The 111270-nt window shown below is 42.5% G+C and carries 144 protein-coding genes, 1 other RNA gene and 2 pseudogenes (2 of these 147 cut by a window edge); 55 read left to right on the top strand and 92 right to left on the bottom strand.

Annotated elements, in window-relative coordinates; translation table 11 throughout:
- The 5 genes in view from yhdP to B0X70_RS20460 are tightly spaced (at most 41 nt apart) and all read left to right on the top strand, a layout consistent with a single transcriptional unit that may run on beyond the window.
- A protein-coding gene (gene yhdP / locus B0X70_RS20480; RefSeq protein ID WP_217470254.1) for an AsmA2 domain-containing protein YhdP crosses the window boundary here: on the top strand, window positions 1–1259 show its 3' end. It extends 2539 nt beyond the left edge of the window; only the last 1259 of its 3798 coding nucleotides appear in the window; the start codon falls outside the window, past its left edge; the stop codon is at window positions 1257–1259.
- Complete coding sequence (gene nit1 / locus B0X70_RS20475; RefSeq protein WP_036809284.1) at window positions 1256–2113, top strand: deaminated glutathione amidase; 858 nt, start codon at window positions 1256–1258, stop codon at window positions 2111–2113. The genes yhdP and nit1 overlap by 4 nt, the downstream gene beginning before the upstream one ends.
- Window positions 2114–2118: 5 nt before the next feature.
- Window positions 2119–3564 carry a metalloprotease TldD gene (gene tldD, locus B0X70_RS20470; protein WP_110086376.1) on the top strand — a complete coding sequence of 482 codons (1446 nt, stop codon included), beginning with the start codon at window positions 2119–2121 and terminating at the stop codon, window positions 3562–3564.
- A gap of 41 nt (window positions 3565–3605) precedes the next feature.
- Window positions 3606–4070, top strand: a complete 465-nt coding sequence (locus B0X70_RS20465) for a ribonuclease domain-containing protein (RefSeq protein ID WP_217470253.1) — start codon at window positions 3606–3608, stop codon at window positions 4068–4070.
- Window positions 4071–4074: 4 nt separating this feature from the next.
- The gene (locus B0X70_RS20460) at window positions 4075–4344 is read left to right on the top strand and encodes a barstar family protein (RefSeq protein ID WP_011148185.1); all 270 of its coding nucleotides are present in this window, start codon (window positions 4075–4077) and stop codon (window positions 4342–4344) included.
- Between the two features lie 30 nt (window positions 4345–4374).
- Here the strand turns inward: B0X70_RS20460 and yjgA are convergent.
- Window positions 4375–4913, bottom strand: a pseudogene (yjgA, locus tag B0X70_RS20455) (ribosome biogenesis factor YjgA).
- A 201-nt stretch (window positions 4914–5114) separates the two neighbouring features.
- Here yjgA and pmbA point away from each other — a divergent pair.
- The gene (pmbA, locus tag B0X70_RS20450; RefSeq protein WP_217470252.1) at window positions 5115–6455 is read left to right on the top strand and encodes a metalloprotease PmbA; all 1341 of its coding nucleotides are present in this window, start codon (window positions 5115–5117) and stop codon (window positions 6453–6455) included.
- Window positions 6456–6508: 53 nt separating this feature from the next.
- Here the strand turns inward: pmbA and rnk are convergent, their stop codons facing one another.
- From rnk to B0X70_RS20390, 12 genes are all read right to left on the bottom strand, one after another.
- Window positions 6509–6919 carry a nucleoside diphosphate kinase regulator gene (gene rnk / locus B0X70_RS20445; RefSeq protein WP_036775993.1) on the bottom strand — a complete coding sequence of 137 codons (411 nt, stop codon included), beginning with the start codon at window positions 6917–6919 and terminating at the stop codon, window positions 6509–6511.
- Window positions 6920–7107: 188 nt separating this feature from the next.
- Entirely contained in the window at window positions 7108–7380 is a 273-nt protein-coding gene (gene npr, locus B0X70_RS20440; protein WP_036809268.1) for a PTS phosphocarrier protein NPr, read from the bottom strand.
- A 3-nt stretch (window positions 7381–7383) separates the two neighbouring features.
- Complete coding sequence (gene rapZ, locus B0X70_RS20435) at window positions 7384–8235, bottom strand: RNase adapter RapZ (protein WP_036809265.1); 852 nt, start codon at window positions 8233–8235, stop codon at window positions 7384–7386.
- 74 nt (window positions 8236–8309) lie between these two features.
- Window positions 8310–8777 (bottom strand): PTS IIA-like nitrogen regulatory protein PtsN, encoded by a 468-nt coding sequence (gene ptsN, locus B0X70_RS20430; protein WP_036775990.1) that lies wholly within the window; start codon window positions 8775–8777, stop codon window positions 8310–8312.
- Window positions 8778–8902: 125 nt separating this feature from the next.
- A complete protein-coding gene (gene hpf / locus B0X70_RS20425; RefSeq protein WP_036775988.1) occupies window positions 8903–9190 on the bottom strand; it encodes a ribosome hibernation promoting factor in 288 nt (95 codons plus the stop codon).
- Window positions 9191–9213: 23 nt separating this feature from the next.
- Window positions 9214–10653 (bottom strand): RNA polymerase factor sigma-54, encoded by a 1440-nt coding sequence (gene rpoN, locus B0X70_RS20420; RefSeq protein ID WP_217470251.1) that lies wholly within the window; start codon window positions 10651–10653, stop codon window positions 9214–9216.
- Between the two features lie 26 nt (window positions 10654–10679).
- On the bottom strand, window positions 10680–11405 hold the full coding sequence (gene lptB, locus B0X70_RS20415) for an LPS export ABC transporter ATP-binding protein (protein ID WP_036775985.1): 726 nt from the start codon (window positions 11403–11405) through the stop codon (window positions 10680–10682).
- Between the two features lie 6 nt (window positions 11406–11411).
- Complete coding sequence (lptA, locus tag B0X70_RS20410) at window positions 11412–11945, bottom strand: lipopolysaccharide ABC transporter substrate-binding protein LptA (RefSeq protein WP_036775984.1); 534 nt, start codon at window positions 11943–11945, stop codon at window positions 11412–11414.
- Window positions 11926–12504 (bottom strand): LPS export ABC transporter periplasmic protein LptC, encoded by a 579-nt coding sequence (gene lptC / locus B0X70_RS20405; RefSeq protein ID WP_036809257.1) that lies wholly within the window; start codon window positions 12502–12504, stop codon window positions 11926–11928. The genes lptA and lptC overlap by 20 nt, the downstream gene beginning before the upstream one ends.
- A gap of 20 nt (window positions 12505–12524) precedes the next feature.
- Window positions 12525–13088 carry a 3-deoxy-manno-octulosonate-8-phosphatase KdsC gene (kdsC, locus tag B0X70_RS20400; protein ID WP_036809254.1) on the bottom strand — a complete coding sequence of 188 codons (564 nt, stop codon included), beginning with the start codon at window positions 13086–13088 and terminating at the stop codon, window positions 12525–12527.
- 17 nt (window positions 13089–13105) lie between these two features.
- Window positions 13106–14074: an arabinose-5-phosphate isomerase KdsD gene (gene kdsD, locus B0X70_RS20395; RefSeq protein ID WP_036775979.1), complete on the bottom strand. Its 969-nt coding sequence runs from the start codon at window positions 14072–14074 to the stop codon at window positions 13106–13108.
- Between the two features lie 23 nt (window positions 14075–14097).
- Window positions 14098–15072: a calcium/sodium antiporter gene (locus B0X70_RS20390; protein WP_217470250.1), complete on the bottom strand. Its 975-nt coding sequence runs from the start codon at window positions 15070–15072 to the stop codon at window positions 14098–14100.
- Window positions 15073–15300: 228 nt separating this feature from the next.
- Here B0X70_RS20390 and mlaF point away from each other — a divergent pair, with 228 nt between their 5' ends.
- From mlaF to murA, 7 genes are all read left to right on the top strand, one after another.
- On the top strand, window positions 15301–16104 hold the full coding sequence (gene mlaF / locus B0X70_RS20385; RefSeq protein WP_217470249.1) for a phospholipid ABC transporter ATP-binding protein MlaF: 804 nt from the start codon (window positions 15301–15303) through the stop codon (window positions 16102–16104).
- Between the two features lie 10 nt (window positions 16105–16114).
- Window positions 16115–16897, top strand: coding sequence for a lipid asymmetry maintenance ABC transporter permease subunit MlaE (gene mlaE, locus B0X70_RS20380; protein WP_036776080.1), 783 nt, complete (start codon window positions 16115–16117; stop codon window positions 16895–16897).
- A gap of 4 nt (window positions 16898–16901) precedes the next feature.
- Window positions 16902–17408, top strand: coding sequence for an outer membrane lipid asymmetry maintenance protein MlaD (gene mlaD, locus B0X70_RS20375; RefSeq protein WP_217470248.1), 507 nt, complete (start codon window positions 16902–16904; stop codon window positions 17406–17408).
- Between the two features lie 33 nt (window positions 17409–17441).
- Window positions 17442–18071, top strand: a complete 630-nt coding sequence (gene mlaC, locus B0X70_RS20370; protein ID WP_036809242.1) for a phospholipid-binding protein MlaC — start codon at window positions 17442–17444, stop codon at window positions 18069–18071.
- Window position 18072: 1 nt separating this feature from the next.
- Window positions 18073–18366 carry a lipid asymmetry maintenance protein MlaB gene (gene mlaB / locus B0X70_RS20365; RefSeq protein WP_046395091.1) on the top strand — a complete coding sequence of 98 codons (294 nt, stop codon included), beginning with the start codon at window positions 18073–18075 and terminating at the stop codon, window positions 18364–18366.
- A gap of 144 nt (window positions 18367–18510) precedes the next feature.
- Entirely contained in the window at window positions 18511–18765 is a 255-nt protein-coding gene (gene ibaG / locus B0X70_RS20360; protein WP_011148158.1) for a BolA family iron metabolism protein IbaG, read from the top strand.
- Window positions 18766–18816: 51 nt separating this feature from the next.
- Window positions 18817–20076, top strand: coding sequence for a UDP-N-acetylglucosamine 1-carboxyvinyltransferase (murA, locus tag B0X70_RS20355; protein WP_036809238.1), 1260 nt, complete (start codon window positions 18817–18819; stop codon window positions 20074–20076).
- Window positions 20077–20148: 72 nt separating this feature from the next.
- On the opposite strand, the gene B0X70_RS20350 is transcribed toward murA, so the two are convergent.
- Window positions 20149–20424: a hypothetical protein gene (locus B0X70_RS20350; protein ID WP_217470247.1), complete on the bottom strand. Its 276-nt coding sequence runs from the start codon at window positions 20422–20424 to the stop codon at window positions 20149–20151.
- 50 nt (window positions 20425–20474) lie between these two features.
- On the bottom strand, window positions 20475–20696 hold the full coding sequence (locus B0X70_RS20345; protein ID WP_217470246.1) for a hypothetical protein: 222 nt from the start codon (window positions 20694–20696) through the stop codon (window positions 20475–20477).
- Window positions 20697–20824: 128 nt separating this feature from the next.
- On the opposite strand from B0X70_RS20345, the gene B0X70_RS20340 reads away from it, so the two are divergent.
- Window positions 20825–21031, top strand: a complete 207-nt coding sequence (locus B0X70_RS20340; protein WP_217470245.1) for a hypothetical protein — start codon at window positions 20825–20827, stop codon at window positions 21029–21031.
- A 491-nt stretch (window positions 21032–21522) separates the two neighbouring features.
- On the opposite strand, the gene degS is transcribed toward B0X70_RS20340, so the two are convergent.
- Window positions 21523–22584 carry an outer membrane-stress sensor serine endopeptidase DegS gene (degS, locus tag B0X70_RS20335; RefSeq protein WP_046396971.1) on the bottom strand — a complete coding sequence of 354 codons (1062 nt, stop codon included), beginning with the start codon at window positions 22582–22584 and terminating at the stop codon, window positions 21523–21525.
- A 1289-nt stretch (window positions 22585–23873) separates the two neighbouring features.
- Between degS and B0X70_RS20330 the strand changes: the two genes are divergently transcribed.
- The gene (locus B0X70_RS20330; protein WP_217469783.1) at window positions 23874–24905 is read left to right on the top strand and encodes an IS630 family transposase; all 1032 of its coding nucleotides are present in this window, start codon (window positions 23874–23876) and stop codon (window positions 24903–24905) included.
- A gap of 533 nt (window positions 24906–25438) precedes the next feature.
- Here B0X70_RS20330 and vapB read toward each other — a convergent pair.
- From vapB to zapG, 3 genes are all read right to left on the bottom strand, one after another.
- The gene (vapB, locus tag B0X70_RS20325) at window positions 25439–25666 is read right to left on the bottom strand and encodes a type II toxin-antitoxin system VapB family antitoxin (RefSeq protein ID WP_217470244.1); all 228 of its coding nucleotides are present in this window, start codon (window positions 25664–25666) and stop codon (window positions 25439–25441) included.
- A gap of 118 nt (window positions 25667–25784) precedes the next feature.
- Window positions 25785–27161: a serine endoprotease DegQ gene (gene degQ / locus B0X70_RS20320; protein WP_036780300.1), complete on the bottom strand. Its 1377-nt coding sequence runs from the start codon at window positions 27159–27161 to the stop codon at window positions 25785–25787.
- Between the two features lie 237 nt (window positions 27162–27398).
- Window positions 27399–27803, bottom strand: coding sequence for a Z-ring associated protein ZapG (gene zapG / locus B0X70_RS20315; RefSeq protein ID WP_036780302.1), 405 nt, complete (start codon window positions 27801–27803; stop codon window positions 27399–27401).
- 218 nt (window positions 27804–28021) lie between these two features.
- Between zapG and zapE the strand changes: the two genes are divergently transcribed.
- The 5 genes from zapE (at window position 28022) to sspB (ending at window position 31742) form a co-directional block, all read left to right on the top strand.
- Window positions 28022–29152: a cell division protein ZapE gene (zapE, locus tag B0X70_RS20310; protein ID WP_040148834.1), complete on the top strand. Its 1131-nt coding sequence runs from the start codon at window positions 28022–28024 to the stop codon at window positions 29150–29152.
- Between the two features lie 254 nt (window positions 29153–29406).
- Entirely contained in the window at window positions 29407–29835 is a 429-nt protein-coding gene (gene rplM, locus B0X70_RS20305) for a 50S ribosomal protein L13 (protein WP_011148147.1), read from the top strand.
- 15 nt (window positions 29836–29850) lie between these two features.
- On the top strand, window positions 29851–30243 hold the full coding sequence (gene rpsI / locus B0X70_RS20300) for a 30S ribosomal protein S9 (protein ID WP_011148146.1): 393 nt from the start codon (window positions 29851–29853) through the stop codon (window positions 30241–30243).
- A gap of 338 nt (window positions 30244–30581) precedes the next feature.
- The gene (gene sspA, locus B0X70_RS20295; RefSeq protein ID WP_036780307.1) at window positions 30582–31223 is read left to right on the top strand and encodes a stringent starvation protein SspA; all 642 of its coding nucleotides are present in this window, start codon (window positions 30582–30584) and stop codon (window positions 31221–31223) included.
- A gap of 3 nt (window positions 31224–31226) precedes the next feature.
- Entirely contained in the window at window positions 31227–31742 is a 516-nt protein-coding gene (sspB, locus tag B0X70_RS20290; protein WP_036808601.1) for a ClpXP protease specificity-enhancing factor, read from the top strand.
- 48 nt (window positions 31743–31790) lie between these two features.
- Here the strand turns inward: sspB and B0X70_RS20285 are convergent, their stop codons facing one another.
- The 3 genes from B0X70_RS20285 to gltB form a co-directional block, all read right to left on the bottom strand.
- Window positions 31791–32297 (bottom strand): hypothetical protein, encoded by a 507-nt coding sequence (locus tag B0X70_RS20285; protein WP_036780312.1) that lies wholly within the window; start codon window positions 32295–32297, stop codon window positions 31791–31793.
- A 238-nt stretch (window positions 32298–32535) separates the two neighbouring features.
- Window positions 32536–33954 carry a glutamate synthase small subunit gene (locus B0X70_RS20280; RefSeq protein ID WP_040148836.1) on the bottom strand — a complete coding sequence of 473 codons (1419 nt, stop codon included), beginning with the start codon at window positions 33952–33954 and terminating at the stop codon, window positions 32536–32538.
- Between the two features lie 9 nt (window positions 33955–33963).
- Entirely contained in the window at window positions 33964–38421 is a 4458-nt protein-coding gene (gene gltB, locus B0X70_RS20275) for a glutamate synthase large subunit (RefSeq protein ID WP_217470243.1), read from the bottom strand.
- Window positions 38422–39167: 746 nt separating this feature from the next.
- On the opposite strand from gltB, the gene arcB reads away from it, so the two are divergent.
- The 3 genes from arcB to mtgA all read left to right on the top strand — a co-directional run bounded on the left by arcB (window position 39168) and on the right by mtgA (window position 43134).
- Window positions 39168–41513 carry an aerobic respiration two-component sensor histidine kinase ArcB gene (gene arcB / locus B0X70_RS20270; protein WP_036780364.1) on the top strand — a complete coding sequence of 782 codons (2346 nt, stop codon included), beginning with the start codon at window positions 39168–39170 and terminating at the stop codon, window positions 41511–41513.
- 237 nt (window positions 41514–41750) lie between these two features.
- Window positions 41751–42404, top strand: coding sequence for an isoprenoid biosynthesis glyoxalase ElbB (gene elbB, locus B0X70_RS20265; RefSeq protein ID WP_036808607.1), 654 nt, complete (start codon window positions 41751–41753; stop codon window positions 42402–42404).
- Window positions 42405–42408: 4 nt separating this feature from the next.
- A complete protein-coding gene (gene mtgA / locus B0X70_RS20260) occupies window positions 42409–43134 on the top strand; it encodes a monofunctional biosynthetic peptidoglycan transglycosylase (RefSeq protein WP_036808608.1) in 726 nt (241 codons plus the stop codon).
- Window positions 43135–43267: 133 nt separating this feature from the next.
- Here mtgA and dolP read toward each other — a convergent pair whose 3' ends face one another.
- From dolP to B0X70_RS20240, 4 genes are all read right to left on the bottom strand, one after another.
- A complete protein-coding gene (gene dolP, locus B0X70_RS20255; protein ID WP_036808610.1) occupies window positions 43268–43843 on the bottom strand; it encodes a division/outer membrane stress-associated lipid-binding lipoprotein in 576 nt (191 codons plus the stop codon).
- Window positions 43844–43853: 10 nt separating this feature from the next.
- Window positions 43854–44444 carry a DnaA initiator-associating protein DiaA gene (gene diaA, locus B0X70_RS20250; protein WP_036780324.1) on the bottom strand — a complete coding sequence of 197 codons (591 nt, stop codon included), beginning with the start codon at window positions 44442–44444 and terminating at the stop codon, window positions 43854–43856.
- A gap of 24 nt (window positions 44445–44468) precedes the next feature.
- Window positions 44469–44849, bottom strand: coding sequence for a YraN family protein (locus B0X70_RS20245; protein ID WP_036808613.1), 381 nt, complete (start codon window positions 44847–44849; stop codon window positions 44469–44471).
- 78 nt (window positions 44850–44927) lie between these two features.
- On the bottom strand, window positions 44928–46670 hold the full coding sequence (locus tag B0X70_RS20240; RefSeq protein WP_217470242.1) for a penicillin-binding protein activator: 1743 nt from the start codon (window positions 46668–46670) through the stop codon (window positions 44928–44930).
- Window positions 46671–46733: 63 nt separating this feature from the next.
- Between B0X70_RS20240 and rsmI the strand changes: the two genes are divergently transcribed.
- The gene (rsmI, locus tag B0X70_RS20235) at window positions 46734–47600 is read left to right on the top strand and encodes a 16S rRNA (cytidine(1402)-2'-O)-methyltransferase (RefSeq protein ID WP_036808616.1); all 867 of its coding nucleotides are present in this window, start codon (window positions 46734–46736) and stop codon (window positions 47598–47600) included.
- Between the two features lie 77 nt (window positions 47601–47677).
- Window positions 47678–48054: RNase P RNA component class A (rnpB, locus tag B0X70_RS20230), an RNA gene on the top strand.
- Window positions 48055–48095: 41 nt separating this feature from the next.
- On the opposite strand, the gene B0X70_RS20225 is transcribed toward rnpB, so the two are convergent.
- On the bottom strand, window positions 48096–48797 hold the full coding sequence (locus B0X70_RS20225; protein ID WP_036780329.1) for a pirin family protein: 702 nt from the start codon (window positions 48795–48797) through the stop codon (window positions 48096–48098).
- A 111-nt stretch (window positions 48798–48908) separates the two neighbouring features.
- On the opposite strand from B0X70_RS20225, the gene B0X70_RS20220 reads away from it, so the two are divergent.
- Window positions 48909–49805 (top strand): LysR family transcriptional regulator, encoded by an 897-nt coding sequence (locus B0X70_RS20220; protein WP_036808619.1) that lies wholly within the window; start codon window positions 48909–48911, stop codon window positions 49803–49805.
- Between the two features lie 572 nt (window positions 49806–50377).
- Here B0X70_RS20220 and B0X70_RS20215 read toward each other — a convergent pair.
- From B0X70_RS20215 to B0X70_RS20180, 8 genes are all read right to left on the bottom strand, one after another.
- Window positions 50378–51148: a hypothetical protein gene (locus B0X70_RS20215; protein WP_036780334.1), complete on the bottom strand. Its 771-nt coding sequence runs from the start codon at window positions 51146–51148 to the stop codon at window positions 50378–50380.
- A 98-nt stretch (window positions 51149–51246) separates the two neighbouring features.
- Complete coding sequence (locus B0X70_RS20210) at window positions 51247–51585, bottom strand: hypothetical protein (RefSeq protein ID WP_051560799.1); 339 nt, start codon at window positions 51583–51585, stop codon at window positions 51247–51249.
- Window positions 51586–52712: 1127 nt separating this feature from the next.
- Window positions 52713–53108, bottom strand: a complete 396-nt coding sequence (locus tag B0X70_RS20205) for a DoxX family protein (RefSeq protein WP_036780336.1) — start codon at window positions 53106–53108, stop codon at window positions 52713–52715.
- 224 nt (window positions 53109–53332) lie between these two features.
- Entirely contained in the window at window positions 53333–53587 is a 255-nt protein-coding gene (locus tag B0X70_RS20200; RefSeq protein WP_036780338.1) for a YqjK-like family protein, read from the bottom strand.
- Window positions 53580–53981: a phage holin family protein gene (locus tag B0X70_RS20195; protein WP_036808622.1), complete on the bottom strand. Its 402-nt coding sequence runs from the start codon at window positions 53979–53981 to the stop codon at window positions 53580–53582. The genes B0X70_RS20200 and B0X70_RS20195 overlap by 8 nt, the downstream gene beginning before the upstream one ends.
- A gap of 1 nt (window position 53982) precedes the next feature.
- Entirely contained in the window at window positions 53983–54288 is a 306-nt protein-coding gene (locus B0X70_RS20190) for an ElaB/YgaM/YqjD family protein (protein ID WP_036780342.1), read from the bottom strand.
- A gap of 193 nt (window positions 54289–54481) precedes the next feature.
- Window positions 54482–55153, bottom strand: a complete 672-nt coding sequence (locus tag B0X70_RS20185) for a DedA family protein (protein WP_036780344.1) — start codon at window positions 55151–55153, stop codon at window positions 54482–54484.
- Window positions 55154–55418: 265 nt separating this feature from the next.
- Window positions 55419–55625 (bottom strand): hypothetical protein, encoded by a 207-nt coding sequence (locus B0X70_RS20180; RefSeq protein ID WP_046393870.1) that lies wholly within the window; start codon window positions 55623–55625, stop codon window positions 55419–55421.
- 89 nt (window positions 55626–55714) lie between these two features.
- On the opposite strand from B0X70_RS20180, the gene B0X70_RS20175 reads away from it, so the two are divergent.
- Both B0X70_RS20175 and sstT read left to right on the top strand, forming a co-directional pair.
- The gene (locus B0X70_RS20175; RefSeq protein WP_105399312.1) at window positions 55715–56677 is read left to right on the top strand and encodes a TerC family protein; all 963 of its coding nucleotides are present in this window, start codon (window positions 55715–55717) and stop codon (window positions 56675–56677) included.
- Window positions 56678–56966: 289 nt separating this feature from the next.
- Entirely contained in the window at window positions 56967–58214 is a 1248-nt protein-coding gene (gene sstT / locus B0X70_RS20170) for a serine/threonine transporter SstT (protein ID WP_036808629.1), read from the top strand.
- Between the two features lie 124 nt (window positions 58215–58338).
- Here the strand turns inward: sstT and B0X70_RS20165 are convergent, their stop codons facing one another.
- Window positions 58339–60360: an oxidoreductase gene (locus B0X70_RS20165; protein ID WP_217470241.1), complete on the bottom strand. Its 2022-nt coding sequence runs from the start codon at window positions 60358–60360 to the stop codon at window positions 58339–58341.
- Between the two features lie 82 nt (window positions 60361–60442).
- Between B0X70_RS20165 and B0X70_RS20160 the strand changes: the two genes are divergently transcribed.
- On the top strand, window positions 60443–60592 hold the full coding sequence (locus tag B0X70_RS20160) for a hypothetical protein (RefSeq protein ID WP_157297560.1): 150 nt from the start codon (window positions 60443–60445) through the stop codon (window positions 60590–60592).
- A gap of 309 nt (window positions 60593–60901) precedes the next feature.
- Complete coding sequence (locus tag B0X70_RS20155) at window positions 60902–61501, top strand: GNAT family N-acetyltransferase (protein WP_036808631.1); 600 nt, start codon at window positions 60902–60904, stop codon at window positions 61499–61501.
- 53 nt (window positions 61502–61554) lie between these two features.
- Here B0X70_RS20155 and B0X70_RS20150 read toward each other — a convergent pair whose 3' ends face one another.
- Complete coding sequence (locus B0X70_RS20150; RefSeq protein WP_036808636.1) at window positions 61555–62490, bottom strand: VirK/YbjX family protein; 936 nt, start codon at window positions 62488–62490, stop codon at window positions 61555–61557.
- A 563-nt stretch (window positions 62491–63053) separates the two neighbouring features.
- Here B0X70_RS20150 and idi point away from each other — a divergent pair.
- The 7 genes and pseudogenes from idi to B0X70_RS20120 all read left to right on the top strand — a co-directional run bounded on the left by idi (window position 63054) and on the right by B0X70_RS20120 (window position 67103).
- Window positions 63054–63587, top strand: coding sequence for an isopentenyl-diphosphate Delta-isomerase (gene idi, locus B0X70_RS20145; RefSeq protein ID WP_217470240.1), 534 nt, complete (start codon window positions 63054–63056; stop codon window positions 63585–63587).
- A gap of 137 nt (window positions 63588–63724) precedes the next feature.
- Window positions 63725–64669, top strand: a complete 945-nt coding sequence (locus tag B0X70_RS20140) for an SAM-dependent methyltransferase (protein ID WP_036808642.1) — start codon at window positions 63725–63727, stop codon at window positions 64667–64669.
- 235 nt (window positions 64670–64904) lie between these two features.
- Window positions 64905–65069: a hypothetical protein gene (locus B0X70_RS20135; RefSeq protein WP_162473447.1), complete on the top strand. Its 165-nt coding sequence runs from the start codon at window positions 64905–64907 to the stop codon at window positions 65067–65069.
- A gap of 466 nt (window positions 65070–65535) precedes the next feature.
- Window positions 65536–65607: a damage-inducible type I toxin DinQ gene (gene dinQ / locus B0X70_RS26015; RefSeq protein WP_369293964.1), complete on the top strand. Its 72-nt coding sequence runs from the start codon at window positions 65536–65538 to the stop codon at window positions 65605–65607.
- Window positions 65608–65753: 146 nt separating this feature from the next.
- Window positions 65754–66346 (top strand): annotated as a pseudogene (locus tag B0X70_RS20130) (hypothetical protein); the annotation flags it as partial.
- Window positions 66347–66465: 119 nt separating this feature from the next.
- Window positions 66466–66588, top strand: a complete 123-nt coding sequence (locus B0X70_RS20125) for an mRNA interferase (RefSeq protein ID WP_071647067.1) — start codon at window positions 66466–66468, stop codon at window positions 66586–66588.
- 104 nt (window positions 66589–66692) lie between these two features.
- Window positions 66693–67103 (top strand): type II toxin-antitoxin system HicB family antitoxin, encoded by a 411-nt coding sequence (locus tag B0X70_RS20120; RefSeq protein ID WP_036808644.1) that lies wholly within the window; start codon window positions 66693–66695, stop codon window positions 67101–67103.
- Window positions 67104–67471: 368 nt separating this feature from the next.
- Here B0X70_RS20120 and B0X70_RS20115 read toward each other — a convergent pair whose 3' ends face one another.
- The 4 genes from B0X70_RS20115 to B0X70_RS20100 form a co-directional block, all read right to left on the bottom strand.
- On the bottom strand, window positions 67472–67741 hold the full coding sequence (locus B0X70_RS20115) for a helix-turn-helix domain-containing protein (protein ID WP_065390442.1): 270 nt from the start codon (window positions 67739–67741) through the stop codon (window positions 67472–67474).
- A gap of 9 nt (window positions 67742–67750) precedes the next feature.
- Window positions 67751–67972, bottom strand: coding sequence for a hypothetical protein (locus B0X70_RS20110; RefSeq protein WP_217470239.1), 222 nt, complete (start codon window positions 67970–67972; stop codon window positions 67751–67753).
- A gap of 423 nt (window positions 67973–68395) precedes the next feature.
- Window positions 68396–68692 carry a NadS family protein gene (gene nadS, locus B0X70_RS20105; RefSeq protein WP_113044380.1) on the bottom strand — a complete coding sequence of 99 codons (297 nt, stop codon included), beginning with the start codon at window positions 68690–68692 and terminating at the stop codon, window positions 68396–68398.
- Window positions 68693–68738: 46 nt separating this feature from the next.
- Entirely contained in the window at window positions 68739–69062 is a 324-nt protein-coding gene (locus tag B0X70_RS20100) for a type II toxin-antitoxin system RelE/ParE family toxin (RefSeq protein ID WP_217470238.1), read from the bottom strand.
- A gap of 381 nt (window positions 69063–69443) precedes the next feature.
- Between B0X70_RS20100 and B0X70_RS26010 the strand changes: the two genes are divergently transcribed.
- Window positions 69444–70016: a BRO-N domain-containing protein gene (locus B0X70_RS26010; protein WP_217470237.1), complete on the top strand. Its 573-nt coding sequence runs from the start codon at window positions 69444–69446 to the stop codon at window positions 70014–70016.
- Between the two features lie 392 nt (window positions 70017–70408).
- Here B0X70_RS26010 and B0X70_RS20090 read toward each other — a convergent pair whose 3' ends face one another.
- From B0X70_RS20090 to B0X70_RS20025, 14 genes are all read right to left on the bottom strand, one after another.
- Window positions 70409–71035 carry a tail fiber assembly protein gene (locus tag B0X70_RS20090; RefSeq protein WP_217470236.1) on the bottom strand — a complete coding sequence of 209 codons (627 nt, stop codon included), beginning with the start codon at window positions 71033–71035 and terminating at the stop codon, window positions 70409–70411.
- Window positions 71035–72405 (bottom strand): phage tail protein, encoded by a 1371-nt coding sequence (locus B0X70_RS20085; RefSeq protein WP_217470235.1) that lies wholly within the window; start codon window positions 72403–72405, stop codon window positions 71035–71037. The genes B0X70_RS20090 and B0X70_RS20085 overlap by 1 nt, the downstream gene beginning before the upstream one ends.
- Window positions 72392–73048: a DUF2612 domain-containing protein gene (locus B0X70_RS20080; RefSeq protein ID WP_217470234.1), complete on the bottom strand. Its 657-nt coding sequence runs from the start codon at window positions 73046–73048 to the stop codon at window positions 72392–72394. Before B0X70_RS20080 ends, B0X70_RS20085 begins: the two co-directional genes overlap by 14 nt.
- Entirely contained in the window at window positions 73041–74165 is a 1125-nt protein-coding gene (locus B0X70_RS20075; RefSeq protein ID WP_217470233.1) for a baseplate J/gp47 family protein, read from the bottom strand. The genes B0X70_RS20080 and B0X70_RS20075 overlap by 8 nt, the downstream gene beginning before the upstream one ends.
- Window positions 74149–74511, bottom strand: a complete 363-nt coding sequence (locus B0X70_RS20070; RefSeq protein WP_046394940.1) for a contractile injection system sheath initiator — start codon at window positions 74509–74511, stop codon at window positions 74149–74151. The genes B0X70_RS20075 and B0X70_RS20070 overlap by 17 nt, the downstream gene beginning before the upstream one ends.
- Window positions 74508–75179 (bottom strand): Gp138 family membrane-puncturing spike protein, encoded by a 672-nt coding sequence (locus tag B0X70_RS20065; RefSeq protein WP_217470232.1) that lies wholly within the window; start codon window positions 75177–75179, stop codon window positions 74508–74510. Before B0X70_RS20065 ends, B0X70_RS20070 begins: the two co-directional genes overlap by 4 nt.
- A complete protein-coding gene (locus tag B0X70_RS20060; protein WP_217470231.1) occupies window positions 75154–75999 on the bottom strand; it encodes a phage protein in 846 nt (281 codons plus the stop codon). The genes B0X70_RS20065 and B0X70_RS20060 overlap by 26 nt, the downstream gene beginning before the upstream one ends.
- Window positions 75974–76312, bottom strand: a complete 339-nt coding sequence (locus B0X70_RS20055) for a phage baseplate plug family protein (RefSeq protein ID WP_217470230.1) — start codon at window positions 76310–76312, stop codon at window positions 75974–75976. The genes B0X70_RS20060 and B0X70_RS20055 overlap by 26 nt, the downstream gene beginning before the upstream one ends.
- Window positions 76309–77028: a phage baseplate protein gene (locus B0X70_RS20050; RefSeq protein WP_217470229.1), complete on the bottom strand. Its 720-nt coding sequence runs from the start codon at window positions 77026–77028 to the stop codon at window positions 76309–76311. The genes B0X70_RS20055 and B0X70_RS20050 overlap by 4 nt, the downstream gene beginning before the upstream one ends.
- Window positions 77029–77095: 67 nt before the next feature.
- On the bottom strand, window positions 77096–77287 hold the full coding sequence (locus tag B0X70_RS20045) for a hypothetical protein (protein WP_105395965.1): 192 nt from the start codon (window positions 77285–77287) through the stop codon (window positions 77096–77098).
- 104 nt (window positions 77288–77391) lie between these two features.
- On the bottom strand, window positions 77392–77754 hold the full coding sequence (locus B0X70_RS20040) for a hypothetical protein (protein WP_217470228.1): 363 nt from the start codon (window positions 77752–77754) through the stop codon (window positions 77392–77394).
- A 173-nt stretch (window positions 77755–77927) separates the two neighbouring features.
- On the bottom strand, window positions 77928–78791 hold the full coding sequence (locus tag B0X70_RS20035; protein WP_217470227.1) for a P22AR C-terminal domain-containing protein: 864 nt from the start codon (window positions 78789–78791) through the stop codon (window positions 77928–77930).
- Window positions 78792–79149: 358 nt separating this feature from the next.
- The gene (locus tag B0X70_RS20030) at window positions 79150–79908 is read right to left on the bottom strand and encodes a BRO-N domain-containing protein (RefSeq protein ID WP_217471778.1); all 759 of its coding nucleotides are present in this window, start codon (window positions 79906–79908) and stop codon (window positions 79150–79152) included.
- Window positions 79909–80080: 172 nt separating this feature from the next.
- On the bottom strand, window positions 80081–80254 hold the full coding sequence (locus B0X70_RS20025; protein ID WP_217470226.1) for a hypothetical protein: 174 nt from the start codon (window positions 80252–80254) through the stop codon (window positions 80081–80083).
- Between the two features lie 116 nt (window positions 80255–80370).
- On the opposite strand from B0X70_RS20025, the gene B0X70_RS20020 reads away from it, so the two are divergent.
- Both B0X70_RS20020 and B0X70_RS20015 read left to right on the top strand, forming a co-directional pair.
- Window positions 80371–80646 (top strand): Arc family DNA-binding protein, encoded by a 276-nt coding sequence (locus B0X70_RS20020; RefSeq protein WP_217470225.1) that lies wholly within the window; start codon window positions 80371–80373, stop codon window positions 80644–80646.
- Between the two features lie 74 nt (window positions 80647–80720).
- A complete protein-coding gene (locus B0X70_RS20015; protein WP_217470224.1) occupies window positions 80721–81056 on the top strand; it encodes an SHOCT domain-containing protein in 336 nt (111 codons plus the stop codon).
- A 25-nt stretch (window positions 81057–81081) separates the two neighbouring features.
- On the opposite strand, the gene B0X70_RS20010 is transcribed toward B0X70_RS20015, so the two are convergent.
- From B0X70_RS20010 to B0X70_RS19905, 22 genes are all read right to left on the bottom strand, one after another.
- Entirely contained in the window at window positions 81082–81369 is a 288-nt protein-coding gene (locus tag B0X70_RS20010; protein ID WP_217470223.1) for a DUF6694 family lipoprotein, read from the bottom strand.
- 68 nt (window positions 81370–81437) lie between these two features.
- Window positions 81438–83393, bottom strand: a complete 1956-nt coding sequence (locus B0X70_RS20005) for a phage tail protein (RefSeq protein WP_246593346.1) — start codon at window positions 83391–83393, stop codon at window positions 81438–81440.
- Entirely contained in the window at window positions 83353–83502 is a 150-nt protein-coding gene (locus B0X70_RS20000; RefSeq protein ID WP_217471809.1) for a hypothetical protein, read from the bottom strand. Before B0X70_RS20000 ends, B0X70_RS20005 begins: the two co-directional genes overlap by 41 nt.
- Before the next feature lie 32 nt (window positions 83503–83534).
- A complete protein-coding gene (locus B0X70_RS19995; RefSeq protein ID WP_217470222.1) occupies window positions 83535–83930 on the bottom strand; it encodes a phage tail assembly chaperone in 396 nt (131 codons plus the stop codon).
- Complete coding sequence (locus B0X70_RS19990; protein WP_217470221.1) at window positions 83927–84364, bottom strand: tail tube family protein; 438 nt, start codon at window positions 84362–84364, stop codon at window positions 83927–83929. The genes B0X70_RS19995 and B0X70_RS19990 overlap by 4 nt, the downstream gene beginning before the upstream one ends.
- Window positions 84365–84372: 8 nt before the next feature.
- Window positions 84373–85890, bottom strand: coding sequence for a DUF3383 domain-containing protein (locus tag B0X70_RS19985; protein WP_217470220.1), 1518 nt, complete (start codon window positions 85888–85890; stop codon window positions 84373–84375).
- Between the two features lie 2 nt (window positions 85891–85892).
- Window positions 85893–86324, bottom strand: a complete 432-nt coding sequence (locus B0X70_RS19980) for a phage neck terminator protein (RefSeq protein WP_246593345.1) — start codon at window positions 86322–86324, stop codon at window positions 85893–85895.
- On the bottom strand, window positions 86311–86661 hold the full coding sequence (locus B0X70_RS19975) for a hypothetical protein (RefSeq protein WP_217470219.1): 351 nt from the start codon (window positions 86659–86661) through the stop codon (window positions 86311–86313). The genes B0X70_RS19980 and B0X70_RS19975 overlap by 14 nt, the downstream gene beginning before the upstream one ends.
- Window positions 86639–87235, bottom strand: a complete 597-nt coding sequence (locus tag B0X70_RS19970; protein WP_217470218.1) for a phage virion morphogenesis protein — start codon at window positions 87233–87235, stop codon at window positions 86639–86641. The genes B0X70_RS19975 and B0X70_RS19970 overlap by 23 nt, the downstream gene beginning before the upstream one ends.
- The gene (locus B0X70_RS19965; protein WP_217470217.1) at window positions 87232–87594 is read right to left on the bottom strand and encodes a DUF4054 domain-containing protein; all 363 of its coding nucleotides are present in this window, start codon (window positions 87592–87594) and stop codon (window positions 87232–87234) included. Before B0X70_RS19965 ends, B0X70_RS19970 begins: the two co-directional genes overlap by 4 nt.
- A 14-nt stretch (window positions 87595–87608) precedes the next feature.
- Window positions 87609–88580, bottom strand: coding sequence for a major capsid family protein (locus B0X70_RS19960; protein ID WP_217470216.1), 972 nt, complete (start codon window positions 88578–88580; stop codon window positions 87609–87611).
- A 3-nt stretch (window positions 88581–88583) separates the two neighbouring features.
- Window positions 88584–89072, bottom strand: coding sequence for a structural cement protein Gp24 (locus B0X70_RS19955; protein WP_217470215.1), 489 nt, complete (start codon window positions 89070–89072; stop codon window positions 88584–88586).
- Between the two features lie 2 nt (window positions 89073–89074).
- Window positions 89075–90226, bottom strand: a complete 1152-nt coding sequence (locus B0X70_RS19950; protein ID WP_217470214.1) for a DUF2213 domain-containing protein — start codon at window positions 90224–90226, stop codon at window positions 89075–89077.
- A gap of 2 nt (window positions 90227–90228) precedes the next feature.
- Window positions 90229–91092, bottom strand: a complete 864-nt coding sequence (locus B0X70_RS19945) for a phage head morphogenesis protein (protein WP_217470213.1) — start codon at window positions 91090–91092, stop codon at window positions 90229–90231.
- A complete protein-coding gene (locus tag B0X70_RS19940) occupies window positions 90998–92374 on the bottom strand; it encodes a phage portal protein (protein WP_217470212.1) in 1377 nt (458 codons plus the stop codon). The genes B0X70_RS19945 and B0X70_RS19940 overlap by 95 nt, the downstream gene beginning before the upstream one ends.
- Entirely contained in the window at window positions 92374–93603 is a 1230-nt protein-coding gene (locus B0X70_RS19935) for a PBSX family phage terminase large subunit (RefSeq protein ID WP_217470211.1), read from the bottom strand. Before B0X70_RS19935 ends, B0X70_RS19940 begins: the two co-directional genes overlap by 1 nt.
- Window positions 93600–94001, bottom strand: a complete 402-nt coding sequence (locus B0X70_RS19930) for a DNA-packaging protein (RefSeq protein ID WP_217470210.1) — start codon at window positions 93999–94001, stop codon at window positions 93600–93602. Before B0X70_RS19930 ends, B0X70_RS19935 begins: the two co-directional genes overlap by 4 nt.
- A 233-nt stretch (window positions 94002–94234) precedes the next feature.
- Window positions 94235–94507, bottom strand: coding sequence for a hypothetical protein (locus B0X70_RS19925; RefSeq protein ID WP_217469671.1), 273 nt, complete (start codon window positions 94505–94507; stop codon window positions 94235–94237).
- Window positions 94504–94965 carry a lysis protein gene (locus tag B0X70_RS19920; RefSeq protein ID WP_217469672.1) on the bottom strand — a complete coding sequence of 154 codons (462 nt, stop codon included), beginning with the start codon at window positions 94963–94965 and terminating at the stop codon, window positions 94504–94506. Before B0X70_RS19920 ends, B0X70_RS19925 begins: the two co-directional genes overlap by 4 nt.
- Window positions 94966–95064: 99 nt before the next feature.
- A complete protein-coding gene (locus tag B0X70_RS19915; RefSeq protein WP_217470209.1) occupies window positions 95065–95601 on the bottom strand; it encodes a lysozyme in 537 nt (178 codons plus the stop codon).
- Window positions 95585–95776 (bottom strand): phage holin family protein, encoded by a 192-nt coding sequence (locus B0X70_RS19910; RefSeq protein WP_105396925.1) that lies wholly within the window; start codon window positions 95774–95776, stop codon window positions 95585–95587. The genes B0X70_RS19915 and B0X70_RS19910 overlap by 17 nt, the downstream gene beginning before the upstream one ends.
- 99 nt (window positions 95777–95875) lie before the next feature.
- Window positions 95876–96394, bottom strand: coding sequence for a hypothetical protein (locus B0X70_RS19905; RefSeq protein WP_217469675.1), 519 nt, complete (start codon window positions 96392–96394; stop codon window positions 95876–95878).
- 160 nt (window positions 96395–96554) lie between these two features.
- Between B0X70_RS19905 and B0X70_RS19900 the strand changes: the two genes are divergently transcribed.
- On the top strand, window positions 96555–96788 hold the full coding sequence (locus tag B0X70_RS19900; protein WP_040153682.1) for a hypothetical protein: 234 nt from the start codon (window positions 96555–96557) through the stop codon (window positions 96786–96788).
- Here the strand turns inward: B0X70_RS19900 and B0X70_RS19895 are convergent.
- From B0X70_RS19895 to B0X70_RS19825, 15 genes are all read right to left on the bottom strand, one after another.
- Entirely contained in the window at window positions 96754–97089 is a 336-nt protein-coding gene (locus B0X70_RS19895; RefSeq protein ID WP_217469676.1) for a hypothetical protein, read from the bottom strand. The genes B0X70_RS19900 and B0X70_RS19895 overlap by 35 nt on opposite strands.
- Window positions 97090–97255: 166 nt before the next feature.
- Complete coding sequence (locus B0X70_RS19890) at window positions 97256–97642, bottom strand: antiterminator Q family protein (RefSeq protein WP_217470208.1); 387 nt, start codon at window positions 97640–97642, stop codon at window positions 97256–97258.
- A 205-nt stretch (window positions 97643–97847) separates the two neighbouring features.
- Complete coding sequence (locus B0X70_RS19885) at window positions 97848–98447, bottom strand: recombination protein NinG (protein WP_217470207.1); 600 nt, start codon at window positions 98445–98447, stop codon at window positions 97848–97850.
- Complete coding sequence (locus B0X70_RS19880) at window positions 98416–98610, bottom strand: NinE family protein (RefSeq protein ID WP_217470206.1); 195 nt, start codon at window positions 98608–98610, stop codon at window positions 98416–98418. The genes B0X70_RS19885 and B0X70_RS19880 overlap by 32 nt, the downstream gene beginning before the upstream one ends.
- Window positions 98570–98764 (bottom strand): ClpX C4-type zinc finger protein, encoded by a 195-nt coding sequence (locus B0X70_RS19875; RefSeq protein WP_217469679.1) that lies wholly within the window; start codon window positions 98762–98764, stop codon window positions 98570–98572. The genes B0X70_RS19880 and B0X70_RS19875 overlap by 41 nt, the downstream gene beginning before the upstream one ends.
- Window positions 98761–99204: a YbcN family protein gene (locus B0X70_RS19870; RefSeq protein ID WP_217469680.1), complete on the bottom strand. Its 444-nt coding sequence runs from the start codon at window positions 99202–99204 to the stop codon at window positions 98761–98763. Before B0X70_RS19870 ends, B0X70_RS19875 begins: the two co-directional genes overlap by 4 nt.
- A 10-nt stretch (window positions 99205–99214) precedes the next feature.
- Window positions 99215–99529, bottom strand: coding sequence for a phage protein NinX family protein (locus tag B0X70_RS19865; protein ID WP_217470205.1), 315 nt, complete (start codon window positions 99527–99529; stop codon window positions 99215–99217).
- Between the two features lies 1 nt (window position 99530).
- Window positions 99531–99788 (bottom strand): hypothetical protein, encoded by a 258-nt coding sequence (locus B0X70_RS19860; RefSeq protein WP_217470204.1) that lies wholly within the window; start codon window positions 99786–99788, stop codon window positions 99531–99533.
- Window positions 99789–100031 carry a DUF551 domain-containing protein gene (locus B0X70_RS19855; protein WP_217470203.1) on the bottom strand — a complete coding sequence of 81 codons (243 nt, stop codon included), beginning with the start codon at window positions 100029–100031 and terminating at the stop codon, window positions 99789–99791.
- 1 nt (window position 100032) lies between these two features.
- The gene (locus tag B0X70_RS19850; protein WP_217470202.1) at window positions 100033–100251 is read right to left on the bottom strand and encodes a hypothetical protein; all 219 of its coding nucleotides are present in this window, start codon (window positions 100249–100251) and stop codon (window positions 100033–100035) included.
- Between the two features lie 19 nt (window positions 100252–100270).
- Complete coding sequence (locus B0X70_RS19845; protein WP_217470201.1) at window positions 100271–100996, bottom strand: ATP-binding protein; 726 nt, start codon at window positions 100994–100996, stop codon at window positions 100271–100273.
- Window positions 100996–101787, bottom strand: a complete 792-nt coding sequence (locus B0X70_RS19840) for a hypothetical protein (RefSeq protein WP_217470200.1) — start codon at window positions 101785–101787, stop codon at window positions 100996–100998. The genes B0X70_RS19845 and B0X70_RS19840 overlap by 1 nt, the downstream gene beginning before the upstream one ends.
- 9 nt (window positions 101788–101796) lie before the next feature.
- Window positions 101797–102468 carry a GIY-YIG nuclease family protein gene (locus B0X70_RS19835; RefSeq protein WP_217470199.1) on the bottom strand — a complete coding sequence of 224 codons (672 nt, stop codon included), beginning with the start codon at window positions 102466–102468 and terminating at the stop codon, window positions 101797–101799.
- 67 nt (window positions 102469–102535) lie between these two features.
- On the bottom strand, window positions 102536–102883 hold the full coding sequence (locus tag B0X70_RS19830; protein ID WP_217470198.1) for a hypothetical protein: 348 nt from the start codon (window positions 102881–102883) through the stop codon (window positions 102536–102538).
- Window positions 102884–103060: 177 nt separating this feature from the next.
- Window positions 103061–103267, bottom strand: coding sequence for a helix-turn-helix domain-containing protein (locus tag B0X70_RS19825; protein WP_162107594.1), 207 nt, complete (start codon window positions 103265–103267; stop codon window positions 103061–103063).
- A gap of 99 nt (window positions 103268–103366) precedes the next feature.
- On the opposite strand from B0X70_RS19825, the gene B0X70_RS19820 reads away from it, so the two are divergent.
- The 14 genes from B0X70_RS19820 to B0X70_RS19760 all read left to right on the top strand — a co-directional run.
- Entirely contained in the window at window positions 103367–104056 is a 690-nt protein-coding gene (locus B0X70_RS19820) for an XRE family transcriptional regulator (protein ID WP_217470197.1), read from the top strand.
- Between the two features lie 88 nt (window positions 104057–104144).
- Window positions 104145–104357, top strand: a complete 213-nt coding sequence (locus B0X70_RS19815; protein ID WP_162107592.1) for a hypothetical protein — start codon at window positions 104145–104147, stop codon at window positions 104355–104357.
- The gene (locus B0X70_RS19810) at window positions 104308–104856 is read left to right on the top strand and encodes a DUF2335 domain-containing protein (RefSeq protein WP_217470196.1); all 549 of its coding nucleotides are present in this window, start codon (window positions 104308–104310) and stop codon (window positions 104854–104856) included. The genes B0X70_RS19815 and B0X70_RS19810 overlap by 50 nt, the downstream gene beginning before the upstream one ends.
- Window positions 104857–105381: 525 nt before the next feature.
- Window positions 105382–105639 carry a transcriptional regulator gene (locus B0X70_RS19805; protein WP_217470195.1) on the top strand — a complete coding sequence of 86 codons (258 nt, stop codon included), beginning with the start codon at window positions 105382–105384 and terminating at the stop codon, window positions 105637–105639.
- Window positions 105640–105732: 93 nt separating this feature from the next.
- A complete protein-coding gene (locus B0X70_RS19800) occupies window positions 105733–106224 on the top strand; it encodes a hypothetical protein (protein ID WP_217470194.1) in 492 nt (163 codons plus the stop codon).
- 62 nt (window positions 106225–106286) lie between these two features.
- The gene (locus B0X70_RS19795) at window positions 106287–106715 is read left to right on the top strand and encodes a hypothetical protein (protein ID WP_217470193.1); all 429 of its coding nucleotides are present in this window, start codon (window positions 106287–106289) and stop codon (window positions 106713–106715) included.
- Between the two features lie 46 nt (window positions 106716–106761).
- Entirely contained in the window at window positions 106762–106887 is a 126-nt protein-coding gene (locus tag B0X70_RS25630; RefSeq protein WP_256448152.1) for a hypothetical protein, read from the top strand.
- Between the two features lie 262 nt (window positions 106888–107149).
- A complete protein-coding gene (locus B0X70_RS19790; RefSeq protein WP_217470192.1) occupies window positions 107150–107407 on the top strand; it encodes a hypothetical protein in 258 nt (85 codons plus the stop codon).
- Between the two features lie 3 nt (window positions 107408–107410).
- The gene (locus tag B0X70_RS19785) at window positions 107411–108223 is read left to right on the top strand and encodes a PD-(D/E)XK nuclease-like domain-containing protein (RefSeq protein WP_217470191.1); all 813 of its coding nucleotides are present in this window, start codon (window positions 107411–107413) and stop codon (window positions 108221–108223) included.
- Between the two features lies 1 nt (window position 108224).
- Window positions 108225–109091 carry a RecT family recombinase gene (locus B0X70_RS19780; RefSeq protein ID WP_269468750.1) on the top strand — a complete coding sequence of 289 codons (867 nt, stop codon included), beginning with the start codon at window positions 108225–108227 and terminating at the stop codon, window positions 109089–109091.
- A 38-nt stretch (window positions 109092–109129) separates the two neighbouring features.
- A complete protein-coding gene (locus B0X70_RS19775) occupies window positions 109130–109354 on the top strand; it encodes a hypothetical protein (RefSeq protein WP_217470190.1) in 225 nt (74 codons plus the stop codon).
- 205 nt (window positions 109355–109559) lie between these two features.
- Entirely contained in the window at window positions 109560–110402 is an 843-nt protein-coding gene (locus tag B0X70_RS19770; RefSeq protein ID WP_217470189.1) for a phosphoadenosine phosphosulfate reductase domain-containing protein, read from the top strand.
- A gap of 45 nt (window positions 110403–110447) precedes the next feature.
- On the top strand, window positions 110448–110921 hold the full coding sequence (locus B0X70_RS19765; protein ID WP_217470188.1) for a hypothetical protein: 474 nt from the start codon (window positions 110448–110450) through the stop codon (window positions 110919–110921).
- 25 nt (window positions 110922–110946) lie between these two features.
- A protein-coding gene (locus B0X70_RS19760) for a zinc-finger-containing protein (protein ID WP_217470187.1) crosses the window boundary here: on the top strand, window positions 110947–111270 show its 5' portion. Its footprint extends 126 nt past the window's final position; 324 of the gene's 450 nt are visible here — the first part of the coding sequence; it begins with the start codon at window positions 110947–110949; the stop codon falls past the right edge of the window.

Genomic DNA, 111270 nt, shown 5'->3' with positions numbered 1-111270 from the left:
CACGGGGAATTTTACAAAGTAACAGTAACAATATTCCTGATTTACCTGAAAAATCCCTATTGGAATTGAATCTTCCGGCAATTGAGGGTGAAGAATGGCTAGGGCTGATTGCGCCTCTGACTTCTGGCTCTTCATTGGCAGGTATGTCAATGTTGCCACAGCATCTTTATATATCACTTCCATCACTGGATGCGGGGGGGCAGCGTTGGAATCAGTTATCGTTGGATGTGGAAAAACAGTTTTGGGGAACGCAGATCACTGCTAATAGCCGGGAAATCAACGGTAAACTTAATATCCGTAATAGTGGCCCTTGGCAAATGAATTTGAGCTATCTTTACTATAATCCTTTGCAATATAGCGCCCAGCAAGCTGAATCCGATTTACCTAAACAATCTCAGACAGGTACAACTCTGCGTTATTCGCTGAACCAATGGCCTTCATTAGATATCATCTGTTCTGAATGTTGGATTATGGGATTGAAGCTTGGGAAGGTGTCTGGTTCCCTGATTCCAGAAGGTAATTCACTGGTCTTAAGAGATGGAATAGTAGAAAACAGTGTCAGTAAACTGAATTTGGCAGGTCGTTGGCAAGAAGGTGCGGTAGGGAATAATACGCGTATTATGGGGCAATTTTCTGGTGAAAAGTTTGATGAGATGGCATCTTACCTTGGTATAGTCGTACCGATTGTAAATTCACCGTTTACCTTCCGTTTTGATTTTAATTGGTGGGATACACCGTGGAAACCCAATTTCCAAACGTTGAATGGCAATCTTAAAAGCAACTTAGGCAAAGGCGCTATTGAAAAATTGGGCGGGGGAGGTGCTGGTCAATTACTAAAATTAGTCAGTTTTGATGCTCTGTTACGTAAATTACAGCTCGATTTCAGCGATACCTTTAGCCAGGATTTTGAATTTGATTCAATTCGTGGTGATGTTTCAGTAAAAAATGGGATACTCAAGGCTGAAAACTTACGGGTCGATGGGTTGATTGCTGATGTGATAACGAAAGGTGAGATCGATCTTGTTCGCCAACAGATCAATATCGAGGCCATCGTCACGCCAGAGATTTCTGCTACTGTAGGGGTAGCGACGGCTTTTGTCATCAATCCGATGGCTGGCGCTGCATTATTCGCAGCGACCAAGGTCTTGGGGCCGTTATGGAATAAGATATCGGTTATTCGTTACCGGATTACTGGTAATCTTGAACAACCGAAAATTGATGAAGTTCTGCGTCAGCTTAAGGAGAATAGAGGAACATGAGAAACGTCAATGTTGCACTCTTGCAGTTATGTAGCGGTGAGAATATCAAACATAATTTGGCGCAAATTGAACAACAAATTAAACAGTTGCCAGATACTATCAAGTTTGTCATGACCCCGGAAAATGCATTGTTGTTTGCTAATGCTGATAGCTATCGCAAGCATGCGGAACAACAGGGGCATGGGCCTTTGCAGCAAGCTGTCAGTGAGATTGCACGCCGTTATGGTGTCTGGTTATTAATCGGTTCTATGCCGCTTATCAGTCGTGAAAATTCTGAACGGCTCACCAGTAGTAGCCTGTTGTTTGATGATCAGGGTAAGATTTGCGCCCGTTACGACAAAATCCATATGTTTGATGTCAATATTAATGATGAACATGGATCATATAACGAATCGTCTGTTTTCCAACGTGGGGAACATATTACTGTTGTAGATACCCCTGTTGGTCGTCTCGGGATGACCATATGTTATGATCTGCGCTTCCCCGGGTTGTTTCAGGCGCTACGCGAGCAAGGCGCTGAGTTGATATCTGTTCCTGCGGCGTTTACTCGTTTAACAGGAAAAGCGCATTGGGAACCACTGTTACGGGCCCGCGCTATTGAAAACCAATGTATTCTGTTAGCCCCGGCTCAGGTTGGTGTACATGGAACCCGTCAGACGTGGGGTCACTCAATGGCCGTGGATGGTTGGGGGAAAGTGATAAAGAAAAACCCCGATGCAGTCAGTGCATTGCAATTGAATGTCAGGGCAGATAGCTTGAAGATTATGCGTGAGCAAATGAAAGTGGTGAAACATAACCGCTTCCGGCCGCAGTTGACTTCCTTGATTGAAAAAATACCGCAAATTAAAGAGTAGCAATTATGAGTTTAACTACTGTCAGTGAACACTTACTGGCTGCAAATAAATTAAGCCATCAAGATCTGTTTTCAGTACTCGGTCAAATGACTGAACGTCGGCTGGATTATGCCGATCTCTATTTTCAGTCCAGTTACCATGAATCTTGGGTGTTGGAAGATCGGATTATTAAGGATGGCTCCTATAATATTGATCAGGGGGTTGGCGTTAGGGCAATCAGTGGTGAAAAAACCGGTTTTGCTTATGCAGACCAGATCACGTTGAATGCGCTGCAACAAAGTGCACAGGCTGCCCGTAGCATCGTCCATGAAAACGGGAATGGTAAAGTCCATACCTTTGGCGAAGTGGCCTATTCTCCGCTTTATGCGGCAATTGATCCGCTGCAAAGCTTTTCCCGTGAAGAAAAGATTGCATTATTGCAGCGTGTGGATCAGGTGGCTCGAGCGGAAGATCCAAGAGTACAGGAGGTCAATGCCAGTCTGACAGGGATCTATGAACGCGTGTTGGTCGCGGCGACCGATGGGACTTTGGCGGCTGATATTCGTCCTCTCATTCGCTTATCTGTCACGGTGCTGGTGGAAGATAACGGTAAACGTGAACACGGCAGCAGTGGTGGCGGCGGCCGTTACGGTTATGAATATTTTCTGGAAGTGGTTAGTGGTCAGATCCGAGCAGAACAATTTGCCCGTGAAGCTGTTCGTATGGCACTGGTGAACCTTTCCGCTGTTGCTGCCCCCGCTGGTACTATGCCGGTTGTTCTGGGGGCGGGTTGGCCGGGCGTGTTGCTGCATGAGGCTGTTGGTCATGGGCTGGAAGGTGATTTTAACCGCCGTGGTACTTCGGTGTTTTCTGGTCAGATTGGTGAGAAGGTCGCGTCAGAACTTTGTACTGTGGTTGATGATGGCACGATAAAAGGTCGTCGTGGGTCATTGGCAATTGATGATGAAGGCGTCCCTGGACAATACAATGTATTAATTGAAAATGGCATTCTGAAAGGTTACATGCAGGACAAAATGAATGCACGTCTGATGGGTGTCGCGCCGACTGGCAATGGTCGCCGTGAATCTTATGCTCATCTACCAATGCCTCGTATGACTAATACCTATTTGCTGGCGGGTCATTCCACACCGGAAGAGATCATCGGTAGTGTGCAAAATGGTTTATATGCGCCAAATTTTGGTGGTGGTCAAGTGGATATCACTTCCGGTAAATTCGTGTTCTCGACATCTGAGGCTTATCTGATTGAGAACGGTAAAATTACCAAACCAGTGAAAGGTGCAACGCTTATCGGTTCCGGTATTGAGGCGATGCAGCAGATCTCTATGGTAGGAAACGATCTTGATCTAGATAAAGGTGTCGGGGTTTGTGGCAAAGAGGGCCAGAGCGTACCTGTTGGTGTTGGTCAGCCTACTTTGAAACTGGACAACTTGACCGTTGGAGGAACAGCCTGATTTTTGGCTGTTTATCCGAGATAGATCATATAAGGATAGTCATGAAGAAGACTTGGCTAGCAGGTGTGTTACTGACTGTTTTGGTTGTGACTTGTAGTACTTTTGCTAAAGGTGTTGATAAGACGCTGTTGCAGGCTCCAGAAACAGATGGGGGTACCTCAGCAATACAACGGATTGAAGGGCTAACTGAACAGAATAACGTAGTGGCTTACTTACGACAGAATAATAAATTACCCGATATTTACATTACTAAAAAGCAGGCCCGCGACCTTGGCTGGAATGCAAAACAGGGAAATTTATGTCAGGTTCTGCCGGGTAGAGCAATTGGTGGCGACAAATTTACTAACCGTGAAAAGAGACTACCAATGAAACCGAAACGTCAGTGGTTTGAAGCAGATGTTAACTACCGTTGTGGGCACAGAGGGAGTGACAGATTGCTTTATTCATCTGATGGTCTGATTTATCTGACGTTGGATCATTACAAAAGTTTTACCTTAATGGAGTAATTCTATGCATAAAGTGGAGTTTGATTTTGACCGTATCCCTGATCTGAAAATGTTCTATCAGCAGTTTTCTGAACAATTTGAGTTAGGAGACGAGTTTGGTAGTAATTTGGATGCTTTGTGGGATGTTGTGACAGGAGGAATTGAGTTACCTGTAGAGGTCAATTTCATCCATTTTACGCAGCAGAAAGAACGTGATTTCTCCTCGTTAGTGCTTTTGTTTGAAGAAGCAGAAGAAGAACTGGAAGGGGAATTGAGTTTTAATATTTTCCCCTAACAGAAATTAGAACCTTACGGGTTTTAGTAGTTAAGCGGATTCAGCCATATCTTTAAGATATTGGAAAATCTGACGATAAGATTTAGGTGGCTTATTTGCCGCCTTTTCTTTTTGGCGTTGCGGATCAAAGTACGCAATTGCTGGCGATCGGTTTGTGGGAATAACGCCACCACTTCATCAATAACATCGTCATTGCCATCAATCAATTTATCGCGTAATTCTTCCAGTTTATGGAACAGAGTGATTTGCTGATTATGACGATTTTTCAGTTTATCAAGCGCGGTGGTAATTGGCTCGACATCCCGGGTACGCAGCAGTTTGCCAATAAATTGTAATTGGCGACGGCGCCCCTCTCTTTTTATCTTCTGTGCAAGTTCAATGGCGGCCAGCAGATCCTCATCTAACGGAACGCGTTCAAGCGCACTTTTGCTGAGCTCAACCAATTCTGTACCCAGCTTTTTCAATGCTTCGGCATCACGTTTAATTTCGCTTTTACTGACCCAAATTATCTCTTCTTCTTCCTCTTCAGCAGGATAATCATTGAGCCAATCTTCAGGCTGCTTTGCCATAGTGGTTTTCCTTTTAAAAAGGCCGGAGCTGGCAGGTTGATTTTTGGTGCATGACCTGTAGCCCGGTGGGTGTTAACATCCTAATATTGTGTATTGTAACTGGGAAAAACGTCTGATTACCACTCGGCATTGACTGTGTGGATAAAACGGCCCTGTTTTCCCGACAGATTTTCCCTTTATTCATCAAATTACGGGTAATTAATGAAAATCACGGATCAAATTGCGGAACAACGCAAACAACTGGAAAATGCAGTTTCACAGGCACTAGAGCTGGCAAAAGCGGGTTGTGATGCTGCGGAGGTCGCGGTTAATAAAACAACGGGTATTAGTGTCAGCACCCGCTTTGGTGAAATAGAAAATGTAGAATTCAATAGTGATGGCGCATTGGGGATTACCGTCTACCATCAGCAACGTAAAGGTAGCGCATCATCAACAGATTTAAGCCCGGATGCTATTGCTCGTACTGTTCAGGCTGCGATTGATATCGCTCGTTATACCTCTCAGGACCCCTGTGCTGGCCCGGCAGATAAAACGCTATTGGCGTTTGAAGCGCCAGATCTTGAGCTGTTCCATCCAACAGAATTGGATGCTGATAACGCGATTGAACTAGCCGCTCGTGCAGAACAAGCTGCATTACAGGCGGATAAGCGTATTACCAACACCGAAGGCGGAAGTTTTAATAGTCATTATGGCATCAGAGTGTTTGGTAACAGCCACGGTATGTTGCAAAGCTATTGTTCCAGTCGTCATTCTATGTCGAGTTGTGTGATTGCTGAACTTGATGGCGATATGGAACGGGACTATGCGTATACCATTAGTCGCCGTTTTGAAGATTTAAAATCGCCAGAATGGGTTGGGCAGGAGTGTGCTCGCCGTGCGTTATCTCGTTTGTCGCCACGTAAATTGCCGACCATGAAAGCGCCGGTGTTGTTTGCCGCGGAGGTTGCAACGGGCCTTTTCGGTCATCTGGTTGGCGCTATCAGTGGTAGCAGTATTTACCGGAAATCCTCTTTCTTGCTTGATCATCTAGGCAAACAAATTCTGCCATCATGGTTGACAATTGAAGAGCGGCCACATTTACTGGCAGGTTTAGCATCTTCTCCATTTGATAGCGAAGGTGTTTCCACCAGTAATCGGGACATCATTAAGGATGGGGTATTACAGACTTGGCTTCTGACAAGTTATTCTGCCCGTAAGCTAGGCATGGCAAGTACCGGCCATGCAGGTGGAATTCATAACTGGTGCATTGCAGGGCAAGGTCAGGATTTTGCCGGTTTGCTGCGTCAGATGGGAACAGGGTTAGTCGTCACTGAACTGATGGGGCAGGGCGTCAGTGCGGTAACCGGCGATTATTCCCGTGGCGCCGCTGGTTTTTGGGTAGAAAATGGCGAGATTCAGTATCCTGTCAGTGAGATTACTATTGCGGGCAATCTAAAGGATATGTGGGCCAATATGGTTACTATCGGGAATGATATTGAAACTCGCAGTAATATCCAGTGCGGTTCAATCTTACTACCGGAAATGAGTATCGCTGGTCAATAAGAGATACTCGTTTCCGATTATTTTAGTCAGCCCGGACAAATGGGCTGGCTGAATTAACGGTGTAGCTCACCGGCAGCTTCTGGTTGGTAAAGCAATTCTAATACTTTGACTCGGGTTTCTTCGCCGTTTGGCAATGCCCAACTGATTTCGTCGCCGATACGAAGGCCCAATAATGCAGCCCCTAAAGGAGCCATAACAGAAAGCTGATCTGAACTGTCTTGCAGTGACGCTGGATAAACTAAAGTACGTACCCGCTCTTCATTGCTTGTCAGGTCAAGAAAACGAACCCGGCTGTTCATTGTTACAACATCTGATGGAATTTCTGCTGGGGGTACAATCTCTGCACGATCCAGCTCCTCATTCAAAGCGTCAGCGATACTAGTATCTGCAAACGCTGGCTGTTCCAACAGGGAATCTAAACGTTCTGCGTCTAATTCGTTGATGATAATTGCTGGTTTAGTCATACCACACTCCAAATGGACTCCAACACAAAATAACACCCCGCACCATGAGGAGGGGGGTGTTATTTAAAATGATTAACCTGATAGTAGGCTGTTCTTACTGGAAAAGAAAGAGATCATGATCACGAACTGTTTTGTGTTGCTAATGAAAACAGTAAAGGACATGATAATCCACAGGTGAGTGAGCAACGTTATTCTTCGTCAAATCCCGAATTAAATAGATTAATAATGGCTGCAAGAGCCTGTTCTTCATCTGGGCCGCTGGCTTCAACTTCAATATAGCTGCCTTTTTCTGAATCCAGCATCAGCATAGCAATTACACTGCTAGCTTCGGCTTCAACATGGCTATCATTGCGTAAAACAACATGAGACTCAAAGAGCTGTACTAAATCATACAGCTTCATTGCTGGCCGGGCGTGCATTCCCAGCCGATTTTTGATTTCAAGCCTCTGCTTGACTGTCATTATTTATTTTCGCTTTTCGAGAGTACGGTGGCGCGACTGTACGTTTTTGCCTCGGGAGCGAAAATAATCGGCCAACTGTTCTGCCACGTAAACGGAACGATGTTTACCGCCGGTACAGCCAATAGCCACGGTCAGATAGCTGCGGTTATTGGTTTCAAGCATAGGCAGCCAGAGTTCAAGATAACTGCGGGTTTGATAGATAAAGTTATGAACTTCCGTATGACGGTCGAGGAAAGCGGCTACGGGACGATCAAGGCCGGTCATTGGCCGTAATTTAGGGTCCCAGTGTGGGTTTGGTAAGAAACGTACGTCAAAAACATAGTCGGCATCAATTGGAATGCCATGCTTGAAGCCGAAAGACTCAAACACCATTGTCAACTCACGTTCCCGTTTGCCTAGCAGACGCGTTCTTAGCATCTCAGCCAATTCATGAACTGACATTTCGGAAGTGTCGATAATCAGATCTGCTCTTGAACGAAGGGGTTCCAGCAGATCACTTTCTTGATCAATCGCGCTTTCCAGAGAAAGATTTTTGCTTGATAGCGGATGCAGACGGCGGGTGTCGCTATAACGGCGGATCAATGTGTTACGGTCAGCGTCAAGAAACAGTAATTGCGGTGAGAAACTCTCTGGTAGTTTAGTCAAGGCTTCTTCGAAAACCTCAGGGGATTCCGGCATGTTTCTTACATCAATACTCACCGCGGCGGAAATATCGCGGTCAGACAACGTATTTGCTAATTCCGGTAGTAATACTACCGGCAAGTTGTCTACACAATAAAAACCCATGTCTTCCAGTGCGCGCAAGGCAACGGATTTACCTGAACCGGAACGGCCACTGACTATCATCAGCACCATGAGGCGACTCCCCTTAATTTCTCAGTGGTTATTATGAGCCACTCTTATCTGTTGCTCTCCATGCACTGCAACAGTTATTCAGTGATAATTGAGTATAATTCTTCATCACTTTGTGCCGATCTTAAACGGCGGCAGAGGTTTTTATCTGCAAGACGTTTGGCGATCAATGACAATGTGTGTAAGTGCGTCTGGCATTGATCATTTGGAACCAGTAAAGCAAACAGCAAATCAACTGGTTGATTATCAATCGCATCAAAAGCAATGGGTTGTTCCAGATTTAGGAAAACGCCGACTGCTTGATCTGAGCTTTCTGCATCTAATTTACCGTGAGGGATAGCAATACCACTGCCAATTCCAGTAGTACCTACTTTTTCTCTGGTTAATATTGCTTCGAATACGACATTTTCTGGTAACTTAAGCTGCTGAGATGCTAGCTCACTGATAATCTCTAAAGCCCTTTTTTTACTCGAACAATGTACATTATTGCGCGTACATGCGAGAGAAAGCACAGAACTTAGTAGTAAATCTGCTTGATTATTCATTTTTTCTATTCACTTAGGTGCCTCATTGATACCGGATGCCATAGAATATCTGTGACATCCGGTATTTGCGCACTGTTTTACAGCAATATTCTGCTGTTGTTACTACATTCTTTGTTAAATAACTGTTAATGATGTCTCAGTTTGTCTTTATGTTTGGTTAATTGACGCGCTAGTTTATCGACCAGTCCATCAATTGCTGCATACATATCTTCATGTTCTGATGATGCGTGCAACTCACCTCCGTTAATGTGTACAGTAGCTTCGGCGATTTGTTGTACCTTTTCCACTCGGAGGATTACCTGAGTCAGGTTGATCCTGTCGAAATATTGATCCAGCTTGCTGCATTTTGCAGTGATAATGTCGCGTAATGCATCAGTAATTTCAATATTGTGGCCGGTTATTTTGAGTTGCATATTGTCTTCCTTCTCTGTTCATTTCAAACCAGACGTTTACGTTGGTTTGATGGCGGAATGGATAACGACTCTCGATATTTTGTGACAGTCCGTCGGGCAACCATGATGCCTTGATCGGCTAGCATGCTCGTCAGTTTGCTGTCACTTAATGGTTTGGCGGGGTTTTCCGCTGCTACCAGTTTTTTCACCAAAGCCCGTATTGCAGTTGAAGAGGCTTCGCCTCCACTTTCTGTATTGACATGGCTGGAGAAAAAATACTTCAATTCAAAAATACCACGTGAGCTGTGCAGGAATTTTTGGGTAGTCACCCTGGAAATGGTGGATTCATGCATATCAACCTGGAAAGCAATGTCAGCTAAAACCATAGGTTTCATATGTTCTTCACCATGCTCAAAAAATTCCTGTTGCTGTTCTACAATGCAACGCGCAACTTTCAGCAAAGTATCATTCCGGCTTTCCAGGCTTTTGATAAGCCATCTAGCCTCTTGTAGGTTATTACGGATAAACTGACTGTCACTTTCATTGCGTGTATGTTGCCCAAGCTCTGCATAATGCTGATTAATGTGTAAACGGGGGATACTATCTGTATTTAATTCTACTTGCCAGTGTTCGCTCTCTTTTCGAACTAGTACATCGGGGATGACGTATTCAGATTCGCCGGTGTTTATTGCCAGACCGGGCTTTGGTTCAAGTGACTGGATTAAACTGATGACCTCTTTCAGAGTATCTTCTTTCAAATGACTCAGACGGATTAAATTGCGGAAATCCCGATGACCTAATAGCTCCAGATGTTCGCAAACGATCAGTTGCGCCTCTTTCAGATAAGGTGTTTCTGGCGGAAGCATTGATAGCTGGACCAGTAGACAATCTTTTAAATCACGAGCGGCGACACCGATAGGATCGAAATGTTGTATCTGTTTTAGCACCGCTTCTACTTCTGCCAGGGTGAGTTGATCGTCGCCAATGCTGGCAAGGATATCTTCTAATGGCACAGTGAGATAGCCAGTGTCATCTACGGCATCAATGATTGATGTCGCAATGGCCGCCTCGGTTTCCGTGAAGGAGGTTAGCTCTGCCTGCCACATCAAGTAGTCTTGCAAGGTTTGAACGGTTTCACCTTGATAAAGCGGCAGTTCATCGTCGTTATAGTCGTTACGTGTCCCGGAAGGTGTGCCAGCGGTGTAAATTTCATCCCAACTGGCATCCAGGGGTAACTCGTCTGGCATATCCTTTTGTTGCAAGGCATCAAGCGTATCCATCGCTTCCGTTTCGTTATCGGGAAGTTCCTGATTGCCGATTTCCTGATGATCTTCATCCTGTTCAAGCAAAGGGTTCATTTCTAGCGCTTGTTGTATTTCCTGCTGGAGTTCAAGCGTAGAAAGTTGCAACAAACGAATAGCTTGTTGGAGCTGTGGTGTCATAGCCAGTTGCTGACTAAGCCTGAGTTGCAAACTTTGCTTCATAGCGTTAAATCAATTCTCCTGGCTAATTAGAGCCGGAAACCTTCGCCTAAATAAACGCGCTTCACCTGTTCATTATTAAGAATATCATTAGGTGTGCCGTGAGCAATCAGATGCCCTTGGCTGACAATATAAGCACGTTCGCATACATCCAATGTTTCACGGACATTGTGGTCTGTGATAAGGACCCCTAGCCCATAATCTCTTAAATGCTGAATGATCTTCTTGATATCGATGACCGAGATAGGATCTACGCCGGCAAAAGGCTCATCCAGCAAAATAAATTTAGGATTGGCTGCGAGCGCTCTGGCAATCTCTACGCGGCGGCGTTCACCTCCAGAAAGCGATTGACCAAGACTGTCACGTAGATGGCTGATATGGAACTCTTCCATCAGCTCTTCGGCACGTTCTTTTCGTTGCTCTTGAGTCAGATCCTGGCGTATTTCCAATACAGCCATCAGGTTGTCGAATACGCTTAGGCGACGGAAAATAGAAGCTTCCTGAGGCAAATAACCAATACCACGGCGTGCCCGTTCATGAAGCGGCAATAGGCTGATATCTTCATTATCAATGGTGATTGTCCCGGCATCCCGTGAAACGATACCGACGACCATATAGAAAGTCGTCGTTTTCCCGGCGCCGTTCGGACCAAGCAGGCCAACAATTTCGCCGGAATTTACATTTAGGCTGACATTTTCAACGACCTTACGGCCTTTGTAAGCTTTTGCCAGGTTTTCTGCGTTTAGTATTGCCATATATCGTTATTTACTCTTGTTGTTAGCCCCAGGGCCTTCTTCTTGTAACTGAGAAGGGAGTAGGACGGTGGTCACTCGTTTACCTTTATCACTAAACGCTTCCATCTGCTGAGTTGGGACTAGATAGGTGATACGATCGCCTTTTATATTGCTGTCTAGCTGTTCCAAATAGGCATTGCCAGTCAGTGTAACCAGCTCTTTATCCATTTCGTAACGCATTTTGGAACCGCGGCCCTTGATTGGTTTGCCATTGTCCTGTAGCTGATAGAAAGTGACTGGATTACCAAATGCCTCAATAATCATTTTTTTAGAGTCGCCATCTGGACGAGTTACAACAACTTTGTCAGCGCGGATATCGATAGAACCTTGTTTAACGATCACATCTTCTGTAAATGTGGCAGTGTTCCCTGTCATGTCAAGGGCTTGTTTAACAGAATCGATAGAAATAGGTTTCTGGGTGTCATCTTTCAGTGCCAGAGCAGGAAGGCTGACTGCAAAGATGGCGCTGGCAATAAAAGCATTACGGATTCTGTTTTTCATGTTGGATTTCATAGTAGGTGTTAACCTTTTCAATCAGTTCAGCGGTTTTATTCCGCAGATTGCCACGCATTTTCATACCGACGGATTTTAGCCCGACACCAATCAGTGTGACCTGATCGTCAGATGAAACATCCTGAGTTACCAGGTTGATAATAGCGTTATCTGTGGTAATACGTTGTAATTGTGACGTATTAGTCAGACTGTCAACCTGTACGTCGCCGTAAAGATAGAGCATTCTGTCATTAGTCAGTTTGGCTTTGTTAGCACGAACTGTCCATGTAGCAATGGCGTTTGAGTCATAAGTAATTAACACTGGTTTGGTAAACCAGGTAAGTTTTGACTCTGCATAATTTTGGACGTCATCAGCGACCAGTTTATACGTCAGTTTCCCCGTAGGGTCATAAACAAAAGTTATGGCATCCTGACTTTGATAGGTTGGCTGACTGTTATCTGTAGCAGAAGATGATTTAGTCTCATCTGAATCAGACAAGTTCCAGCCAATTAACGCCAGGATGATTAATACCAGAGTTATCACCAACCAGGATTTGATTCTATCCATTCTCGTTTCACTTCAACCTACTATATTGATAATCCTTTGGCCTCTTCCAGCTTATTCTGAGCAAAAAGCACCAAATCACAAAGTTCCCTTACCGCACCGCGTCCCCCGGCAATTTGGGTGACATAATGCGCTTTTGGTAAGAGTAATGGATGTGCATCTGCCACAGCGACAGATAACCCCACTTGTTCCATGACCGGCCAATCAATCAGATCATCACCGATGTAAGCAACCTGTTCTGGTTTTAATCCCAGTTTATCTAACAATTCTTTGTACGCCAAAACCTTATCACTCTGTCCTTGGTAAAGATGTGTAATCCCTAGTGTGTTTGCTCGATCTTCCAGCAATTTCGCTGTACGGCCGGTAATAATAGCGACTTCGATACCTGAAGTAATTAAGCAGCGAATTCCGTAACCATCTCGAACATTAAATGTTTTTAACTCTTCACCGTTATTGCCCATATATATCAGTCCATCGGACAGAACACCGTCGACATCGCAAATCAACAAGCGGATTTTACGGGCTTTTTCAATAACATCTTTACTAACTGGACCATAACAGGTGTCCAAATAAACTAATTGGCTCATTAAGGCGTTTTCTCCGGTTAAACCACACCAGCTTGTAGCAGGTCATGCATATGTAATACCCCAAGCAATTTATTTTCCTCTGCGACCAGTAAGGAGGTGATATGGTGTGACTGCATTAGATTCAATGCATCAACTGCAAGGGCATGCGGTTTGATACGGATACCACCTGTTGTCATAACATCTGAAATTTTGACAGTGTACAAATCGACTCCCATATCAAACACTCGCCGCAAGTCACCATCAGTAAAAATACCATCAATATACATATTTTCATCGCAAATGACGGTCATACCCAATTTTTGCCGGGTGATTTCGAGTAATGCTTCGCGTAAGGATGCATCACGATGAACCTTTGGAATATTATCGCCTGTATTCATCAAATCACTCACCAGTAGCAAAAGTTTGCGTCCAAGAGTGCCGCCTGGATGTGATAGGGCGAAATCTTCAGCGGTAAAGCCGCGTGCCTGGAGCAATGCGACCGCTAAAGCATCGCCCATAACCAAGGTTGCGGTAGTACTGGTTGTAGGAGCTAAACCTAGCGGACAGGCTTCCTGTGGAACTTTGATACACAGGTGGATATCCGCGGCTTTCCCCATACTACTGTGGTAATTATTAGTCATGCAGATAAGCGGAATTTTTTGGCGTTTTAATGCCGGGATCAGTGACAAAATTTCACTGGACTCACCAGAATTTGAGATAGCTAAAACAATATCTTTAGGTGTAATCATGCCGAGGTCGCCGTGGCTGGCTTCTCCCGGATGAACGAAAAAGGATGGAGTACCGGTGCTGGCGAAAGTTGCAGCAATTTTACACCCAATGTGGCCGGATTTGCCCATCCCCATGACAATCACTTTACCTTCGCAGTTGAACATCAGTTCACAGGTACGGGCAAAATCTTCATTAATATATTGTTCAAGTTCTGCCAATCCATCACGTTCTATATCTAATACTTTTTTACCCGCTTGCTGAAAATCAATCTTAGGCATTTCTTTTTCCTACTTATTCGTGTTTATTCAATGTTGTAATCGGAAATAAACAGTACGATAAAATAAGCGATAAAGCAGCTCAATAACAAGACACCTTTAAATCGGTTTAATCGATGTTTACGACCCAAACAAAATGCAGTAAATATTGTGCTGGCTACCATCATTACCCAAAAGTCACGATGGAAAGATTCAGGCGAAATAGCTGCTGGTGAGAGTAATGCGGGAAGGCCCAAAACAATTGATATATTGAATATATTCGAACCTATAATATTCCCGAATGCAATGTCATCTTCGCCTTTGAATGCGGCGGCGATCGAGGTTGCTAATTCTGGCAGGCTGGTACCGACCGCAAGTACAGTAAGCCCGATAACTAATTCACTAATACCATAAATGCGGGCAATAACAGTTGCATTATCAATGACCATGCGAGTTGCCATAGGTAAAATAAGTAACCCTAATAGAATCCAAAGTAGGGCAATGTGTTTATTGCCTTCTACCGGTAATTCGGCGGCCTGTTCCTGCGTGTAAATATCCGTTTCGGCACGGCGTGGTAGAGCAACCATTTTGATCATCAGTAAAATATACACTATGGCGGAAGTGAGTAATACCAATCCATCCATCCGGCTGAGATAGTTATCACTCATCAAATAACCACAGAAGGCGGTGAGCAGCAGCATCAACAACAGCTCCTGCCGCAAAATATCTGATTTAACTACCATTGGGCGAATAAATGCGGCAGCACCGGTTATCAGCAGCAGATTAGTAATGTTGGAACCAATAACATTACCCACCGCCATATCAGGTTGACTATCCAGCATTGTAGTAACTGAAACCATTAATTCGGGCAGGGAAGTTCCAATGCCAACAATGGTAATACCAATAATAAATGGAGGCAGCCCCAGAGTACGGGCAAAAATTGCAGCACCATATACTAATCTATCGGAACCATATACCAGTAAAATCAATCCGGTAATTAAAAGTAAAAAGGTCAGAAGCATGAAGCGTCCCTTGTAAGGTATATTCCGAATTAATGTTAACGCTGGTTGATTTTCTAAACAAAAATTGCCTGCCCAGTTAGATGGGGTATATTCTGACGGCGGCGGATAGAAAAGTAAAATTTGTCATCACATTAATGGCGAAAATTCTCCAGTTTTTTTGTAGTATATGTGATTAATATGTGAACCAAATATTAAAGCCAATTTATTAACCGTTAAGGGCTATCAATAATGAACCAACAGACAGCAAATCTCATCGAGATCCGTGGTATGTATTTTACCCGTGGTAACCGTTCGATTTTTGCTGATATTAATCTAGTTGTGCCTAGAGGGAAAGTCACTGCAATTATGGGGCCTTCTGGGATAGGGAAAACGACACTATTACGATTGATTGGCGGTCAGTTACGTCCTGAACGCGGAGAAATCTGGTTTGATGGCGACAATATTCCTGCTTTATCCCGTTCGCGCTTGTATGCTGCTCGCAAGAAGATGAGTATGCTGTTTCAATCTGGGGCATTATTCACTGATCTCAGTGTCTTTGAGAATGTCGCTTTTCCGCTGCGTGAACATACGAATCTGCCTGAGGAAATTATACAGACTACTGTAATGATGAAATTAGAGGCTGTAGGGTTACGTGGCGCCGCCAATTTGATGCCTTCCGAACTTTCCGGTGGTATGGCAAGGCGAGCGGCTCTGGCTCGTGCGATTGCACTTGATCCTGATCTGATTATGTTTGATGAGCCTTTTGTTGGCCAGGACCCGATTACGATGGGGGTTTTGGTGAAGTTGATTGATGAACTGAATAAGGCGCTTGGTGTGACTTGTGTAGTGGTTTCCCACGATGTACCGGAAGTTCTGAGCATTGCAGATTACGCTTATATTATCGCTGAACAACAGGTTATTGCTGAGGGTACTGCGCAGCAGTTGCGGTCTAATTCTGATAGACGAGTACGGCAATTTCTTGATGGTATTGCTGACGGGCCGGTACCTTTCCGTTTCCCGGCCGGGGATTATAAAACTGAGTTATTAGGATAATGGGATGTTAATGTTAACACAGGCGCTGGCGGCACTTGGCCGACGGGCTATTGAGGTATTCGCCTCTTTTGGCCGTGCTGGTTTTATGCTTTTCCGCGCGATAATTGGCAGGCCGGAACCCGCCAAACAATGGCCGTTACTCCGACAGCAACTTTACAGCGTGGGTGTTCGGTCATTGTTGATTATTATCGTTTCGGGTCTGTTTATTGGCATGGTGCTTGGCCTACAGGGGTATCTGGTACTGACGACATACAGCGCAGAAGCCAGTCTTGGTATGATGGTGGCGATATCTCTGTTGCGTGAATTGGGGCCGGTGGTCACGGCACTGTTGTTTGCTGGCCGTGCCGGATCAGCCTTGACCGCAGAAATCGGTTTGATGAAAGCCACGGAACAAATTTCCAGCCTGGAGATGATGGCGGTAGATCCATTACGGCGAGTGATAGCTCCCCGTTTCTGGGCAGGGTTTATCAGTATGCCGCTATTATCCTTGATTTTTGTGGCGGTAGGCATTTGGGGAGGAGCGATAGTTGGTGTTGATTGGAAGGGGATTGACAGTGGCTTCTTCTGGTCTTCAATGCAGTCTGCTATCGAGTGGCAGAAAGATTTGCTGAATTGTTTTATTAAAAGTGTCGTTTTCGCCATTACTGTGACCTGGATCGCTCTATTCAATGGTTATGATGCGATCCCTACTTCGGAAGGGATCAGCCGAGCAACGACCAGAACGGTGGTTCATGCGTCGTTAGCAGTTTTAGGTTTGGATTTTGTGCTGACAGCACTCATGTTCGGGAACTAAGTCAATGCAAAGCAAGAAAAGTGAAATTTGGGTTGGATTTTTTGTCTTGATTGCACTGGCTGCAATCATCTTTTTATGCCTAAAAGTGGCAGACATTAAATCGGTAGGCAACCAGCCAACTTACCGTTTGTACGCAACTTTTGACAATATCGGTGGTCTGAAAATGCGCTCCCCGGTAAAAATTGGGGGGGTGGTGATTGGTCGAGTTGCAAATATCTCTCTTGATGAAAAAACTTATACGCCGCAAGTGGCACTGGATATTATGAAGCAGTATGACCGTATCCCTGATACCAGTTCTCTTTCCATCCGTACCTCTGGCCTGTTAGGTGAACAATATATTGCCCTGAATATAGGGTTTGAAGATCCCGATATGGACACCCGTATTCTGAAAGAGGGTGATCGCGTACAGGATACCAAATCAGCAATGGTACTTGAGGATCTTATCGGCCAGTTCTTGTATAAGAGTGGCGATAATGCCCAAAGTGGGGCAGAGCACACGCCGACACCCTAGCCAGCAACTGAATATCATTAAGAGGAACCAATTATGTTGAAGAGATTATTAATGGTGGCGCTATTGGTTATTGCGCCATTAGCGAGCGCGGTTGATCAGACGAATCCTTATAAGCTGATGCAGGATGCGGCGGAAAAGACTTTCACTCGTTTGAAAAATAGCCAATCACAAATTCGTCAAAATCCAGATTATCTGCGTCAAGTAGTGAAAGAAGAACTACTGCCCTATGTCCACATCAAATATGCCGGCGCGTTAGTTCTGGGAAAATACTATAAAGATACGACTCCAGAGCAGCGCAAGGCTTATTTTGCTGCATTTGAATCTTATCTGGAACAGGCTTATGGGCAGGCTCTGGCAATGTATCACAATCAAACTTACCAGATTGACACTGAAAAGCCGTTGGGGGACAGCAATGTTGTTGCTATTCGTGTCAATATTATCGATCCGAATGGCCGTCCTCCTGTCCGTCTTGATTTCCAGTGGCGCAAAAACAGCAAAACTGGCGACTGGCAGGCATTCGATATGATTGCTGAGGGCGTCAGTATGATCACGACTAAACAGGGTGAATGGGCTTCTATCTTGCGTCAGCAAGGTGTTGAGGGCCTGACTAAGCAGCTTAAAATCAGCGCCCGTCAGCCAATCACACTGGAAGAGAAAAAATAAGATGGGTGAGAGTCTGATCTGGGAAAAAACAGGGCAAACACTGATTCTCAAGGGCACTTTGGATCGTGATAGTTTGCTTCCTCTCTGGCAGCAAAAAGAGAAATTATTGGCTGATATTGACAGCATCAATGTGTCACAACTTGAATATGTGGATTCTACCGGGTTAGCTCTTTTAGTTCGTTTCAAACATCATATGCAAAAGAGAGGGGATAAATTGCGCTTTTCTGGCATTGATGAACGGCTTAACACCCTGATTACGCTCTATGATCTGCAAGAAATGATTATTGATAGCTAACCGATAATCTCATTAATTATCTGTATAATCAGCGCCCTTGTAAGCAGAAATGCGACAAGGGCGTTTTCATAGTTTAAGAATAAACAGGATTCTATTAGGATAGACGGCTGACTATCATTTCTAACTACAGAACATTGAGCAATTATGGATACTAATGAGATTAAGCAAGTGCTGATGGATAAATTAGCATTGGATGAAGTCATCGTTAACGGAGATGGCAGCCATTTCCAAGTTATTGTGGTTGGTGAAATGTTTGCCGGTATGAGTCGGGTAAAACAGCAGCAAGCCGTTTATGCGCCTTTAATGGAATACATTGCTGATAATCGTATTCATGCCTTGTCAATTAAAGCCTACACACCGGATGATTGGAAACGGGATCGCAAGCTCAACGGTTTTTAATATTGTTTGCCTCGCCGCGAACAGCAAATCATATAAAGAGAGTAGTCACAGATGGATAAATTTCGTGTGAAAGGGCCCACTCGTCTGTCGGGTGAGGTTACTATTTCCGGGGCAAAAAACGCTGCATTGCCAATCCTGTTCGCCGCGTTGTTGGCTGAAGAGCCTGTTGAGTTGCAAAATGTTCCAGAATTGAAAGATATTGATACCACTATCAAATTATTGAATCGCCTTGGGACCAAAGTTGAACGTAATGGTTCTGTATTTGTGGATGCTCGCAGTGTGAATCAATATTGTGCGCCTTACGAGCTAGTGAAAACCATGCGTGCATCTATTTGGGCGTTAGGTCCTTTGGTGGCGCGTTTTGGTCAGGGACAAGTTTCTTTGCCGGGTGGTTGTGCTATTGGCGCCCGCCCGGTTGATCTGCATATCAGTGGCTTGGAACAGTTAGGTGCTGAAATTGTTCTGGAAGAGGGCTACGTCAAGGCTTCCGTTAATGGACGTCTGAAAGGGGCTTGCATTGTGATGGATAAAGTCAGCGTTGGAGCGACAGTCACGATTATGACCGCGGCAACGTTGGCTGAAGGGACAACAGTTATTGAGAATGCAGCACGTGAACCTGAAATCGAAGATACGGCTAATTTCCTCAATACCTTGGGTGCAAAAATTACAGGGGCGGGCACAGACCATATCACCATTGAAGGCGTAGAACGTCTAGGTGGTGGTGTATATCGTGTACTACCTGATCGGATTGAAACGGGGACATTTCTTGTTGCGGCGGCGATATCCGGTGGCAAGGTAGTTTGCCGTCATGCTCAGCCTAATACGCTGGATGCGGTATTGGCTAAATTACGTGAGGCGGGGGCGGATATTGCAATTGGTAAAGATTGGATAAGCCTTGATATGCACGGTAAGCGCCCTAAAGCGGTGACATTACGTACTGCTCCGCACCCTGGTTTCCCGACCGACATGCAGGCACAGTTCAGCTTGCTGAATTTGGTTGCGGAAGGTGCTGGTATGATCACCGAAACTATTTTCGAAAACCGTTTCATGCATATCCCTGAATTAATTCGGATGGGTGCGCATGCGGAAATTGAAAGTAACACCGTGCTTTGTCATGGCGTTAAAAAATTATCTGGTGCTCAGGTCATGGCGACGGATTTACGCGCATCGGCAAGTTTAGTTCTGGCGGGTTGTATTGCGGAAGGCGTGACGGTTGTTGACCGTATTTATCATATTGACCGGGGTTATGAACATATCGAAGATAAGTTGCGCGGACTTGGTGCAAACATTGAACGAGTGAAATCAACGTAGGCTTACTGTGGTATGCACCACGGTAGATCATGAATAAGGCCGGAAGATCGTTAGAAGCTTCCGGTTTGTTCATTAATACGATTGAATTAATTCTCCCAGAGAGCCTGATTCAATATCGAATGAAAATCTGAAATCTATCCCATTAATATGGATAAAAAAATACAATTCATTGTTTATATAATAAACGTCTGAAAAAATCACATCTCTAGTATTTAAAATTTCCTTAATATCCCATTTAAGTGAGTTATCTGGATTTAGAATATATGCTTGATTCTTAGATTTATTAAAAGGAGCTACAATTAAAGCTATTCCAATGGAATCTTTCAAAATAAGAGGTATACCCGTCATCTTTCAAGTTGCCTCTTTGTTGGCTGCACTCACTCACCCCGGTCACATAGTTATCTATGCTCCCGGGGATTCGCTCCCTTGCCGTCGCGATGCATCTTGAAATCTATAAGGTATATAAGCTTATTGTCATCGTATATTTCTTGTCTTTTTCCTGCATATACCCATGTAATGCCAGTAGGAAGTAATTCGAAAACACTTAATCCTTGAGGATTCCGTTTCTTATCATAGTCATCCAGAGTATCTATGACCTTAAAATCACTAATGATATTCATTTAGCCTCCACATTTTTTAGAATAAATTCTTCTTGGCTCACCAATGGGTTTTAATTTTGCTCTATCTTCATAATTTAGGATTTGTATCTGGGTACCTCCACCTGAATAAATTTTCCCTCCAGAAGTCTGTGGACCAACCGGCCCTGCCAGTATCCCTGTGGGGTGGTGGTGGCCGTTACCCGGCTTGCGTTGTCATAGTGAATCGTGACATCGGTTTTATCGGTGTCATGCTAGTGGGTCAGGTTCCCCTGCGGACTGTATTCGTGCCACAGGTGGTGAAACTGAAAGGCGTCACATTCCGCCAGATACCCCGGGTTATCCCTCCCGGACATTAGGGTGCATGACTCAGGCGAAGCTGAAACCCAGTCATGATGGTGAGCGGCGGCTTTAGCTGGGTTGGGGGTATGTGGCAGGTTAGACCGTCGGCACTTTGCGCACTCAGGCGGTCAGCAATTTGTCCGGCGTTAAATCGCCGACATTGGTTTTTTTAGAATGGCATCACGCTCTCTTATCATTGGCAAGTCACGTCAGAACTATCGATAAAGCGATAACGGCACCGGCAGTTTATCGCTGATAGTCTTACTGATAACCTGTATGAACAGGCAACATCGGGGATATGCTATTGCTGTTTAAGCGTCTGGTTAAGATAACTCATCAGTCGTTTTATGTGTTTAATATCCAGTCAAAAACATATAACAAAAAACTTATGTTGTCCCGTCTGTTTGGGGGATGAACATTTGATTAACTGAATAAATGTGGCATAAGTCGCAAATCCTTTAACCCACTGCGTTCACTAAAAATCTGATTTAAGTGAAGCTCGGGTTAATTAATATTCATCATATTCTTCAATGGTCACTTGCAGCGATAATATTTTCCCGTTGCGCAGTAAAGTGACAGGAACCACGCTGCCGGGGCGTATTTCAGCCACTTGATCCATTGTTTCAACCGCAGAAATAGCGGGTTTATTATTGACGCTGGTAACGATATCGCCCACTTTAATACCGGCTTTTTGCGCTGGTCCGTTTGCAGTCACCTGAAATACTCGTAACCCTTGAATCTGGTTAATATTGCCGTTAGAAGAACGAATATGTGGCAGTTCCTGGGATGTTATGCCGATAAAACCCCGGATAACCCGTCCGTCATGGATAAGTTTCTGCATAATCTTGGTGGCGAGCTCAGTCGGAATAGCAAACCCCAACCCTTCTGGCGTTTCACCATTTTCACTTTTATCGAATGATAATGTATTGATACCCACTAGTTCGCCAAGGGTGTTAATCAGTGCGCCGCCGGAGTTGCCTTGATTAATGGAAGCATCGGTCTGGAGAAAGTTTTGACGGCGGGTAGGGCTTAATCCAACGCGACCGGTAGCGCTAATAATCCCTTGGGTAATGGTTTGCCCTAGATTGTAAGGATTACCAATGGCGAGAACGACATCTCCCACATGGGCTACTCTATTTGGATTAATCGTTATGACAGGCAGGTTTTCGGCATCAATTTTCAGGACGGCAAGATCTGTTAAGCTGTCAGAGCCTATGACCAGGGCTTCATAAAAATGGCCGTCTTGCAGTGCGACAATAATTTGTCCTGCGTTATTAATGACGTGTTTATTGGTAAGGATATAGCCCTTATCACTCATGATGACGCCGGAACCAAGGGTATGGTTTTCCCGGCCTTGATGAGAAAAACTCCCCATGTTGCTGCTGTAGACGTTGACTACGGCGGGCGCAGCCCTGCGGACACCTTTATTAAAGCTGAATGGAGCTTCGTCATTACTGTTGCTGGTAATTGCAGATATCAACCCGTTAGGGCGCAGTGATGGAATGGTAATCAGTAAAATTACAGCTACAAGTAATCCTAAAAAAGCAGAGCGCAGCAACTTGACAATCATGAGTATTATTCAGTGTGAGTTAATGAGTCATGGCAGGATAACATAGAAATTAACAGACACCGCATTATGCTGGATCTACTTTTAGCGCTTCGATTATCACTGTTGAGTTTTTATTAATAATAAAACGAAAAAATCTGTACTGACAGTTATCATGGGCATTAAACTCTTTTTTATCGTATTTTGCTACAATCGGCGGGGTTTTAACGCTGTTTTCACTGTCTTTAATTTTTCGTTTTAGCGTTTTTTATTGACTTCGTAACGTTGAGATTTATCCAGATTAAATAATGTGGGGTGCCGTTTTTCATATCGTTTGAATGCAAGGCGTGACAGAAATTTTCACTCATTCAGGTAAGATGAGGTACGCTTTATCTGCATATGATAAAACAGTCGTTAAAAAGCCGTTTATGGTCTGCCAGTGTCGTTTTAAAATCTGGAAAAAATAGTCAGTGTGTTATGAAAAAACAGGTAAAAATTTTAATCATTAACGGTGAAAATAAGTGATTAAGGTTTTTTTTAAACGGGTAAAAAATTCACTGCTATATTAACATTGGAAGAGAAAACATCAGGAAAAATCGGTCTTGAATTGATTAACAAAGTGATAGCGTTAATCCAATGATAAGAATGAAAATATTTAACAGGATTTACGAGTTAAGCTAATGTGCTTAAATAAGCGGTTTTATATGGGCTGTAAGGAGTTTACGAAAAATCAGAGACAATCATTAAAGGAAATCGATAAGTTTTCAGATTGATTAGATTAGCAGTATTAAAAATGATTAAACAATCAGGCATTGAGCTTAAATATTATTAGTATATCTGTTATCTGCTCTGGTTTTAAAGTTAAAAAATTAAATACAGGAAAAAGAGAAAACTTAAACATCAGTTTAATTAAAATGGGGAAGTTAAATGCGTATCAGGAAACGAAAAAATATTAGGTTGATAAAAACTGCTCAATGAACCCCCTCTTTTGCTTTAAAAAATAGGAAAGCCCCGGGAATGAGAGTTGTTTTAACGACTCCATCTCTTTTAACGTGGTTAACTTTCTCTTTTTACGTGTATTTCCCGCTTTTAGCGATCATAAGCGCTTTTTTATCGGTAATTAATTCATCTGAGGATTAAAAAAGCAGGTATCCCATTAATGCCAGATTTTTAAAAGGGACGGCATAAATAAAAAAGGTTTATTCCTTGCTATGATGATTTAAAAGTGAGTATACAGAGAGATTAAAGATTTATATACCCGTAATTATTGAAACTGCTTGATTTTCGCCCAAATGAAGCTCATGGTATCAGTCATGAAAATATTCATTACCGATGAACAAAAGGCCGAACTTGAACACCTCCATCACACCTGCCGTGATAAGAGAGAGTGTGATCGCATCAAAGCGGTCCTGCTGGCCTCTGAGGGCTGGAGTTCAGTCATGATCGCTCAGGCCCTGCGTCTTCATGAAACGACCGTTAATCGTCATATCAGCGATTACCTTAATCACCGCAAAATCAAGCCTGAAAATGGCGGCTCTCAGAGCTATCTCAGCGAAACACAGACTCAGGAACTTATCGCTTATCTGACCGCCAATCTTCTGCCCACCACACAGGCGGTTACCCGTCTTGTCGAAGAGAGGTGGGATATCAGTTACACCGTTCCCGGCATGAATAAATGGCTGCACCACAATGGCTTCAGCTATAAAAAACCGACCGGCGTACCACACAAATTCAATGCGGAACAGCAACGGGCCTTTATGGAAGCCTACGGGAAACTGAAGCAGGAAGCCGGAGACCATGAGCCTATCCTGTTCATTGATGGCGTCCATCCCACACAGGGGACAAAACTCGCTTATGGTTGGATGCGCAAAGGCCAGAAAACTACGGTGAAAACAACGGGCAGCCATACCCGTCTGAACCTGATGGGGGCCCTGAATCTGGCCGATATCAGTCAAACGGTGGTGCGCGAATATGACCGTATCGACAGTTATCACATCGCCGAGTTTTTCATTGCCCTGCGTGAAACCTATCCGGTCAGTCAGAAGATTCATATTATCCTTGACGGAGCCGGTTACCACCGGAGTAGGCTGGTAAAAGACTGGGCTTATGTAATGAATATCGACCTTCATTATTTACCGCCATACAGCCCGAATCTGAACCCGATAGAAAGGCTGTGGAAGGTGATGAATGAACAGGTCAGAAATAACCATTATTTCGCCTCGACGGCCTTGTTCAGGCAGGCAATACATCGCTTTTTTACGGAAATATTACCGGAACTTGCCGGGAACCTGTCGTGCCGTATTAATGACAACTTCCAAGTTTTGAATCCTGCATCTTCAAGTTAAGCGGGTATATAAGGATTTAACCCAATAGATACCTTCTTTATAAGGACAGTTAATTGCTTTTAATAAAAATCCATTAATCATTAACAGAGAGTTGAAAAGAAATCAGCAGGTAAAATAATGTTATTCGGCATGTTGATATTAAAATATTTTCTCACCGTTATTTTACTGAGCAAGTTATAAACATAACGCAATAAAAAGAAGTATAAAACGGTTAATGTGGTAGGATTTAACTTCTAAAAAGAGAGTTGATTATCAGAGAAAATATAAAGGGGTGTCTTTAATATTATCAGGCTGTTTACTGGCCTAATTTATGTGAAAAATAAAGGGTGATAGTCTATATAAACATCTCTGGATTGAGAGTAAACAGCCTCAGCAAAGATAAAAAGCGGGTATAATTAACGTTGGTTAAATGTAAAATACAATATGCCATGATGATTAAACTTAATAAAAATCAGGTATTAAAAGTGGTAAAAACAACGGTTAAAACCTGATGCCAATTAAAATCAGAGGTTAAAACAATGGTTTATATTTTTTCATAACTTAACGCGTCCTTTTTCCACAATATCCAGCCGTTCGGTTAAAAAGTCAGAGTTAGCTTTTTCTTGTGGTAAAAAGGAATTCCAACTGGGTTTAACTGGCCGCAGAATAATGATATCGCCTTCACGAATAATCTCCAATTCGTTCACTCCCTCGAAATCGAGGTCGTGAGGTAAACATACAGCTCGGTTATTGCCGTTTTTAAATACGACTACGGTTCTCATATTGAGTCCTCCAGAAAAACTATTTACAAACTCACCCGTCGCGAGGGATATCAACGACTTTAAGACACAGCGTTACGCTGTGTCTTAAATGGAATTAGATCGATTTTTACTAAAAGTATTAATTTCTCAGTAACAAATAGATACTCTCTTCGCCGCGAAGAATGTTCAGCGCTATAACTGGCGGTTTAGAATCAATGACTTTGCGCAGTTCGTTAATATTCTGTATCCGTTCATTATTGATCCCAACAATCAGGTCATTTTTCTGTAAGCCAGATAACGCCGCCGGTGAGTTTTGAGCGACACTATCGATTTTCACACCGTAAGTCCCTTTCACTTCGCCATTACTCAGAGTCGCACCTTGCAGGGCAAGGGTCAGATTTCCGGCTTTGGTTGTTTGACCTTCACTGTTTTCCAGCGTAACAGAAACCTCCATTGGTTTACCTTTACGCAATAAGCCAATTTTAATTTCTTTACCTGGTATCGTTGTGCCGATTTTGGCTTTCAGCTCAGCAAAGCTACTAATCTTCTTACCATCAACGGAAACAAGAATGTCGCCGGATTTAATACCTGCTTTCGCGGCTGCGGATTTTGGTAATACTTCACTGACAAATGCCCCGCGCTGGGCATCGATATTGAATGCCTTGGCGATATCGGAATTCATTTCCATGCCTTTAATACCAAGAATACCGCGTTTGACTTCGCCATGAGCGATAAGCTGCTCGCTCAAGGTTTTTGCCATATTACTTGGGATTGCAAAGCCGATACCGATGTTACCGCCACCTGGGGCCAGAATAGCGGTATTGATACCGATTAATTCACCATTCAAATTAACCAGTGCGCCACCGGAGTTGCCACGGTTAATAGATGCATCTGTTTGGATGAAGTTTTCTAACCCTTCAAGGTTCAGACCACTACGCCCTAACGCAGAGATAATGCCGGAAGTTGCAGTTTGACCAAGGCCGAATGGATTACCAACCGCAACAGCAAAATCACCAACTCGGAGCTTATCGGAATCGGCCATAGTAATGGCAGTTAAATTCTTAGCATCTTTCAGTTGCAGCAGGGCGATATCCGTCTGAGGATCGCGACCTAACAATCTGGCTTCATATTCACGTCCATCATTTAGTTGGACACGGATTTTATCTGCATTCTCGATAACGTGATTGTTGGTTAATATATAACCTTTGGCGGCATCAATAATGACGCCTGAGCCAAGCCCTTGGAATGGGCGGGTACTTTCACGGCCCATTGGTAGATTTGGGCCAAAGAAGAATCTGAATTCTTCGGGTATACTCTGTTCCTGTTGTACCTGCGTACCAGAAACATGCACGCTGACAACGGCTGGCAGGACTTTTTCAAGCATCGGTGCAAGGCTTGGTAACGTCTGACCGGCAATAGCAGCAGGTAAAGCAGCGCTACTGATAGTCGGGATCGAAATTGTAGACAGTCCGATACTGATTGCTAACGCACTAAGGAGTAAGTGTTTTCTTTTCATCTAATTTTGTTCTCTTGTATACCTAAGCCAGAAGGCCAATGAAGTTAATTCCGGCAAGCAGCCATGATTATTCTATGACTGTTAATTATTAAATAAAGTTCATCGGGCAAACAGATTTAGCATGATTCTTTACAGGTATTTACATGATTGAGAAACAAAAAGACAAAACTTGCAGCTAGATAATAGATTTTACATTTGAATTAATGCTGTGGCACGAACATGCCACAGCAAAAATTTTTACTGGTTTTTTTCGTTCATCGGACGAAACAGGCCGGAAGCGCCGTCGGAATAATCCTTTGGTGGCATCTTAACCGGAGCTTGATCATTATCCGCTTCTGATTCAGTCAATCGATAATTAAATGGATTGTCTTGTACTGGCATATTCGGCATCAGTTCATGAGAGCTTTTCGCCATATGCTGATATAACTGACGATAATCGCGAGCCATATTGTCGAGTAATTCTGCACTGCGGGCAAAATGACCAACTAATTCTTTACGGTACTCTTCCAGTTCTGATTTATTATTCTCCAGTTCGGTTTGTAAGGCTTTCTGCTGGCGCAGCTTAGCGTTACCAAAACGCATAACTAGCGCTCCGATAACAAAACCAACTACCAATCCAATCAGTGCATACTCCCAAGTCATAGCTACTCCTTCATCAACATCGTTGTTCCGCAGAATGTTTCACTTAATTATCGTCACTATAACCGTTAATCTAGTTAGAGTGGAATATTGATCATGATTTACATTTGTTTGTAGACCTTATTCTGAACCTTATTGTAGACAATTGATCCGGTAATAAGGTCAATCTGAATCATAAAAACGATAAAAAATGGGCGATTATTTTAAGGATTGTTATTGTCATGCCATCATTGATTACCCCTTCATCATACTATCAAAAAGCCCTTTCCGAGGGTAAATACCAACCAGATGAGGTTCAGCGTCAAGTCGTTGCTCAATTGGATACCATTCATCATGCTCTGATTAATGCTTCTCCCGGCCGTCCCGTGAAACGCCAAAGCTTGAAAGGTCGTCTGAGTAAACTGTTAGGCAAGCCGACTTCAATGATCTGTAGACCTGTTCAAGGGCTTTATATGTGGGGAGGCGTTGGTAGAGGGAAAACTTGGTTAATGGATATGTTTTACCAAAGTTTACCCAGTGAAAGAAGATTACGTTTGCATTTCCATCGTTTTATGCTGCGAGTGCATGAAGAGTTAAAGGCATTGCAAGGGCATGAAAATCCGCTGGATATTGTGGCGGATGGTTTTAAAGCGGAAACCGATGTGCTTTGCTTTGATGAGTTTTTCGTTTCCGATATTACCGATGCCATGATTCTCGGTACATTGTTGGAGGCGCTGTTTGTCAGGGGAATTACCTTGATTGCAACGTCCAATATTCCTCCAGATGAACTCTATCGCAATGGCTTACAGCGAACTCGTTTTTTGCCTGCTATTGAGCAGATCAAAAAATATTGTGACGTTATGAATGTGGATTCGGGTATTGACTATCGGTTGCGCACATTGACGCAAGCTCATCTCTATTTCGCACCGCTGAATGAAGATAATGAACGAGCGATGGATCGAATGTTTATTCTTTTGGCCGGTAACAGCAGTGAACAAGCTTCGGTGTTGGAAATTAACCATCGGCAGATGCCCGCGATTCGTAACGCTGATGGTGTATTGGCAATTGGATTTAAAGTTTTGTGTGAAGATGCGCGTAGTCAGATGGATTATATTGTTTTAGCAAAACTTTATCACACTGTTTTGTTATATCAGGTTCCAGCGATAATGCCGGGTAATGAAAATGCCGCTCGCCGTTTTCTGGCGCTGGTTGATGAATTTTACGAACGCCGGGTAAAACTTATCATTAATGCGGCGGTGCCGATGGAGCAAATTTACCAAGGGGTGTTGTTGACTTTCGAATACCAGCGTTGCTTATCTCGTTTGCAAGAGATGCAAAGCGAAGAGTATCTGAAATTACCTCATTTACCTTAATTTTATGTTTACCCGTATATTTCAGATTCAAAACTGATTTTAAATATTCAAATTGGGGTCGATTTTTATTTTTGACTTCTCTATAATCTTGCGACCCCACGTTACAGCAATGTTTTTTTTCCCAAAAACTTGCAATAGTGCCGGCATAGGCTATTCGAAGGGGTAGGTTTGCTGGACAAGAGTCGTGTGAACCTCAGCAAGTTTCTGAACCTTGAGTGTTCACCAACGTGTAACTTATTATTGGGTAAGCTTTAATGAAAACTTTTACAGCTAAACCAGAAACCGTAAAACGCGACTGGTATGTTGTTGACGCAGATGGCAAAACTTTGGGCCGTCTTGCAACTGAAGTGGCTCGTCGCCTGCGCGGCAAGCATAAAGCGGAATACACTCCGCATGTTGATACCGGTGATTACATCATCATCGTTAATGCAGAAAAAGTTGCAGTCACCGGCAACAAGCGTTCTGATAAAATCTACTATCACCACACCGGTCATATCGGTGGTATCAAGCAAGCGACCTTTGAAGAGATGATTGCTCGCCGTCCTGAGCGTGTAATTGAAATCGCGGTTAAAGGCATGCTGCCAAAAGGGCCACTGGGCCGTGCAATGTACCGTAAACTGAAAGTTTACGCCGGTAGCGAGCACAACCATGCGGCACAGCAACCGCAAGTTCTGGACATTTAATCGGGATTATAGGCAATGGCTGAAAATCAATACTACGGCACTGGTCGCCGCAAAAGCTCTTCCGCACGTGTCTTTATTAAGCCAGGTAGCGGTAACATCGTTATCAACAAACGCAGCCTTGAAGTTTACTTCGGCCGTGAAACAGCGCGCATGGTTGTTCGTCAGCCGCTGGAGTTGGTTGATATGTTGGGTAAACTGGATCTGTACATCACCGTTAAAGGTGGTGGTATTTCTGGTCAAGCAGGTGCAATCCGTCACGGTATCACCCGCGCACTGATGGCGTATGACGAAACTCTGCGTTCTGATCTTCGTAAAGCTGGCTTCGTTACCCGCGACGCTCGTGAAGTTGAACGTAAGAAAGTTGGTCTGCGTAAAGCACGTCGTCGTCCACAGTTCTCCAAGCGTTAATTTTTTGTCTTTATGGCAATTATTTAATGTGCAAACCCGTCTTTGTGGCGGGTTTTTTACTTAATTATCCATACACTTCCCCCAAAATGTACAAAATCTGGTAAACTAGTGCCAATTTTTGCCTCATCCATTTGTCTGCCTATTATCTGAACGATGGTAATTGTGTTGGATAGTAATTGTGTTGGATAGTAATTGCGCTGGATAATAATTGTGTTGAGTAGCGCATTCCGTATTCACCGTTGCGGCGCAGAAACATAAAGGGTGAGAATGAATGAGTAAGAATAGTCGTGGTCGTGTGGGGCTATTCATTCCTTTTTTAGATAAACTTGGAGGTTTTCATGGCTGTCGCTGCCAACAAACGTTCGGTAATGACTCTGTTTTCAGGCCCGGCCGACATTTTTAGCCATCAAGTGCGAATTGTATTGGCGGAAAAAGGTGTCAGCGTTGAAGTTGAACAGGTTGAGGCAGGTAACCTGCCACAGGACCTCATCGATCTGAACCCTTATCAGACAGTTCCGACTTTGGTTGATCGTGAGCTGGCGCTATATGATTCCCGCATCATTATGGAATATCTGGATGAACGTTTTCCTCATCCGCCATTAATGCCAGTGTATCCAGTTGCCCGTGGTTCCAGCCGTTTGATGATGCACCGCATCGAAAAAGACTGGTACTCCCTGATGCATACGATTGAAGAAGGCAATTCTCAAGAAGCCAATACTGCCCGTAAAAGATTAGCAGAAGAGTTGCTAGCAGTGGCGCCAATATTTAAAGAGATGCCATTCTTTATGAGCGAAGAATTCAGTTTGGTTGATTGTTATCTTGCTCCTTTACTATGGCGTTTACCGGTATTGGGTATAGAGTTACCGAGTTCTGGCACTAAAGATTTACAAATTTACATGCAGCGTGTCTTTGAGCGTGATGCATTCTTGGCTTCGTTAACCGAAGCTGAACGTGAAATGCGCTTGCAATCCAGGAGCTGATTTATGGAGCTGTCTCAAATGTCTCCCCGTCGTCCTTATTTGTTGCGTGCTCACTACGAGTGGTTGCTCGATAATAATATGACTCCGCATCTGGTTATAGACGTGACTTTACGTGGAGTTAATGTACCAATGGAATATGCCCGCGATGGGCAAATTGTGTTGAATATAGCGCCGAGAGCTGTTGGTAATCTTGAGTTAACCAATGATGAAGTACGTTTCAATGCCCGTTTTGGTGGTGTTCCCCGTCGGGTTAATGTACCGATGGCGGCAGTTATAGCGATTTATGGCCGTGAAAATGGGGCGGGAATGATGTTTGAGCCTGAAGCAGCTTATAAAGATGAATATCTTTTTAAATCTGCTTCAGATCAGGATAAAGCGGGTACCTCTGCATCTGCGACAGATAATCTGGTATTAGTTACGGATACACTGAGTGATGCCGAAGATAATAGTGGAACTTCACCTGATGATGAGCCACCAAAGCCAACGAGAGGGCGCCCTGCTTTACGGGTAGTTAAATAAGCTTAGAAGAGGGGGCGATTCGCCTCCTTATTTTTTTAAATTTATTAATTAGAATTCTGTATTGTAGGCTTTTTCTAACTCCCAGAAACAATCATTAGCTCTATCTTTAGCTTTGCTATCAGTGATGGCACCTAAACTCTTTTTGACCTTATCTATAAACTCTATTTTATTCTCTCTGGTTCCCAGTTCTGGTGGGATTGTGCAGATATCAGCCAGTGATAGATTGTTTTCTTTATCTGCGTTAGCAAGGACCTCAACAGGATTATTAATTAATGCCAGGGATAATGCGTAGCGTATCTCTTTGGCAAAATCCTGGTGCATGCTTTGCGTTAATTTGAAAGCCAGTTTTATCCATTTACGGTCACCAGTCGTAATTTTGTGAGTGATTTCTTGCCTGGCTCCCATTTCTCCTAATTCTGCCACTACAGAGTTGGTACCTCTGTTTATGATTTCTTTAGTAATATTTTCAGGTGTTAAGGGATGTGATAAAGCAAGAGCCGTTTGACTGATAAACAGAGTTGGAGACAACAAAATCAGGATTTTTATTAGCTTCATTAATGTTTCCAGTGTTTGTAGTTAAGTAAATATCGTAGAGTTTAGCCCTATTGGTTAGAATATTTTATTTAAATTCCACATTGATAAGAAATAATATTCTAAAATATTATCTATGACAGTAATAAGTTTGAAATGTTCATTAAATCTACTTACTTTTTTGTGTAAGGGTAATTCAATTAATATAATTTATTGAATTGGTAATAGAAAGAGACGGGAGCTGAAAAGCTCCCTTGGTTGATTAAATGTTTAGATAATCAAGAATGCCTTGCGCGGCTTTACGCCCCTCGGCAATTGCGGTTACAACGAGATCAGAGCCACGGACAGCATCTCCACCAGCAAATATCTGCGGATTGCTGGTTTGAAAGGGAATGTCTGAACTCTCTGGTGCGACAATGCGTCCCTGTTTATCCAAGGTTACTTGATGATCATTTAGCCAGTTCATGGTATGTGGTTTAAAGCCGAATGCCATGATCACTGCATCGGCCTTAAGCAGGTGTTCTGAACCTGCGATAATTTCAGCTTGGCGGCGTCCATTCTCATCAGGTTGACCTAATTGAGTCCGTACCATTTTTATGCCACAAACTTGACCTGAATGGTTGATTTCAATACTGACGGGTTGCAGATTAAACAGAAACTCTACGCCTTCTTCCTTGGCATTTTTGACTTCACGCTGGGAGCCTGGCATGTTGATTTCGTCACGACGATAAGCACAAGTAACTGAAGCCGCTTTTTGGCGAATCGAGGTTCTGACACAATCCATTGCAGTATCACCGCCGCCAAGCACCACGACTCGCTTACCTTGCATATTAATAAAAGGTTGCGATTGCAGGGCGGGATAACCCATCAAATGCCGGGTATTGGCAGTCAGAAATGGCAGAGCCTCATAAACACCATCAGCATCTTCATTTGCCAGCCCTCCACGCATTGACTGATAGGTTCCTACACCAAGGAATACTGCATCAAACTGCTCAGTCAGTTCAGATAAGGCGATGTCTTTGCCTATTTCAGTATTGAGCCGGAATTTAATTCCCATCTCAGAGAAAATTTCACGGCGGCGTATCATGACCTCTTTTTCCAGTTTAAACGCCGGTATGCCAAAGGTGAGTAATCCACCGATTTCCGGGTGACGATCAAAAACAACGGCTTGCACGCCATTACGGGTTAATACATCAGCACAAGCTAGCCCCGCAGGGCCTGCGCCAATAATCGCAACCTGTTTGCCCGTTGGCTGAACTTGTGACATATCGGGCTTCCAGCCCATAGCAATCGCTTTGTCATTGATGTAGCGTTCAATATTACCAATCGTCACGGCGCCGAACTCATCATTCAGAGTACAAGCGCCTTCACAAAGGCGATCTTGTGGGCAAACACGACCACAAACTTCCGGCAGGCTGTTTGTTTGGTGGGATAGATCAGCCGCTTCCATAATACGTCCTTCATTGGCAAGTTTAAGCCAATTGGGAATGTAGTTATGAACGGGGCATTTCCATTCGCAATAAGGGTTACCGCAAGAAAGGCAGCGATCGGCCTGTGTCTGTGCCTGAATTGCTGAAAATGGCTCGTAGATCTCCACAAATTCTATTTTGCGGATTTTCAGCGGCTTTTTAGGCGGATCGACGCGTTGTAAGTCGATAAACTGATATACATTCTGGCTCATCTTGGCTCCTTATTGCGCTTGAATTCGCAATTCTGCGGAAGAACGACTGCGATGTCCCAGTAGGGCTTTCACATCACTGGATTTGGGTTTCACAAGCGCGAATTTACTCAGCCACTGTTGCCAGTTAGCAAGAATATCTTCACCGCGCTGAGAGCCGGTCAGGAGGACGTGCTCAGTGATAAGTCCTCTCAAGTGTTCTTCGTGGATAGCTAAGGTAGCTACTGCCAGTACTTCGACTAACTCTGGGTTAACCCGTTTGCGGAAATCATCATTTTCATCCAAGACATAAGCAAAGCCGCCAGTCATTCCGGCACCAAAATTTATTCCAGTGCGTCCGAGAATACAGACGATACCTCCTGTCATATATTCACAGCCATTATCTCCTATACCTTCTACAACCGTAATCGCTCCTGAATTACGAACAGCGAAGCGTTCTCCTGCCCGCCCGGCAGCAAACAGTTTGCCTCCGGTTGCTCCGTAGAGACATGTGTTGCCAATGATGGTTGCCTGATGGCTTTTGAAGGCAGAACCCACCGGCGGGTGTATGACAATGCGGCCGCCAGCCATACCTTTACCGACATAATCGTTGGCATCACCGATAAGTGTTAGCTCCAGACCGCCGGCGTTCCAGACACCAAAACTTTGACCGGCAGTACCGTTGAAATGAATTTTTATTGGCGCCGCGGCGATCCCCTGATTACCATGTCGAGCAGCGATAAAACCGGAAAGGGAAGCGCCCACTGAACGATCAGTATTACGGATATCGAAATAGAAAGTTTTACTTTGCTGGTTCTCAATATAGCTGGAAGCTTGAGCCAGTAAATTTTTATTCAGAGTCCCATTATCGAATGGTGGATTGTTTTCGGTGCAATATAATGTTTTGCCTTGATGGGGTTCTGCGGTTGCCAGGAGCGGATCAAGATTGAGTTTGCTCTGTTTTGCTGAAATACCTTCTAATACTTCAAGCAGGTCAGTTCGGCCGATTAAATCAGTTAGCTTTTTGACACCCAATGCAGCCATAATCTCTCTGGTTTCACGGGCGATAAAGCGGAAATAATTCATTACCCGCTCAGGCAATCCGTGGTAGTGGTCGCGACGTAATTTCTCATCCTGAGTGGCAACCCCGGTTGCACAGTTATTGAGATGGCAAATACGCAGATATTTGCACCCAAGGGCAACCATCGGTCCGGTGCCGAAACCGAAACTTTCAGCGCCAAGAATGGCCGCTTTGATAATATCTACGCCGGTTTTCAACCCGCCGTCAACTTGTAAGCGGATCTTATGGCGTAACCCGTTAGCAACTAGCGCTTGTTGGGTTTCCACCAGCCCCAATTCCCAAGGGCATCCGGCATACTTCACCGATGACAATGGACTGGCGCCGGTACCGCCGTCATAACCTGCAATAGTAATTAAATCGGCATAAGCTTTGGCAACGCCAGTGGCAACAGTACCAACGCCGGGTTCTGAAACCAGTTTTACTGAGATCAGCGCATTGGGGTTGATCTGTTTTAGATCGAAAATCAACTGAGCTAAATCTTCAATAGAGTAAATATCGTGATGTGGTGGTGGAGAAATAAGTGTTACGCCGGGCACGGAATAACGCAGTTTTGCAATATACGGTGTTACCTTATCACCTGGTAATTGCCCACCTTCTCCGGGCTTAGCGCCTTGCGCGACTTTAATCTGAATCACATCGGCGTTGACCAGATAAGCTGGTGTTACACCGAATCGACCGGAAGCAACTTGTTTGATACGGGAAACCTTTTTTGTTCCATAACGTGCGGGGTCTTCTCCACCTTCGCCGGAGTTGGAAAAACCGCCTAGCGTATTCATGGCTTCGGCCAGAGCTTCGTGTGCTTCGGGGCTTAATGCTCCAATCGACATCGCTGCGGTATCAAAGCGTTTAAACAGCTCTTCGGCAGGTTCTACTTCTTCAATAGGTAGAGGTTCAGCTTTTGTTTTTATCGCCAGTAAATCACGGATGGTGGTAATTGGGCGTTGATTAACCAGACGGGAATATTTTAGGTAATCGTGATATTCGCCACTATGAACCGCAGCCTGTAAAGTGCTTACAACATCCGGGTTATAAGCGTGGTATTCGCCGTTATGAACATATTTCAGCAATCCCCCCTGATCGAGTGGTTGACGGGCAAGCCATGCGCGTTTGGATAAGTTTCTCAGATCCTGCTCGAAATCGCTGAAATTAGCACCGCCAATTCGGCTGACGACGCCGTTGAAGCAAAATTCAGTTAATTCGGAATGTAAGCCGACAGCTTCAAATAGTTTAGAACAGCGATAGGAGGCGATAGTCGAGATGCCCATTTTCGACATGATTTTATATAACCCTTTATTGATACCATTGCGGTAGTTAAGCATGACATCAGCATAGGGTTTATTAATTGTGCCATTATCGACCATTTTGGCCAGTGATTCATAAGCCAGATAGGGATAAATCGCTGTGGCGCCAAATCCCAGTAGTACAGTGAAATGGTGTGGATCACGGGCACTCGCTGTTTCTACTATCAGGTTGGTATCACAGCGCAGGTTTTTTTCTACCAAGCGGTGTTGAATCGCGCCAACAGCCATAGGCGTTGGTATGGGTAACTTCTCCGGCGTAATGTTGCGGTCAGATAATACCAACAATACGGCGCCATCTCTGGCGAGTTGTTCTGCCTGGTCACACAATGCGAACAGGGCATTTTGCAGATTGGTTTCTTGTGGATTGAAAGTTAAGTCTAATCGTTCTGCGCGATAGTGTGGACTTTGCTGCGTGATTAATTGATGAAAATCAGAGTAGAGCAGAATAGGGGATTTAAAGCTTAATCGGTGTGCCTGTCCCTCTGCTTCGCAAAATACGTTCATCTCCCGCCCAATGCAGGTGGTGAGAGACATAACATGTGCTTCCCGTAGTGGGTCGATTGGCGGATTAGTGACTTGAGCGAATTGCTGGCGGAAATAGTCATAAATAATCCGTGGACGGCTGGAAAGGACGGCAAACGGTGTATCATCCCCCATTGAGCCGGTTGCTTCCTGACCATTCTCTCCCAGGACACGGATGATTTGATCTAGCTCTTCGTTGCTGTAGGCAAATTGTTTGTGATAGACCGCTAAGGATTGATCGTTCAGATCCCGGTGACCAGCTTGATCTTCCAGTAATTCTTCAAATGGGGTCAGGCGTTTGACGTTTTTATCCATCCATTCTTTATAGGGATGGCGGCTTTTTAAGTCATTGTCTGTTTCTTCTGCATGAAGGATGCGGCCTTGGCGGGTATCAATCACGATAAGTTCACCGGGACCAACGCGTCCTTTTTCCACCACTTCGTCCGGTTGATAATCCCAGATGCCGATTTCGGAAGCACAGGTGATTAGCTTATCTTTGGTGATAACATAGCGGGCCGGGCGCAAGCCATTGCGATCCAGATTACAGGCAGCATAGCGCCCATCTGACATAACGATACCCGCCGGGCCATCCCACGGCTCCATGTGCATGGAGTTGAAATCAAAAAAAGCTCGCAGATCTTCATCCATATCAGGATTGTTTTGCCATGCGGGAGGAACCAGCAATCGCATAGCACGGATTAAATCCATTCCGCCGTTGAGAAACAGTTCCAGCATGTTATCTAGCGAGCTGGAATCTGACCCTGTTTCGTTGACAAAAGGGGCAGCCGTTTGCAGATCGGGAATCAGCGGCGTCTTGAATTTATAGGCCCTTGCTCGTGCCCACTGGCGATTACCGGTGATGGTGTTTATTTCACCGTTATGGGCAAGGTAGCGAAAAGGTTGTGCTAATGGCCAGCGGGGGACGGTATTGGTTGAGAAGCGCTGGTGGAATAGGCAAATTGCCGATTCCAAACGTAAATCAGCCAGATCGGGATAGAAGCGGGGTAAATCTGCCGCCATGCACAGCCCTTTATAGATAGTCACCAGATTAGACAAACTGCAAATATAAAAATCGTTGTCGTTAATGCGTTTTTCTATTCGGCGGCGAGCAACGAACAAACGGCGTTCTAAATCACGTGCACGCCAGCCTGCTGGAGCATTAACAAAAATCTGTTCGATACGGGGGAGGCTTGAGAGGGCTATTTCGCCCAGAATATCACTGTTGATGGGGACTTCACGCCAGCCAACGACTGACAGAGTTTCATTTTGTAGCTCCTGTTCGACGATTTCCCGGCAGTTTTGTGCAATCTGAGGATTTTGGCTGAGAAATAGCATTCCGACGGCGTAATTGCGGGCTAAATGCCACTCTTGCTCCTGTGCGACCATCCGAAAAAAACGGTCAGGTTTTTGCAGTAATAAACCACAACCATCACCGGTTTTGCCGTCTGCCAGGATTGCCCCACGATGTTGCATTCTTGCCAAGGCATGGATAGCGGTACGTACTACTTTGTGGCTTGGCTCCCCTTCAATATGGGCTATCAATCCAAAGCCACAGTTATCCTTTTCTTGAGATTTGTTATACAGCATATATGAACCTCCCGAGGTTCTGTCCGACTCTCACAGAAACTCACAGACATTTGTGAGATTAATATTTTTACTGGCGTCTGAATTGCGCCCTCAATCAACCACCACTTGTTTATTTGTGATAAACAGGTGGTGACTTAAATGATATTGTTTCACTGCATAATTATGGTTCAGATGAGAATCTGACAGATGATTTCCAGTGACTTTCCAAGTTAACTAGAAATATAAATCAGGTCAAATATAGCCGGGATAAGATAAGGATAGGTGATGATTAAAGCTAACGTTATAATTTTTAAGTAAAAAATTTAATATTGGAGTTATGTGATATAGATCATGTTAGGATTTTAATGTGATTTATATCACTAATATTAGTGTAATATCTGTTTTATATATGCTGTTAAACTTTTATTTATTAGGTTTAAAATCTAAACAATGTGAACTTTAAAGAATTAATATGTATTTTTGTTTCTTTATAAGAATAAAGTTTTATCTTTTTGGGGGTGTTAAAGGAGTAAAAAAGAATTTTATGCTTATTTTATCAATGTATTTGATTATTTATTCATATTTGGATTGTGCGAAAAGACCGGCAGGAGTAAAACGCCAGAATAATATTTGGTGAGTCATAACTAAAACTATTAAATAATACTATTGTTTTACCAGGTCAACAATTTCTGTTATTCCTTCAACGAAGTGGCCGGTCTTTTACGGTATGATCTGGAATGGTCATATTTAACGGGAGTTTTTATGAAATGAAGCTGCTCAGGGGCCTGGCCCAATATTATGTTGATTTAATGATGAAATTGGGGTTAGTGCGCTTTTCATTACTGCTTGCATCCGCATTGGTTGTTCTTGCAATGGGTGTACAGATGGTAGTCACTTTTTTGCTTCAAGGAGGAGTGCAAAGTATTGATTTAGTTCGCTCAATTTTTTTTGGTTTGTTGATTACGCCTTGGGCTGTCTATTTTCTTTCGGTTGTTGTTGAACAGCTTGAAGAGTCGCGCCAACGATTATCCAAATTAGTTGAAAAGTTGGAAGTGATGCGCCAGCGTGATCGGGAACTTAATCAGCAATTAAAAGACAACATTATTAAGCTTAATCAGGAGATCTCTGTAAGGGAAAAAGCTGAACAGGCGCATCTGATACTGTTGGATAAACTCAAGGAAGAGATGAAACACCGTGAGCAGACGCAGATTGAATTGGAACAGCAATCGGTATTGTTGAAATCTTTTCTCGATGCCTCTCCTGATTTGGTTTATTACCGTAATGAAAATAATGAGTTTTCTGGTTGTAATCGGGCGATGGAGCTGCTGACGGGGAAAAGCCAGAAACAACTTGTCGGGCTGACGCCAAACGATGTTTATGACAAAGAAGTTGCTCGCAAGGTGATGAAAACCGATGAAAAAGTGTTCCGTCATAATGTTGCGCTCACTTATGAACAGTGGCTGGTTTATCCCGATGGCCGGAAAGCCTGTTTTGAGCTTCGGAAAGTCCCTTTTTATGATCGGGTGGGAAAAAGACACGGGCTTATGGGATTTGGGCGCGATATAACGGAACGTAAGCGCTATCAGGACGCTTTGGAGAATGCAAGTAGGGATAAGACTACTTTTATCTCAACGATTAGCCATGAGCTTCGTACTCCTTTAAATGGCATTGTTGGTTTGAGCCGTATTCTGCTGGATACTGAGTTGACGTCTGAACAAAATAACTATCTGAAAACGATTCATGTCAGCGCGATCACGCTTGGTAATATTTTCAATGACATTATTGAAATGGATAAAATTGAACGGCGTAAAGTACAGATTGATAATCAGCCAATTGATTTTACCGGTTTTATATCCGATCTAGAAAACCTCTCTGGGCTGCTGGTACAGCCGAAAGATATTAAATTTGTAATGAGTCCAGAACTGCCATTGCCTGCCAGAATCATGACGGATGGTACTCGCTTGCGCCAAATTCTGTGGAATTTGATTGGCAATGCGGTGAAATTTACGCAAAAAGGGGAGATTAATGTTCGGATTTGGTACGAAGAAGGGGAACGCCTGCTGTTTGAAGTCACAGATACGGGGATTGGTATCCCATATGATGAGCAAGAGAAGATTTTTGCGATGTATTATCAAGTGAAAGGCAGTCATGGTGGTTGTCCTGCAACGGGAACGGGTATTGGATTGGCGGTATCCAAGCGTTTAGCTCAAAGTATGGGAGGGGATATTGTGGTGGAAAGTGAGCCGGGACAGGGTTCTCGATTTACACTATCTATCATTGCGCCAGCTATGGAGGAGTGTCTTCTATCCAAAGAAGATACAGAAGATTGCCCACTTCCGGCTTTGCATATCTTATTGGTAGAAGATATTGAGCTGAATGTGATTGTTGCTCGCTCTGTACTGGAGAAATTGGGTAACAGCGTAGAAGTCGCTATGAATGGTAAAGACGCGCTAGAAATGTTTGAGCCAGAAGAGTTCGATCTGGTATTGCTGGATATTCAGTTACCCGATATGACTGGATTAGATATTGCCCGCGAATTACGTCGGCGATATGCCAAAAAAGATCTACCCCCACTGATTGCACTGACGGCAAATGTCTTAAAAGACAAAAAAGAGTATCTGGATGCGGGTATGAATGGTGTGTTGAGTAAGCCTCTCTCTGTGAATGCGTTAACCGCCATTATTGAACAATATTGGGGGGAACAGTCTGTGCATCATATGCAGCCGGAAGAAGAGGAGTCAGGATTGGTGAAAAAAAATGAAGATTTGCTTGATACAGAAATGCTTAACCAATACATCGAACTCGTTGGACCTCAGTTGATTAGCGATAGTCTGAGTGTGTTTGAAAAGATGATGCCGGGTTACTTGTCTGTTCTTGACTCGAACATGACAGCTAAAGACCAGAAAGGCATTACGGAGGAAGCGCATAAGATAAAAGGTGCCGCGGGATCGGTTGGATTACGTCATTTACAGCAACTGGCTCAGCAGATTCAATCACCTGATTTACCAGCATGGTGGGATAATGTTCAGGAATGGGTTGATGAGTTAAAGCAAGAATGGAGAAACGATACGGAAATTTTAAGAGAATGGTTGGCGGAAGCTGAAAAAAAATAACCCCAACCGAGGTTGGGATGCGCGAATACTGCGCCAACACCAGGGAAAACTTTTTACACGCCTATTTAATAGATCTTTGGTTGCGGCGAGTAAATGGGGAATTCTCCGTACATCATACAAGTACCAACATAGCAAAGATAAGATTTTTTGTTACAAGATTCATTAAAATCTGTGATGAAGATTGGTGTTTAACCCCCTAAAGGGTTAAGCAATAATCTACTACAAATGGAGTGAGGTATGAAATCAGTTGCGGTTGTCTTAAGTGGATGTGGTGTCTTCGATGGTAGCGAAATTCATGAGTCAGTATTAACTATGCTTTCTTTAGACCGTTTAGGTGTTAAAACGAGCTTTTTTGCACCTGATGCACCACAACTTCATGTTATTAATCATATTAACGGCGAAGAAATAGGGGAAGAACGTAACATTCTACAGGAGTCTGCCCGTATTTCGAGGGGAAAAATTAAGCCTTTATCACAAGCAAATGCAGATGAATTTGATGCCCTGATAATTCCTGGGGGATTTGGTGTTGCGAAGAATTTATGTGACTTTGCTGTTAAGACAGTTGATTGCGAAATAAATAAAGATTTATTAAGTTTTGTAAGGGCTATGCATAAGCAACATAAACCAATGGGATTTATGTGCATTGCGCCTGTTATGTTGCCAAAATTACTTAATAAACCGGTGAAACTAACGGTCGGCAATGATCCTGAAACGGTTGCTCAAGTAGAGGCTATGGGAGGTGTCCATATAGTTTGTGAGGTAAATGATGTTGTTGTTGATTTAGAAAATAAAATTGTGACAACACCAGCCTACATGCTTGCTGAATCTATTTCTCAGGCAGAAGTGGGAATTGATAAACTTGTCAGAAAAGTATTGGAAATGACTGAGTAACTGGATGCGAAATCCTTTTCAATTTTTATGGTACTGGCTTAAAAAAATCGTAATCTCAGTTACTATCTTATGGATAGTTTCTGTTGTTGCATTTTCATTTTTGCCAGTGCCGTTTTCTATGGTTATGGTTGAGCGCCAGATTAGCGCTTGGTTATCAGTTAATTTTTCTTATGTATCTCATTCTGACTGGGTAGGGCAAGGACAAATATCGCCAAATATCGCATTGGCTGTTATTGCTGCGGAAGATCAAAAATTCCCACAGCATTGGGGATTTGACTTTGATGCTATCGAAAGTGTACTTGCGCGTAACCAAAATAATTCTGGAAGACTCAGAGGGGCTTCAACGATTTCTCAGCAAACGGTCAAAAATTTATTTTTGTGGGATGGGCGTAGCTGGTTAAGAAAAGGGGTGGAAGCCGGGATGACTTTTGTCATTGAACTAGGATGGTCAAAAAGTAGAATTCTGACTGTTTACCTTAACATAGCAGAATTTGGTGATGGAATTTTTGGTGTTGAAGAGGCATCCAGACACTATTTTCATAAATCGGCCAGTAAATTGACGGCATCAGAAGCGGCTTTACTGGCGGCTGTATTGCCTAATCCACACCGCTATAAAGTTAACGCACCTTCGGCTTATGTTTTACAGCGTCAACAATGGATTTTGCGGCAAATGCGGTTGTTGGGCGGGGTGAGTTACCTTGAGAAAAATGGGTTAATGCAGAATGATTGAGGGAAGAATAGAGAAGTTATTCGGTTTGACGTTGGATGATAAAAAGAGGTAAAACGCCGGCGCCAAAAAATGACGCGGCCTAATACCTAGATGTTTGACCGATTTATCGTGTCATCATCTTCAATCAATATGGTTAATTCAGATAAGTGAATGCAGTTGTTACCCGCTTAACACCGTTAGTTTCGCTGGCAATTTTTGCTGCGGCGTTACCTTCTTGTTTGGTCAGAATGCCTAATAAAAAGACTTCGCCGTTTTCCGTAACGACTTTTATGTTAGAAGACTTAACTGAGTCACTAGCCAAGATTTTTGAGCGTACTTTAGTTGTAATCCAGGTATCTTTGGAGGCTGTACTTAATGCAACGGGTTTCCCCTGACGAATTTCATTGTAAACAGTATGTGCCCCATCAACCCGCGATGCTATCTGTTTAGCTCGGTCTGAAAGGTTTGAATCTGGGCTTTGACCTGTCAGTAAAACTTTTCCTTGATAGGCGGTGGTAATAATACGGGTTTGCTCTTTGAGCTGCTTATCTTTGTTAAGCGCATTACTGACACGGGCTTCGAGGGTACTATCATCAACCTGTTGACCAACTGTTCGGGGATCGGTTGCTGTTTTAGTCGCTACGGCGGCAGAGCCTACCACGACTGCACCAATACACCCCTGTAACATCACAGCAGTGCAAATCGTAGCTAATAGGGAGAAAAATCGCATTATTGGCTCCTTAGTCATCCTGATGGGGAAAGAGTGTATTATCGATTAAGTCACATAAGCAGTTAACTGTTAGCATATGAACTTCTTGAATTCTGGCACTGCGATGAGATGGAATACGAATCTCTACATCTTGTGGCCCGAGTAAGCCGGCAAGCTCGCCGCCATCGTAGCCTGTAAGGGCGACAATCGTCATATCGCGGGTTACCGCGGCTTCAACGGCTTTAACAATATCACGGCTATTACCATGCGTGGAAATCGCCAATAACACATCGCCTGGCTGACCTAATGCCCGTACTTGTTTAGCATAAATTTCATCATGCTGTTTATTGCTTGAAATTGCGGTGATGACCACATTGTCTGCGTTAAGCGACAATGCAGGCAGGCTTGGACGTTCAGTCTCAAACCGGTTGATCATATTGGCAGCAAATCGTTGGGCGGTCGCGGCTGAGCCGCCATTGCCACAGCAAAGAATTTTGTTACCATTCAGTAATGACTGAACCATCATCATTGCCGCTCGCGAAATAGCATCAGGTAATGCTTCTGCGGCTGCAATCTGAGTTTGAATACTTTCTGTAAAACAGACTTTAATTCTATCCAGCACCTTTATAACCTACTCAGTATCATTTTAACGAGAGAACTCATTTTGATTGAAGGCATTTTGCAACCATTCAAATTGTTGACCAGTAATAGCACAAATATCAAAGCGACAAGAAGAGGTTTCAAAACATTCACCCCGTTGCAACAGCCATATTGCGGCTGAGTGTAATAATTTTTTACGCTTGCTATGGGTGACGGTCGCCAGTGCATCTCCATGTTGCCCTGATTTGCGGAAACGGACCTCAATAAAAACCCAAGTTTGCTTGTCTTTCATAATCAGGTCAATTTCACCACCACGAACTTTCACATTTGCGGCGATAAAAGATAGCCCTTGTTTTTGTAAAAACAACTTTGCTTGCGCTTCATAGTTGCGTCCTAGCAAATAACTTGTCGGCTTTTTTATTTTCATCCAGCTTTTTTATTTTCATTCTGACAATGAGTCATTTGAATTGAAAGGCCGCTTGGTAACAAGCGGCAAATTACTTAATTAAATAGCCGTGATTTGGCCTTGATGATATTTCATCCATGAGAGCTGTCGGAAAATGGTACAGTTTTCCTGAACGGACAGCATCCCGGAAGCGCCATTGAGATGGAAATCGCTTTGAAGTTGAACCTGGCTGAATTGATTTGCTAATGACCAGGCATCAATGCCCATAGCGTAAAGGCGCATCAAAGAGTAATCATTTGCAAATTTACTTGCTGCTTGCTGCATCAGCGGCAGGTTAGTTCCGGCGATTAAGGGAATGTCGCTGAATTGCATTCCTTCCATCTCCAGACGGAAATCGGGACCGACGCCAGCCTGATTACTACGGGAACTTGCGTAAAGAGCAGGCTTATCGCGGGAACTGATCGCCATATCGATCATTGTCTTAATCAGCGTCAGTTCATCCAGAGTAGAAACAATATAAACTGCATCCACTGATCCACCGGTAGAGGCAGGAACAACATCGGTGTTTATCTGAGGGATTTCCAGATCACCAATGGCGATAGATGCAGGTTGATTGCTTGTGACATTGACGGCTGTTCCGGTTAGACGGATACCCGTACCTCTATTAATTAATTGTTTCAGTTCGGCGGAAGAGCCAAAGGTTTGTTGCAGAACAGTATGCCCCCCTTGTTTTTGCCATTCCTGTGCAAAGGCGTTGGCAATACGGTCGCCAAAAGTCCCTCTGGGGACTAAAATCAGAGGATTATGTTTCTGCTGTTGCCAAATGTGTTCCGCGGCATTTTTCGCTTCATCTTCTGGCGATAAAGAAAAATAGCAGATATTGGGCTGTGGTTGAGCATTATCTAACTCGTTGAGTACTAGCATATTTAATGAAGTATTTATCTGAACGAGTTTAACCACATCGGGTTTGAGTAACGGTCCGACAACTAAATTCACGCCGTCCTGCTTAGCCTGAATTAATAAATTTTCCAATGGCTGGCTGGCGGTGTCATAGATTTTGACCTGTTGTGTATTAATCGGCGCATTGGCTATGACAGGGGTTGTCTGAATAGTTGGTGTTGCTGATTCCACGGGCGCCGCTTCACTGGGGGAGATATCGGCAGAAACCACGTCATTTGACGCACTATCGCTGTCTGCTATAGATAAATTTTCCGGGTTTTCTGTTGGCAGTGATGGACTTGGTAAACCAGCCTGAGCATCAAGAAAACCTTGGCGAATGGCTTCACCGAATACTTTTGCTTGACCACTTAACGGCAGGAACAGAGCAAGATGGATATTTGTATCTTGCTGTTGGATAGCTGCCGGTTGTAACTGAGTTGGGAGTGACAGTGCGGCAGGGTTTTGTGGATAACGAATTTTCCAGTCATGGATAGCCGCCTGTAGTTTGTCAGAGTCCTGTTTGTTATCCTGATAGGCACTGAGTAAGTCCAGCCAGCCTTGCAGAACATTTTCATCAGCGTTGATGACTAACCCACGGCGCTCTTGTGGTGAAAGACGGGTCAGCATTTGCCAGGTATCATCAATATTTTTTTGATGAGCCGCACTCTCTTTCAGAAGTGGTTCCTGAGCAATATAAGCACGGATAACATCAAGAGAAGGTTCGCCATGAGCGGCATCAATGATGGATTGATAACGGGCGATTTCTGTACTGATTTTGTCCTGAATTTGCAAAGGTTGTTGTACCTGTTGGTCAGGCGCGGTACATCCTGCGATGATCATAACTGCCAGCATAGCTGAACAGACTAAACCAGTTTTGATACGCACAAAAATTGAGGAAAGCATACTGTATCCAGCGATGTTTTTTTCAAAGATGCTCAATTTTAAATCGGCCATTCGGATGAAACAATGAATCAACCTAATCGAGCAGTGGTTACGACATCCACGCTATATGTTGTGCCAACCCCCATTGGAAACCTAGGTGATATCACTCAGCGTGCGCTTGAAGTTCTTGAGCATGTCGATCTGATTGCTGCCGAAGATACGCGACATACTGGCTTGTTGCTTCAACATTTTGCCATTAATGCGCGCATGTTCGCACTTCATGATCATAATGAACAGCAGAAAGCAGATCAATTAATTACAAAGCTCGAACAAGGGCAAAGTATTGCATTAGTCTCTGATGCAGGAACGCCTCTGATTAATGATCCTGGTTATCATGTGGTTCGCCGTTGTCGTGAAGCCGGTATTCATGTTGTCCCACTTCCGGGGCCTTGTGCGGCGATAACCGCCTTGTCTGCTGCGGGTCTGCCATCAGATCGTTTCTGTTACGAAGGGTTTCTGCCCGCAAAACGCAAAAGTCGGAGTGATACGTTGCGGGCTTTGGAAAAGGAGTCGCGCACATTAATTTTTTATGAATCTACTCATCGTCTGATCGATAGTTTGGAAGATATGGTTGAAGTGTGGGGAGCTGAACGTTACGTCGTTCTGGCGCGAGAATTGACAAAAACTTGGGAATCTATTCAGGGGATGCCAGTAGGTGAACTTTTGGCGTGGGTTAAGGAAGATGAAACCCGTCGCCGTGGTGAAATGGTATTGATCGTTGAAGGCTATAAAAAACCGGATGACGATGTTTTGCCTTCAGAGGCATTAAGAACACTGGCGCTTCTTCAACAAGAATTGCCGTTGAAAAAAGCGGCTGCATTGGCGGCAGAGATTCATGGCGTGAAGAAAAATGCGCTTTATCGTCATGGGTTGGGACAGAGTGAAGAATAATGGTAATTGCTGATAAACAGGGCAGATAATCAGTAAACGCCTATACATCGTCAGGCAAACCCCTTATAATCCGGCGCGGAGTTGACTAGACAGTCGCTGCTTTACCATTAATCCTTTGGACGATGGGTAGAGGAGAGGAAAGTCCGGGCTCCACAGGGCAGGGTGCCAGATAACGTCTGGGGGGTGAAAGCCCACGACCAGTGCAACAGAGAGCAAACCGCCGATGGCCTGCTTAATGTAGGATCAGGTAAGGGTGAAAGGGTGCGGTAAGAGCGCACCGCACGGTTGGTAACAGTCCGTGGCACGGTAAACTCCACCCGGAGCAAGGCCAAATAGGGGTTCATTAGGTACGGCCCGTATCGAACCCGGGTAGGCTGCTTGAGCCAGTGCGTAAGTGCTGGCCTAGATGAATGGCTGTCCACGACAGAACCCGGCTTATCGGTCAACTTCAAAAATTTAGCCCCATTAGATTAATCTGATGGGGCTTTCACTTTTCTAAGCAGCCAGATCAATTAACAGCCCCTGAAATTCAGTATCTGCTTTTAAAACCAGACGATTTTCTTCATGAATAAAAGCGCCATCTCCGCATTTAATCAAAATATTGTCCTTGGAATTGCCTCTTATTTTTATATTTCCGTTTAAGGATTGCAGATAGGCATTTTTTCCCTTCAATTGCAGATGATGAGATTGATTTTTAGTCAGGGAAATATGATTTACCCACACTTGCTGACGTAATTGCATACTGCCATCTTCTGCGGTTGGAGAAGCTAGCATAGCCAATGGTTGTTCTGGTAGCTCCATTCGTTGCAATGGTAAGCTTTCCTGCTGAGGAAAGGCATTCAGCCAAAGCTGTAAGCGCGTCAGTGGTTTGTTAGTACTGGCATTATGTTCACTGTAGCTGATGCCTTGACGGGTAGAAAATAGTAAACATTCTCCCTTACGCGCTCTGATGTAGTTGCCTTCGCTGTCACGGTATTCTGCTTCACCTTGTAGAATAATATTCAATATATCCACATGTGGATAGGATTTAGGTTGGAAAGCGGCTTTGGGGGCGATGACTTCTTGATTGAGTACACGTAGTGCGCCATAACCTAAAAACTTTGGGTCAAAATAGTGACCAAATGAAAATGTATAACGAGCCTGTAGCCAACCATAGTCAGCTTTCCCACACTGTTTTGCTGTTCTATTTATAATCATGATGGCGGTTACCTTGAAAAAAACACACACTAAGAATAGTAATTATCTGGACGGCGAAATGTTAGCCAGTTAATCTGGTCACCATATTCAAATTTCCTGATTGAGAAAAATATGAGCAAAGAACGAGCGCTTACACTGGAATCTCTCCGGGTCATGGATGCGATTGACCGGCGGGGAAGTTTTGCTGCGGCTGCTGATGAGCTTGGCCGTGTTCCTTCTGCACTTAGCTATACGATGCAAAAATTAGAAGAAGAACTGGATGTAGTACTGTTTGATCGTTCAGGTCACAGAACTAAATTCACCAATGTTGGTCGTATGTTGCTTGAGCGTGGACGCCAATTGCTTGAAGCGGCGGATAAATTAACCGCTGATGCAGAAGCATTAGCGAGAGGTTGGGAAACTCACCTGATAATTGTTTGTGAAGCGTTGGTTCCGGCTTCTTCATTATTCCCATTAGTGGGCAAGCTTGCTCAAAAATCGAATACTCAGCTCTCTTTATTGACTGAAGTTTTGGCCGGTGCATGGGAGAGGCTGGAAACGGGTCGGGCGGACATTGTTATTGCTCCAGATATGCATTTCCGCGCGTCGGCAGAAATTAATTCACGTCAGCTTTATAGCGTTACCAATGTTTATGTCGCTAGCCCTGATCATCCTATACATCAAGAGCCGGAACCTTTGTCCGATGTCACGAGGGTGAAGTATCGGGGTATTGCTGTGGCGGATACAGCTAGGGAGCGCCCGGTATTGACGGTTCAATTGTTAGATAAGCAACAGCGTTTGACAGTAAGTTCTTTGGAAGATAAACGCCGTGCTCTCTTAGCTGGGCTGGGCGTTGCTACCATGCCTTATCCTATGGTGGAACAAGATATTGCAGAGGGTCGTTTGCGGGTGATTAGCTCCGAATACAGCCATGACACAAATGTCATTATGGCATGGCGACGAGACAGTATGGGGGAAGCTAAATCTTGGTGTTTGCGGGAAATCCCTAAATTGTTTGTTAGTCGGTAAGTGGAAGCGATGTGAGCAATCAAGATTAGAAGGTAGGCTGAAAAAACATGATTTGATGATTGCTCAACCTGTGTCTTCCTGCGCCCTTAATCTGATTGCCGAAAGAGCTTGGGGGCTTTGCTACCAAGCTCTTTTTGAGCAGAGTTACCATCACTGGTAGGTGTAAATTTTGTGATCTCTATTCGCTGAGTATTGATGGTTCTATTCTTTGGGTACCAGACAGTGATAAAAACAGGGGGACTTTCGGATTTATTAATAACACCAGAACGGTTTTTCCCTAGGTCAGAATGGTTGCCCTGATGTTAATATATTCTTATAGGGTTGTTGGCTGTATCTCGTGACACTGGTAAGAAAAGTGAGTTTATCTTGCTCGGGATTTAATTTCTTTTGTCCCGGAGCATTCGTTAACTTTTCTTGATGGGGCTATTATAGTGCATCTTTTGTTTATCAATGGCAACAAATAGGCTAGGCCATAGTGCATTTTTCTTTGGCAAGAAAGATGCTACTATAGCAACCGCCTGACTTTTTGAAAAATTGTACTTATTAGCTTAATTCGTCTCCATCTATTATTTTTAGCCAAAATTATCTTTTACCATATGATATTGCTTGAGAAGATCATCGGTATTGTCATATATGACAGACCAGCTACTTAGGCTAATTGTTGTGTTATGTTTAGCGTTGTCTTTGCTCTTTTTTCTATAATCTTTTATTTGTAGTCTCCAACGTATTCCTAATACCCCAATTCCATTGCCTGTATCTTTTTCTTTATCGAAATTATCTATTAGTAAGAGGAGTTTTATTCTCCAGCCGGAATCATAATTTTGGATATTGTCATCATTAATTGAGCTTAGGAGATTTGTTAGCGCAGATTCCATATCTGTTTTGTCCAGAGGTTGTACTAGAGTCTCAGAAGATCCCTTGGCAATTTGGATAAAGGCACTTTTCACTGCATCTACGTTATCATATTTATCTGTTGATGCTGGTGGATCATCCTCATTTCCCGCAAATGTACTACAATTTTTCCCTAGCCATTTAAAATGTTCAGGTACACCAATATAAATTAGTTGCGTTTTGTATCCAAGGGCCTGGTCCTCTGGTGACCAGTTAGCTCTGGATGTATGTACGAATTTGTCAGCAATATATTCCCCAATTGCAAATGACTGTGTACTTCCTGTAATTAGTTGTCTTCTTACGTCCTCAATATATTCTGTGAGTAAACTTTCATCCGTAAGGTCACATGTTAATCCAATAGCAGTCAATTGTGCCTTTAAGTCATTTGCGGATAGTTGGTCTGGTGTGTCTTTTCTTAATTTCACATTTATTTTTTTACCATGAATAGTCATAAATTCTCCGTTATTATTTTATGTGAATTAAATGTTGATTTAACAATGCATTATAAGTACATTGATTAATGTTAGCTCTATTTTTCTGGCTTGGAATTTTATGGTCTATAAATTAATTCAATGCCTCTTAAATTACCAAGTCTTACGCAAACGTTAACTTCTAATGCATTGAGATAAGCATTATGACTCATATCATAGAGTCCATAAACACCGTTACCCTCTGTAATACCAGGGGTTAGATATGTATCATACCATTGCCCTTCTACTAATACATTCATGGCAGGTCCATTTCCATTTTGGTTGCTAGTAATATTTATACTGCTTATAGATGTATTAGTAATTAATTTACCGTCGCAAACATCCTTTAATTTTCCTGCTCCGGTAGCATAAAATGGCATTAAACAAATAATGGTATAAGCAATTGAGCTATATTTCATTTGTCTTCCCTATTCGTTTATTTTATGAAGAATTCTGTGAATTATCTGGCACAGGTATTTTGGTGAAATTAAAACACAATTATTTAAATTTAAATACTAACTATTAGCCTGCGTTACTATCAATATTTTTAATGTCAATGTTTTTAATGGCTTTCCTGTTGATTAAATGATTTTCTAATGTATATAGTTATGTGTCAAGTTGTTTTGTTCAAGATTTATAGGCGTTTTTAGTTTTATGCCGTAATTTAAAAAACAACTGATTGTTTTTTTAAAACCGGTTGTCTTAATATTATTTTTAGGGAAAAGTGGTTGTAATATAATAAGTGTAGCTATTGTTGAAATGGTTTTTAATTTAATGTGATAATGTTAAATTTTTATTATTTTATTGCCTGGAATATAATGAGCGATAATTATGTAAAGGAAATATATTAATCGTAAAATTAAATAATAAAAATGTGTGAATTTTAATTTAAATCGCTATATAAATAATCATTCGATGTTGTAATAGCAATAATTTATTATGAAATAATAAAGTAATTTAATTATAATAGGAGTGCAAAAATTATTTTTTAAATTTGATAATGTCTGATTTATGCTGAAATATATTATGACCTATTTGTGAATGTAATATTATTGATATGTGGTAATTTATTTCATTTTACGGGAGCAAGTTAAATAAATTTAAAGTAATTATATTGTGATTAAAAAGTTGAATTTGATTAAATAATCTTTAAATATATTTAAGTTAATTGTTGTTTATTTAAATTAGTATGGTGGGTGTTAATAGGATTTACACTGCAAATTCTATACTCTTTATGTTAAATTCTTAAGGGTGCTTTTAATATGTTGTCGAAAATAGAGTTAATTATTTCCTGCCGAGAAATGAGGTGGTTATTTATTTTGATAAAATAATTATTTTACCAGAATCACTATAATTCAATAAAAGTTTGGTCTATTGATTAAAGTAATCCGAAAGATCTTCCAGATCTCTCGAATTACTATTTATCTTTAGGCTCAATATTGGGTGATTGGCTGATAAAATCCTTGAGCAAGAGAGGGATTTTAATCGTTTCACTTTTTACCTGAGAATGGTTATCTCTCAGATTCAGAACAGCCACAGCAAGATATTACCAGTTTCTCTTTATCAAGTGGTCGATACTGAATTTACCTGGACCTGTGATAGCCAGTAACAGGTAACCTCCACCGATGGTCAGGTTCTTGAGAAACATAGTCTGGTTCATGCCTTCAGCGAAATTGCTGTGGAAGAGTATGGCAGTCAAGATACAGAAACCAAAGGTAAATAACGCAGTGGTACGAGTTAAGAAACCAAATAGAACGGCCAGACCACCACCCAATTCAAGTAAAATCGTCAGTGGTAATAGAAAACCAGGGACGCCCATAGCATGCATATATTGCTGAGTATCCGCGTAGGAATCACCTAATTTTCCATAACCTGCAACGATAAATAGGATTGGCATTAAAATACGGGCCAGTAGCAGGGCATTGTCTTCAAATTTTTTCATTAACAACTCCAGATATACAGGTAAATCACGATGGTTTGTTTGATGATTAACTTGTACCAACCCGAAATAGCACAATTTGTTAATCATTAACGGATGGAATGTATACTAAAGAGAGATGAGCTTAGTTGTAAGCAAGGATTATTAACAATTTTATACAAAGTTTTTGAATATAAGCAACCAGAGTGATCATCAACCAAAGATATTATGAAGAATTATTACCATTTTCATTTCAATAGTCGAATGATATAGCGCGACAAATGATAGAACTTCACAGGGTGACGGAGGCTATATAAAGAGATAGCGTGGATTGCGGGTCGCAGATAGGGTTTTAATGACAAAAGCTTCTGCCAGCTTTTGTCATAAGGTTCAGTGAGGTTCTTCCAGAGCTGTGTATTGTTGGAAAGTTCAAGTCGTTGTAGCTGGATATTTCTGAGTAACTGCTGTTTTCTCAGCTTTTTTTCCTGACGTTGTTTACTCATTACTGTAATCTTCCAGCATTTCTCGGTCGATCTTGAGTTGCTCGCGAGTAGCGCTAAGTAATGTTGAACTTTTCGCTTTCCTAATGGTCCATATAAGGCCAATAAGCGCCAGAACGAGTAGTGTGCCAGTGGTACTTGCTAATACGGTAAAACGCCAGTTGGGATCGATAGCCCAAAAAATCATAACAAGTAGACACATGAGGCCGAAAGCGGTGAGTAGTAATGTCAGGCTGGCTATGACTATCAGCTGTATCAAAGTGGCTTTTTCTTTTTCCAACTCTACAACGATGAGTTGTAAACGAGTTTCTACTATCTCGACAACAACAGTGGCAATACGTTGGAGAATATCAAGGACCCCTTTACCGGGGCCTTGAGATTTGGATGAGTTACTCATATTAGCGTTTAGCTAATAATACACCTAATATGGCACCAACCGCAGTACCTATACCGATGCTTGTCCACGGTTTATCATGAACGTAGAGATCGGCACGGCCCGCCATATCTTTTGTTTTCTTAACAACCATATCGCTGGCATTACCGAGTTTAAAACGAGTATCTTTGATGACTTCCTCTACTTTGTTGCGAAGTTCTTCTAACTCAACTTTGGATTTATCACCAGAGCTTTTGATCACTTCTTCCAGTGTTTCTGCAAGTGATTTTAGTTCAATGCGTAGATCTTCAGTATTTTTCATCTGTGACATGTAGATTACTCCTCATTTAAGGTATGTATATTTGACTTAGTTAGTCGCTTTTCCTGATGCCGGAAAAGACTATCCTTAAATATAGCTTATATTTGGAAAGGTGAATAAAAAACATTAGAGTTATTTCACTATTCTGCTGCAAACAATACTTCTATCTACAGCAGGGAGGGATATTAGGTTTTATTAGAATTAATTACTTTTTTTGAGGGGATTGGCAGGTTTTTTTACGCCACACAACTAACAAACTGCCGCTAAAACCAATAATGAGTAAAGCAAGTGGCAGTAATATCAGGAAATTCATTACCAAGTCTTCATACTGACGGAAAATGGGGGTCTTACCAAGTGCATAACCCAAAGAGGTGAGGATAATGACCCACAGGAAGCCACTGAGCCAGTTAAAAAACTGGAAACGGCTGTTTTGTAGACCTGTTAGTCCTGCAAGTGTTGGTAGCAGGGTTCTGACAAATGCGAGGAAACGGCCGAGAAGTAAAGCTGACAGGCCGTGGCGGTGAAAAAGACTGTAAGCTCTTTGGTGGTAATAGGCGGGAAGGTGAGAGAGCCAGCCTTGTACTATTTTGGTATTTCCTAGCCATTTCCCTTGGAGATAACCGACCCAACAACCTAAGCTTGCTCCGGCGGTTAATATTACAATCGTCAGAGGGAAACTCATTGCACCTTTGGCAATTAATACGCCAACCAGTATAAGCAGGCTGTCTCCTGGCAAGAATGCAGCGGGAAGGAGGCCATTTTCAAGGAAGAGGATCAAGAATAGCATGATATAAATGGCCCATAATAGGGATGGATTGGCCAGAGTTTCATAATCCTGGTGCCAAAGTGCATATATAAGTTCTTTTACTATTTCCATCAGGTGTTCCTAAAATGCCTTTGTTCGTTCATCCTGAAAGCATGAGGCTAAACTGATTAAATTACGTCCTGTTTTACGTTATTTGGCTGGTTTTAATGCCTTTTTACTCCGTTGAAAAAGGCAAATGACGCAGCCTGTGCCACTGTAACAAAATCAGGGGTGACTAAACAGAAAATTTTGGTGATCAATTGAACGTTCATTAAAATGGGATAGGAAATGGTTTATGAGGTTGGATGAATTGCGTTTGTTCCTACTGTTTTTGCTGTTATTTTTTTATTTTTTCAGTGGTAGATTGATTCTTGTATCGATTTGATTTATTTTTCACCACAGCAAAGGGGAGTAACTTCCTTGCCGGTTTATCGTCATTACGATGCAACAGCATCCGGTAGCCGGGCAACCCTGAACTTATACCTGATGGTGCATTTTCTGTGTTGTAAGTGAGACCTTGCCAGAAGGCGAGGGTTGCTTGCAATACATCCATCTCCACGATGTGGGGAAGAAATATAGCAGCGGCTGGCGTCTTCTGAGACTTCAGCCGTTTTTGTTTGTGAGAGAAAGAAAATGAACTCTGTGGGTAGCCCTCTTTTATGGGGAAGTTTTGCTGTCTTAATTACGATTATGTTACTGCTGGATCTATCCTTACAGGGGCGTAAGAAAGAGCAGGCAATGTCATTTCGTCAAGCTGCTGTCTGGAGTGTGATCTGGATAAGTTTATCGCTCTTATTTGCATTAGGATTATGGTGGTATTGCAAAGAAACCGCAGGGGAAGCTGTTGCCAACAGTCAGACGATGGCTTTCCTGACAGGGTATTTACTTGAGAAAGCACTTGCTGTTGATAATGTGTTTGTTTGGCTGATGTTATTTAGTTATTTTGCTATTCCGGCAAATTTGCAACGTCGGGTACTCATTTACGGTGTCTTAGGCGCAATTGTGCTGCGTACCGTGATGATCTTTGCAGGGAGCTGGCTGGTTTCTCAGTTCAGCTGGATACTCTATCTGTTCGGCATCTTTCTGCTGGTTACCGGCGTTAAGATGGCGTTGGCGAAAGAGGATGACTCCCCGATAGGCGATAAACCCTTTGTCCGTTGGTTAAAAGCGCATATTCGCATCACTGATAATCTTCACGGAGAACGTTTCTTTGTGGAAGAAAAAGGTTTGTTATATGCGACTCCACTAATCCTGGTTCTGATTTTGGTTGAAATTAGTGACGTTATTTTTGCTGTAGACAGTATTCCTGCTATTTTTGCTGTGACGACAGATCCTTTTATTGTTTTAACCTCTAATCTTTTCGCTATTTTAGGATTACGTGCAATGTATTTTTTACTGGCGGGTGTGGCAGAGAAATTTACAATGCTGAAATATGGTTTATCAGTCATTCTGGTATTTATCGGTATTAAGATGCTAATAATGGATTTTTATCATATTCCTATGGGGGTTTCCTTGGGAACTGTAGCGAGTATTTTGATAATAACAATGATTATTAATGTTTGGGTAAATAAGTATAAAACTAAAGAGATCCAGTAATTAGATAACTATTTTTTAACAGATAACCATATCTTTCTTGAATGGGAAGATATGGTTTCTTTTTGTCTTAAATTGCTGCGAAATGATTAAACATAAAAATAAATAATTGTGTTTTGTAAATGTGTAAATTGCCGTTTTGATCACACAAATGTGAATGTATTGTTAATAAGTGCTGGCGAGGTTGTATATTTTAACTATCGCAGCTTTTCACTACTCTTGGTTTCCCTATACTGAGGAAACAAACACAAAAATATAGGCTTAACAGAACTGTTAATAAAATGGATTAGCTATGGAAAAACAAAAACGTGGCTTCGTGTATTACCTTGTACAAGGGAGCCTGGTTAAACAAATTTTGGTAGGTTTAATTGCAGGGATACTGTTAGCGTGGTTGACGCCTTCGGTTGCCAAATCAGTCAGTTTGCTTGGGACGTTGTTTGTTGGCGCCTTGAAAGCGGTAGCCCCTGTATTGGTATGGATTCTGGTTATGTCTTCTATTGCTAACCATAAAGAAGGCCAGAAAACCAATATTCGTCCGATCCTTATCCTCTATGTCTTGGGTACTTTTTTTGCTGCTTTGGTTGCTGTGGCCGGTAGCTTTATGTTCCCGTTACAGCTGGTGCTAGCTGTCAATGATGCTCAGATGTCTCCGCCTGAAAACATTATGGAGGTGATTAAAGGGTTACTGGTTAATATTGTCGCTAATCCAGTAAACGCGTTACTGAACGGTAATTATATCGGTATTCTTGCTTGGGCTATTGGTCTTGGGATCGCACTGCGCCATGCAACGGATTCAACTAAATCTCTAATTCATGATATGTCTGAGGCGGTTACTCAGATTGTTCGGGTGGTCATTCGTCTTGCACCGATTGGTATTTTTGGTCTGGTGTCTTCAACCATTGCAGAAACGGGATTTGGTGCCTTACTGGGATATGTTCAATTGCTGGTTGTATTACTGGGTTGTATGTTGGTTATGGCGCTCATTGTAAATCCATTGATTGTTTACTGGAAAATTCGTCGTAATCCTTATCCGCTGGTATTTGCTTGCCTGCGTGAAAGCGGCGTAACTGCATTTTTTACTCGCAGTTCGGCTGCAAATATTCCGGTGAATATGGCGATGTGCCGCCGTATGAATCTGCATGAAGATACTTATTCAGTTTCTATCCCGTTGGGAGCTACCATCAATATGGAGGGCGCTGCGGTGACTATTACGGTATTGACTTTAGCCGCGGTCAATACGCTAGGTATATCGGTTGATTTGCCTACAGCATTTCTACTGAGTGTGGTTGCTGCAATTTGTGCCTGTGGTGCTTCTGGTGTGGCAGGAGGATCATTATTGTTGATCCCTTTAGCGTGTAGCATGTTTGGGATTTCCAATGAGATGGCTATGCAGGTTGTCGCAGTCGGTTTGATCATTGGTGTATTACAAGATTCCGCGGAAACGAGTCTGAACTCTTCTACCGATGTATTGTTCACTGCCGCTGTTTGTCAGGCTGAGGATGACCGTCTGTCATCGGATCAGCTAACTCAACGTAATTAATTGATTAAAGTATTTAGGTTTTGAAAAATTAGGTAAGAGCGAGTAAAATGTCCGCGCCAGGAATGGCGCGGCTTGAGGATTTACTTTGTTTTTACGACTTGTCTGTGACCGCTATTATTTATCATCAAATTTTAAGACCCAACCGAGTACCTTGATCGATAGCCCGTCGAGCATCCAATTCGGCAGCAACATCTGCCCCACCAATAAGATGCACAGTTTTTCCTGCTTGCTGTAACGGTTGATACAATTCTCTCAGTGGCTCTTGCCCTGCACAAATGATGATGTTATCTACGGCAAGACAGCTCTGTTCCCCATTGCAACTAATATGTAGCCCTTGATCATCTATTTTTAAATATTGCATGTTGTTTAGCATTTTTACGCCGCGCAGGTGTAGATTGGTTCTGTGTATCCAACCTGTTGTTTTACCTAGTCCTTCACCAACCTTTGTCGGCTTACGTTGCAATAAATAAATTTTCCGGGGAGAAGCTTCTGGTTTGGGGCCTTGAGGGGATAAGCCACCACGGTGAGTCAAATTATGGTCAATACCCCACTCTTCACTGAAAGCGGTACTATCAAGGCTAGAACTTTTTCCTGGTTGACTCAGATATTCTGCGGTATCAAAGCCGATGCCGCCTGCGCCAATGATAGCTACACGTTGACCGACATTTTTCTTATCCCTTAATACATCTAGGTAGCTCAGTACCTTTTCGTGATGGATACCCTCGATAGTGAGTTGGCGAGGCGCAATGCCGCTGGCGATAATCACCTCATCAAAATCGGAAAGCGCTTCTGTTGTTGCGGTCTGGTTCAACCGTACATCAACATGATGGATTGCTAACTGACGTTGAAAATAACGCAGTGTTTCATGAAATTCTTCTTTACCAGGGATCTGTTTGGCAATATTAAATTGTCCGCCAACCTGTCCGTCACGTTCAAACAGAGTGACATGATGGCCACGACTGGCAGCGGTCACGGCGAATGACAATCCGGCAGGTCCGGCGCCGACAACCGCCAATTTTTTAGGCATAGTAACAGGTTCGGCGGCCATTTCTGTTTCGTGGCAGGCGCGGGGATTAACTAAACAAGAGGCTATTTCACCGACAAAAATCTGATCCAGACAGGCCTGATTACAACCAATACAAGTGTTAATCTCATCGGCTCGTCCTTGCTGGGCTTTCATAACAAATTCAGCATCGGCCAGAAAAGGTCGCGCCATAGAAACCATATCGGCACAACCTTGTGCTAGCACTTGCTCTGCAATGTTGGGATCATTAATTCTGTTTGTTGTGATCAGCGGGATAGAAACTTTTCCCATTAGTTTTTGCGTTACCCAACTGAATCCAGCACGAGGAACCATAGTGGCAATTGTTGGAATCCGAGCCTCATGCCAGCCGATACCGGTATTGATAATAGATGCTCCCGCTTGCTCAATGGCAACAGCGAGTTGCTCGATTTCCTGCCAATTAGATCCCTCTTCTACTAAATCCAGCATTGAAAGCCGGTAGATTAGAATAAATTCTCGTCCAGTTGCTTGGCGGACAGCTTTAACAACCTCCACGGCAAAGCGCATTCGATTTTCAAAACTTCCGCCCCATTTATCTTTGCGGTGGTTGGTACGGGTAGTCAGGAACTGGTTAATCAGATAACCTTCAGAACCCATGATTTCTACGCCATCATAACCTGCTTGTTGTGCCAGTTGTGCGCAGTGAGCGAAATCGGCAATGGTTTGCTGGATGTCCTCTTCTGTCATTTCACGAGGCATGAATGGATTAATCGGTGCTTGAATAGCGGTGGGGGCGACAAGGTGTGGTTGATAGCTGTAACGGCCGGTATGTAAGATTTGCATGGCAATTTTTCCACCAGCCTGATGAACTGCATCTGTAATAACTTTATGGTGAATAAGGTCTTTTTCATCTACCAGAAATGCAGTGCCTTTTCCTATAACACCTTGTTTATTTGGTGAAATTCCTCCGGTGACAATCAATGCCACGCCTCCGGCTGCTCGTTCAGCGTAAAAGCGGGCAAGCCTCTGAGCGCGATCGGGATGTTCCTCTAGCCCAGTGTGCATTGATCCCATCAAAATGCGGTTTTTCAGTGTGGTGAACCCTAGGTCTAGAGGGGTCAACAGGTGAGGATAATGGCTCATTGCAATCTCCGTCGGGTGTTTGTCAATCATAACCAGATTATTATTGTGTCCTAAACCACGGGACAAAACTCCAGGTGGTCGGATGAGTAATGGTTCAAATTTAGATGGAATAAGGTTAATTGGGAAAAAAATGTTAAATGAATGTGATGAAGGTCATGAAATCAGGTTCTTTCATAAAGTTAGTGAAAAAAATCTGAATGTAAACGTTATTGATGTACTCCTTGTTGATTGATTCGTACAGGAAAGGTTAACCAGCCTACAATATAGGCCATAATCGATTTCAGTCGTTCACTTTCCCGGAGAGTCCGTAGCGTGGCTTTGTATTTTTACACGGCAAGAATATGACTAATTCAGCTAGGCGATTTGTTTACCCAATTTTAGTATTTTTTTCTGAATGATATGAGAGTCATCAGAGATGTTAAAAGTGCGGGTTTTGCTTTAATAGGGAATTGATTTTCCATATATTAACTTAATTCCGGTTTTGACTCCGGAATAGGGTGAACTCCTCTATTCTGACTTAATTTATAACTCGGTGGTTATTATGAAAAAACAGATGATTGAATGGGTAACTTTGGCGGGAAAAGGGGTGACTTTAGAACCTCTGACACACCAACGGCATGATGAGTTTTTACAGGCAATCGAAGAGGGTGAACTGCATAAATTGTGGTACACCAGTGTCCCTTCGCCAGCTGAGCTAGGTAACGAGATTGAACGCCATTTATTGCTACATGAAAAAGGTACTATGCTGCCTTTTGCTATTGTTGATCATCGAACAGGTAAAGCGGTTGGAATGACCACGTATATGAATATTGATTCTGGTGCCCGCCGGTTGGAAATCGGTTATACCTGGTATGCACGTTCTGTTCAGCGGACACATATTAATACGGAAGCAAAATATCTCTTATTGAAGTACGCTTTTGAAGAACTGGGATGTATCGCAGTGGAGTTTCGCACTCATTTTTTTAATCATCAGAGTCGGAAGGCGATAGAGCGACTGGGCGCAAAACTTGATGGGATTTTGCGTAGTCATGCTGTATCTAAAGATGGCAGTATCAGGGATACTTGTGTTTACAGTATTATCAGTTGTGAATGGCCTGCGGTTAAAATGCATCTTGAATGGCAGATGGTTAAACCGAGGTAAGAGTCATCGCAAAATTAGGCCGTCCTGTGAAAGGGAGCGGCCTGATATCTGATTTAATTTGAAAGTAGGGAATGCAGCATGCCATTGTCCAGTTCATCTAGTAATTGATAACGGCGACGATATTCCGCCCGCTTTTTACTGGCTATATCTTCAAGAGGTTTTCTTTCAATAGATAATGGCAGATGGAAATCTTTATTTTTTACCTTTGCTCCACCCAGTGATTCCCAGAAAGAATCGTAATCAGCGACTAATTTATCTTTCTTTTTATGCCAATAGCGTAGGCTTTTATAGATATGGGTATCGTTGCTGGCTGCCAGAATTTGCTGACATTTAAAGTGGGCAGCAAAGCGGCAAATAGATTCAATCAGTAAGCGTTTTGGAAATAATCCATAACAATCTTTTGTTGCATCGCGGATAATCTCAAGGGTTGCATCGCCTTTGGAGCCTTGCAGCCCACCGATGAACAGTGTTTTTTTACCGGCAATAGTGAGTAATGTGAAAGCACATCTCGCCAAAGTTTTATTATCTTCTGTTGCAATAAATAGAGTAAGCTCACCTTCTTTATTAAAACAGTCCATAGAATCTAAAAAAATAGTATAAGCTCCACTCTTACCATTGATAACCGCTAATGGATATGCATTGGAACGAAATATTTTATTAACAATAGACTGGTTCAAACCAGTAAATAATAGCTGGTAATGTTCATTTATTGCACGTAACGTCTGCCCTCTATTGAAGTTAATACTGAGATAAGGGCGATGCAGTTTAGAAGGTAAACAAGGTTGTTTCTTCAAAATATCCAGATAGAACGGTGTATTAACTATCTGGTTTAGTAGTTTTAACGTCGCTATTGGCATCAGAGCGCTGCGTAAAGCAAATTTAGTGCGATTCTGGGCCGAATACCAATGGGGGCTTGGGCTGATTTTTTTTCCGACTAAATCTGTGAACAGTCGAATTCCTGAGCTGGCAGGTTGATACATATATTCCATTTCTTTATCTAGTTCTAAAAAATACTGGTAGGGAAGAAGACATTGAGAAGGCTGAGTATACTCCTTTGGTATTAAACAAAACTTCAACGGATGTGTATTTATGTTTTTTTAAGATAAAAAATCAACAGTTGTTTAGTGAATGTTTAGTTTTCAGGGGGATTTTTTCTTTTTTGTTTATTATTCGTTTAGTTTTCAGTGATGTTTTTTTGTTGTAAAAGCACATCCAAAAAGATGAGAAAAACAGTTATAACTTTGGTGTGGTACCCGTGGTTATGATCTGTCACAAATTTAGTAGGTGAGTATTAATGGTAAATAATGAATATATTCTTTTTTGAATCCGTTTAATTAAAATATTAATAATTATTATATTAATTTGTTTTTTTTTCGTTAATATCAAAACGGAATGGATGAGATATTTTTATTTTATGATGTGTGTCATATTTTCATGATGAATTTCTTATTCTTATAAAGTTAATTTGGCACTTGCAGAATATGGATTATGTTTTATTGTTAATTAAAGTTTTTGATTCTATGTTATTCAATACACACAAAGGCTATTAATAATGGATGAAATACTTGTTCTTGTTGATAAATATGACAATCCCATTGGTTCGGCGGGAAAAACTGATATTCACCAGAAGGATATGTTGCATCGGGCCTTTTCTATCTTTATTTTTGATAATAAAGGAAATTTACTCCTACAGAAGCGAGCAGCAACCAAATATCATTCAGCCGGACTTTGGACTAATAGCTGTTGTGGTCACCCTAGGGTTGGTGAAGTTCTGGGAGCCGCTGCGCACCGGCGTCTTGGAGAAGAGATGGGTTTTGACTGTCCATTGAAAAAGGTTTCGTCATTTATTTATCACGCGATACTACCTAATGATTTGATTGAATATGAATATGATCATGTTTTTATCGGGCGCTTTGATAAAGAACCAATAATTAATCCTGATGAGGTGTCCGATTACAAATGGGTTAATCCATTGAAATTGAGGGAGTTAATTAATAATGCTCCTGATGTGTATACGGTGTGGTTCAAAAAAATCATTGATGGCCTTTCGTATCAAAATATTGAGGAGTGGCAAAGACTGATCTGATAGTAATGTAATTTATCGGTAATCACGGCATTAAATTAATTAGATATGAATATTTAATTAAAATTTACTAATACGCCGCAAATCCTGACAAATAAGGTTGCGACACCCCTTTAAAACCATTTAATAAGGAAAACCTCATGAGTAGCTTTAATAATGTGTTTTACACGGATGTTGAGTCTGCTCCGCCTTATCACATCATTCGGGGGGAAAACACCAACGACTACGAAAACAAAGTGGTACAGGCTTATTGCGAAGATCCTGAACGCTGGCGTAAAGCGATTGGTGATACGCTGTTATTCCAGTCTGGTGTTTACGATGATCCTGCCTCAAGGCCACCTATTTCGTTGGGTGAAGCAGGTATTCGTTATTTTGATCGTCAACTGCTGTTAGCTGGTTTAGAGGCAAGGATCGAGAGGCCAGCGGTTCGGCGAATACTGGATATCGGTTGTGGGTGGGGTTATATCCTGAAATATTTGGCTGAATATTTTCCTGAATGCGCGTGCTTGGACGGAGTGAATATCAGCGATCAACAGTTGAGGTATTGTGCTAAGTTTCATGCAGAACATGGATTGGCTGAGCGTATTAATCTGTATCTGTGTAATGCACAGGATATTGATTTGTTGCCTGACCCACAGGAACTTTATGACTTGGTGATTATCCGTGGTGTTATTTCGCATTTTCCTAACTCATTATATGAGAAAGCCATGAATGCGCTGTTCAAACGTGTGCGGGTTGGTGGTCGGGTAATTATTTCTGACAACCTCTATAATGTGGAACTGGATAGCTATAAATCGGATATTCCTGACATCATCGATCGCCTTGCCTGTTGTAATCGTAAAACACCTGCCTATTTCAGACAAGTGCTGGAGAAAAGTGGTTTCCTTATCAAGGATATGAGGGTGTTGCCGTCCAATATTGATACAGCGCATTGGTTTCTGGATATCAAGGCTAACATCGAACGGAACTTTCCTGAAGGTGTGAGTGGTACTTTGGAGGAGCTGCGTGTGATGGCTGAAAATTTTTCGATCGCGCTGGTGAAAAACTATGTGTCGGTTTATAGCGTTATCGCACAAAAACCATAGCAAGTAGCTTTGTTTTCTTAGTTGAAGAGTGGGGCTGCTAAAACCTTTGTTGCTGTTTTGTTGTCACTGACTGTTAGAAATAAAATCTATGGTCCCTTTTTTACGGAGTAGCTTGATTAGATCGCGCCAGCATTGATGGCGCGATAGAAATCTCCAACTGAAAAATTTCCAATAAATTTCGGTTTTTGGGCCTTATACACCTGTGGTTTGGGTAGGAAGTCAGTGAATCAGTGTCATGATCTTGATGTTAGAGATGCTGGATGTGGTTAAGGAATTGGCTGAACTGACAGCCGCGCATACGTACCATAATACAGGCATGCCGGAGAACGCCAGTGCGATAAAGAACACGGCTTGTAAATCGGATGAGCTGAAACAGAAGTATTCTCCTGTGATTGGGTAAATATCATTCCATTTATGTGAGGTTTTTTTACTCTGCACCCTAGGTTGATATTTTATGCTGTAGGCATTAGACTAGTTATGTCAGTTAAGGAATATCGCGCTAGGACTGAGGCTACCAATCTCGGTAATAGCACAAAAGATGCCCGCGCCCTGTATGGGTAAAAACAAAAAAGCCAACCTCACCAGTTGGTTTTTTTGTTTTTACCAACTCACCATTTTAATTGATTGAATCATCTGAAAATAAACCTATAATCAACGGCTGTTAGTTTTGGGTAGCGTTCTGGCCTGTGTATCTCTGACGCAAGTTTTCGTAAGTCCTGGCTGAAGAACAGGTGGTGCTGCTTCAGTGCCTCGGTCAGAGTGCGATATTCCTTAACTGACTTGATGGAAGTCAGCCGGACAGGCAGCGTAAAGGCAATGGCTGGTTAAATCGTGCTCCTAACTGGAGCAAACGGGTGAAAGCATTTATTGACACTGCTATCATCGTTCTCAAAGCGTTAATCGCGCTTTTAGAGCTGATCCGTGCATTTCTGAAATAGATAACGGAAACGTAGCTAAGGCCATCGGGGTAACCTCCCGGTGGCCTTTAACATTTACCGCCTTTGATCAAGCAAGCCACTCTTGTTTAAGTCGCCCAATATACTGATCTAACAGCTTAAATTTGGTAATCCCTACTGGACTTGAACCAGTGCTCAAGCAAGGCGAACAACTGCGGCGGCAGCAGCGGTCGGAAGTCTCGCAGAGGGTAACTCAGGAAGGGAATTGGATTCGTCAGACTGACCAGACCATTAATGAATCGTCCATGCACCGTGAAGTCAGGACAGACACGGAAACACGTACTGTAGTCGCACGGGAAACCACGATACAGGCCACGGATAAAACCACGGTTTTGGGCACGTCTATGCTATTGGCAGGCGCTGTCCAGCAAATTGCAGACGGTGACTATAGTATGGCGACCTCATCAAATTTCGTTGCCAGTGTAGGGAAAGAGGCCAATGTTGAAGTCGGACAAAAGCTGATAGAGAAAATTGGCCTGCTTAAGCAGAGCATCGCCGGTGCCAGGCAAGAAATCATCGGCCCGTGGTTTGGGTGGGCAGCCAGCAAATCAATGTTATGCAATTGATGTTAGAGACGCTGGATGTGGTTAAGGAACTGGCAGAACTGGCTGCCGCGCATACGCATCACAACACAGGCACGCCAGAGAACGCCAGTGCGATAAAGAACACGGCCTATAAATCGGATGGGCTGAAACAGAAATATTCGCCTGTGATTGGCTAGATTGATTGGCCTCTCTTCGGTAAGGTTTATTTTTACCTTTTCTATATGGTAAACAAAAATGTTGATATGGTAAGCATAAATGTTTACTGTGTTTGTATGTTCAACAGAATGGAGGAGTGGTGAAGCAAAGCGAGTTTAGACGGTGGCTGGAAGCTCAAGGCGTCGAAGTTTCAAATGGGACAAACCATCTGAAACTGAGATATCAGGGGAAACGAAGCATTATGCCGAGACACCCTAGCTAAGAGATCAAAGAGCCGCTGAGGAAAGCAATCATTAAGCAATTAGGATTGTGATAAAAACCCGCCTCGCAAGGGGCGGGTTTTCGCACAGGTTCACCATTAAAAATATGCGATATCCAGTCACACTAGAGCCAGTAGAAGAGGGCGGTTATTTCGTCTCGTTCCCGGATATCCCCGAAGCTTTAACCCAGGGGGATACACGGGAAGAGGCGCTAGAGATGGCACTCGATGCGCTAATAACCGCCTTTGAATTTTACTTCGAAGATAATGAAAAGATCCCGCTTCCTGGCCCCGTAGGGCAGGATTATGTTGATGTGCCCTTAAGTGTGGCCTCTAAGGTGCTTATGCTCAATGCGTTTCTTGATTCCAAATTAACGCAAATTGAATTAGCCAACCGTATGGGGGTGAAAAAGCAGGAAGTGACCCGTATCTTTGATTTACGGCACTCAACTAAAATTGATACGGTGGGTAAGGTCGCATCGGCTATCGGACATCAGTTAACTTTGTCCATTGAATGAAAATCACCATTAATTAACAGGCTGCGTTAATACGTGGCCTTTTTTATATCCTGATAAACTGCAACCAGATGCACACAGCACTGTTATCAATCAAACCAATACGTACCAGGTTAATAATGCGCGTACTAGGTTAATAATGCGGTATCAATCAGCGCTACGGGTTCGTGTTCTGATGGTCTGAAACACATAATTGATTCATTATCTCGCCCGCAAAATATGCGGGCTGTTTTACATCTTCATAGAGCTATGAATACAATTCTGATATTAAAAGAATGGGCAATAAGTGTAATAAAAAACTGATAATTCAGCGTGTTATATTAGCTTAGTGATTTAAAAGTTGTCGTTACTTTTTCGGATATAGAAATAACTTATGTGATATCAGAATTGTTTGGTAAATCATTTCGGATGATTCGTTTGATAGGTTGCTTATTTTCGTCAAAATACCGACTGGGCCATATCTCAGCAGGTGTAACACCAATTTCCTGAGCAATCAGTAATTCCCCTTTAGGCCAGGGGCGCGTTAAAGCATTTGCTAATGTTGAAGAACTTAAACCGTGCTCTCTGGATAATGATGCCAGCGTTTTATTCTTCTTGCGTATCGCTGCGATAATATCGGCGGTATGCCAGTCTTTTTTCATATTCCTTGCTTACCTCTTTGATGGTGGCGGTTCAAACAGGGTTCGCAGTACCGGAGAGTAACCATTCCGGCGAGGCATAGCCTCCCCTGCCTGAACCGCCATAGAGGGGCGATAGCAGGCGCACTGGTAAAAACTTCTTACCAGCGTCCATGAACGCAAGGCTGCAAAACCTTGGTCACTGGATTTTGCCAATGACAACACTGCTTTAACCGATTGTATTATCTGACTCAAGAATCAAATAAATACCTTAGTGATGGTTTGTCTCGCTGCGCTTATGACGAAATAAATGAACTTATGGTGAAAACGGCACTACACCGCACCCGCCTGCACGCTTTGGATCAAAAAATTTTTTCAGTTTTAAAATCCTACGAAGCATATAGCCAGACTGCGCCAGCATTGGCAGTGCGAGAGAAGCCGTAAACTGAAATGATTGAAAAGATTTTCAGAAAATTTCAGTTTTTGGATCAAAAGCGGATCACGGAGAAAATCCCAATATAATGATATTAAAGGAAAAATTATATTTTACGTAAAAAATAAAATCACGAAGGAAAGCCGTGCTTTATCATAGAAATCAGATAGAGCGCGGCTTTACAGGATATACAGAACTGAAATTATTTTCTCCTTTTGCATTACGACAAGGAGAAAGTGAAAGTATTAAAGTGTGCTTAATTCATTAATGAGCGCAGGATTACGTTCAAGCATCTTAAGTAGTTTCAGTGATGAACCAGAAGGAATGCGGCGGTGCTGTTCCCAGCTTTGAATTAGAGATGCAGAAACGCCAACAGCTTCGGCAAATTCACTTTGTTTTAAGCCAAAGGTTTCACGTAAGTTTTTTACATCAGGCAGGCGATGGTAATGGATATTTTCATCGGAAACAGAAAGTTCGCCTTTTTCAATTGCTACCATCTGATTCATGCTTTCAACCAGATCGTTAAAAAGTTTTTTGTCCATAGTCTCTCCGTTGTATGAACATTGCCGCGTATCTGCGCGGTGTCGATTACTGTAATTTGCTACTGATGGCTTTAAGTACCTCTTTTTCTTTTGGAGTTAAGTCATCTTTTTTATTTTTAGGGTAAATCAAAAGGAGGTAGAGCCTTCCAGTTTTGGTTATGGCATAGTAGATAATTCTTACTCTGCCACGTTTTCTTACTCTTTCTCGCTGCCAGCGAATCTTTTTACATCCTCCAGTAGCGCTGATGGTACTACCCTGTTCGTGATTCTTTAGTAAGTGCTCCTGTAATAGCCTAAATTCATCATCGGTTGACAGTTCTGCTCGTTCCCTACTAAATACGGGAGTTTCGATAAAAACCAGATATTCCATAAGAAACATCCTTGCCTATTATGGAAATATGGTATTCGTACATGGTACGATATTCAAGATCAAATCGTACTGGAGACTAGATCTTAATGCATATGGAAAATTGTAGTTGACCTCCTGATAGCAATTCATTATCGTTTGTCGCATGAGGACTCAAAACCTCAAGTAAGCGGTCAAAACCAACCCCGTTAGTGTTGGGTTTTTTATGCCTAATTTTTAATGGTAGCTATTCGGCTATCATCTCTCTGATTCAATGTCGGGAGGGCGACTAATACAACACCCGCAAGGGGAATAAGTCCGCGGTTTCTTACTGCCGTTTTGAGCCTCCCGACACCATATTCTTAAATGTAAACCCAATTCTCAAAGAAAAGTAAGGAGTCAGTAATGGCTAGTCTATCCGTAACTCCATTCATTTTTGAAAATCAGCAAGTACGTACATTGATTAAAAATGGCAATCTTTGGTTTGTTGCACAAGATGTATGTGATGCCTTGAAAATCACAAACAGCCGCGAAGCTATCGCAAAACTTGATGATGATGAAAAGGATGTAGCTTTAAGTGACACCCTTGGTGGAAAGCAAAAAGTAAACATTATCAATGAATCAGGAATGTATTTTCTGATAATCCGCTGTCGTGATGCCGTAAAGAAAGGAACTTTACCCCACCGTTTTCGTAAATGGGTTACTAGTGAAGTTTTACCTTCGATTAGAAAGACCGGTAGCTATATAGGCAGGAAGAAGAGTATTTCACTAAGTCAGTTCATTATTTGCCCTTGTTGTCAGAAACCCGCCAATGTTCTAAGTGCAGAAAAACTGCATAGACACAGAATTGAGGTCTTAGTAACTTGCAATTCTATTCGGTGTCCAGAACAGGCTTTTAAAATTGAGCTATGTTTCTCACATTATCTTCAAGAGGAAGCAGGGATAAGAGTAGGAAAAGTGATGATGTTAAGAGGTTGATAAATAGCCTAACTCCTGCTCAGAAATTGAAGCTGGCTAGTGTGTTTTCATCCAGGCAATGGCTTTATGAAAAAATCTCTGTCGCCATTTTGTCGCCACTGACTACCAGAAACAAAAAAGCCACTCGTTTTAGAGTGGCCTAATGTACTGATTTATCAGCTAAAATCTGGTGGCCCCTACTGGACTTGAACCAGTGACCAAGCGATTATGAGTGTATAGAACTACGTTTTAAAACAAACAGATACAGCGAAAACCGCGGCTCACAACGTACTATTTCGCAAAAGTTAGAAAAACATCGAATACGCATGAAAACTTTCACGTCCCTTTTACGTCTCATAACTAAGCATTACCACAACACAGTTTCAAGCTGTCTTGCGGTAATTCTTTGTTCGTTATTTGGGCACTGGCGGCCACTCCACATTTGGAGCTTGATTCAAATCTGTATGAGTCAGTAATACTCTGTATTTTCTCCACTCAAGCAGAGACTCGCGTGTTTCATCTGTAGCCATCTCTAAGTCGACAGAATCTTGCAACAGTGAGATTGTGTAATTTGCTTGCTGTAACAGTGTTGCTTGTTTCTGTTTTGCTTCGTTGATTTGATGTGCTTTGAGTAAGTCTTTATCAACTACCCACTCTTTGCCGTTCCACGTATCGAAATCGGTGGGCGGTTTTTTGAAGGTTAACGTATCCGGTAATTCCCCAATTTCAGTTATCTCAATCGGCTCTCGTGTTAACGTGTCGTAAGCGATTTTTCCTCGGTAATCTGGGAGTATTTCCCAGCATTTACCGTCAATGCTGCGGCACACGGCCTTGTCATCAGACTTCGGTAACTCAGGCGCATCGGGATAAGCACTGGCCGATAGACTGACACCGAGCATCACGTATTCAATATCAGAGTTTGTGAATTCTCTCGTTATCTGATTCGAGTGATAAACTTTAATCCAGCCGGGTTGAATCGCTAAACCATCTTTACCTAGCACGGCTGTTTCATGTTCTAAAGAGTATTTCTGTTCTGTCATTATATTGCTCTCACTATGTAGTTAAATGCGATGTTGCGGGGTCTGTTCTCTGAAGCAACAGGAACAACACGTGATGCATCGAAGTTTATATACGATAGATCTTTATCGTTTGATGCGTAATTAGTGTATGATTTTATTGCTATCGTTCTGTAAAATGCGCCAGTTGGGTTATCCCAACTTCCCCCGACAAACCCTCCCGTAATATTTCTAATCGCATCCCCTTGCCATGTTCCGCACACCCGCCCCGGATCTACCCCTCTACTGTCATCCCAACCACGGATAAATTCCCCTCTTAAATCAGGTACTCTACCGGCAGGATAAGCTTCCGCTAACTTCGGATATAAAGATTTATCAAATGTCTGACCGTTGCACGTTAAGTAACCGACTGGGGTGTAGCGGTGGGGGTACGGCATTGGAACGCCGACTGGGATATTGTTATAAAGCAAATCAGATGCATGTTGACTGTGAATTATCCAATCTTTCAAAACCTCATTACCGGGGAACGCTTGTCTAACTGCAATCTCACCGAAGTGTGTTGTGTATCGCTGGGATATCAGAGGCCCTTCTCTGTAGACTTCGAGTACACCGTAACTGTAAAGCGGCTGTGATGTTGAGTAGCGCGGAAAATCAGCAACAGTATCAACATTTACGCCAAAAACATGATAGAAACCACACTCGCGACAATCTGAGAATTTGCCTCCATTTTGCAGTTGCCCCGCAGGTAGAGAAGGAAAAGCCCCCACATCCCCGGCACTCAAACTGACATCCCCAGTCAACGCCTTGCCGTTAATTTTCCGGCTGTTCGGCACGGCATTATTCGCCCTCTCCACAGCCTCCACCAACCCGAGGTTTTTCACAAAAGCGTTTTTGTCAGGAATGTCTGCGCCGTTTTGGGATTTTGAGAGTTTGGTGTTGGCGTTGTTGTTAGCCGTATTAGCTAGTGCTCTAACATCATTCAGCGCTGAATTAGTTGCATAGTCGCCTTTGTCTTGTTTGGTGTTTAAAGCATCTAGGACCAATTTTGGAGCGCCTAGAAAATCAGCCATTAACTGCCAATTATTTTGTGATCTGTCAGGTTGTTGGCTTATGTTTTGTTTGAGTGCTACATAAAACTTCCCTGAATGCTGGACGGCGGCATATTGCGGATAGTCTACAGTTGAATCCCACTCTGCTAACCCGCGTTGTGATAAGTACATTAACCACTCATCAACGCGCTTACCGATTGCATTAAACCACTCAAGAGGTGGCTTGCCCGCAGTTCTATCTAGTGTTACACCCCAGCCGCGAAGCACATCGGGGAACGTTTCAATCTCGCCGGATTTTGCATCTTGAGCAAAGACTTTATAGTCTGGTTTGTTAACTATTGACATCTACAATCCTCGTGAATTTTCCATCACCAAAGCCAAACGCCAATGGATCATTAGCCCATCCAAACGGGTGGCTATCCGTGATTACTATGTATTTATATTGCACGCCAATAGGACGAGATAGTATGTCCAATTTTTTTATCGCATGCAGACGAAAAGGAGTTAAATAGCTTGAAGGAATAACAATATTCATTGTCATATCGTAATTATCGATAATAAATGCTTGATCTCCTAATAAATATGAAATTGATGTTGTTATATTTTCAAGGGTTGGGTGTTGATAATTCTTAATAACTTTAGCTTTAATAAAAAACTGGTAATCTTTGTCATCAAGATTCGTTGAATCATTCAGAGAGTCCCCGTATCTATAGAAAACTCCCGTATTAAAACCAAGGGCGGCATCTATTCCAAGCCAGCCAAAATAATCTCTGGGAACAAATGACTTCATTGTTCGGATAATACCAACATGGCGACCAATCAGATCCAATCCCCACCCTGTCGATTTATCAATATCAAGTATTTCGGTTAACTTGACGGCTGATTTGAAAACTGTTGCGCTCTCAGAAAGCAAAAGCCCGACTGTTTGCCGGGCCTTGGGTTTTCCTCTGTATTGCCATATCAGGAAATCGGTAGCTTTTTTACTCAATCAACACCTCCACATTTTCATGTTTAATGCGGGCGCACTGTCTTACTCCGATAACGGCTTTATCAGAGTTATTAACTGTGATTGATTTAATGTAAAAACCTGAAATTGAATTAACCTGGCATGTTAAGCGCATTGCATAAACAGATTGACCGATTTCAAATTCAGCAGCAGCCAATGCTGACTTAATACCGTCAACATCGATATCATGAAAACCGTTTATGCGCTCTACAAGCAAACTAACTTTAATATTAACAATTTCGGCCCGATCAAATCTCACGTGCCGTTCCGCCCCAGTGTACATACATGAATACGAAATATTCCCCATCAGGCCACAGCCGCCAATTTTCTTTTTCAAAATGGTGAGGGCGATATCTTCATCTTTACCGCCAATAACCACGGCATTCATTGTATGACCTGGTACGCCTTTATCATCGGTCTGATTTGTGTAGTTCTCATATACTCGCGCTTGCTTTACGTCTGGTAAATCGAGTAAGGCCGCCTCGATCCCTTGTCTATCATCGTGATTGTTAATAGAGTGAGAACGCATAAAACGCTTCAAGAAATTGCCGTCAGTTTCTTCATCATCACCGGGCCTTGCTTCTTTAGTCGTTACAATTTTATCAATACCAACAATTACGGTTTCAATCTGTAACTCTTTATCTGATTGCAGAGAGAAAACACCTAATTCCTTGCTGCGTAGATTAACGCGGGCCGAACCCTGATTGTTAAGCTTTACGTCATCTGGCGTTACCCATTTAACCCGGTTATCATCAATTAATACCGTATCTTTTTGTAATGTCACCCCAGCGCTGCCAGTGATCACCACATCATCAATGTAACTAAATTCCGCACCTCGCCGCACAAGCCCCGCGTACATTGCTCTTTGTTCAAGAAATGAGCCAGTTGCTTCATATGGATCTAGCATCTGTACAATAAAAGCAATTACATGGTTAATATTCGCCAGTTCTTGCGAAAACAAACCTATCATCTGCCCGTCCGGTGTATCAGCATCCAGGTTAATATCTTCACCGTAGATACGCTTAAATCCATCTGCAAGGCGCTGGTGGATGTCTGAGAGTTGGTCAATGACTATTCCTTTATCAGTTATTTGGAGCATCAGTATTGACCTCGCGCTTATTGCCGTAAATATCAATATAAGTGACAGTTACCAGCGATTTTCGGCTATCTTTATCAATTCTGATGTCAAAATCGGTAATTTCTGTCACTCCACGAGTTTTCAGAACTGTAGTTTTCAACTCTGATTCCATTTGCATTAGATTTGGATTTTTCCGCAAATAGTCAAACCATCTCACTCCGTGATATGAATCAAGAAACCAGTCATTGCGTAAAGATAACAGGCGTGTTTGAACGGATTGAGCAATAGCTTCTGACGCGGTAGCGTAATCACTGCGGCCATTGCCGAAAGTCCAATCATGATCGCTATCTAATCGTCTTACTCTCATTTTGGCGCTCCTGTGTTGCTGCCACCTGATTGGACTCCGCCGTGTACGTGAGTCTGTAGGTCAATGCCCCCGCCAACGACTTTTGCGGCACTAACAGTCCCATTAGATTCACTATTGCCGCTTGTCTGGCTCCAATTTCCGGCTTGTTCGTGATTCCCGGTCTGCTTACTATTACCCAAGTGATCAATATCGCCCCTAATAGTGATCTTCCCGTTAGTCATACGAATGAATGTTGAACCGTCATCAGTCTGCATAGAAGCGCCACCGGAAAAAAAATCGGGTATTTTCTTCGGCTGGCTGCAAACTCCGGGGATAAAAAATGCATCTGAGTAGTCATGTAACCGCGCATCTAAAGGCGTTGATTTATTTCCTGTTGCATACCAGCCATCAATACACCTCTCGGAGAAGATAGCCAGCCCCTCATCTCCTGCTTTCACTGGAACAGTGAAACAGAATCCACCAGCACGTGGAAACTGGACAGGGACATCTACTAGGGGTGGCAGTTCAATAACTTCACCGTTACTTAGTGTCTGAGTGATCATGAGTTCAATTGTTGCTGTGTGGCCGTTGAATGAAACTACTTTTGCGGGTAATGCTGTGTGAATATCTAAGCGTTCGTTTTCTGCTTTTTTATCGAGTACATCAAGTAGAGTTGGATTTTTGTTCATTATTCACCTTTTGATATTTTCCGCCAACACACGTTATTAGCGTATGCCAATCGTCTGACATAAAGTCACCGGAGTGCTCTAATTCAGTGATTTTATAGTCACCGTTGTATTCGGGAATAATTGACTTAATTCGAATTAGGCCGCCAATTCTTAGCGCCGGGTTACACAAGCATGTGACAGATAATCCGTCATCAGTTTTCTCAGGGCTGCCAATCATGCCTGTTTCTTGTGACAGAACAAAACCCTCGTTATCTGTCAACACTTTATTTTTTGGCAGAACAATCATATTTCCATCTTGAACAGACCAATTAGCGCCATTGTTACGGGCTATCTTGTGCATGATGTCGCGTGCATTGCCAGTTAGTACCTTGCCGCGTGGTAATTGTCGATCATGTGGTAAATCAATTGCCCCGTTGCCGACTTTCATTGACTTTGTGGCCTCTGACAGAATATCAGCATCAGTTACCCCTGCTTTCAGAGTTTTATTAACTAATGCGCCGGTATAAGCTTCATAGCCATCACCACAAGTCAGCTCAATAATGAAATCCAAGTCATCACGAACAGTTACAGCTTCGATAATATCGCCTGTATAAATCACTCGCAGTTCCTCATAGCCAACCGCGAGTGATACCTTATTATAGGTTTTGCTCGTAATTAAGTTTCGTTGAGACTGATTGAGGTTATAGACTCGGATTGTTGCCGGGTTGGGTTCGCTAGTGATGGTTTTTGATACTTCGAAAGCAACTCTTAAGTTAGTAATTTCAATGCTTTCTTTTTCATTGCCAATTGTTAGTTTAAGTTGTCTTCCGAATTGCCTCATGCCAAAGCCCCTTATCAACAAAATAAATTTTCAGCCGGGTGCCCAACTCAGAGCGTCTAACAGAATTAAGGCCAAAGCCAGAGCCATCACTCATTACTATTACGAACGGTAAGTTCTTCGTTATCAGCGACGGGCTATTAACAGTGAGTCCATACATCTGAGCAATGTACTGATCTGTGTTTGTATCAAGCAAATCAAACTGCCAGCCGTTAGAAATAAGGTTGAAATGGAGTGTGAAACGCAAATTCATGTTGAATAACGTAAATGATTGCTCCTGGATTTCTTCTGTAGATAACGGAATTTCGTAAATCATCCGAGCCACTCCTTAATCGCTGATTTTTGTTTTTCTTTCGGCTGAGTTTTACCCATCTGCTTCTTTTTACCTGATTTTTTCACATTCAGCCCCTTTGCCTTCTGAGTTTCAACAATGAATATCTCACGCAATGTCAGAGAAAACTCGGCAGAACCATCGCACGTCTGGGAAACACTGATGCTCACGATCATCATGTTCTCATACTGTTTTAAGCCTGTCTGGACAGTGATTGTTTCGCCTTTTTTTTGTAAGTTAAGCAAGTCGTTATATGCTTTACCCACTCTATCCAAAGTTTGGGAGCTATCACCAGCCAATCCTTGATAGTCGGGTAAAAACGGCGCTATTGCTCGCTGAGATTGTTCAATAAAACTATCAGCAACAGAGATATAACGGTTTATCATCGCTTCGGCCTGCTTTGTTTGAGCGCGGATTTCAACAGGCAAGGGAAAAGTATCAATCACATCAGAATCAAAGCCCGTAATATCTTTGGAATATTGCGGCGGTTCATAGCCAACCATTATTCCCGTAATTGTGATTTCTTTCGGCTCAAGAACGGCGTGATCTGCTATCGCCGCGCCCGACTCAATCGGGTTTTCAGTAATGCGTAAACTCGATTCGTGACTCTCGATAGTCACACAGTCAAACTGAAACTCACCGACTGAACGAGTTATTACCGATGCTGTCGTTGTAGTGTTAAAACCGCTGAGTAAGTCCATACAGTACCTGCAACATGCAACAAAAAAACCGCAATTAAGCGGCTTAGTAAATAATAGGATTGTTAAATTAAATCCAGTGAAATCCTTTAGCCATTAAACCAGCTAATCCAAGAGCCACGGCAATTATCGCACCAAATAACAAGCGGAAGTCTGAACGTGCGTCTTTTCTCATTTCTCGTACGTCAGTTTTTACTTCATCAATAGATTTTTTGATGTGTTCAACATCTGACTCAAGCCGCGCCACACGAGCTTCTAACATATCATCACCTCCACCGCCGCCATCATACCCAGCATTTTTTCGCGATAACGCGCTCCATCGGTTAGTATAAACTACATTTGACTCCCTTCTACTAACAAGCATGTCTATTTCTCCTCTTGCTTTTTATTCACCCACTCCGTGATGACACGAGCTGAGAAGAAAAATTCATACCCACAGTTTATACATGCTATCCTGAAATGGTAGTTATCAGGGTCTACTTGTGGTCTCATCCCGACGTGATTGATCCTAATAGGCACAAGAAAAGAGGGCAATGACTGCTCTACATCCTCACCTTCTTCTGACACGATAATAGGTGTAGTCTGAGGGATGGCAATGTCTGTTTGATGACAAATAGCACAAGTTATCGATGATTTTAACTTTTCATTCAAAAAATCAGCAAACATATCCGGCGTTATCGCCTTTAATGCTTCCAACAACTCTGCTTCACTTTTGTATTGTTGCGTCATATTGATTACCTCAGTCATAGCTATACATTAAACCACTGACTAATAAAAGAACACAACTGAATTTATTTACAGTGCCATCCTTGGCTTGGGGTTCTTAAGCTACCTGTAATAGGCAAAAAACAACCCCGCTTCGATGGCGGGGTTACTTTAGCTAGCCGCCCTTGGCTTTTGAGTTAAAACGGCAGATTACCAAGTCTTAAGCTGTTTAATACTCCCCAGTCACTATAGGTAAACGATGCGCATTCAATATGCGCTGTCTCTCTTTCCAGTAAACGCCGAGCGGCGTTCATGTTTCGTGGGTATTCACGTGACATTGAATAATATTTACCTTCAAGCCGATGTTCTGCCGCTCTCAGAATGGGGTAAACATCAGATATTGAACTAACCATTTCAACAGCATCTCGCCATAACCAACATAAACTACACAACTCATCATCAGTGAATTGAATTTTAGTTGGTGCTGGTAACTCGGCTTTGCCAAGATACTCACCCTCTAATACAAGCTTATGAACATACTCAACAGCTTCTGTTATCTTCTCAGCTGGCAATTGATCAATGCTAGAAACGTTGAAACGCTGATGAATGAAGCTATACGCTTCCGGGTACATCAACCCACGTTTACCCACCAGCATGTTAACGGCATCACGTAACGGGGTGCGTTCATCTGTTGTTGTTTTTGCTGATGCAGGCACTTTCTGGCTGAAATAGCAATCTTCCAGTGCTTCGAACACATCCCAGGCTTTATCAGTATCCAGCATCTTAGCGTGACGGGCTGCGCCGCGTTCGGTCCAGAGAATCAGACTTCTTACCTTGCTAGAAATTTGTAACTGACTAACTGTCAGTCGCAAATTTTTGAGGATATCCCCAGTTGCTTTGAAGTAATGCTTACCTTCGGTGAAGCGCTCTTTATTACGCTTGAAATTTTGCTGAATGTTGTTTGCATCAGTTTCATACACTCCGGCTAATAGTTCAGTAGTGATTACCGGTACGCTATTGTGTACAACTTGAGGTAATGACTGCACAGATAAATTGCTCATGCCGACACCTCGCTAACCAATAATTCAGTATTTACTACTAACTCACGCTGATATGAAATTTGTGTCAGAGTGATACCATTAATGACAAGCTGGTTTGCATCTGTTAAATTATTCATGCGATTTACCTCGTTTGGTAAGTGATAACTAGAAGCCCTAACTGTTGGCGCAGTTGGGGTTTTACTCTTTTTGGGTAACAACAATATCATTTTATTACTCCCATGAAATTAATCGTTCTTCTTACAATATTTCAATCTATTGTTTTGCTTTGATATTTTCCTTTAAATTGTCTGATATTGGAATCTGACTCTCCCGGAAATGGGAAAACGCTCCCAACTTAGCCGTCCGTGGCCTTAAATCCTTAAGCTACTTCAACACCGTGGATCAAATGTCTAAGCGCCTTGATGCCGTTCTCGTTATAACGAAATGCCTCAACTTGTTTATTAGAGTGGGCGGATTTATCCAGGAAGAACTTCCCGTATTGCTCGGTTTTCAGATTGTTATCATTAGCAATCCGCCCGATTTTGTTAGCTGACAGATCCAGCATCTTTCCTACTTCACCGGCTGTGTAATATTTCTCTTCCAACGCAGGGAGAGGAACAGCTTCAAAACCAACTATCGGGTTAACAATGTTAGCTGCTGCACACTGTTTTGCCTCATTACTCAAATTGGGCATAAGCTCAAACAGATTGCTGATCGCATCAACTGACATTTTCAAGGTTCTGGCTTTTCTATACTCAGGCAAGCCGGACTTGCTTTGTTGCATGGAGTAGCTACCAGTTTCCATAATGGACGGCAGCACTTCTTCACACACCCAGTCTTGCAAACGCTCCGCAGAAGGTAATGCACTTTTCATTACAAGTCGGAACATGTCTGACTGACCAGCGAGAATTACACCTTTCGGCTTAAACCCAAACCCTAATTCCTGCGTTTCGCCGGAATTAAGCCTTATCAATAACTTACAGTGTTTCTTAAGTGCATCGTAAGGATCCGAATAGCCTAATGCCTGCGCCAATTCAACCGCAAGAAACACAGGCTTGCCCTTATATTTCAACCCTGAAACAGTTACTAATTGGTCATTGCTTGACTTAAACTCAAAATGTTTGATAATTGACTTCATATATCTCTCCGGTGGTATATCAACTTGGATACCAGCAGCGGCAAACTGCTGGTTTTCCGTTTTAGTACTCTGGAAAATTGATTCGCCATTCGTTACAATGGCTGAGTCGTTTATCACGCTAGGTAAATGACACTCAGAGGCCCTAGTTGTTCGCGCAACTGGGGCTTCGCTTTTATTGTGCTGCATTTTTTGCCCTTTCATCCATATACCAAGCCAAAGCCTGATTCAGAACTGCGTTTTGAGAAATTCCCTCTTTATCTGCCAATTTGCAAATTTGCTCCTTCATGAACTCCGTTGTTCTCAGTTGCATTTGTGCGCTCTTTTTTCTGTTATCTAGGCTTATCATATTATCTTTTCTCCTTATTAATAATGTCATAATGACATGATAGCATTATGACACGCATTTACATGATGTCAATATGCTAGTATCATTTTTCTGTTTCAACTAAACGATTAATGCAGATGACTAATAAGCCAGTATCAGCACAAGATAAATTCATGCTTCGATTACCCGATGGTATGAGAGAAGCTATTGCCGAAAGAGCCAAAGAAAATGGCCGTTCAATGAATTCTGAGATAGTACAAATGATACAGGACTGTTTAGATAGAAAGTCTCAAGAGACTCAACCAACAGTCTCCCTCAGTCATGAATTGATGGATAAAATCATTGCCCTGGCTGAATCTATCGAAGAGATGAAAGATAAGCAAAATCAGTTAGATAACAAAAAATCCCCGTAGTGGAATTAGTGTTGCATGAACACCTAAGCTAAATTAATCTATAACAAATTTCATTACTACTACGGGATATCAAAATGACAATGAAGTATTGCAGTGTCTGCCAAAAGAACGTAGATGCAAAAATAAAAATAGGCATTGGAAGCCTTATCGCCATCATCTTTACTGGTTTATTTTGGTTACTGGCCTTGCCTTTTTACAGCAAAAGATGCTCTATTTGTGAGAATTCACATGTAGAGCCGCCAAAATCAGACAGTGAGATAAGGAGAATAAATCAAGCCAATCATGCCCCTACCCAGGTTGTTCATACATCAGATCCAATAACTCAGCTAGAAAAGCTAGCAAAACTGAAAGATAGCGGAGCCATTACAGAGGAAGAGTATCAGATTCAAAAAAGTAGATTATTAGGCTAACCAGTAAGCCCCTCACGGGGCTGTTTTACTTCTTCTCATCTATTGCGATGATCTCCTTGGCTGTTTTGCCGCCTATCATCTTGTTGATTGCCTTTATCTTATCTTCTTCGTTGTTTGTTACTATGTTAGCGGCCAAGCCGACATTAAGGACAGCCTGCTTAAATTTTGCTGCATCATCCTTATTAAGAGAGCGATAAATTTCTTGCGTAGAAGACTTTAAAGCCTCAGAGCTTGAAGCATCAATCGTCAGATCTTTTTCTCCACATCCAACCAAAAAGATAGCCAACACAACCGGTAATATTAAATTTTTCATAAACCTTCTCTTACAGCAGTTAAGATCATTGCCAATTAAATCACTTAAGAGCCGCAAGAGAAAGCAAACTAACCACCAGCGCCGTTATAAAACTGTCCTTTTGTATTGTAACCAGCAATTTTTAATGCTTTACCGAACTCATTTACAGAATATTGCGCCGCCTTTTCTGGTGACGGTGATGTTATAGATACATTCATATTTACATCACCATGATTTGTTGTTTGTGATGAATTGTTAGTGGAATTTGTAGTATTAGCTATAGCTCCGCCAATAAAATCACCTGAACCAGCCACAACAGAAGATTGAATATTCTTAAGATCATCATCACTAAAACCAAATGTAGCTTCTTCTGACTTTGTGTTTCCAGTGAAAAAATCTTTTATCGCCCCTATCACTTTCCCAACGGTCTTATCGTAATATTCCACAACCCAGTCAAACGCCTTTTTAAACGGGGCTTTTATATTTTCAATCACACCGTCAAAGGTCTTACCGATGTTAGAGATATACTTATCGGCCTCACTTTCATTCACCCCGAATAAGCCGAGTACGAACTTAAATGCCCGCTTAAACGGTGCGGTGATGTACCCCCACACAGCAGAGAAAATTTTCTCGATTTTTTCGGTAAACGTCAGGTTGTCATTAGTCGCAATATCGATGAGTGATTTAACCAGCTTAAATGCGTCCTTAAACGGCTGAGTAATGAACCCAAACACCGCATCAAACGCTTTACTGATATTATCGATATATCTATCCGCATCTTTTTCACTCACCCCAAATAGTCCCAGCACCCATTTAAACGCCTTTTTAAATGGTTTTATAATGTAGCCCCAGACTTTACTAAATATAGACTTCACACCACTCACAAAATTTTTGGCACCGCGTTTTATCCCGTTAAATGCTTTGCCTGCCAGCTTTCCTGCGATATCCCACATCACTCCAAAGAAAGCAAAGAAGGCTTTGAGATAGGCAATTAGTCCGTCCCATATTTTCATCAGTGCGGCGGTCATTCCGGCCCATGCCTCATTGACGAGATCCATGTCGCCAGTAAAGAGACCGACAAATAGTTTGAGGACATTCCAGATATATTGGAAAACTCCGCTGAAAATAGCCCAAATGGCTTTAAATGACTGACTCCAGATTGAGACTAGATTATTAATAATCCCTTTATATTTAGCGTAAAAGTCCTGTCCCCACTTGATAACATCTTTAACCCACTTAACGGCAGGCCCCCAGAACGCGCCGAATAATGACTCGCCGCCATCTAAATAGACCATCAGATCATCAAGCAAGAGAAGCAGGCCCGCTATTGCGGCAATCACCCAAACTACAGGGTTGGCAATGAATGCCATTATCATCGAGCGCTTGAGAATTGCTAACGCGCCGACGATGAGCATGATTGCCGCTTTCCAGCCAATAGTCGATGTGACAATCTTATTTATCGCACGCGCTGAGTTAACAATAACCTGAATGACTTTGCCGCCCACTTTGATAATCTTTGTTAACCCGTTGGTGATGAGTTCTTTGTTTGAAGCGATCCAGGCATTGAAACCATTGACGGCTTTTGTCATAGATGGAACGAGATTAAGCGCTATCTTTGTTTTAACCGAGTCGATAGATAGCCCCATTTTTTTCATGGATTTCTCGTACTCATCGGCCTGTTTTAGCTCTCTGTCTGATATCTTATAAAGCAGCCCTTTCTCCTTCGCCAGGTCCTTAGCGCCGGAAATAGAACTATTGATAAAGCCAAGCACTTTTGTAGTCGCTACACTGACAGCCGCTACAACCCCCACGGCAAGCAATTTTAATTTACTGATTGATGCCCCGGCCTCATCAGCTTTTTTCGTGGCCTCCTCGGTACTTTTAACAGACTCTTCACCGACGCTATCCAGTGTTTTGTTAACTTTGTTGGCTTCGCTGGCAATCTGAGTAGCAGCAGCACCGAGCGCAACAATGACATCCTTAATTTTGGCCGCTTGCGACGTGTCAACGCCGATGGCTACTAATAGCTCCTCGATTTCCATCATTCGCCCTCTTTTCAGCTAGTAATGTCTCCGCTATAGCTTCATGCATATCAATGACATCAGAGAGTGAATAGACAGTGCGGAGTTCATGCAGAGTGCACATATTTCTCATGATCGGCGTCCACACTATCCAGTCGACATCACTCACTGTAGATTCAGAGCCGCCAAGCTGTTCGTATTTACAACAGACGCGACCCCACTTGGCAAAAAATCCGCAAAGTGGAATTTCACCCCGTCAATAATTAGCTGGAAGTAGTGAGAGCGATAAGTATTGAAATGCTGGTTAAACGTGTCTGGCTTCTGTAGCAGAACAGTATTGCCGTCCGCACCCGTCACAGTGACATATTTCAGAATAAATTGTTCAATGCCCTGCATTTCCTGTGAGCCGACATTAGAAACAATCGCGCCAATATCGATATCAACCTTATCACCGTCCAACTTGATGCAACCCTTCAATAATCCAACCAGTTTCAATGCATGATTTTTGGCTTCGATGAAATTAGATAAACGATGTTCGTAATTTATATTATCGATGATCATGAGTTATAAATTCCCTTTTTGAGCTTCATTGTTGATTTTGTTGATTTCAGTGTCCACGTCATTGTGTTATGGGCGGTACCGCGGGTGATTGTCGGTGGCGTTGTGAAAAAACAACGCTCTGCGATAATTTCATCACCATTAATGACGTCTTTATAGTAAATGTAGGCCGGAGTATACGCTTTCGGTATATTGATTTGAGTATTACGTAAGTTATTCAAATACTCATTAGATTCGCAATGTTGCAAAAGCTTTATTGTAATAATTAACCCTTTATTACACGAAGCCACATAAACGCCATCCCCATCAACTCCGTAGGTAATATCCCCATCATCACCTACGGGTGCAAAATTAAGCGCATCGGCCGCATTTTCATAACCCGATATCTCATAACCCGAGATAGTCAGAATTGAGTTTGCATGATTGTATTGAGACATACTTATCCCTATCGATTAAATTGAATTGATAAATCAACGGAGTGAATAGCGCCCGCCAGTTTGATAGCACACATAATCGGCATGGCTTTACGCGCTTCTCTGTCAGCAATAGACTGCAAGTCATAGCTATCGGAGTAGAAATAAAAACCCTCGTCTAGCCGATCTCCGTATGTCAGTTCACCGATATCATTGCCGCGCCAAATGCCACCCGCTAAAAAACCATTCCTCACAAATTCAGCACCAATGACGTTTAATGCGCCAATCAGCATGGCCTGACCTTTATCAGTCTGTGGGATTTTTGTCGGATTAGCCTGTAATGTGGTGAATGCTTGTTTCTGACAGGCATCAATGAATGCATCTAAGCCAACAATCTCATCGATGAACTGACCGCCGATCATCGTGCCCTCTGCAAGCATGCTCACGCCGTCATAGTCAGTGTAGAAGTTGACACCCAGCCGCTTGCATTTTTCTGCCTCTGATTGCGTAATCCGGTCATCAGAACGAACGGTTGTTTGCTGCTTAAACTTGACGGTTTTCGCTGAATTTTGCGCGTTCCAGTTTGTAGACAATGCAATAGACAGTAACGCTAATGCAGCATGATCATCGCCAGTCTTGTTGAATTGAGACATTAAGCGGCCACTGTTTTTGTCATACAGCTTTTTGATGATATTGTCGTTGTTCCACTCGATTTGTTCATCACGCAGAGCGGTGTAAGCAGAGACTTTCATATCCGCCGAAGCAACCCATGTATGAACATCATCTAACTGCTCATCTGTGACAGCATCAGCGAAATAGACGCCGTACCAGTCTTGGTAGACATTTTGCAATTTATGCAGGGCTTCGGATGGCAACTCTTTTTCAACAGTGATCGCGGCCTTGCCGACAATAATTGTTGCTTGTCCGTCTTCAAGTTTCAGCATCCTGCCAATATAAGTACCGGCGTCCTCGTCCGGTTCCGTGACATAGCCCAATTTGGTAGCAGGATACGCCCCCGCCGCTTGTGCCTGAATAATGACACGATGGCCGACCGCATCCCAGACAGCCTTTAAATTACTCTCTTTCGGTAATGCTGCTTGCAGAACACCCGCAACATCAGAAAAATCAATTGCTTTACTGAAATCTAAAGCAGAGAGCAAAACATCTTTACCACCAACATTGAGCATCATTGAGCCACCAGTGATGGCTTTAAATGCATTAATGCCCACTGAGATGGTTGATCCCTTCAATGCGTTGGCCGTGGCCGGAATTTCTTGTTTTTCTTTCGCCCAACGTGCAACAAGAGCACGCTTGGGGGTTGGGCGCACAGAGAAAAGCGCTTGTGCTGCTTTGTAGGCTTCCGATTTGGTACCGAATAGATTTGCCACATCTTGTGCGCTTGACACAATGACATAGCGTGTTGTGTCATCCGTAAATGCGCTGCCAACCTCTGGCGTAAAAATAGCTATCATACTCAAATCACGGCGTTGTGCTGCCATTGCCTGTGACATAATCTGAGCATTGACAACCTGATTAATAGATAAGCTCATTATTAATCCTTATAAACTGTAATATTGACCGCCTCAGCTCTGTTAACTGGCGCTTCAATACGATGAATATGAGAGAGAGTTAAATCAATTTGCGCCCGTTGTTCTTTGCCGCCAGCAATGGCAGTCGGCAGGTTGCGGACCTGGGATTTTCTAACTATGCCAGCGCCGAGGCGTTTAAAAAGAGTTTGCGCGTAGCTTGTGCTTAAGACGCTAGCGAGTTTTTCGATTAAGAGATATGAGTTTTTGCCAAATGCGTTGATAGAGATAATGGTCTCGCGGGTGACTGTAATAATTTCAACTTCTTTCCTTGCATTGAACTTATATTCTTCACCCATCAATTCCGATGTTACCCGATTGACTGTGATAAACGACTGCATATCAGACAAATCTGTTTCACAGTCAGCATCTAAAACCAGAGACTCAGGTAATTTCAAAACCGTCGCTATCGTCCGTCTGACTGCCCTCATATCGAGTTGCGAGAGAGTCGTAGTATCCATAGTCATTCCAACGTGCATTGCTGATGATGCGCCAGCGGTAGCCATTCCAGACGAAAAGCTCTTTGTTCTCCACCGGCTCTTGCGTCATCATCCTAACAGTCGGGTTATAACGATCCCCTTCTGGCAGAATTTGCAGATCTTCCGCTCCGGCCGGTTGAACAATACAAACAAGTACCCGGCTTTGGCCATCCGATGTTTTGAACTCCAGTTCTTGCCGAAAGAAATCGTCGTCAAAGATTTCATTAACAAAATCATCCATCGTCTCGTACCTCATAAGTAATAGATTGAAGCAATTGCCCGGTATCAATGAGCGGTTTAGATGAACCTTTGCGTCGGATAGTTTTCGGGCTTAACGCTGGCTCAACGCCCGATAAAATTTTCGCCTTAACATCCCCTACAACTTTTTCTCCCAATTTCTCAAACGCTTTAACAAGATCTCCATCATTCAATAATTCCGACTGAATTCCTTTCGTTAAGTCCTTTGCGTAATCGCCTTTTTTTTCATTGAATGTAGAACGTAAAAATGAACGTTCTGGGATAAAAAACATGTGGGCGGGTACGATGTGGGTAGTAGCAAAATTCGATTTAGATGCTTTGACAAATTTCCCGTTTCCTGCAAAAGAGCCATTAGCATTCATTTTGCGATAAATAGTTACTGTTTTCGCTGGAACTTTTATCTTTGCACCGAATTCGTGAGCGGTAGCAACAGTTAAAATACTGACTCCATTGTGCTCCTTGTCTTTTGACGCAGGCACGCCCGCTACCACCTTTTTCTTCCCTAAAGCCCTTATCCGGGCTTCAAGGGCCTTTAAACCTGCCCCTTTGAAATTGCCAGAATTCTTAATCATCTCACCACCAGCATATGCCGAGAAACTAACTTACGCAGGCGCAGATACTTCTGCCCGTATGAGCTGGATGCATAACCATCATGATTAGTACTAAAGCCCGCATCAGGCGCAGAATAGCCAATTGACAACCCACCTGCCGACTTACTTGTCGCTATTTGCACGGGCTTGCCGTTGCTGTTGCCTGATTTAGTTAATGCGCCAGAGGAGTACAAAAGATGAGCCGCAAGAGCGTGTAACCCTTGCTCATAGAGTTTGCCCCACACTTTGCTACTCATCTGATTAGCAGCATCCTGTAGAACTATCTCTATGCGTGATTTATCGACTTTGGCAAATTCAGGGTAACGGGTGAGAAATTCCATGTTACCCCCTGCGGTTACTGCGAAGCCAGTGAAGATTTGTAATCGACGTAAACAGCAGATTGCGGCTGCTTCCACATTGCGCCGCCAAATGCAGCACGGTAGCCGCATTCGTAAGTCAGCAGGTCACGCGCACGAACCGCTAACAACTCTGGCATGTGTACTTCCATTTCCACATAATCGGCTTCATATGTGTAAACAGCCAGTCGGGTTTTGCCATTTTTAATGCCAACAGCGTAATTGCTCGGGATTTTCACGAACGTGATGTTGAATTTTTCGTTTCCTGAGGCTTTGCGCAATGCAGCCATAATGCGATCCATTGCTGCGATCGGTAACAGGTCGGTGCCGACAACTATCGGATTCGGGTCAAATTTCTGCATGGCAAGCATAAAGTCACTGGCATCCATTGCAATGTGCGTCGGCTGAATACGATAGCTAGATTTGCGCCACGCGACGTTATAGGCATCCAGCACCAGCTTAACGAACTCATTAGAGGTCATGTCCTCAATGGTTTTGTTTGTACTGTCTGTGATCACCTGAACTTTTGAGCCAGTCAGTAGCCCTTCCTGCCCTTTCACGACTTGATGACCAACGTAACCCGCATACTGGATTGTTGCCAGCGCGTTAGCATACAAATCATCCTGTTTTTTGGTTTGCAGGTTGATGTTAAGTCGGGCGATCTTTTCCAGTTCTTGCTGTGTCCATGTTGCAGCTTTTGCCCACTGACCAACCGGTGCTTTCAGCCATTCAATTTCTGAATCGATGGTTTTCAGGCTGTTTGTCTTGTTGCCAACGATGCCGTCTTTGACGGAACCGACAACGTTAGATACGCCAAAATCCACAAATTCAAGTGCAAAATCCAGCCCTTCTTTAACCGGAAGGGCTTCTCCAATGTTGATTTCCGGCAACTCTTTTTCTTGCAACTGCATGTCGCGTTCTGTCAGCGCTTCATGCAACACTTCTTCGAAATCTGCGGTTTCCACAGCCATCTGTTACTCTCCTGTCTTCTGTGCGTTATGAATGTAACCGAGTGTGATAGCTACACAATGATTCCCCGCGCTAACTTCTTCGGCCCAATAGCCTAAATCGATATTGCCTTTTGCCGCACTGGTCACTTTGCCCGCATCCTTACCCGTCGCAACGATATAAACTTTATCCCCACGAGTGAACGTATCTTTTTCAACCGCCAGCGCTCCCACGCAATCACCGTGCGAAAAATGCCCTACGTTGACTTGTTTGTTATGCGGAGCGGCGTCGCCGTAAATGTCACGAACGACAATGCCGTGGATAACGTCGCTTGCAGAAGTGACAGGTTTCACCCCACCCTCTGGGTTTACCGCTACGAAAGTACCGTAGGGCAGCGCTATTTCAGTGCGATTTTCTTCCCCCCACACTTTATCGTTTGAGCTTGAAGCCCGTTTGATTGAACCGGGTTTGATCGTGCCTGTGACGGCATCCCAATCTGTAAATCCAAATGCCATAATTATTTACCCCCTAAACGCTGAGAAGCTGTTTTCTTCGCTTTTGCTGAATCGTTCAGTAATGCCGCCCCGATGTTGCTACGTGGTTTATTTAGCGCACTAGCCGCAGCATAAGCAGCCCGAATTTCATCATCCGACATTGCTTTTACTTGTGAATCATTGAATGCCCCGGTACTTAACAGCGCGAGCATGCGCACATCACGCGCACATTTCGCATCGTTAAACTTCACTTTGGGGAAACGCGCTTTTGCGTCATTCAATGTTGTACTTGTGTCGCTTTCGCCTTTCAGCTTTTCCAGCTCCTCTTTAAGAGCCGCATTCTCTGTTTTCAATTGCTCATTCTCGGCTTCCAACGCAGCAATGCGGGCGTCTTTGTCATCACTGCCACCAGCCGGATCAGCATCATTGGGTGGCGGTGTTCCAGCCCCTTTTGACTGCTCAAGCTGAGCTTTAAGCTCTTCCAATTGTGCAATAACTTCTTGTGCTTTGGCTGTGGCCTCTGGTGTTGCGTTGCCTTCCAGTTCTTGCAAGGTTTTCTCTAATGCGGCAATCATGCCAAGCAGCTCGTCTTCTGTCAGGGGTTGCCCCTCGGCATCGTTAGCGCGTTTACCCTTAAGCAACGCAATGACATCTTTCAATGAGAGTTTCTTCATTGGTTTACCTTTTTTATCGTTTAATCTACAGGTGTCGCCTAAGCGCCCCTCTGCTACAACGGCAACGTGATTGCCGCGAATATTGATTTGATGTAATTCACCGTTTTTCTCGACTATCTCTGCGGGTTCATAACCAACAGAGAGTTCTCGAATGCCTTTTTCTTCAAGTACCTGAATTGCTTTTGCGTCTTTTATGTAAGCATCACAGACGATGTAATCACCCTCAACTCTGACGTTCTGGACGTGACCAATCGTCTTGTCTTTCCATTCGTCAGCATTGACCTCGCCGTCATCGGGATGCGTCAGCGTCAGTGTCTGGCCTTCAAATGATTTCAGTGTTTCATGTTTGGAAAGTTCTTCGATAGTGCGGTGAATTGTGATTTTTCTGTTTGCATCAGCACCAGTTAACTTGACTTCATGCCCGTAATATTCAACAGGCCCTGCACGAGTTATCTTTGCAGATGTAATGACATAACCCTGCGGAGTTTTTTTCCATGCCATAATTAATCCCAAGATATTTTCGGAAGAGCTACGCACCGGCATTGATAATCGTCACCGGGCTTGCCCTCGAATGCCCCAATGCTTTTACGCTTCTTCCAGGTCTTCCCTCCATCGTCTGAATAAACGGTAGGGTCTGAGTATTTGCATGTCATATTGTTCAATACGAAATGACTGTCACGCTCTCGCTCATCACCCGCACCACCCCAATCGTATAAATCAATGCCGAGCGCTTTCTGGCGGGTTTCTGTCAGTGCCGAATTCAGTTTTGCCGTCTGGTCACGAGCAATAAGCTTCGCTCGGCTTTCCGTCACCTTGCAGCGCTCACGAATGAGAGAAACAAGGTTTTCATGACGCCCGCCATCAAACAGATTCGTGAACACTTTAGAGCCGATATCATTGATAAAATCAGTCTGTATTGACTTGATTAAATCGATATTCTCTTTCACAGCATCATCAATCTGTTTTTTCACAACCTCATCACCGAGCATCCCTGTTAAATCAATGCCAAACGCCGATTTATAGGTTTTCTGTGTTTGATCTTTATTTTGATCATTAGCATGCTTAACCATGCCAGATGACAAACGCCGCGCCATGTCAGCAATGGACGCATTAGCCAGTTTTTGGATTGCTCTTGAAAGTCTTGAAGTGATTGAGAGTGATGGTGTGTTGGGTGCGTCGTTTAATATTGGTTTTTGCAAGTCCTCTATAACAACATTTTGCATCATCCTGATAAACTCAATGAGCCTGTCGCGATACCAAACTTCTGTTCGTTTACTGGGCGTAGGCGGACGCATTAACCTGTTGCGAGCTTTCAAGCGACCTTGCTTGCGCTCCAGCATCTGTTTCAGGCTGATACCACTGTCCATTATTCACCCCTGCCATAGCTTCGATTTCTTCATTAGTCACAGTCGTCAGCACACCCCGCGCTTGCATTTCGCGCAATGCAATGTCTTCTGTAGCAACGCCGGATTGAACTAAAGAAGTGAACCCAGTCGCATACTGAGTAAATCGTGTTGCTTCGTCAGCTTCATTAATGCTGTCTATTGACGGATATTCGTAGCTGATTGTGTCGATGCTCGCGGCTAGTTTGTCGAGAATGAATTGATCAACAAAGTCTTGCATGGGCCGCAACCGAGTTTCTTGTAACCCGTTGATTGTTTCGTAATACGACTTGTTATCTTCTTCACCAGAGTTAAAGCCGCTAGCAGACTGTCCAAACAAAATGTTGATTGGCCGGTCTAGTGCGCCAGCTAAGACATTTGCCATCTTTGTAATAACGTCAGACAGTCCTGAGAATTGAGCTGTTTTTTGCTCATAGCGGCTCTGCATCGTGCTATCACCGGCGTCCATTAGCATTAAGCCCGTTGACGATTTTGTTTGCTTCATCACACGAGCATATTCGACAACTTGCGTCTCTTGTCCCGCATCAATTTGATTATTTAAACCCGGCAAAAATATGACATCAACATTGGCCTCTTGGATTGTGTCCCCTGTGCTTATAATTGCGGCATCAAATATTTTGATAGCGTCATAGGGCGCTTGAATGTCAGACGTACCGAACTTTGGCATATCTTTTAAGCTATGCTTACCCAGCTTTGTTCTGTGGCAGCGTGAGTGATGAAACTTAAGTTGTTTATTGCCTATATCGATTTGATATGTCTGCGGCTGTCCAAAATAGGGTGAAGCAATATCAGAGATTACGTTGCTGGCTGGTGTGTATTCCTCTTTTCTTAGTACCAAAAACTTAATGATGTCTTCTGACTGTAGATTGAGCGGTTCACTAATCATCTCATCAGCGCAATCAGTTATTGCAACAATCAATGAATCTCCCAACAATGAAGCCCAAGTTAGCGCGTCATGAAATATCTTATAGACTGCTAGTGCTGTTTCTGTGTCTTTGATGCGCTGAACCAGAGAACTATCAATATCACCGGATAATTCGCGGGGTAGCTTCAACATATCATCAGCGGTCTTATCTATGTATTTCTTGACCACCCATGAGTTTTTATACATTGCGAGCAACTCTTTATCAGGCACATCAGCCTTACCATTGCTCGCATATTTTATTGCTGCCACCCGCTCACCGAGCGAAGTCAACATACTGTGAAGACCATCAGTAAGACGGCCAATCATCGTTTTTTTCGTCATCACATGATGTCCCAAACTGTTGTTCTGCCTTTGATATATCCATCTAACCCATACCTAACAGCATCCCAGCAATGATTGTGCGCATCATCAATGACGGGTAACACCTCACCAGTGATACGATCCACTTTGTATGAGTAGAGCCGGGCTTCTTTTGCTGTTTCTTTGCATCGAGTGTGGATGATAATTTTCTTGAATCCGCGTAAGAAAGTAATCCCATCTTCTACGCTGCCTTGCCACTTTTTAGCAGCAGAGATATTGAATCCCTGTCGCTTAAGATAACTGATGGTTTCCGGTCTGGCTGAATCGGCTTTAATAGGCCACTTACGAGACTCGGGCACTTGGTCATAAAACGCGGGCATGTGATCGAGTTCCACCCCAACGCCATGCGCTTCATGTTCTATATATAAGCAATTATCAAGAATGAACATGCGAAGCAATGTATTTGGGTCTTTAGCGAAACCGAAGTCAGCACCAAATAGCAACCTGTCGGCTTGCTTCCACAAATCATCACGGAATGATTCAATCTTGTATTTATTCGCTAATACTTGCTTCTCTGAATTCTCGAGATAAGCGCCTTCCCATATCCATGCATAATCTGAGTAGCTGAGACTTTCCAAATCTTCCTGTCGCTCTTCTTCCAAAACGGCAGGAAACCACGGATTATCACTGTAGTTCATTTCAACAATAATAGAGCTTTTGGGCGGGTTCTTTCTGAATCGCTTATCCGTTGCGCTTCCATCCTTTTCCGGGTTCCATGTCACCCAGATTTCAGAGCCAGACTCACGCACTGTTGGGCGTAGCTTTTTCCAAGCAGTCTCTGATACGGACTCAGCTTCATCAACCCAAGCCAAAAGAATACGCGCTTTTGATTTAATGCTATCTAAGTTATGTCTTAAGCCACAGAAGACATAATTGACCAACCGGTTTTTTGTACGAATGTATTTTTCGCCAATTTCGAAATAGTCATCCAACCATGAGACAGAGCGGATTGCTTGTTTCACTTCTTCCATTGATGATTCTTCGAGAGAGTTCATAAACTCACGAGCGCACAAAATAACCCCGCTTGTACCAGATTCAGCCGCCTGATAAGCCCTAACCGCGCTCATCATTGCAAATGTCCGAGTTTTAGCGCTACCCCTGCCACCGTGTGCGCCACGGTAACGAACATTTTCTTTTGTAAATACAGGTACGAGTTTTGCGGGAATTGGCAGGTCAACTGCTACAGTCATTGTTTTGGCTCAACTCCAACGAGCCGGATTGTAGTTGGTTTTGGAGACATAGAGCCGTCGGGGGACCGGTGATCGATTTCCTGCTTATCTGAATAGCCGTGTTTTGTTAACATCATCTTGGCAATCGTAGAATTAAAATCTCCAGTCAGCCCCTTGTTTATAAGCTTGTTTTCCTGCATGGCCCCTATGCCTTCTAAGATGTCCGAAAACTCGCTGGACTGCTTCCCATATTCATATGCTGTTGAGCGTGCAATAGCCAGGTAACAAGCTAATCCGGCTACACTAGGAACGACATCACCAACTGATTCATAACCGCCGTACAGATAATCCCTTGCCTTAGCGATTAGCTCATCATTCAGCTTGCTAGGGCAACCAACCTGATTTGTTTGTTGTCCCATCTCTTTCCCTTAAATAAAAAAGGCCGCTTAGCGACCATGTTGAACTCTTTCCATCTTGGAAACAGTTGTAATCAGAACTTTCTACTTTTCAGTCTGATAAATCCCCGGCATTTTAAATACCACGCCGGATTGAATCACTGCTATCGAGCACTCTATTAGCAGAATGCTCTGAATTAGTTACTTGCAGTGTTTGAGTATTACGGATATAAAAAAGCCCCAGATAACTGAGGCTGTTACTGACACTGCGTTCTAAAATGATTCTCTATTGCTTCACTCATGCGTCGCATCCAGTCTGCGAGCTTTAAAGCAGCTTCTTTCTCCGATTCTAATTCCGCAAAATCAGTAAATTCCATTTTTGGGGTATATCTACCGAATCGGTCTTTTTCAATAACAAGAATTTGTTCGAGAATTGTTTTTGAATTTGTATGTGATACGTAGTATTTACTGAGTTGCGTTTTCTCTTCTCTGTTTTTTTCAAAGTAAATCAAGTCAACTTCCGTTTTCATTTCTTCACCTGCTGGCACTGAGTTTTAATATACTCTTGCAAGTACTTAGTTTGCTGTTCGTTTTCCGCCATCATTCGGAGGAGATCGTAATAATCTTGCTGAGCTGTTTCTGTAAACTGTGGGGTTCCTGCATTGACCATGCCGCGGGAGGAACCGGCTTTGCCTTGATTACAGGTGGCCGCGATGCGCAACCGGCGATGACCAGCGGCAACATCGTTGCGAAGCACATCAATTTCAGATTTCGCATGAGCAAGTTCCTGCGTGTGTTTAATGTCTAACTCATTCAACATAGTGATGTGAGAGTTCTGATAGTCGATAGTGTCTGTGAGTTGCTGAATGTCTTCTTGCTGCTGCTTTGTAACACGTTGCTCTCTCTGTAACTCAGAGTGATAGTAATACGCTGTCAGTGAAATAACGATTAACGCGAGTATCGTGTAGTAGTGAGCGTTGAATTTCATAACAATAACGCCCCCAGAAACAGAAACCAGCCCCAACTGGCTCGACCACAAATCGCCAAAATAAAACTCCAGAGAAATAACAACGCGGCTAAATTATGCCTAGTCATCCAACCCCCAGCATGTCAGCTCTGACTCTTGAGAACGGCGTTCAACCTGACCGTAACAGCCGTTGACCTGTCCTTTCGTTTGTCTACAGTCTTTACCACCGTCATATATCCAGCGTTTGATTTCAGCGCATGCCCCCTTTTTATCTCCAGCGTTCAGCTTTCGGTAAAAGGTGGAAGAGAAACATTTCGCGGGACCAATGTTATATGGGCAAAAACTCGCGATGCCTGCAATTTGTGGTTCTGTCAACGGGATATGGACATTGTGTTTTACCCAGTCGATAGCCTTTTCCGTTTCAATCCGATTCAGCGTGTTACATTGTTCTTGTGTTAACTTCATCCCCTTGCGAACTGGAGCACCTTCAATCTGAGTTACACCACGACATATTGACCAAACTCCACCAGCATCTTGATATACTGATAGCCAATTGCCTTCTTTCTCGTCTAAGAACTGTGACAATATAGCCGTAGCACTCGCCCCGGAGAGCGCAAGACCAATAACGGCAGCACTTAACTTACTGGCCTTTGTCATTTCTGTTCTCCTGCCTTAGTTGAAACTCTTTCCGCTTGTAATGCCAATTAATTGAAAAGGTTCCAACAGTACAGATAATTCCGACGATAAGCGCCCAATCGTTCAATGATAGTGCTCCAAGCATTGCCGTTAGCGTCCCCCAACAATAAGCTGACGGACTTGTGTATTTGTCCATGAGTTTCATATTTCCACCCCCGTTGGGGATTAAGTCCCCGTGAGTACGGGCGTGAAAAGAAAAAGGCCGCTTATGCGACCTTGATAATTCTGAAAATTATTAATCCAACTCAGGATCATCTAATCCTGCATGGATAACTGTCTTGATTGCCGAAGTCACTTCAAAAAACCTGTCTGTCACAGTGCCTTTTGGAATAGTGAACTCATGAGCGCCATTTGCCACACTGACATGCAAGAGTGAATTTGCATACCATAGTGATATTGCAACATAATACCAATCACCCACACACAGCGTGTCATTTACCATCGTCCCCATTTGAAAATTAAGCCTATAATCCTCATCCAATTGAACTACATGCGCAGGACGATATTCAAGATCCCCTTGTTGATTTATGATGCAAGAACGTACATATGGCTGCTCTACACCCTCTTTATCTTTCCACGATGATGCAGGGAGATCTAAGGATTTATAATATTCTTTCATTAAATCCTGAGCATCACTTTGAAGAAGCTCTTTTCTGGCTTTGTATTTCTCTTGTAGCAGTTTGTGCTGAGAGCGAATATCAGAATAAGTAATTGACATGCCTTTCTCCATAGATTCCTGATGACGAACCAGCATGATTACCACCTTTAATGAAAAATTACTATGACATACATAGAAAAAGGCCGCGTCAGATCGCAGCCTTCGTAATCAATTGAATTCATTCCGTTATGGAAATTCCCTTATCTGCTATCATTAAATCTCGATAAGTAACCATAGCTAATAGGGAGAGGCATTAATGAGTAAAGCAATTAACGAAGCTGTTCGTGAACTGGAAATCAGCATTACAGCTACAGAGCGGATTGTGATTGCAATGTTACAACTGCTTTCACCCGTACAAAAAGATGCCCTGAAAGATATTCTCTTTTCAGAATGTCAAATAGCCTCTGAAACAATTCCTATAGATAACGAACAACTAATCAGAAGAGAAAAACAAATCACTGAGAAGATCCATACTCTTCTGCAAGTCTGAGTATAAGTTCCTGACGTTTTTTCTCCTGCTCAATAAATCCCCCCCACTTGCCATTAGGGTGAGGGGTGTTTACTGCTTCCAAAAACGCTTTGCGGACACAATCTCCACTCTCATTTTCATCATCACATTCGTCAGATACGCCGGTATAGCACTCCATTGCGACAAACGCAGCGGCAACGGCCTCGCCTACAAATGTTGCGTCAATATCACTCAGTCCATCAGGTACCATTTGCGCCAAAATAGTAATGAGTGCTAATCGCGCCTGTTCTTGGGATTCTGGAGATAGTTTGCCAAAGCTCATTCTTGACCTCTCGACAGTAATAAAGAAAAAGGCCACGCCATGCGCAGCCCTATAAATGAAAAACCTCGCAGAATAGCGAGGCTTGTTAATTCGATAAGCTGTGTGACATTGCTATCACTCTTATCATAATATTCAGTTTTTTACGTACGTAAACTCTTTTATTAAATTAGGCTGCAATTTTTTGAACATATTTATCCATTTCCAGTTCTACATCTAGCATTATCAACATTCCTTCAACAACACCCTCCGCTTTTTGTAATTTTTTACCGATGTGGCCGTCAGAGCATTTATACTCATAAGCTAATTGCATGAATGTTTTACCAAACACGTAGTATTCAAATAACAAATCATGAATATCACTATTCTTCTGATTCAGCTTTGCCATACAGCTAGAAATAACAATAGCGTCATCTTCACAGCACTGTGTACGCGATTTAACTTTATTGGGTATCAGCCCACTAAATCCGGCAGCAATAGAAGACCAATAAACGTCTTCTCTATTATCAGCCGTCCATGCCCCCCAGCGCTCTAATACCAATTGAATATCACGCATATGTTTACCTCGGCTATTTTTTGCAATTCGGCAGTACTGTTGCTATACGACAATCGTAACGAGTGCTATATACTTTACGTAGACGACTTTATTTATTCCGACTTCTTGTCTGACTGTAAGAGTTCCATTCCGTTTTTGAGTGACAACATGATGATGCTTTGTTTCATGTCGCAAGAACCTGGCTTCTTCTATCGCTGCTGATATATCAGTGAAGATTGTCATACCGTAGCCTCTTCAATTTCTCATCAAACTCAGCTTTGATCGCTTTGCACTCTTCGATAGTCCATCTATGCCGATCATGATTACTCTCGATAGCTTCTACTGACTCAATGCCAATCCGCTCAATAAGCTCAACTCGATATGGAACCAGGTTCCCCGAGTGATGCTGATTACAGACGATGCATTGCCGTTGAATATTGCGCTCATCAAAGCGTAATTGTGGCGCTGCTGATGTTGTTCTATAGTGCCCTGCGTCCCATCGAGAAGATTCACATGTCCCACATGAAACACAGGGCTTATCTTTGTCGCGATAACGAATATATGCATTAACAGAACGTTGGGCTTGCTGAATAAAATAACTGCGGGGCTTTACTGCTAATCGACGGGCTTTAAGTTTATCTTTCTTCTCTGCTAATTCTTGTTGCTGTTTCTTTTTAAGTGCCCGCTCTGCTTTTTCCTGTTTCTTTTTTCGGTCTTTACTGCCTTTGGCTATTGCGCATTCAATTGAGCACGTATTTTGTAATTGTCTGGCGGGTTGATATTCTTTACAGCACTCATTGCACTCTCTTATTCGAAGTTTTTTCATTTCTATTTCTCCGTCTGTCCCACTTTGATTTCAATAGTTCATGAACGTAATCAAACGTTTTAACTTCTGACTCTGCGGGAACTGGTTTTGATTTTTTATTTGATGGAATGTTATAGATTAGATTATTGATGACTCGCTGAGTCTGTGATGTTTTCTGACTCATTTAATTTATTTCCATCTTTCAATATTAACGTCCCAATACAACGAAGAACGCAACTATCGCAAATATCACTGTTATTCATTCCTGAAACTATTGCATTTACTTCATCTTGCGATTTACCGCAGAAATTACACCAGTGTTTATTACCTGCTATCATTTATCTTGCTCCTGTTTTAATTTCATATATTGCGAGTTATTTGGAATAGTCACTAAGCAACCAATATCAAAGGCCCATTTTTCTACTTGCGTCATGAAATAAAACATTTCACCCGTATCTAATTTTGAAGTCTTTCTCAGAGTCCTGATGCGCTCTGTAAGCTGCGTAGTGAGATCAATAGCTTCTATGACCTCATAACCCAAGAATGTATGTTTAAGTGCCTCTTTAACATCCTCCGGCGTTAATTTGGCATTATTCTTATTCAGATAACGACTTATCTCACCGCACCACATATGAAACGTGGAATTCTGTGGAATTGATCGAATATCTTTCCACGGCTTAATAATAATTCGATGCGGCTGTTTCGTTTGAAGAGTTTCTTTCAATATTTCCCATGCCTGAGATTTATTTGATTCATGAAAACAAAAATCAGCTTCCATTTATCCCCCATTATTTATTCTCTAATAGCTCATCAGGAATTTCTATCTCATCATCTAGTTTAGCTATCATCGAACGGCATATCGCTTCTTTTGCTGTACTGCCTTTCACTACATCAAACCCCGGTCTGTCTGCTACCCAGTGATCGCCTCGCTCAATAACGCTGATGAAATATTCATCTATCAGTTGACCGCATTCGCTCCACGTTGTTGAATAATAAGGTATGTTGTAAAGATTATTATTCAAATACTCTACACTCCAACCATCACAAATAGCAACAGCATAATCTAGCGCACGGCCTGTTAAATTTTCTGTTTTCATTTTCATATTATTCCCCTTTAACTACCTTTAATTTTCCCCCAACAGGAATTATCGGATCTGAGTCGGAATTTGGCGCTCGTAAGTTCCACGCTCTGATAGCATCTCGTTTAATTCTATATGTGAGAGTAATTGGCTTAATTAAACATTTATTACCGGCGCACCCCGCATAAATCCCATCTCCATCGGCAAATAATTCAGCATTGCATTTGCAGAACGGGCATTTATCAAGAGTCAAATAATGCGGCAATTTAGTGTCATAAATCATTTAAAGCTCCTTCGGTGGCTGTGGTAGTGGCATCCAGTGCGTTATCATTGAGTAGTCATCATCAAGCCACCAATCTCCGCGACCAAAATCATCACATATTGACCACAGCCATTCATTTATCTCAAAATCACTTATTGTCCTTACATAACATCCCCAGAAAAACTCGCCGTCAGCATTAAACCATCCGGCAAATACCGGCATATCTAATTCCGGCAATCTGTCACTGCATTTAATCCAGTTCATATCAAAAATCTCCGACATCTACATCCAGTAGAAAATTTTCTATTAATGTGATCTGCCTTTGAGCTAATTTAACGGACTCAGTTAAATTATGTTTGTAAGATAGATTTTCAGTCTCAATGTTGCATATTCTTGAAATTATTCTAAGTAGAACGTAATTGGATTGCTCAATTAACCTTCTTGCATCAGAATCTAATTTCTCTTGCTTTGTAATTTCTGTCATATCACTCCCTCCTACAGGGTTATTTGACTTGTCTGCGATAACTATCCCATGTGAATCCAATGGCAATCGGCGATCCCATTCTCAGGCGGTCAATCACCCGCTCACCCAACACGTCAGCAAGCTGTTGCTGTGGCAAGTTTGTTAGCACACCAACAGGCTTTTTGTTTGCCAGCCGCCGATCCACAACCTGGAAAATTATCAGGTCCTCATTCAGATTTTTTCTCTGCACTCCAACATCATCGAGCACTAGCAAATCAACGTCACACAAATCATCAACTAGTGCAGATTCGCTGATTTTCGTATCCCGCTGATAAGTTTCGCGGACACGCATCATCAAATCAGGCAAAGTAGCAATCAGTATACTTTTGCCATTCTGAATGAGATGATTTCCGATGGCAGCGGCCAAGTGGTTTTTCCCAGTACCAGGATTGCCACTGAAAATAAATCCGCCGAAAGAATGACCAAAGTTCTCAGCATAGCGCCTGGCTTTCGTCAGCGCCTTTTGTTGCTCCAATGTATCTGCGATGTAATTTTCAAACGTGCAGTTTTTGTGCAATGGGCTAATGCCAGAACGCCCCATGATTCTGTTTAAGCGATTCACCCGATTCTCTTCTGCAATGCGTTTTGAGTCAATCTCGCCCTGCTTACGATGCCACTCCATTAAATCATCAGCATTCGTGAATTTGGGCTTGATATGCTCTGGCATCATCCGCCGAAAACGAGCCAGAGTTTGTGCCATGCTCATTAGAAATCCTCCGAAATGAATTGCTCTGTACGCACTGGTTGAGCAATGCGATCACCAACCCGACGAGGATAACGCTGACAGGAATTCTTATTTTGGTAGTTCAATTTCTGACTGGCAGTGATAAACCATTTTTTAGGTTTGTCATACTGAAATTCCAAATCAAGCCTGGTTAGCTCCGTTACCAAGTCGATATTCGTGTATAGACTCTCCCATGCAGAGTAGTCTTTGTGGTTTAAACGGATCACCTGTCCCTCAAACGCATACTTACTTGACATTGAGTGAACACTGGCAGACTGATTTTGATTTTCATCAGTGCAAGCCGGTTCATCGGCTTGGGTGTTTATAGGGTTAAGGGAATCAGGAATCATGTTAAGGGAATCAGCAGGATCAGTTTCATGCTCTTCTGGTGCTTGAACCATACTTGTATTGTGCTCTTCTGGTGCTTCTTTATTATCAGTACCTTGCATTACCTGTTCGGGTATTTCACTAGCCGCTTCTTTGCAATGTGGGTTTTGGTGCTTCTTCCAGTTATTAATCTGGATAAACTCATTCCCATCTACTGCATATCTTGTGATAAAGTTTTTATTGTGTAACTGAGCAAGTAATTTGTCGCAATCTATATCGTCATACGGCAATACCATTGCTTTAATTTTGCGAGGCTTATCTTCAAGCCGCCCCTCACGATCAGCAATAGTCCACAAGCCAGCAAATAATAATCTCGCCAATGGTTCACATTCGGCTAAATCATCATTTGTGAAAAAGCCTGGTTTAATATTTCGTGACCTAGCCATGTCAGCTCCTTAAAATGGTATATCAGTGATTTTGTTTATTGACAGGTTGGGAAGATTAGGACCAATAAATGTGTCTTGCTCCTTTCTATAAGCTTCATACATCTGATCCACTTCGCCCTGAATTAAATAGGCAGTCCCATTTTGAAAGAAAAGTGAGCATTCTCTGTTTTTATCTATGAGATTTTTAACAGCGAATCTTATTAATCTATCGGCTACGGATAATTTGCATCCGAAAATATCAACACCCAAACTTTCAAATAAAGCGTCGAGATTCAGCGCATCCAGCTTTTCAGTGCAAATAACGTCATAACAATCAGCTAATCGTTCAACTGGTTCACCGACTTTTATAAGTCCTGCTTCTTCACATGCAACAATGATCTCTTCAAGGGAAGCATTAAAAAATTCCCTTGATTCATTGATACGGAACTCAAATAACATGTCATGCACAACAGCCTCATCGTTAGATGGATCTCTTGAATAAAAAGCAGCCTCTATTTCAAATTTGAAAGGAACACCAGTAGCAGACGCCAATTCTTTTGCTCTTGCTTCTGGTGAAGTGGTTGTCATGCCAACCTTATATATTCCCGGCATATATTTATTGCTGAGTACATAAATCCAACCTTCAATGCGGAAGTCTTTAGATAATTCCGCATGGGTTATTATTCCACGATGGACTTCCATCTCTCCTAAGTGCATAATTACCTCGCTATAGTGGTATATAGGGGAAATGAGAGTTCCCCCGCTTGACTCATATTGAAAGTTCGATTTGATCAGAAGCCTCAACTGTTACTGAGGCTTTTCTTTTCACTTTTCCTTTCCGTTCCAGCGCTTGGATCAACATCTCTGCGTATTCACCTTCAAATACAATTTTTGATGATTGTGATGGCAGTTCAACAGACCCTTCGGGCAGACCGAATAAAGCGGCAGCTTTACAAGCTAACTTAAATATTCGGTTTTTGTCCCGACTAGATGTTGACGGGTGAATCCCAATTTCTTTTGCAAATTCGTTATTTCCGTACTCCAAAATGCATCGAAGCCAAAAACTCTCTAGCGCCTCCGGCTTACAAGTAATTTTGATACTTTTTGCAATATCCATATGTTAAATTTCCTAAATAAAATTAAATTTATAGCCCAACAACTGGGCTACGCTCCCCGATTAACGAGGAAAATTGCCTACACCTCGCGGCATAGATCCCCACAGTGGCGGGGAGGCGGATTGTTAAAGAGCATGCGAGCTATTAACTCGCGTGGTTAATGCAATCTATTTGTTGAGTTACATGTATCTTCTTGGATAGAGAATTTGCATCTCACTAACTTCACCTTTGAAGTAACAGGATAATTTTTCAGCAGTATCAAGTGATGGACTTTGTACCCCTCGCTCGATCCTGCTTAAGTTTCCAATATCAACGCTTGTCGCTCTGGAAACTTCGGAAATCGTTAATCCTTTTTCTATGCGTATTTTTCGAAGTGGTGTTTTCATCTTTACCTCCTTTTAAATGCGTATTACGCATATTACACCACACAAAAAATATGCGCAATACGCTTTGCGCGAAACGCATTATTAGAATGTAATAGGTCCATGAAAATAGGTGAAAAAATAAGAAAACTTCGCCAAGCGAAGAAAATGACACTCCTTGATTTAGCGACAGCTATAGATAGCGATGTCGGTAACTTGTCTCGCCTTGAGAGAGGGAAACAAGGTTACAGTGATTCAATACTACATAAGATCGCTGAAGCACTATCAGTTCCAGTTGCTGAACTCTTTTCATCAGATGACGTTTTGGGTACTGTAAATAAAGTCAGTCCTAATTCACAAACTGGCTCGAAGGAGAGCGGTATGTATAAAGTTGATGTACTTGATGTTTCAGCTAGTGCTGGCTTTGGTAGTGCAATTAATGATGTTATTGAAGTAATTAGATCTATTGAATATACCGCTCGATATGCGAATACGATATTCGGTGGCAGACCAGAAGGATCTGTAGCACTTATCAACGTTCGTGGGGATTCAATGGAAGGTACAATCGAATCAGGTGATCTGATATTCGTTGATACTAACATCACATTTTTTGATGGTGATGGAATATACGTTTTCTATTTTAACGGAGATTTGTATGTAAAACGCCTTCAAAAAGTTAAATTTGAACTAAAAGTGATATCTGATAATGACAGATATGAAACGTGGTCAATCACAAAAGATGAATGTAAAATGCTGCATATCGAAGGTAAAGTACTTGTTAGTCAATCACAACAAATAAGGCGGCATGGATAGAACACAACTACACATCTATACCCCATGTTTTGAATGTGGTATATAATTACACCAATGGTAAATTTACTTTACTACCGAGGCAATCCATATGAAAAAAGCAACTAAACGTTTTCTTCGCTCTATGGGCTCTATTCTTGATATCAATCCATCAAGTAACTATAGCGAATACAGAGACTTACCAACAGACACAGAATTAATCAGAAATGATTGGAGTTCTGTTGGAAGCTACATCAAGGACTCAATGAAAGACAATGCACAAAAGAAGATCGCCAAGCACGAAGAGGCCAGACCAAATTATTAATCAGTCAGCACCATCATCCAGTGACGCTAAAGACAACAAAACTGAATTACTGGTCAATGAGGTAATAAAAAACCCAGAAGTTTTACAGAAACTTGCATTACGGCCCGAAGGAATTGGAATGATAATGCAAGTTACCACCCTTCGTTCTGGTCCACTACCTGATGCTGATGAATTGTCTAAATATGATCGGATATATCCAGGATTAGCAAAAGAAATTGTCGACATGGCAAGAAGTGCCCAACATTTTCGGCAAGAACAAGGACGAAAATCACTCTCTGGTGACATCTGGAAAGACAGGATCGGGCAAATATTTGCACTTCTTTGCGTCCTAATCATATCTGGCGTAGCTGTTTACATGATATATAGCGGTGAATCCGGGTATGCAACCACATTGATGACCACAGTGCTAGCCTCACTGGCCGGGGTGTTCATCTATGGAAGATATGAAAATTCTAAAGATACCCACTCCAAAAACAAAAAGAACCCCTCAAAAAAATAACCATCACCCAGCTCATATGCTGGGTTTTTCATTACCCAGTCCTCCCAAGTTCTGTTTTAAAACCTAAGTTGAATTACACCTTCAGACACTTCCCAACAAATTTTTTAAACTAAATTTGCTTTAAAAACAAAATGATGAACAACAATCAGAAAACAACTATAAATATGCGCTTGACGCATTTGCGTATTACGCATATATTTAGTTCATCAAAGGCACACAAGATAGCGAACAGGCAAGGAAAGCCCACGAAGTAGCCGCCCGAGGCGCATGAATATCGGGATGATTCGCAAGTGCTAGAAACAACGTAGTACCAGTATCAATAAGGCAGAAAGCCAACTTAACAAGGAAGTTTCGCTCTTTAACAATATGACAAGTATGCCGCGAGGTGTACACCAAAGCGAAGTTAGCTTTGGGGTGTGATGAAACTGGCCGCAGTTGACGTTACAAGATAAGTCCCGCAAGGAAAACTCTCAGTAACGAATGACCGGCGCAGGGTCTCAATTAAGCTAATTAACGGAGGTTCTTATGAATGCAAAACAGCGTTGCAAATTACGCCGCAAAAATCGACGTATGAAAGAGCAAAAGACTCTTAAAGCTAACCGCAATCTTGAAAGAAAGATCGTCGCCACTTTAACGGGGTGTTCAACAAAAACATTAAAAGCTGTCTCACTGTCAGTTATCAAACAAAATAAGACAGTTGAATCATTTAATAACCGTTGCTTACACAACACTTTTCTTTATTCAGTCGGCAAGAAAAGTAGCAATATTACAGCCAGACAATGAGCGAATTTCGCCACACTTGGGAATAACAGGAAATTTTTGGCATGGATGCCAATTATTAATTAAACATATGAGGGTTAAACAATGAACATAACTATGAACGCATTAGACATACAAATCGCGGCAGATAAGACTAAATATGAATCATTAATCGTAGAACTGACTGCGCTGATTGAAGAAGTTGCTCCGTTGTTCAATGTTGAGAATGGCGAAGTCATTTCTTCTGACGCTCTGAAAGCGACTCTGCTTGATACTTATCATCATTATGATCACAACATCAGCATGAGATTCATGAAAAGAAGCCTGAATACAATCAAAGTTATCGGTCCTGCGGCTGTGCTTGAGCTTAGGAAAATTGTCGATGAATTTAATGACCGTTTCCCTCGCGATGACTTAAGAGTACCTTTCATTAATAAATGTGATAATGATTTGTTGATGAAATTATATGAAAACGATTTAATTGAAATAGATACTTACAATAAAGAAGTGATTACTCTCACGGCATCAGGCTCTTTCATGATTGATGATTATTATGAAATGAGAAGAATCTTCATCAGAGCGACCGGTGAATTATTCAAAGAAATCTGATACGAAAATAAAATCGAATTTAATAAAAAAAGGATTTAAAAATTATTTAAGAGGATTAAACAATGTCAGACAATAAAAGACACGTGCACGCTGAACTTATGATGCAGTATGCACAAGACGCAATGAAAACCAACGAGCCGTGGAAGTTGTGGGAAATGTTTTGTTTTGATAGAGAGTGGAGAGGTTTGAATGAACATCCACGATGGGATATCGACAAGGAATATCGCCGCAAGCCCGAAATAATCACTGTCGGCAAAGTGAGTTTTCCGAAGCCCGTTAATTATAATTTAGTTATAGGGACAACTTATTATACTCCAAATCTTATAAATAACTCAAAATTACATAATGTTCATGAAAATCATAAAATATTCATGTGGGAAAATGATAGTTTTGATTTCACGGCACTGGAGCAAGGATTAATTCATTTAACGCCCAGTGCCGCAGAAGAGCATTATGATGCAATATGTAGAATAAATTACGGTCAGTTCTAATATATATGGAGTAGTGAAGCCAGAGGATGGCATTGGAGTATATATCATGAAAATAAACAAACATATTTTTAGCTTAGCTCAGTCTAAAGCTAGAATGGCACGTAATATAGATAGCCAGATAGATTGGGCTATAGCTATGCAATATTTAAGGTTAGCATATGAAGATGATTAAAGAGTGGCTATTCGCTATGTTATTTCCCGCCTGTTTAGTTCTCTTCTCGACGTTAATTTTAATTTTTTTGAGGTAATTATGCTTATAGTCAACTGTGACTCTTTTAAAGTTAATCACACAAAGAAAGGAAATGAAATTGAAATAATCGGAAATGTTGTTATACAAGGAAATTCCGAGGAAGTACTTAATTCAACTAATCTTTATTTCAACGAAGTAAAGGAATATTTCGAGAACAGGGGTTATAAAATAGAGGCTTTGTAATATGAACCCATATGCCGTTTATGATGAAATTGAAGAGAAGCGGTTGGAAGATGAGCATTACAGGGAAATTATATTAGAGCAACAAGGCATGGACGCTGAAACCATTTATAATAAACTCCCGCTCGAATCCACCAAGCTATTCTCAGATATAACAAATAAATATTTCGGCAATATATTTGAAGATAATATCGAAGCAATGAATTTGCTCAATGATTTCTTATATTCTGCCTGTTTGCTGGTAGTAAAACAAAAGGGGTAAATAATGAAACCCGGTATTTATTATGACATATCGAATGAGGATTATCACAACGGTGAGGGGGTGAGTAAGTCGCAATTGGATGATATTGCAAAAAGTCCCGCATTTTATAGATGGAAGAAAAATGCTCCAATCGACACGGAAAAGTTAAAAGCGCTGGATATGGGAACGGCGCTTCATTGCTTATTGTTAGAACCTGATGAATTTTCTAACCGGTTTATTGAAGCACCGGAATTCAATAGACGGACAAATCAGGGAAAAGCAGATGAAAAGGAATTTCTCAAGGATTGTGAAAAGACAGGAAAAACCGTAATGGATTACGAGCAGCATAGAAAACTGAAATTAATGAGAGATAGTGTCATGGCCCACCATGCGGCCAGATATTTTTTAGAAGCTGATGGATATAACGAAGCATCCATTTACTGGTCAGATCCAGACACGGATGAGTTGTGTCGGATGAGGCCAGATAAATTTTTATTAAATCAACCTGTCATTGTTGATGTTAAGAAAGTCGCGGACATGGAAAGGTTTCCGTGTCATATCGAGGAATTTCGCTATCACGTTCAAAATGCAATGTATCAAGAAGGTTATTTGCGTCACTTTGGAGAATCGCCGCTTTTCCTATTTATTGCAGTCAGTGAAAGTATTGATTGTGCCCGCTATCCAGTGCGTGTCTTTGAACTGGATTCAGACGATGTTGATGTCGGGTTCAATCTGTTTAAACAGAATTTACACATTTTCCATGAGTGCCGTATCAACGATGATTGGGGCGGTATCGAACCTATTTCGCGTCCTGACTGGGCCAAACGGAGAAACTAACGTGTCACAAGAAATTACTGCGTTCGAAAATGAACATGAAGCCGATACATCAGCGGCAATTTTTAGCCCTACAGGGCTGCAAAAACTACAGGCATTTGCTGAGGTTATGTCTCAGGGGGTTGCGACCGTTCCGAAACATTTAGCAGGCAAACCAGCCGATTGTCTGGCGGTAGCGTTACAAGCCGCGCAATGGCGAATGAATCCATATGCAGTAGCACAAAAAACACACCTTGTTAATGGGGTATTAGGTTACGAGGCGCAGTTAGTAAACGCAGTGGTTACAAGCTCAAAGGCTGTTCGCGGACGCTTTCATTATCGGTATGGCGGAGATTGGGAGAAAATCACAGGGACCAAGAATAAATCAGATGAAAGCGGATTGTTCGTTGAAGTGGGTGCAATCCTTAATGGTGAGTCTGAAATTACATGGGGAGAACCTATTTATCTGATTGACATTACGACACGAAACTCTCCGCTGTGGAAAACGGCACCTAAACAGCAAATCGCTTATCTGGCTGTGAAATACTGGGCGCGTCTTTATTGCCCTGAAGTGATTTTGGGTGTTTATACGCCTGATGAGCTTGAGTCAGAGCCTCGCGCTATGCGCGATATAACCCCAGTCACAACAAAGCAATCTCTGAATCAATTAATCAACAATAAGTCAATAAAGGATGAGCCAAAAGGCGACAAACGCACGCCTGATGAATTGCTGTGTGATTTTACCGAGGCTGCAAATAACGCAAAAAGTATTGAAGAATTAAATAAGTTCTATACTTACAGCGCTAAAAAACTCGCTAATGAGCAAAGCTCTCTCGATAAAGCCACGGATATTTATCAAATCAGAAAAGATGAGCTAATAACCGTGGATTAAAAAAGTGAACGTTCTAAATAACATGGGGAATTCAGTAAATGACAGAGGAACAGACTAAATATATTGGTAATCCGTGCCCACTCGGGCACACTCTCAGATATATGTCAAACGGCAATTGTATTGAATGTCAGATTGCAGGTCAAAAGAAAGCGAAAAATAAAGTTAAAAAACCAAAGCGAGAGAGTAAAAATAAAGTCAATCCCGACGACTTTACTCACAGAGTATTTATTCTCGGAAATCCAGAAAGATGCAAAGGAACGTAATTATGAATATGTATCTATATATCTATAAATCAAAAGATTCACCCCTGCTTGATATTGAAATTATTCCGCTCGGATACACATTTGAAAAATGGTCGAGAATGTCAAAGAAAGAACAAAATGATGTTATTTCTAAATATATTTTTAACAATCAATCTTATCATTATTTCATCAAAGCTGAATAAATTATTCAATTAAGGGTAATATCATGATTAATGTTGTCAGTTTTTCTGGCGGCAGGACATCGGCATATCTCGTATATATGATGGAACAGCGCAGGAAAGCCGGTGAGAATGTTCAATATGTATTTATGGATACCGGAGCTGAACATCCGAAAACCTACGAATTTATCCGCGATTTAGTCCAGCACTGGAAAATTGATTTAGTTTGTCTGCGAGTGGTTATTAATCCAGCACTTGGAAAAGGAAATAGTTATCAAATTCTAAGCTTGGATGAAATCAAACATGATTTAGAGCCGTGGAAAGCCATGCTGAAAAAATATGGTACACCCTATGTTGGTGGCGAGTTCTGTACGGATAGAATGAAACTCGTCCCCTTTAAAAAATATTGCGACGAACACATTGGAAAAAAAGCGTATCACACATGGATTGGTATTCGGGCCGATGAACAAAAGCGAATAAAGCGCAAGGAACGCACAAGTTATCTTGCAGATATCTCCGATATTGATAAATGGGGTGTTATCGATTGGTGGAGCCGTCAGCAATTTGATTTGCAAATTCCCGAGCATCTGGGTAATTGCTGCTTCTGTATCAAGAAGAGTATTCAGAAAATTGCATTAGCTGCAAAAGATGAGCCAGAACTAGCTGCTCAGTTCTTGAAGATATTGGACTCAAATGACGTTCGAAAAATGGAAAATCGCAATGGAACTGATCTTATCATGTACCGCGGTAAGAATTCATTCGGCGACATCATACAAATGTTCGCTGATGATGAACGGAATGAACTAGCGGCACGGATGCCATCCCAAAAACAATATATTCACGCTGCAATGCAAGATATTCAGTGTGAATGTCAACTCGCTCTATTCTAACCCCATCCATTAATTAATAACCAACCATTATATAGCGGAGGATATATGAAAATTTACAGCATCGAAGTATTTAATTTAAACACTACAGGAGTGTTTTACGGAGAAGCAGTTCCAAAAGGGTGCCTGGGTGTTGTTGTAGACAAATTTAAATTCGATAAATACTACGAAATTTGCGACGGGATTTTCGTTGCTGAGTGTGATGGTCTTGTGCACTGCTATGAGCATAAAAAAGGAACAGCAGAGGGGTTCGCTGGATGCACTATTGTTTTGCCAGTTTTTGAAAAATCTGTTGTTTTCAATAAAAAAGCAATACGACGCAGGGTTTTTAATGGCTCATTGTGGAACACAGTAAACGCTAAACATAAGGCGCAAGAATATTTGAATACAAAACTTTTTGGTATCGGAATCAGAGAATCATGTTATGAAGTTTATTCAGGAGCATTAGCAACAGAAACATTCATGCAGCGAATAGCAAAAGTTGTCATTGTTGGTGAGGCACAACAAAGCCCTCTAATTTAATAATACTGTAGCTTGAGGATTTATTATGGAGAAAACACCGTGGAATCCCTGTAAAAAAGCAATTCAGCGGGTTAAAGACCCGCTACCAATTCCCGTCAGATGTCACTATTGCAATGGGCAAGTGACAATAGCTCATCATGAAAAGATATTTGGTAAAGCACACAGTAAATGGCCTTGGCTATATATCTGCACATCGTGTAGCGCGTATGTGGGGATGCATCCGCACACTGATATTCCGCTAGGAACTCTGGCGGATAAAGCAACTCGGAATGCTAGAATGAGTAGCAAACGCTATTTCGAGGAAATATGGCAATCAGGGAAATTAAGTCGCACGGATGCGTATAAATGG

Origin of the sequence: Photorhabdus akhurstii, from assembly GCF_019090985.1 — a bacterium.
GTDB classification, from domain to species: domain Bacteria; phylum Pseudomonadota; class Gammaproteobacteria; order Enterobacterales; family Enterobacteriaceae; genus Photorhabdus; species Photorhabdus akhurstii.
Note: the sequence above shows the minus strand (reverse complement) of the source record. Positions and strands in the feature narration are given on the sequence as shown.

Coding starts and splice junctions, on each gene's coding strand:
- B0X70_RS20240 (WP_217470242.1), bottom strand. CDS start 46,670: ATGCTTTCCTCAATTTTTGTGCGTATCAAAACTGGTTTAGTCTGTTCA.
- B0X70_RS19920 (WP_217469672.1), bottom strand. CDS start 94,965: ATGAAATTCAACGCTCACTACTACACGATACTCGCGTTAATCGTTATT.
- B0X70_RS20030 (WP_217471778.1), bottom strand. CDS start 79,908: ATGAAGTCAATTATCAAACATTTTGAGTTTAAGTCAAGCAATGACCAA.
- B0X70_RS19785 (WP_217470191.1), top strand. CDS start 107,411: ATGAAACCCGGTATTTATTATGACATATCGAATGAGGATTATCACAAC.
- B0X70_RS19810 (WP_217470196.1), top strand. CDS start 104,308: ATGCACAAAAGAAGATCGCCAAGCACGAAGAGGCCAGACCAAATTATT.
- B0X70_RS20390 (WP_217470250.1), bottom strand. CDS start 15,072: ATGCTTCTGACCTTTTTACTTTTAATTACCGGATTGATTTTACTGGTA.
- rpsI (WP_011148146.1), top strand. CDS start 29,851: ATGGCTGAAAATCAATACTACGGCACTGGTCGCCGCAAAAGCTCTTCC.
- B0X70_RS20150 (WP_036808636.1), bottom strand. CDS start 62,490: ATGGAATATATGTATCAACCTGCCAGCTCAGGAATTCGACTGTTCACA.
- mlaC (WP_036809242.1), top strand. CDS start 17,442: ATGTTGAAGAGATTATTAATGGTGGCGCTATTGGTTATTGCGCCATTA.
- mlaF (WP_217470249.1), top strand. CDS start 15,301: ATGAACCAACAGACAGCAAATCTCATCGAGATCCGTGGTATGTATTTT.
- B0X70_RS20015 (WP_217470224.1), top strand. CDS start 80,721: ATGACAATGAAGTATTGCAGTGTCTGCCAAAAGAACGTAGATGCAAAA.
- B0X70_RS19930 (WP_217470210.1), bottom strand. CDS start 94,001: ATGGGACAACAAACAAATCAGGTTGGTTGCCCTAGCAAGCTGAATGAT.
- B0X70_RS20285 (WP_036780312.1), bottom strand. CDS start 32,297: ATGAAGCTAATAAAAATCCTGATTTTGTTGTCTCCAACTCTGTTTATC.
- B0X70_RS25630 (WP_256448152.1), top strand. CDS start 106,762: ATGAAAATAAACAAACATATTTTTAGCTTAGCTCAGTCTAAAGCTAGA.
- B0X70_RS20210 (WP_051560799.1), bottom strand. CDS start 51,585: ATGAAATATAGCTCAATTGCTTATACCATTATTTGTTTAATGCCATTT.
- B0X70_RS19865 (WP_217470205.1), bottom strand. CDS start 99,529: ATGAAAATGAAAACAGAAAATTTAACAGGCCGTGCGCTAGATTATGCT.
- B0X70_RS20035 (WP_217470227.1), bottom strand. CDS start 78,791: ATGAGCAATTTATCTGTGCAGTCATTACCTCAAGTTGTACACAATAGC.
- B0X70_RS19820 (WP_217470197.1), top strand. CDS start 103,367: ATGAAAATAGGTGAAAAAATAAGAAAACTTCGCCAAGCGAAGAAAATG.
- B0X70_RS19875 (WP_217469679.1), bottom strand. CDS start 98,764: ATGATAGCAGGTAATAAACACTGGTGTAATTTCTGCGGTAAATCGCAA.
- nadS (WP_113044380.1), bottom strand. CDS start 68,692: ATGGACAAAAAACTTTTTAACGATCTGGTTGAAAGCATGAATCAGATG.
- sstT (WP_036808629.1), top strand. CDS start 56,967: ATGGAAAAACAAAAACGTGGCTTCGTGTATTACCTTGTACAAGGGAGC.
- B0X70_RS26010 (WP_217470237.1), top strand. CDS start 69,444: ATGGCTAGTCTATCCGTAACTCCATTCATTTTTGAAAATCAGCAAGTA.
- mtgA (WP_036808608.1), top strand. CDS start 42,409: ATGCGAAATCCTTTTCAATTTTTATGGTACTGGCTTAAAAAAATCGTA.
- B0X70_RS20175 (WP_105399312.1), top strand. CDS start 55,715: ATGAACTCTGTGGGTAGCCCTCTTTTATGGGGAAGTTTTGCTGTCTTA.
- B0X70_RS20465 (WP_217470253.1), top strand. CDS start 3,606: ATGAAGAAGACTTGGCTAGCAGGTGTGTTACTGACTGTTTTGGTTGTG.
- B0X70_RS19800 (WP_217470194.1), top strand. CDS start 105,733: ATGAACGCATTAGACATACAAATCGCGGCAGATAAGACTAAATATGAA.
- B0X70_RS19940 (WP_217470212.1), bottom strand. CDS start 92,374: ATGACGAAAAAAACGATGATTGGCCGTCTTACTGATGGTCTTCACAGT.
- B0X70_RS20195 (WP_036808622.1), bottom strand. CDS start 53,981: ATGAGTAACTCATCCAAATCTCAAGGCCCCGGTAAAGGGGTCCTTGAT.
- B0X70_RS19840 (WP_217470200.1), bottom strand. CDS start 101,787: ATGGCTAGGTCACGAAATATTAAACCAGGCTTTTTCACAAATGATGAT.
- B0X70_RS20085 (WP_217470235.1), bottom strand. CDS start 72,405: ATGTCAATAGTTAACAAACCAGACTATAAAGTCTTTGCTCAAGATGCA.
- B0X70_RS19775 (WP_217470190.1), top strand. CDS start 109,130: ATGACAGAGGAACAGACTAAATATATTGGTAATCCGTGCCCACTCGGG.
- lptA (WP_036775984.1), bottom strand. CDS start 11,945: ATGAAAAACAGAATCCGTAATGCTTTTATTGCCAGCGCCATCTTTGCA.
- B0X70_RS20160 (WP_157297560.1), top strand. CDS start 60,443: ATGAGTAATGGTTCAAATTTAGATGGAATAAGGTTAATTGGGAAAAAA.
- B0X70_RS19870 (WP_217469680.1), bottom strand. CDS start 99,204: ATGGAAGCTGATTTTTGTTTTCATGAATCAAATAAATCTCAGGCATGG.
- B0X70_RS19890 (WP_217470208.1), bottom strand. CDS start 97,642: ATGCGTGATATTCAATTGGTATTAGAGCGCTGGGGGGCATGGACGGCT.
- B0X70_RS19910 (WP_105396925.1), bottom strand. CDS start 95,776: ATGGACAAATACACAAGTCCGTCAGCTTATTGTTGGGGGACGCTAACG.
- B0X70_RS19790 (WP_217470192.1), top strand. CDS start 107,150: ATGAACCCATATGCCGTTTATGATGAAATTGAAGAGAAGCGGTTGGAA.
- B0X70_RS20165 (WP_217470241.1), bottom strand. CDS start 60,360: ATGAGCCATTATCCTCACCTGTTGACCCCTCTAGACCTAGGGTTCACC.
- B0X70_RS20330 (WP_217469783.1), top strand. CDS start 23,874: ATGAAAATATTCATTACCGATGAACAAAAGGCCGAACTTGAACACCTC.
- B0X70_RS19825 (WP_162107594.1), bottom strand. CDS start 103,267: ATGAAAACACCACTTCGAAAAATACGCATAGAAAAAGGATTAACGATT.
- B0X70_RS19955 (WP_217470215.1), bottom strand. CDS start 89,072: ATGGCATTTGGATTTACAGATTGGGATGCCGTCACAGGCACGATCAAA.
- B0X70_RS19935 (WP_217470211.1), bottom strand. CDS start 93,603: ATGACTGTAGCAGTTGACCTGCCAATTCCCGCAAAACTCGTACCTGTA.
- kdsC (WP_036809254.1), bottom strand. CDS start 13,088: ATGAGCCAATTAGTTTATTTGGACACCTGTTATGGTCCAGTTAGTAAA.
- arcB (WP_036780364.1), top strand. CDS start 39,168: ATGAAGCTGCTCAGGGGCCTGGCCCAATATTATGTTGATTTAATGATG.
- B0X70_RS20070 (WP_046394940.1), bottom strand. CDS start 74,511: ATGAGAGTAAGACGATTAGATAGCGATCATGATTGGACTTTCGGCAAT.
- B0X70_RS19925 (WP_217469671.1), bottom strand. CDS start 94,507: ATGAAAACGGAAGTTGACTTGATTTACTTTGAAAAAAACAGAGAAGAG.
- B0X70_RS20020 (WP_217470225.1), top strand. CDS start 80,371: ATGACTAATAAGCCAGTATCAGCACAAGATAAATTCATGCTTCGATTA.
- lptB (WP_036775985.1), bottom strand. CDS start 11,405: ATGGCAATACTAAACGCAGAAAACCTGGCAAAAGCTTACAAAGGCCGT.
- rsmI (WP_036808616.1), top strand. CDS start 46,734: ATGAATCAACCTAATCGAGCAGTGGTTACGACATCCACGCTATATGTT.
- B0X70_RS20205 (WP_036780336.1), bottom strand. CDS start 53,108: ATGAAAAAATTTGAAGACAATGCCCTGCTACTGGCCCGTATTTTAATG.
- idi (WP_217470240.1), top strand. CDS start 63,054: ATGGATGAAATACTTGTTCTTGTTGATAAATATGACAATCCCATTGGT.
- B0X70_RS20350 (WP_217470247.1), bottom strand. CDS start 20,424: ATGACGGGTATACCTCTTATTTTGAAAGATTCCATTGGAATAGCTTTA.
- B0X70_RS19975 (WP_217470219.1), bottom strand. CDS start 86,661: ATGAGGTACGAGACGATGGATGATTTTGTTAATGAAATCTTTGACGAC.
- B0X70_RS20120 (WP_036808644.1), top strand. CDS start 66,693: ATGCGATATCCAGTCACACTAGAGCCAGTAGAAGAGGGCGGTTATTTC.
- B0X70_RS19905 (WP_217469675.1), bottom strand. CDS start 96,394: ATGCTGGTTCGTCATCAGGAATCTATGGAGAAAGGCATGTCAATTACT.
- degS (WP_046396971.1), bottom strand. CDS start 22,584: ATGATTGTCAAGTTGCTGCGCTCTGCTTTTTTAGGATTACTTGTAGCT.
- ptsN (WP_036775990.1), bottom strand. CDS start 8,777: ATGAATAATCAAGCAGATTTACTACTAAGTTCTGTGCTTTCTCTCGCA.
- B0X70_RS19855 (WP_217470203.1), bottom strand. CDS start 100,031: ATGAACTGGATTAAATGCAGTGACAGATTGCCGGAATTAGATATGCCG.
- B0X70_RS20135 (WP_162473447.1), top strand. CDS start 64,905: ATGATCTTGATGTTAGAGATGCTGGATGTGGTTAAGGAATTGGCTGAA.
- sspB (WP_036808601.1), top strand. CDS start 31,227: ATGGAGCTGTCTCAAATGTCTCCCCGTCGTCCTTATTTGTTGCGTGCT.
- B0X70_RS19845 (WP_217470201.1), bottom strand. CDS start 100,996: ATGAGCATGGCACAAACTCTGGCTCGTTTTCGGCGGATGATGCCAGAG.
- B0X70_RS20075 (WP_217470233.1), bottom strand. CDS start 74,165: ATGCTCCAAATAACTGATAAAGGAATAGTCATTGACCAACTCTCAGAC.
- B0X70_RS20040 (WP_217470228.1), bottom strand. CDS start 77,754: ATGACGCAACAATACAAAAGTGAAGCAGAGTTGTTGGAAGCATTAAAG.
- B0X70_RS19970 (WP_217470218.1), bottom strand. CDS start 87,235: ATGATTAAGAATTCTGGCAATTTCAAAGGGGCAGGTTTAAAGGCCCTT.
- dolP (WP_036808610.1), bottom strand. CDS start 43,843: ATGCGATTTTTCTCCCTATTAGCTACGATTTGCACTGCTGTGATGTTA.
- B0X70_RS20190 (WP_036780342.1), bottom strand. CDS start 54,288: ATGTCACAGATGAAAAATACTGAAGATCTACGCATTGAACTAAAATCA.
- B0X70_RS19835 (WP_217470199.1), bottom strand. CDS start 102,468: ATGGAAGTCCATCGTGGAATAATAACCCATGCGGAATTATCTAAAGAC.
- B0X70_RS20115 (WP_065390442.1), bottom strand. CDS start 67,741: ATGAAAAAAGACTGGCATACCGCCGATATTATCGCAGCGATACGCAAG.
- B0X70_RS20060 (WP_217470231.1), bottom strand. CDS start 75,999: ATGAGGCAATTCGGAAGACAACTTAAACTAACAATTGGCAATGAAAAA.
- B0X70_RS19765 (WP_217470188.1), top strand. CDS start 110,448: ATGAAAATTTACAGCATCGAAGTATTTAATTTAAACACTACAGGAGTG.
- B0X70_RS20245 (WP_036808613.1), bottom strand. CDS start 44,849: ATGAAAATAAAAAAGCCGACAAGTTATTTGCTAGGACGCAACTATGAA.
- elbB (WP_036808607.1), top strand. CDS start 41,751: ATGAAATCAGTTGCGGTTGTCTTAAGTGGATGTGGTGTCTTCGATGGT.
- B0X70_RS20025 (WP_217470226.1), bottom strand. CDS start 80,254: ATGATAAGCCTAGATAACAGAAAAAAGAGCGCACAAATGCAACTGAGA.
- B0X70_RS19900 (WP_040153682.1), top strand. CDS start 96,555: ATGAGTAAAGCAATTAACGAAGCTGTTCGTGAACTGGAAATCAGCATT.
- ibaG (WP_011148158.1), top strand. CDS start 18,511: ATGGATACTAATGAGATTAAGCAAGTGCTGATGGATAAATTAGCATTG.
- B0X70_RS19945 (WP_217470213.1), bottom strand. CDS start 91,092: ATGGACAGTGGTATCAGCCTGAAACAGATGCTGGAGCGCAAGCAAGGT.
- tldD (WP_110086376.1), top strand. CDS start 2,119: ATGAGTTTAACTACTGTCAGTGAACACTTACTGGCTGCAAATAAATTA.
- sspA (WP_036780307.1), top strand. CDS start 30,582: ATGGCTGTCGCTGCCAACAAACGTTCGGTAATGACTCTGTTTTCAGGC.
- hpf (WP_036775988.1), bottom strand. CDS start 9,190: ATGCAACTCAAAATAACCGGCCACAATATTGAAATTACTGATGCATTA.
- B0X70_RS20005 (WP_246593346.1), bottom strand. CDS start 83,393: ATGATGGAAATCGAGGAGCTATTAGTAGCCATCGGCGTTGACACGTCG.
- B0X70_RS20065 (WP_217470232.1), bottom strand. CDS start 75,179: ATGAACAAAAATCCAACTCTACTTGATGTACTCGATAAAAAAGCAGAA.
- rnk (WP_036775993.1), bottom strand. CDS start 6,919: ATGACTAAACCAGCAATTATCATCAACGAATTAGACGCAGAACGTTTA.
- B0X70_RS19990 (WP_217470221.1), bottom strand. CDS start 84,364: ATGTCTCAATACAATCATGCAAACTCAATTCTGACTATCTCGGGTTAT.
- B0X70_RS20200 (WP_036780338.1), bottom strand. CDS start 53,587: ATGAGTAAACAACGTCAGGAAAAAAAGCTGAGAAAACAGCAGTTACTC.
- npr (WP_036809268.1), bottom strand. CDS start 7,380: ATGACAGTCAAGCAGAGGCTTGAAATCAAAAATCGGCTGGGAATGCAC.
- B0X70_RS19815 (WP_162107592.1), top strand. CDS start 104,145: ATGAAAAAAGCAACTAAACGTTTTCTTCGCTCTATGGGCTCTATTCTT.
- B0X70_RS20280 (WP_040148836.1), bottom strand. CDS start 33,954: ATGAGCCAGAATGTATATCAGTTTATCGACTTACAACGCGTCGATCCG.
- B0X70_RS19795 (WP_217470193.1), top strand. CDS start 106,287: ATGTCAGACAATAAAAGACACGTGCACGCTGAACTTATGATGCAGTAT.
- B0X70_RS20090 (WP_217470236.1), bottom strand. CDS start 71,035: ATGACAGAACAGAAATACTCTTTAGAACATGAAACAGCCGTGCTAGGT.
- B0X70_RS20345 (WP_217470246.1), bottom strand. CDS start 20,696: ATGAATATCATTAGTGATTTTAAGGTCATAGATACTCTGGATGACTAT.
- nit1 (WP_036809284.1), top strand. CDS start 1,256: ATGAGAAACGTCAATGTTGCACTCTTGCAGTTATGTAGCGGTGAGAAT.
- rplM (WP_011148147.1), top strand. CDS start 29,407: ATGAAAACTTTTACAGCTAAACCAGAAACCGTAAAACGCGACTGGTAT.
- B0X70_RS19895 (WP_217469676.1), bottom strand. CDS start 97,089: ATGAGCTTTGGCAAACTATCTCCAGAATCCCAAGAACAGGCGCGATTA.
- pmbA (WP_217470252.1), top strand. CDS start 5,115: ATGAAAATCACGGATCAAATTGCGGAACAACGCAAACAACTGGAAAAT.
- B0X70_RS19805 (WP_217470195.1), top strand. CDS start 105,382: ATGAATGCAAAACAGCGTTGCAAATTACGCCGCAAAAATCGACGTATG.
- B0X70_RS19770 (WP_217470189.1), top strand. CDS start 109,560: ATGATTAATGTTGTCAGTTTTTCTGGCGGCAGGACATCGGCATATCTC.
- lptC (WP_036809257.1), bottom strand. CDS start 12,504: ATGGATAGAATCAAATCCTGGTTGGTGATAACTCTGGTATTAATCATC.
- B0X70_RS19985 (WP_217470220.1), bottom strand. CDS start 85,890: ATGAGCTTATCTATTAATCAGGTTGTCAATGCTCAGATTATGTCACAG.
- B0X70_RS19950 (WP_217470214.1), bottom strand. CDS start 90,226: ATGGCATGGAAAAAAACTCCGCAGGGTTATGTCATTACATCTGCAAAG.
- kdsD (WP_036775979.1), bottom strand. CDS start 14,074: ATGCCTAAGATTGATTTTCAGCAAGCGGGTAAAAAAGTATTAGATATA.
- B0X70_RS19880 (WP_217470206.1), bottom strand. CDS start 98,610: ATGAGTCAGAAAACATCACAGACTCAGCGAGTCATCAATAATCTAATC.
- degQ (WP_036780300.1), bottom strand. CDS start 27,161: ATGAAAAGAAAACACTTACTCCTTAGTGCGTTAGCAATCAGTATCGGA.
- B0X70_RS20225 (WP_036780329.1), bottom strand. CDS start 48,797: ATGATTATAAATAGAACAGCAAAACAGTGTGGGAAAGCTGACTATGGT.
- vapB (WP_217470244.1), bottom strand. CDS start 25,666: ATGAGAACCGTAGTCGTATTTAAAAACGGCAATAACCGAGCTGTATGT.
- B0X70_RS20010 (WP_217470223.1), bottom strand. CDS start 81,369: ATGAAAAATTTAATATTACCGGTTGTGTTGGCTATCTTTTTGGTTGGA.
- B0X70_RS19960 (WP_217470216.1), bottom strand. CDS start 88,580: ATGGCTGTGGAAACCGCAGATTTCGAAGAAGTGTTGCATGAAGCGCTG.
- B0X70_RS20045 (WP_105395965.1), bottom strand. CDS start 77,287: ATGTTAGAAGCTCGTGTGGCGCGGCTTGAGTCAGATGTTGAACACATC.
- B0X70_RS20140 (WP_036808642.1), top strand. CDS start 63,725: ATGAGTAGCTTTAATAATGTGTTTTACACGGATGTTGAGTCTGCTCCG.
- rpoN (WP_217470251.1), bottom strand. CDS start 10,653: ATGAAGCAAAGTTTGCAACTCAGGCTTAGTCAGCAACTGGCTATGACA.
- B0X70_RS19915 (WP_217470209.1), bottom strand. CDS start 95,601: ATGACAAAGGCCAGTAAGTTAAGTGCTGCCGTTATTGGTCTTGCGCTC.
- B0X70_RS20185 (WP_036780344.1), bottom strand. CDS start 55,153: ATGGAAATAGTAAAAGAACTTATATATGCACTTTGGCACCAGGATTAT.
- zapG (WP_036780302.1), bottom strand. CDS start 27,803: ATGACTTGGGAGTATGCACTGATTGGATTGGTAGTTGGTTTTGTTATC.
- B0X70_RS20155 (WP_036808631.1), top strand. CDS start 60,902: ATGAAAAAACAGATGATTGAATGGGTAACTTTGGCGGGAAAAGGGGTG.
- B0X70_RS19965 (WP_217470217.1), bottom strand. CDS start 87,594: ATGGAATTTCTCACCCGTTACCCTGAATTTGCCAAAGTCGATAAATCA.
- B0X70_RS20100 (WP_217470238.1), bottom strand. CDS start 69,062: ATGGAATATCTGGTTTTTATCGAAACTCCCGTATTTAGTAGGGAACGA.
- gltB (WP_217470243.1), bottom strand. CDS start 38,421: ATGCTGTATAACAAATCTCAAGAAAAGGATAACTGTGGCTTTGGATTG.
- B0X70_RS20220 (WP_036808619.1), top strand. CDS start 48,909: ATGAGCAAAGAACGAGCGCTTACACTGGAATCTCTCCGGGTCATGGAT.
- mlaB (WP_046395091.1), top strand. CDS start 18,073: ATGGGTGAGAGTCTGATCTGGGAAAAAACAGGGCAAACACTGATTCTC.
- B0X70_RS19885 (WP_217470207.1), bottom strand. CDS start 98,447: ATGAAAAAACTTCGAATAAGAGAGTGCAATGAGTGCTGTAAAGAATAT.
- mlaE (WP_036776080.1), top strand. CDS start 16,115: ATGTTAACACAGGCGCTGGCGGCACTTGGCCGACGGGCTATTGAGGTA.
- B0X70_RS19995 (WP_217470222.1), bottom strand. CDS start 83,930: ATGATCATCGATAATATAAATTACGAACATCGTTTATCTAATTTCATC.
- B0X70_RS20460 (WP_011148185.1), top strand. CDS start 4,075: ATGCATAAAGTGGAGTTTGATTTTGACCGTATCCCTGATCTGAAAATG.
- B0X70_RS20215 (WP_036780334.1), bottom strand. CDS start 51,148: ATGACTATTCATGGTAAAAAAATAAATGTGAAATTAAGAAAAGACACA.
- murA (WP_036809238.1), top strand. CDS start 18,817: ATGGATAAATTTCGTGTGAAAGGGCCCACTCGTCTGTCGGGTGAGGTT.
- zapE (WP_040148834.1), top strand. CDS start 28,022: ATGCCATCATTGATTACCCCTTCATCATACTATCAAAAAGCCCTTTCC.
- rapZ (WP_036809265.1), bottom strand. CDS start 8,235: ATGGTGCTGATGATAGTCAGTGGCCGTTCCGGTTCAGGTAAATCCGTT.
- B0X70_RS19850 (WP_217470202.1), bottom strand. CDS start 100,251: ATGACAGAAATTACAAAGCAAGAGAAATTAGATTCTGATGCAAGAAGG.
- B0X70_RS20050 (WP_217470229.1), bottom strand. CDS start 77,028: ATGGACTTACTCAGCGGTTTTAACACTACAACGACAGCATCGGTAATA.
- B0X70_RS19830 (WP_217470198.1), bottom strand. CDS start 102,883: ATGGATATTGCAAAAAGTATCAAAATTACTTGTAAGCCGGAGGCGCTA.
- mlaD (WP_217470248.1), top strand. CDS start 16,902: ATGCAAAGCAAGAAAAGTGAAATTTGGGTTGGATTTTTTGTCTTGATT.
- B0X70_RS20000 (WP_217471809.1), bottom strand. CDS start 83,502: ATGAGAAATATGTGCACTCTGCATGAACTCCGCACTGTCTATTCACTC.
- B0X70_RS19860 (WP_217470204.1), bottom strand. CDS start 99,788: ATGATTTATGACACTAAATTGCCGCATTATTTGACTCTTGATAAATGC.
- B0X70_RS20055 (WP_217470230.1), bottom strand. CDS start 76,312: ATGATTTACGAAATTCCGTTATCTACAGAAGAAATCCAGGAGCAATCA.